A 112,059-nucleotide genomic window follows, 5' to 3' on the forward strand; every position below is an offset into this window, starting at 1 on the left:
CGTGGGGACCTGCACGATCGGCACCGACCATGTCGACTCGGCGGCCCTGGCCGAGCGGAGCATCGCCTTCGCCAGCGCCCCGGGCTGCAACGCCGAGGCGGTGGTGGACTATGTGCTGGCGAGTCTGGCCACCCTGGCCGAGCGCCAGGGCTTCCGGCTCCTCGAGCGACGCGTGGGCATCGTCGGGGTGGGCAATGTCGGCGGGCGGCTGCTGGGGCGCCTCCAGGCCCTGGGGATCGACTGCCTGGCCTGCGACCCGCCGCGGGCCGAGCGGGAGGGCCCCACGGGCTTCGCCGACCTGGAGACGCTGATCGAGGCCTGCGACGTGCTGTGCCTGCACACGCCGCTGGTGCGCGAGGGGCCCCATGCCACCCACCAGTTGCTCGATGCCCGGCGCATCGCCGAGCTGGCGCCGGGCACCATCGTGCTCAATGCCGGCCGCGGCGACTGTGTCAACGGCCAGGCCCTGCGGGGCCGGCTCTCCGCCCAGGGCGACATCACCGCGGTGCTGGATGTCTGGGAAGGCGAGCCGGCCATCGACGCGGCCCTGCGGGACCTGGCGGCGATCGCCACGCCGCATGTCGCCGGCTACAGCCTCGATGGCAAGCTGCGCGGTACCCATCAGATCTACCAGGCGCTGGCACATCGCCTGGGGCTGCCGACACGGCTGACCTTCGAGATGCTGGCGCCCCCGCCGCCCTTGCGGAGCCTCACCCTCGAGGCCGGCCTCGAGGTCGAGGACGCACTGCGGCTGTGCATGCGCGCCGTCTATGACGTGCGCCGGGATCACGACAGCCTGATTCGCGAGAGCCGCCGCCAGGGAGCAGCCAGAGGCTTCGACGCTTGCCGGGCGAGCTACCCCCTGCGCCGGGAGTTCGCGACCCTGGCGGTGGCCCTGCGTCCGGGTGCCGACGCCCTGGCGGAGCCGCTGCGGGCCGCCGGCTTCCAGGTGACGCAGGCCTCCTGAGACGGCCGGCAGGTTCGAGCCCGGAATGCAGAAGGCCCGCCATTGGCGGGCCTTCTGCGCTGCGGTGAAGCGGCGGTCAATCGCGGTAGGCCGCCTCCTTGAGGGCGCGGATGCGCTCGTCCAGCGGAGGGTGGCTGGCGAAGAGCTTCTCCATCAACTTGCGGGTCTGGCCGGTGGTGATGGCGAAGGCCGTCAGGGTGTCCGGCATCTGGTCGGGCATCTGGGTCTCGGCCTTGAGCCGCGCCAGGGCGTTGATCATGGCGCCGCTGCCGGCCAGCCGGGCGCCGGCGGCGTCGGCACGGTATTCGCGGAAGCGCGAGAACCAGGCGACGATGGCCGAGGCGATCAGGCCGAAGACGATCTCGGCGACGATCACCACCGCGAAGTAGCCGAAGAAGCCCAGGCCCCCGCTGTCGTCCCGGCGCAGGAAGCTGTCCACCAGCTGGGCCACCACCCGGGCGAAGAACATCACGAAGGTGTTGAGCACCCCCTGGATCAGGGCCAGGGTGACCATGTCGCCGTTGGCCACGTGGCCGATCTCGTGGGCCAGCACCGCACGGATCTCCTCCGGGCGCATGCGGTTGAGCAGGCCGGCGGAGACCGCCACCAGGGCGTCGTCCTTGTTCCAGCCGGTGGCGAAGGCGTTGGATTGCTGGGCGGGGAAGATGCCCACCTCCGGCGTCTTGATGCCGGCATCCCGGGCCAGTTCGGCCACGGTATCCAGCAGCCACTTCTCGCTGCTGTTGGACGGCTGCTCGATGATCACCGTGCCGGTGGTGCGCTTGGCCATCCACTTGGAGATGAACAGCGACACCATCGAGCCGGCCATGCCGAAGATGAAGCAGAAGATCAGCAGGGCATTGAAGTTGATCCCTTGGGCAGTGAGGTAGGGTTCCACGCCGAGCAGGCGCAGGGTGATGCTGGCCACCAGGATCACCGCCAGGTTGGTGCCCAGGAAGAGCAGGATTCTCATCATTGCCGGAGGTCTCCCGTCGGGGTTGTCGCGCAATGGCCGCACCGGCGAGGTGCGGCGTGAACAAGCAGATGCTTAGATACGGGCTTTTGCGCCGGGTTTCAAGCGTGACGTGATCTATTGGCGATAGCGTGACAGGAAGCGGGCGAAGCGATCCAGGGCATCCTCGAGCTGGTCGGCCCAGGGCAGGGTGACGATGCGCACATGGTCCGGGTCCGGCCAGTTGAAGGCGGTTCCCTGGACCAGCAGGATCTTCTCCTGGAGCAGCAGGTCCAGCACCAGCTGCTGGTCATCCTCGATATTGAACACCTTGGGGTCGAGCCGCGGGAAGGCGTAGAGCGCCCCCTTGGGCTTGACGCAGGACACGCCGGGAATGGCGTTGAGCTTGTCGTAGGTGATGTCGCGCTGCGCCAGCAGTCGACCACCGGGCAGGATCAGGTCGTTGATCGACTGATAGCCGCCCAGTGCGGTCTGGATGGCATGCTGGGCCGGCACGTTGGCGCACAGGCGCATCGAGGCCAGCATGTTGATGCCCTGCAGGAAGTCCTCCGCCCTCTGCTTGGCGATGTTGCCCGAGAAGGTCATCCAGCCACTGCGGAAACCGGCGCAGCGATAGCTCTTGGACAGCCCGTTCATGGTCACCACCAGCTGATCCTCGGCGGCCAGCGAGCCGGTGGCCACATGTTCGGTGCCGTCGTAGAGGATCTTGTCGTAGATCTCGTCGGAGAACACCACCAGGTCGTGTTCGCGGGCGATATCGAGCAGCTCGCGGACCACTGCCGGCGGATAGACGGCACCGGTGGGGTTGTTGGGATTGATGATGACGATGGCCCGGGTGTGGCCGGTGACCTTCTCGCGGATATCGGCCAGGTCCGGGGCCCAGTCGGCCTGCTCGTCGCACAGGTAGTGCACGGCACGCCCGCCAGACAGGTTGGCGGCGGCGGTCCACAGCGGGTAGTCCGGTGCCGGGATCAGCACCTCGTCACCATCGTTGAGCAGCGCCTGCATGGCCATCACGATCAGCTCGGAGACACCGTTGCCGATGAAGATGTCCTCGATGCCCACCCCGGGGATCGCCTTGCGCTGGCATTCCTGCATGATCGCCTTGCGCGCCGAGTACAGCCCCTTGGAGTCGCAGTAGCCCTGGGCGGTGGGCAGGTTGTGCATCACGTCCTGGAGGATCTCCTCCGGCGCCTCGAAGCCGAACGGCGCGGGGTTGCCGATGTTCAGCTTGAGGATGCGCTGGCCTTCTTCTTCCAGCCGCTTGGCGTGGTCGAGCACCGGGCCGCGGATGTCGTAGCAGACGTTGTCGAGCTTGTGCGATTTCCTGAGGGGGGCTGTATCCATGGGTCGGGTCCAGTGGTGTCCAGGTGCCGCTTGGGCGGCGGGTATCGGGGTGGGGCTAATAACGGTCGGCGGCGGTGTCGCCGCCGACCTCGGTGGCGTCCTCGGCCGGGATGTCGGCCGGGGTCTCGAGGGTAAGTCGGCCGAGCTTGCCGTCGCGCAACTCGTGGAGCAGTACCTCGGCGCCACGATGCAGGTCCACCTCGCCGCCGGCGCGCAGGCCGCCGCGCTTGCCGGCGATGGTGGTCAGGATGGCATGACCGTCGAAGCCGGCCAGCGCCAGCAGGTCGGGTCGGGCGTCGCCGTCCGCGTCGACCCGGTCGGCATCGGGGTTCGGTTGGTAGGCCGGCAGTTCCTTGAGCCTGTAGCGGGCGGCGAGTGCCTCGGGGTAGCGCCGGGCCAGCTCGGCGGCGGCCACCACCGCCACGTCCACATAGTCGATGGCGGTGTCGCGGATGGCACCGCTGGCGGCCAGGCGGTAGGCGCTGGCCTGGTCCTCGATCTTCGGCCATAGCACCCCGGGAGTGTCGATCAGGGCCACCTGGCCGGCGATGCGGACCTTCTGCTGGCGCTTGGTGACGGCCGGCTCGTTGCCGGTCTTGGCGATGGTGCGCCCGGCCAGGCCGTTGATCAGCGTGGACTTGCCCACGTTGGGAATGCCCATGACCATCACCCGAACATCCCGGTCGGCGCGCACCTGGCCGGCCAGGTCGTGGCACAGCCCGGGAATGCGCTTGAGGTCCCGGGCGTTGGTGGTGGTCACCGCCAGGGCCCGGGTGTCGGGCTGGGCGTCGAAGTGTGTCGTCCATTCCCGGGTGCGCGCGGGGTCGGCCAGGTCGGCGCGGGAGAGGATCTTGAGCACCGGCTTGTGGCGCGTGAGGCTCGCCAGCATGGGGTTGGCGCTGGAGTAGGGCAGGCGGGCATCGAGCACCTCGATCACCACGTCGATCTCCGGCAGCGCCTCGAGGATCTGGCGGCGCGCCTTGTTCATGTGTCCCGGGTACCAGCCGAGCATCGGTCCTCTCCTGCTTGCCATGTGAAACGGCCGACCATCATAGCAGATGGCCGGCCGTCTCAGGGCAGGGCGGCGCCTACTCGCCGGCGTGGAAATCGATGGCCACCGAATTGATGCAATAGCGCTGGCCGGTGGTCTCCTGTGGCCCGTCGGGGAAGACGTGGCCGAGGTGGGCATTGCAGCGGGCACAGATGATCTCGGTGCGCTGCATGCCATGGCTGCCGTCGGGCTGTTGCTCGACGCAGCCCGAGGAGAGGGGGCGGTCGAAACTCGGCCAGCCGCAGCCGGCATCGAACTTGTGCTCGTTCTCGAACAGCGGTGCATGGCAACACACGCAGTGGTAGATGCCGTGTTCCTCGGTGACCTGGTAGTCACCGGAGAAGGGCCGCTCGGTGCCCTTCTCCCGGGTCACGTGGTATTGCTCGGGGGTGAGCTGTTCGCGCCACTCGGCGTCGCTCTTCTCGATCTTCCTTCGCATGGCCTGTCTCCTCGTCACGGTGGAGCCTGCACCCTCATTGTGACATCCAGGGTAGGCATTTTTTCCACCCCGCTTTGCCAACGCTCAACGGCCGGTGAGCCCCTCCCGGAGGGGCGGGCTTGACACCTTCGGGGGCGGTGCGTAATATGCGCGCCATCTCGACGAGGCGAGCAACTGTGTCCCATTCGTCTAGTGGTCCAGGACACCGCCCTTTCACGGCGGGAACAGGGGTTCGAACCCCCTATGGGACGCCACTCGACTCATCAAGATACCGGAGTGCGGGAATAGCTCAGTGGTAGAGCATCGCCTTGCCAAGGCGAGGGTCGCGAGTTCGAATCTCGTTTCCCGCTCCAATGCGTCCCATTCGTCTAGTGGTCCAGGACACCGCCCTTTCACGGCGGGAACAGGGGTTCGAACCCCCTATGGGACGCCACCTTCCGGTGGTTTGACAATGCGAGACCTGCGGGAATAGCTCAGTGGTAGAGCATCGCCTTGCCAAGGCGAGGGTCGCGAGTTCGAATCTCGTTTCCCGCTCCAACCTTCCTTCGGGAGGCTGGTCAGGAGTCAAGGGCCTGCGAGGGTCGCGAGCTAGTACACCAGTCCGCTGGAGTGCCAGCCCAGTCGAATCACGCTGCCGCTCCAATGCGTCCCATTCGTCTAGTGGCCTAGGACACCGCCCTTTCACGGCGGGAACAGGGGTTCGAACCCCCTATGGGACGCCACTTCGCACTGTCGACATCACCACATGTAGAGCGGGAATAGCTCAGTGGTAGAGCATCGCCTTGCCAAGGCGAGGGTCGCGAGTTCGAATCTCGTTTCCCGCTCCATTCTGTTTTTTGATGTACTCTTGATGGCCAAGGCTCGCGTCACGAGCCGGAGCGCCGGTCCGATCGATCTCGTTTCCCGCTCCATTCTCTTATGTAGCAATGATTGACAAGCCAAGGCTCGGGTCACGATCCGGTGTGCCGGCCCAGTCGAATCTCGTTTCCCGCTCCATTCTGTTTTTTGATGTACTCTTGATGGCCAAGGCTCGCGTCACGAGCCGGAGCGCCGGTCCGATCGATCTCGTTTCCCGCTCCATTCTGTTTTTTTGATGTACTCTTGATGGCCAAGGCTCGCGTCACGAGCCGGGGTGCCGGCCCAGTCGAATCTCGTTTCCCGCTCCATTCTCTTATGTAGCAATGATCGACAAGCCAAGGCTCGGGTCACGATCCGGAGTGCCGGTCCGGTGGAAGGCCGCCCCATCGATCTCGTTTCCCGTTCCACTCCTGTCTCTCTTTTCGGCTTCTCCGGTCGCATCGGCGATGCGCTCTGCCTCCGCTCGGTGTCGTCGCCGTGCGCCATCGTCCGCTCGTGGCGCCTGCCAACTTGAACCGATGACGATATGCCCCCATGTTGTGGGGCTTCGACGACATTCACCCAGCTTCCACAGGATCGCTCATGGCCGAACCGGCGCTGTCCATTCGTGGCCTGACCAAGGTCTATGGCAATGGCTTCCATGCCCTCAAGGGGATCGATCTCGATGTCGCCCGGGGCGACTTCTACGCCCTGCTGGGCCCCAATGGGGCGGGAAAGTCGACCACCCTGGGCGTGGTCTGCTCCCTGGTGCAAAAGACCGCCGGCAAGGTCTCGATCTTCGGTATCGATATCGACACCGACTTCGCCCGCGCCAAGTACCACCTCGGCGTGGTGCCCCAGGAGTTCAACTTCAACCAGTTCGAGAAGGTCATCGACATCATCATGGCCCAGGCCGGTTACTACGGCATGTCGCGTCGCGAGGCGCTGCCGCGGGCCGAGCAGCTGCTCCGCGACCTGGGCCTGTGGGACAAGCGCAACGGCAGCGCGCGGATGCTCTCCGGCGGCATGAAGCGCCGGCTGATGATCGCCCGGGCGCTGATCCACCGCCCGAAACTGCTGATCCTCGACGAGCCCACCGCCGGGGTCGACATCGAACTCAGGCGCAGCATGTGGGAGTACATGCGCCGCATCAACCGCGAGGAGGGCACCACCATCATCCTCACCACCCACTACCTCGAGGAAGCCGAGAGCCTGTGCCGCCACGTCGGCATCATCAATCACGGCAAGATCATCCGTGACACCAGCGTCCGGGAGTTGCTCGCCGAACTAAATACCGAGACCTTCCTGCTCGACCTGGCCCATCCGGTCGAGGCGCCTCCCGAGGTGGCGGGCTTCGAGGTCAGGCAGGTCGACGATGCCCAGCTGGCGGTGGTGATCCACCGCGGCCAGCGCCTCAACGACGTCTTCGAGAGCCTGGGCGAGCAGGGCATCGAGGTGATGTCGATGCGCAACCGCGCCAACCGCCTCGAGGAGATGTTCGTCTCCATGGTCGAAGGCAGCCAGGGCGCTCTGGACCAGAACCAGGAGGTTCGCGCATGAATCCCATGCAGATCGCCATCGCGCTCTGGACCCTGGTGGTCAAGGAGATCAAGCGCTTCACGCGGATCTGGCCGCAGACCCTGCTGCCGCCGTCGATCACCATGACCATGTACTTCATCATCTTCGGCAACCTGATCGGCTCGCGTATCGGCGAGATGGACGGCTACAGCTACATGGACTTCATCGTCCCCGGGCTGATCATGATGTCGGTGATCACCAACAGCTACTCCAACGTGGCCTCCAGCTTCTTCTCCAACAAGTTCCAGCGCAGCGTCGAGGAGATGATGGTCTCGCCGATGCCCAACTGGGTGATCCTCTCCGGCTTCGTGCTCGGCGGCATGGCCCGCGGGCTAGGGGTCGGGGTGATCGTCACCATCGTCTCGCTGTTCTTCACTCGCCTCGAGGTGGTCCATCCGCTGCTCACCCTGGGGGTGGTGGTGCTGACCGCGGCGCTGTTCGCCATCGGCGGCTTCATCAACGCCCTGCTCGGCAAGAAGTTCGACGACATCTCCATCGTGCCGACCTTCGTGCTGACGCCGCTGACCTACCTGGGCGGGGTGTTCTACTCGATCTCGCTGCTGCCGGCCTTCTGGCAGGGCGCCTCGATGCTCAACCCCATCCTCTACATGGTCAACGTCTTCCGCTACGGCTTCCTGGGGGTCTCCGACATCCCGGTGGGCTGGGCGCTGGCCGCCATCCTGGGCTTCATTGTGGTACTCTTTACCGTCGCCCTGTGGATGCTCGAGAACGGCAAGGGCATCAGGAGCTAACGCATGTCGCACCACCGTCCCGACACCCTCGCCCATGCCCCCTTGGGGCGAGAGTCCGCCTATCCCGAGCACTATGATGCGGGACTGCTGTATCCCATCGAGCGGGCCGCCAATCGGGCGCCGCTGGGCATCGAGGAGGGCGCCTTGCCCTTCGTCGGCGAGGACGAATGGCACGCCTTCGAACTCTCCTGGCTCAATGCCCGCGGCAAGCCCATCGTCGCCGTGGCCCGCTTCCGGCTGCCGGCGGACTCGCCGCGGCTCATCGAGTCCAAGTCCTGGAAGCTCTACCTCAACGGCTTCAACCAGACGCGCTTCGCCTCGCGGGATGAGGTGGTGGCGATCCTCGAGCGAGATCTCGCCCGCGCCGCGGGGACCGCCGTGAGCGTGGAACTGTTCGGCGTGGACGACGAGGCGCTCGCGCCACGACGCTTGCCCGGCGAGTGCCTCGACGATCGTGACATCGCGGTCGACGACTATACCCCCAGCGCCGAGCATCTCGGGGTGGGCGAGGAGGTCGTCGAGGAGACCCTGTATTCGCATCTGCTCAAGTCCAACTGTCCGGTGACCGGCCAGCCCGACTGGGGCAGCGTGCTGATCCGCTATAAGGGGCCGCGCCTGGACCGTGACGGCCTGCTGCGCTACCTGATCGGCTATCGCCAGCACCAGGACTTCCACGAGCACTGCGTCGAGCATATCTTCATGGACCTGATGGCCCGGGCCCGTCCCGAGCGGCTGCTGGTGCTGGCGCGCTACGTGCGCCGGGGCGGGCTCGACATCAGCCCCTGGCGGGGCACGCCGGGTGAACGGCCGCCATTGCCGCTGCGCCTGGCACGACAGTGACCGCGTCGCTTGGTAGAGTGACGAGAACTCTTCTCGTTTGAACCTCGCAAGGAGACCACAATGGATGCGATGACGCTGCTGCATGAACGCAGCTCCATGGGCAAGCTGATGGGCCCGCCGCCGACGTCCGAGCAGCGGGAGGCGATGTACTGCGCCGCCCTGAGGGCCCCGGATCACAAGGAGCTGCGGCCGTGGCGCTTCATCGAGTTCTCCGGCGAGGGGCTCGACCGCCTCGGCGAGCTGTTCGCCGAGGCCGAGTTCCGCGAGGACCCGCATGCCGAGGACGTGGTGCTCGACGCGGCGCGCAAGAAACCCAAGCGGGCGCCGATGATCATCGCCGTGATCGCCAAGGTGACCGCGGACGAGCCCAAGGTGCCCCGGGTGGAACAAGTCATCTCCGCCGGCTGTGCCGCCCATGGCATCCTGCTCGCCGCTCATGCCCAGGGCCTCGGCGCCATGTGGCGCACCGGCAAGTACGCCTTCGACCCCACCGTGCGCAAGGGGCTCGGTCTCGGTGAGGAGGACGAGCTGGTGGCCTTCCTCTACCTGGGACAGCTGGGCGGGCGTCACCGGCCGCTGCCCGAGCACGACATCGACGACTTCGTGGAACGCTGGGACTGAGCATGCGCGAGATCGGCATTCCCCACCCGCGGCTGCCGCTGCCGCCGGCGGGCGAGGCAGACGAGCCGGCGACCTTCCTCGCCTGGCTCGGCGAGGCCATCCCCATGGTCGAGCATCTGGGCATCGAGGCGATGCGCCGCGACGGCGACACCCTCGAATGGCGGCTGGCGCTGGCGCCGAGCCTCAACGACAAGGGCACCGGCTTCGGCGGGGCACTCACTGCCCAGACCACCCTGCTCGGCTGGTGCTGGACCACGCTCTGGCTGCGTCGACACGGCTACGACCGGGACGTGGTGGTGGCAGAGGCGGGCCAGCGCTTCCTGGCGCCGGTGACCGGCGACTACCGCCTGGTCTGCTTGCCGGAGGCCGAGGAGGGCATCGAGCGGCTTGCCGAGCGCCTGGAGAGCCGTGGAAAGGGACGCATCGCCCTGGTGCAGCAACTGTGGTGGGGCGACACCCTCTGCCTCGAGGCCCGCGGCGACTACGCGGTGCTGCCGGCCAGGTGAGGGCGCTTCCCGCGGCACTGCCCGTACCTGACGATACGGCGAAAAGCCGAAAACCGGCTTGCATTCGCGGACTTAAGCCGATAGTATACGCCCCGTTCTTGAGCAAAAGGCCACGCGCCAGAGCCTCGGGAATGACAATGCGGAGGGGTGTCCGAGTGGTCGAAGGAGCACGCCTGGAAAGTGTGTAAGTCGAAAGGCTTCGAGGGTTCGAATCCCTCCCCCTCCGCCACAGAATATTGAAAAAGCCGCTGAGATCAGCGGCTTTTTTTTATGGCTCTTCAAAGCGGGTTCCCCAGATGAATTCACAATGGGGGACCTGTCCTGTCACTCCGCCAGCACTGGCAATCCTGCTGCCGGCTCTCGTACTCGCTGACTCCGAAGCCTGAATAACGTTGCATAGGTATCTCCTCGAGGGGCCTGCCGGGGGCCGGCGGGAACGGGCTCACGCGGTGGCAGTGCCGGTCTGCTCGGCGACGGCCTTGGCATAGACGGGGTGGCGGTCGCACAGCTCGGCGACCTTGCCACGCACCTCGGACTCGACCTCGGTGGTGTCGGTCTCGGCGGCCAGGGCGTCGAGGATGTCGCAGATCCAGCCGGCCAGGGTCTCGCAGTCGGCCTGGTCGAAGCCGCGGGTGGTCACCGCCGGGGTGCCGATGCGCAGGCCCGAGGTCACGAAAGGGCTCTGGGGGTCATTGGGCACGGCGTTCTTGTTGACGGTGATATGCGCCCGGCCCAGGGCGGCATCGGCGTCCTTGCCGGTCACGCCCTGCTTGATCAGCGAGACCAGGAAGAGGTGGTCGTCGGTGCCGCCGGAGACCACGTCGAAGCCGCGCTCGACGAAGACCTTCGCCATGGCCCGGGCGTTGTCGATGACCTGGGCCTGGTAGCGCCCGAAGTCCTGGCTCATGGCCTCGCGGAAGGCCACCGCCTTGGCGGCGATGACGTGCATCAGCGGGCCGCCCTGCTGGCCCGGGAAGACCGCGCCGTTGAGCTTCCTGTAGAGCGCCTCGTCGCCGCTGGCGGAGAGGATCAGGCCGCCGCGGGGACCGCGCAGGGTCTTGTGGGTGGTGGTGGTCACCACATGGGCGTGGGGCAGCGGGCTCGGGTAGTGGCCGGCCGCGACCAGGCCGGCGACATGCGCCATGTCGACCATCAGCCAGGCGCCGATCTCATTGGCAATGCGCCGGAATCGGGACCAGTCCACCACGCGCGCGTAGGCCGAAAAGCCGGCAATGATCAGCTTGGGCTTGTGGCCGCGCGCCAGGCGCTCGACCTCGTCATAGTCGATCTCGCCGGTGTCCGGGTTCAGGCCATACTGCACGGCGTGGTAGTACTTGCCAGAGAAGTTCGGCGCCGCCCCGTGGGTCAGATGGCCGCCGTGGGCCAGGCTCATGCCCAGCACGGTGTCGCCGGGCTTCACCAAGGCCATGAAGGCCGCGGCATTGGCCTGAGCGCCGGAGTGGGGCTGGACGTTGGCGTAGTCGGCCCCGAACAGGTCGCAGGCGCGGTCGATGGCCAGCTGCTCGACCACATCGACGTGCTCACAACCGCCGTAGTAGCGCCTACCCGGATAGCCCTCGGCGTACTTGTTGGTCAGCTGTGTGCCTTGAGCCTGCATTACGGCGGGGCTGGCATAGTTCTCGGAGGCGATCAGCTCGATATGCGCTTCCTGACGCGTGACCTCGTCGGCGATGGCGGCGGCGAGTTGGGCATCGAAGCTGGAAAGGGAGGAAGGGTTCATGGAAGACTCCTTTGTTGTTGGTTCCTAGGAAAGTCCCTTGCCAGCAATCTATTTTCGACGGGTGATCAAGACCAATTAGAAGAACAAATGTCAGGATAAGGTAAGCGATACGGGAGGGTTGATAAGGGTACGCCACAAGGTGAGGATGGTAGGTATACCCGCTCAAAAAGCTTGGAGGTGTGGAAGTAAGATACGTGAGTCGGCTGAATTGATATCGAAGCGTAGCTTGTCACTGATACCATGCTAAATGGGTCAGGAAGTTTGACGGTGAATTTGAGTTAAGACTCGGATGACATTGCAAGAAGGGGGCGGCGCCGAAGGTGAAAATGTCCAGCCCGATACCCATGAGGGTGTGCTTGACATTCCTTTCTGGAAGGCACTAGTGCCAAGTGCCGCAATCACGCTCGTCATGAGAGTCCTCTGAACTGCCTCAGTATGGCGTCATCGATAGGGACATGGGGAGGCATCGAAAGTCCCGATACCTGGAGTCTTGCTGCGAAAGGCTGACCTGTATTCAACAGAAGTCGCCAGTAGTTTGACTGAGCGAAAGATAGCTCAATAAATTCCATTTATATAGTGGTTGTTTCTGTGGTTTTCAGGATAAATGGTAGAATAATTCGATAGCGTGCTACTCAGGAGAATGGTGTTTAAATTTTATTTTAGAAAAAATGAATTATTATGACGTGTCGCGAGTGGCGGGTGTGTTTTACGTGCATGATCCGCGTAAATTTGTATAATCAATGGTCTAATCAGAGATCGAAATGGCTGACCGATGACAAACATACCCACCGATTTGCTGCGGACCTTCGTCACAATAAAGGACCTGGGGGGCTTCACCAGCGCAGGTGAACTCCTTGGCCGGTCGCAGCCGGCCATCAGCCTTCAGGTCAAGAAGCTGGAAGAAATCCTCGATACCAAGATCTTCCTGAGGGGGGCTAGCCTGGAACTGACCGAGGATGGGGAGTTCCTTTATGAAGCCGCTCGACAGATGCTGGAGATAAATGACCAGATCATCGCCAAGATCAGGGGAGACAATATCTCCGGAAAGGTCAGGCTCGGCATACCCAATGATTTCGAGCTGGCGTTCCTTCCCAAGGCACTGAGGAATCTCTCGCGTGTCTACCCCAACATCATCGTGGAAGTCGACTGTGAGATCAGCAAGGTCATACTCCAGCGCTATCAGAAAGGACATTACGACATCGCCCTGGCCATGGAGCGTGTCAAACAGGATGAGGACAGGGACACTCGCGACTATCGTCTGGAAAGCCTGGAGTGGGTCTACAAGGAAAGCCGGCTCATGGATGAGCAAGACGAGCCAATACCGCTAATCGCCTATCCGCAGGGATGTGTCTACCGCTCTATCATGGAAGAATATCTGAAGGGGCAGCAACATCCTTACCGCTTCATGTATACGAGCACCAGTTTGCTGGGTATCTTCTCTGCGGTGGAGGAGGGGCTCGGGATCACGGCAATGGCGAAGTCTGTTGTTCCAGATCACTTGAAGCATGCCGCCAGTACCAGAAGACTCCCGGAACTCGAAAGGGTCTGTATTGGGCTGCATTATAAGGAGCGTGAGCTCAATATCGCATCGCGCCACGTTCTCGACTTCTTACGCACGGGTCTAGCTAACATGTAAGGTGCAAAGACTAGGGCTTAAGGACACTGCCATCCATCATGGATGGCAGTGCCCGTTACCGGTTCAACTGAATGTGGTGGCAATCTTCTCGATGCACTCATCGAGAATCCATTCGCCTTTCTCGGCAGTTGCCTTCGACGGTGATGAGAGTGTGCCCGATTCGGGAACCCAGGAGGGATCCGGCGGGAAGACGTCATACGGAGGAAACTCCGCTGGTGGAATATCGACCGCTCTTGACATGTCTACCAGCTCGGGATGGATCTTAAGCATTATGGACGTCTCGAGAACGCCCCCATGCTCGACGGCCCAGCCCGAGAAACCCTCGGGAAAGACTTTATCGACGGTGGCCTCGCTGATGAAGTCCCAGTAGGAGAGAAGAATCACCTTGACCTCCTTCCCTGATAGCCTTGCCTGCTTCACGACGCGATCTGCCGCCTCGACGAGGCACATGGAGTTCTCGAAGTGCCCATTGATCAGGATGAACTCCCGATTTCCATGCTCGGCAAAGGCCAGGATAATGTCATAGACATACTCCTCCAGTGAGCGACTGCTGACACAGGTCGTGCCCGGGAAGAAATTTCCACCCCCTGACTTCACCTGTGACTTGTAGCCGTAGGCGATCGGTGGCGCCACCAGCATTCCCCCCGCGCGCTCCGCCACCTGACAGGCGATATGCTGGGGAATCAGCACATCCGGATTTAGCGACATATGCAGCCCATGCTGCTCGATGGCGCCCACGGGGATCAGAATCCTGGACTGGCCGTTCTCGACAAGCTCCCGATATGACATCCAGTCCAGATTTTCAATCTTCACGCTCATTTTCACCCCCCCTGAGAGGATTGCTGCGGCTTAAGGCCAAGTTTTTTTTCCTGGCTGACCGCCTTGTAGATCGAGAAGGCCATCATCACCATGATGATCGAGAACGGCAGTGCGGCCAGGATGGCGGCCGTTTGAAGTGTCGTGAGCGCCCAAGCGCCTCCCGCCACCAGCAGCACCGCCGCAATGACCCCTTCGATGATGCCCCACATCAGCCGGTGACGAGAGAGGGGATGCGGATCGCCTTCGCTGAGGATGGTGGTGACCACCAGGGTGCCGGAGTCGGATGAGGTAATGAAGTAGGTCGAGACCAGCACGGTACCGAGCACACCTGCGATAAGCCCTATGATGCCGGAGTCGATCGCCTCGAATGTGGCATAGAGTGCCAGTGAGACATCGTTGGCCACCATGCCCGTGATACCGCCACCCCCGAAGAGCTCCACGAAAATGGCAGAGCCACCATAGGCCGACAGCCAGACAAAGGAGAGGATTGAGGAAACCCCGACCACACCGAAGATAAACTCTCGAATCGTACGACCGCGTGAGACCCTGGCCACGAAGACACCGACGAAGGGCGCCCAGGACATCCACCAGCCCCAGTAGAAGATGGTCCACCAGCCCTGCCATACGTCTTTCCAGGAGCCACCTCCATTGCTGGCCACCTCATTCGCGCCAGCGTAGAAGCTCAACGGAATCAGGTGAACGAAGTAGTCGCCGATGGAATCCAGGAAATTGTTGATGATATACCGAGTTGGGCCGAACACCAGGAAGAAGCCAAGTATGATAAAGGTCAACCACATATTGGCTTCAGAGAGGTACTTTATCCCTCTCTTGAGCCCTGTCAGAACGGAAATCAAGGCAAGTACGGTAATGGCCGCGATAAGCACCATCTGGACGTTCACGGAAATCGGAACATCCCACACAAAGTTAAGGCCAGAATTGATTTGCTGAACACCAAGCCCAAGAGAGGTGGCGATACCAAAGAGGGTGGCGAAGAGCGCAATGATATCGATGAGGTTGCCAATCCAGCCATTGACCTTCTCCCCCAGGATCGGGTAAAGCGTGTGCCGAATGCTCAAGGGTTTACCGTAGCGGTATGCCATCAGGGCGAGAGACAGCGCCACGATACAGTAGATACCCCAGGCATTGAGCCCCCAATGGAAATACGCCAGACGCATCGCGACTGTGGCGGCTTCCGGTGAGTTCGTGGCGTCAGAGAATGGTGTCCCCTGAGAAAGGTGCATCATCGGCTCGGCAATGGACCAGAAAATGATGCCGATCCCTTGTCCGGCGGCATATAGCATGGCAAACCACGCAAAATAGCCGAACTCCGGCCTTTCATCATCCTTGCCTAACCTCAGCTTTCCATAAGGGCTGATTGCCAAACCAATCAGAAAGAAAAGAAAAACTGCTGCCAACGCCACATACCACCAGTTGAAATAGTAGGTGATGTAGCTTCTACCAATATCTGTCGCTGCCGTAAGTCCCTCTGGAAAGAATACTGCCGCCGCAATCACCAACCCTATGATCACGAGGGTGAGTGACGCCACAAGGGGGTTGATACCTCTAAATGGCCCTGAGTGTAGAATCATTGTTATTCACCTCGGTGCTTGGACAAAAAAGGGGGCGTCGGCCCCCTTTCCCGTGTGTTGTTATTTGATGATATTGTGCTCCGGTCCGTACGGGAAGCCGGTGATATTCTCGGCCCCGTGCTCGTTCACTACAAGGATGTCGTGTTCGCGGTAGCCACCGGCCCCGGGACGTCCTTCCGGCACCATGATCATCGGCTCCATCGAGACGACCATGTTGGGTTCGAGAACGGTCTCGATGTCCTCACGCAGCTCGAGGCCCGCCTCGCGGCCATAGTAGTGGCTCAGGGTGCCGAAGGAGTGGCCATAGCCGAAGGTGCGGTACTTGAGCAGGTCATGCCTGGCGAAGATCTCGTTGAGCTCGTGAGCGATATCGCAGCAGCGCGCGCCGGGCTTGATCAGCTGCTGGCCACGCTCGTGGACCTCGCAGTTGGCCTGCCAGAGGCGCAGGTGCTCATCGGAGGCATGCTCGCAAAACAGGGTACGCTCCAACGCGGTGTAGTAGCCGGAGATCATCGGGAAGGTGTTGAGGCTCAGGATATCGCCGGCCTGCACACGGCGGCTGGTCACCGGGTTGTGGGCACCGTCGGTGTTGATGCCGGACTGGAACCAGACCCAGGTGTCCATCAGCTCGCTGTTCGGGTAGGTCTTGGCGATCTCGCGGACCATCGCGCGCTGACCGGCCAGGGCGACCTCGTACTCCGGCACGCCGGCGGCGATGGCATCGCGCACCGCGACACCGCCCACGTCGGCCACCCGCGCGCCCTGGCGGATCAGGGCGATCTCCTCGGCGGACTTGATCATGCGCATCTGCATGGTGGGCACGCCGGTGTCGACCAGTTCCACATCCCCCAGGGCGTCGAGCAGCTTGCGCTGGTTCTGCAGGGTCAGGTGATCGAACTCGACGCCGACGCGCTGCTTGCCCTCGCAGAGCTGCTTGACAGCCTTGAAGAAGTTGTCCTTCTGCCAGTCGGTATAGACGATGTTGTCGCCCAGCCGGTTGCGGCGATAGGGCTGACCGCCATCGATATTGGCCGTCACGGTGGTGAAGGAGTCCTGGGTGACGACCAGGCCATAGTCGCGGCCGAACTTGCAATAGACGAAGTCGCTGAAGTAGTTGATGTTGTGATACGAGGTCAGCACCACGGCCTCGACGCCCTCGGCTGCCATGTGACTGCGCAGGCGATCGAGACGGCGCTGCATCTCGGTATCTGAGAAGGTGGGGACGACCTTGTCGCCGTTGGGGATTTCGATGAGTGAAGGCAGTTGCATCTTGTTCTCCTGGCTTTTATCAAGCGACTTCAAGGGTTGAATGGGCGCCGATCTTTATTCGCACAGCAGCCCCGCTTGACGATATGTCTTTCTCTGAAAATTCGAAAAGAGCGACCTGGTAACGTTGTTCAAGGATCTTTATTAGTCTGCAGATGTGGTTGAAGTCCTCGCTGTCATAGGTGAATTTAAATCCCAGGAGCCTCACTCCGTAAAGGTTGATGGCATAGCAGTGTTCAATCTTTCCGATCAGTGCGATGTCTTTTTTATGCCTCCGGGCATCAGCTCGTCAGCCGTCGAGTTTCTTGTCCTGAAGATGAGTTTCAATATTCGCATGTGGGTTTTCTCCCTCGCTTGTAGAGAGACTATCGGCAGCTTGAGGGTTGTGAGCAAATTACTTGTCCAAATGTGCTCATTGTGGGGTCAAATGTCTCTTGATTTCAGCTAGATACCTCTTGTCTCCGATGTGGTTTCTGGAGATGTCGAGACCGAAGCACATGGCTCCACGCGTGGTGTGTCATGCTGCATTTCGCCGGGGTTCTGGCTGGCTATTCCTGATGGAACCGCAGGCGGCTGCAGCTATCCCCGGTGCCTGTTGTAAATCTCATGATGGGGTGGACTCAGCAAGGAGTGACACGCCAGGCTTGGAGGAGGAGGGGACTACCTCATAGCAGGATGTGGTCGTGTAACCATTTCCAGTGGGCGCATGCTGGCGGTCCTCCCGGGAGGGAGGACCGCGGTGGCCGGAGACGGCGCACGTGACGTCAGGTCAGGTAGGCGAGCGCTCCGGCCGCCATGGCCTCGATGCCGGTGCGCAGGGTCACGGAGTTGCCCGGGAAGTAATACGGCGAGTGGGGCATCTCCAGGCGCCGCATCTTCTCCGCTACGCTCTGGCCGGGGGTGTCCTCCCAGCGCTCCTCGGGGGTGGCGCCGATGAACCAGTAGACGTAGGGAATATCCTCGCCACCGAAGCCGCCCGCCTCGGCGTTGCCGAAGTAGGGGAAGTCCTCGCTGCCGTTCAGCCGGGGCATGTCGTACAGATTGGCCTCGCCGAAGTGCTCGTCGTGGGCCTGGCGGACTTGTGCCACCGCCGCTGGGTCGTTGTGCAGGGCGATGGTCTCGTTGAGCACGCGAAATTCCGGCGGCCTGGGCGTGCGGCCGGCCTCGCACTCGGCACGCACGATGCGCTCGATCGCGCCCACCACCTCCCGATGGAGGGTGTCGTCGAAGCTGCGGATATTGATCTCGAGCTCTGCCGTATGGGGAATGATGTTGGCCTGGGTGCCGGCGTGCAGCTTGCCGACGGTCACGACCACGGTCTGTTCTGGCGGGACCTCCCGGGCGACGATGGTTTGCAGGCGGGTGACCACATGGGCGGCGATCACCACCGGGTCCACGGCCTGAGCGGGCATGGAACCGTGGCCGCCTGCGCCGTGAATCGTCACGGCCAGGTTGGTGCACGCGGCCATGGCGCTGCCGGCGATATGGCCCACCGTGCCGGCCAGAGCCGGCATGTTGTGCTGGCCAAGGATCACATCCGGCCGAGCGAAACGGGTATAGAGGCCGTCCTCGAGCATGGCCTTGGCGCCGCCGAAGATTTCCTCGGCGGGCTGGCAGATCAGCATCAGGGTCCCCTGCCAGCGCGCCTTGAGCCCGGCCATCACGGCGGCGGCCCCCACTACGCAGCTGCTGTGCAGGTCATGGCCGCAGGCATGCATCAGCGGCACCATCCCGCTCTCGGTCTCCGCCGTCCGCGTGCTGGCGAACTCCAGGCCGGTGTCTTCCTTGATCGGCAGGGCGTCCATGTCGCCGCGCAGCATCACCGTGGGACCGTCGCCGTTGCGCAGCAGGGCGACCACGCCGGTGCCGCCCACGCCGCGGGTCACCTCGAAGCCCAGTGTCTCCAAGGCCGTGGCGAGTCGCTTGCTGGTCTCGTGCTCCTCGAAGGGCAGCTCGGGATGCTGATGAATCTGGCGGTACAGCGCCTGGACGTCCTCGAAGGTCGCCTCCACCTGGGCGCGGATGGCACCCTTGAGATCCGGCATGTCGGTTTGCGTCGTCATCGTGGTCTCCCGGGGCTTAGTGGCTGTTGCGGGTCTGGGGCTGGCTGTCCTGCGTGACGCGACTGACACGCTGGCAGACGGCCACGACGATGACGTTGAGCAGCATCGCCCAGACGCCGGCATGCCAGCCCAGCGGTGAGCTCCACATGAACTCCATCAGCAGGAAGGCCAGGCTGCCGACCAGCGCGCCGAGCATGACGCTGGTGCGGCGCAACTGCGGCATGAACAGCGCGCCGATCACCATCGGGAACAGCTGGATGATCACCCCGTAGGCGGTGAGCAGGATCAGCACCAGCGAGCCGGGGTTGAGCAGCGCGATCAGGTAAGCCGCCAGCGACAGGCCCAGCACGCTCCAGCGCGTGACGCTTACCGTGCTCTTTTCGCTGGCGTCCTTCATCACGGTGGGGCCCATCACATCGCGCACCAGCACGATGGCCGCGGTGTGGGCCAGGTTGGCCCCGGTGGACATGGCCGCCGCCAGGGCGCCAGAGAGCATCAGGCCGATCACCCAGGGCGAGAAGTTGGCCACCTCCATCACCATCTTCAGCAGCACGGTGTCGGCCCGCTCCAGCGGCGAGTCGGCGAAGGCCAGGATGCCGGCGAAGCCGATGAACAGCAGCGGCACCAGCAGGTAGGCATAGAGCGGATAGAAGACACTGACCTTGCGCAGGGTCCTGCCGCTGTCAGCCGAATAGAATTTCATGAACAGGTGCGGCCACATGGCGCCGCCGAAGGCACTGACCAGCACCGCGGTACTGAAGTAGCCCCAGCCCATGCCGGTGGCCCCGGGCATGGTCAGATACTCGGGCGCCTGCTGCTGGAGCTGGGCGAACATCTCGCCCACGCCGCCATAGAGGCGCTCGGAGATGGCCAGCCCCAGGAACCAGGCGATGGCGATCATCATCACGCCCTGTACCAGGTTGGTCCAGCCGATACCGCTCAGGCCGCTGCAGAACACGTAGGCCGCCACCACCACGAAGGCCAGCAGGCCGCCCAGCCAGAAAGGCACCATGCCGTCGGTCGCGGCCTGGAACAGCAGGCCGGCGCCGGCGATCTGGATGGTCAGGTAGGGCACCAGGGCCACCACGCCGATGATGCCGGCCAGCATGCCGAGCGGCTTGCTCCGGTAGTGATCGGCGATCATGTCGCCCTGGGTGAGGTAGCCCCGCTCGCGGCCCAGTTTGGCCACCCGCGGGCCCAGCGCCCAGATGGTGATCGGCACCAGCGACAGGTAGGCGAGGATATAGAAGGCCGGCGCACCGTGCTGATAGGCCCAGCCGGGGGTGCCAAGGAAGGCGAAGGCGGAGAAGATCTCGGCGCCGAGGATGAAGAACAGGATCACCACGCCCACGTGACGGCCGCCGGCCACGTAACCTTCCAGGCTGGAACTCGACTGGCCGCGGGCGCGCAGGCCCACCACCAGTACCATCACCAGGTAGACGAGCGTAATACCAACGATGATCGCGGAATCACTCATGGCGGTCACCTCCGTGACGGACGACGAAGGCGACCCACATGCCGGCGAAGAGCACCAGCATCCACAGGGCGTACCAGAAGAGCAGGAAGGGCAGGCCCAGCACGGTGGGCTCGATGCGGTTGGCGATCAGGGCGCCGGGCCAGATCATGGCCAGGGTACACACCGCAAAGTGCAGCCCCGTCAGTAGGTGATAGGTCTTGTTCATGGGGATCGTCCAGCTCGCCGAGGGCGAGTCTTGTTATGGATTGTCGTCTCACTATGGAACAGATCTTTCGATACCAATAATATGGGTTTTGGATATGACCCATATATTCTCAGCATGGCAATGTGGTGTGCCATCGACGATACTGGCCGAACCTGGATCCGGGAGGGGCGTCGGTGCCATCATGGAATTTCGACAGCTGGAGTACTTCGTGGCGGTCGTGGAGACCGGCTCCATTTCCGCGGCCAGCCGCCGGGTCCACGTCGCCCAGCCGGCGCTCACGCGCCAGATGCGGCTGCTGGAAGACGACGTGGGCACCCGGCTGTTCGAGCGCCATGCCCGAGGCGTTCGGCTCACGGTGGCCGGTCGTGCGCTCTACGAGGAGGCCATCCAGCTGCTCGATGACCGGGCGCAAATCAAGGCGCGCCTCACGGCGCTGGGCAGTGGCCTAAGTGGCAAGCTGAGCCTCGGGATCACCGTGACCCATCTCTGGGTGCCCGAGGTCGCCCAACTGATGGGGCACTATCGGACGCGCTACCCCGGCGTCGCCTTCGAGGTCTTTCCGCTGCTCTCGGGACCGCAGCTGGAGCGGCTCAGGGAAGGCACGCTGGATGCCGGGATCCTCTATCTCGATGGCCCCGACCACCCCGGATTGGAAACGCAGTTGCTGCAGCATGATCATCTGATCCTGGCGGTGCCGGAGCGCTCGCCATGGGCGTCAATGCCGCCGTCAAGCCTGGACGAGCTCAAGGAGGCCGACTTCGTCTGGGGCTTTCGCAGTGCCTCTCCGGTTTACTACGATCGCATGTTGGCGCACTTCCAGCGTCTGGGTTTCTCGCCTCGCGTCGTCCAGTACGGGGCGGATAACATCACCATCCTGAGCATGGTCGCGGCGGGCCTGGGGATCGCCATCGTGCCCTCGGCCAGCAGCGCCCACCCCATGCCCGGCATCCGCTTCATGCGCCTCCCCGAACTCGACCGCTGTGACATGCCGCTATGGATGGCCTGGCGGTCGAGCAACGACTCGCCGGCGCTCCACAACCTGATTGGCCAGGTCGACGAGGTGTTCGGGTGAGTGGTGTTTCAGTGCTTGGGCGATCCCACCACTCCGGTCATCCAGTCGCTTCGTGGCATGCTCTGGATATCCTCCAGCCTGCGGTACCGTTGCCACATGGAAGGGGGCGCTGGCGACCACTATCTTCCGCGAGGGTGATGCTCGGGAGGATGAGACGCTGCCATCCGACGGATAGGGAGCGGTCGGCATGCGTGTTGGGTGGAGAAGCGTTGCGGTACTGTGTGCAGCACCAGACAGTGATTCGGAGAAGAAGCCGGCATAATTTGCACCAATTGGACATTTAGGCTGCGAGGCAGTAGGGTACGCCTCCCTCGGGCCGTACCGCTGTGCCTCACAGGTCCGACACCATCCCGCAACGGGATACGTTGATCTCGCTACCACGATGACAGGTTCACCGGCACATTCGACTGTATAACGCCGGCGTCATCGCTAGAGAGGAAATCCATGTCGCCCCATTACGCCGATCAGGGCCGCTGCATGCCGCGCCGCCCGCCACCGTTCCATCCCTTCCAGGGCTAACGTCGACCGACGACGTTTCGCGCCTCTGCCGTCACGACGGCCGACACCGCGCGCGCCATTTCCCCGGGTTCGAGCTTCCTAGCCGTCCGGGAGGACTGGGTCGTGCTTGTTCTCCGTGCCATCACGGCGGCTTTTCACCGCGCCCTACGCACGCCGGCGAGGGCTGGTGCGTGTGGCGCGCTTCCGTTCCACCCACCGAGGGATTGCCCTTGAACAACGCATCACTCCATCAATTCTCGACCCTGACGGTCATCCTGTTGATGCTTGCCTTCTATGGCGGCACCTACCTGATGACGCTCGGCATTCGCAAGAAGAAAGAGGATGCCGACGCCTTCATGGTGTCCAACCACCGCGTCGGCTTCGGCATCGGCGCGGCCAGCATGACCGCCACCTGGATCTGGGCAGCTTCCTTCTACGCCGCCGCCACCTCCGGCTACACCTACGGTGTCTCGGGCCCGATCCACTATGGGCTGTGGGGGGCACTGATGATCCTGTTCATCTATCCTTTCGGACGCCGCTTCCGCAAGCTGGCTCCCAATGCCCACACCCTGGGCGAGCTGATCCATGCCCGTCACGGTGCCTCCAGCCAGCTGATCCTGGCGCTGTCGAATCTGCTGGGCAGCATCATCAGCTTGATGGTGAATTTCACCGCCGCCGGGGCCCTCGTCTCGGTGCTCTCGCCGCTCTCCTTCCAGGTCGGGGTGATCTTCGCCGGTGTCGGTGTGCTGCTCTATACCCTGTGGTCGGGCTTCCGCGCCTCGGTGCTGACCGACTTCGCCCAGCTGGTGGCGCTGATGGCCATCGCCGTGGTGATCATTCCCGCGGTCTTCTTCGCCATGGGGGGGCCGAGCGAGCTGGTGGCAGGCCTCGACAACCTGACCGCCGAGCAGGCCGACTTCTTCTCCGTCGACGCCATCCTCAACCAGGGCGCGCCGTTCTTCGTCGCCGTGCTGGCCTATGCCATCGGCAACCAGACCATTTCCCAGCGGCTGTTCGCGGTCAACGAGGACCACATCAAGCCGACCTTCCTGACCGCCACCGTGGGCTACGGTGCCATCGTCATCGGCCTGGGCATGATCGGGCTGATGGCACTGACGCTGGGCATCGAGCCGCTGAACGGCGACATGAACAACCTGATCCCGCAGATGGTATCGGGCTACCTGCCGCCGCTGTTCATCGCGTTGTTCTTCATCCTGGTGATCGGCTCGCTGTCCTCCACCGCCGACTCCGATCTCTCGGCGTTGTCGGCGATCATGATGGCCGATGTCTACGGCAAGAACATCGCCCGCGGCAAGGCCGACCCCCAGCGCATGCTGCTGGTGGGCCGGTTGACCATGATCATCGCCACCGCGGTCGGCATCGTCTTCGCCAGCTTCTCGCTGGACATCCTGGTGATGCTGGTGTTCGTCGGCGCGCTGTGGGGCGCCATCGTCTTCCCGGTGATCGCCAGCTGCTTCTGGAGCCGGGTCACCAACGCCGCCTTCACCACTTCGGTGATCGTCGCCATGGTGACGTTCTGCCTGGCCCGCTTCGAGTGGCTGCCCCTGACCGGCGTCATCGGCCTGGGCTTCGAGGTCCTGGCCAGCATCGGCGGCGGGACCATCATCGGTCTGATGGTGTTCGGCTTTCTCGGCCGCACCGCGGGCTTCATCGCCGGTGTGCTGGCGCTCGTGGCGATGCTGGTCTTCGCCACCGACTTCCTGCGTGACTACACCGTCCTGCTGGCCTCGTTGACCGCCTATGGCACCAGCACCCTGGTATGCGTGGTGATGAGTCTGGCCAGCCGTGAGCGCTTCGACTTCGACTGCATTCGCGAGCGCGTCGGCGACTACGACGATCACCTCGCCGACGAGGAATCGGACGAGGCGACCGGCGATCTCGCCCCGGCGCCTCTCGCCACGCAGCACTGATCCACTTCCCTGTCACCGTGGCGCCGGTGTGCCGGCGCCCACGAATCGGAGATCGACCATGACGACACTCTTCGCCTTCTATGTTCTGATCTGGCCGGCCCTGACCCTGGGCGTGCTGGTGCTGATTTGTCGGGCGGTGCTGCGCGATCGACGCGAAGCCCGTCGACAGCACCGACAGCTTGTCTGATGGTGTTGGTGCTGTTCGTCCGGGGACAGTGTCCGGTTGCGGTCCCGTCTTGCTCGTAAAGGAGGGAGTGAGAGCCTTTACAATGTCTTGCAGGCCGATCTCATCCACCGGCATGGAGCATGGTGATGTGGTAGGAACCTCTAGCCGCTGATCGTGTACCGCTTCGGTTCGGGCCTTGAATACCCCTGCCCTAGGGTATGCCAAGTCAGATCCGCACTCGGCGCAGCCGCAGGGCATTGCCCACCACCGAGACCGAGCTGAACGACATGGCCGCGGCGGCGATGATCGGCGACAGCAGGACCCCGAAGGCCGGGTAGAGCACGCCGGCGGCGATCGGCACGCCCAGGCTGTTGTAGCCGAAGGCGAAGACCAGGTTCTGCTTGATGTTGCGCATGGTGGCGCGGCTGAGCCGGCGGGCGCGCAGGATGCCGCGCAGGTCGCCCTTCACCAGGGTCACTCCGGCGCTCTCCATGGCCACGTCGGTGCCGGTGCCCATGGCGATGCCGACCTGGGCCTGGGCCAGGGCCGGGGCATCGTTGATGCCGTCGCCGGCCATGGCCACGAAGCGACCCTCGGCCTGCAGTGCCTTGACCTTGTCCGCCTTCTGCTCCGGCAGCACCTCGGCGATGACCTCGTCGATGCCCAGGCGTCTGGCGACCGCCTGGGCGGTGGTCTGGCTGTCGCCGGTGAGCATCACGATACGGATGCCGTCCTCGTGCAGGCTGCGGATCGCCTCGGGGGTGGTCTCCTTGACCGGGTCGGCCACCGCGACGAGCCCGGCGGGCCGGCCGTCGACGGCCACGAACATGGCCGTCTTGCCCTCGGCCCGCAGGGCCTCGGCACGCTCGGCCAGTGCCTCGGCCTCGATCCCTTCGGCCTCCATCAGGGCGCGGTTGCCCAGTGCCACCGCCTGCTCGCCGACGCGACCCTTGACGCCCTTGCCGGTGACCGACTCGAAGTCGGTGTAGCGCTCGGGCGAGACGCCGCGCTCCTCGGCGCCCTGGACGATGGCCGCCGCCAGGGGATGCTCGCTGCCGCGTTCCAGGGTGGCGGCCAGGCGCAGCACCTGGTCATCCTCGAAGCCCTCGGCGGCCACCACGTCCTGCAGCCGCGGGCGGCCCTCGGTGAGGGTGCCGGTCTTGTCGACGATCAGGGTATCGACCCGGCGCAGCGTCTGGATGGCCTCGGCGTTCTTGAACAGCACGCCCAGCGAGGCGCCCTTGCCGCTGGCCACCATGATCGACATGGGCGTGGCCAGGCCCAGGGCACAGGGGCAGGCGATGATCAGCACCGCCACGGCGTTGATCAGCGCATAGGTCATCGCCGGCTCGGGGCCCCAGACTCCCCAGACGATGAAGGTGGCGAGCGCCGCGAGCACCACGGTGGGCACGAAGACGCCGGCCACCACGTCCACCAGATTCTGGATCGGCGCCCGGCTGCGACTGGCCTCGGCCACCATCTGCACGATCTGCGACAGCAGGGTGTCGCTACCCACCCGCTGGGCCTCGATCACCAGCGAGCCGGTGCCGTTGACGGTGGCACCGATGACGTTCTCGCCCTGGGCCTTCTCGACGGGGATGGGCTCGCCGGTGATCATCGACTCGTCCACGGAGGAGTTGCCCTCGACGACGACGCCGTCCACCGGGACCTTCTCGCCGGGGCGCACCCGCAGGCGGTCGCCGATCTGCACCCGTTCCAGCGGCACGTCCTCTTCATTGCCGTCGTCCCCGAGGCGACGCGCGGTCTTGGGCGCCAGGCCCAGCAGCGCCTTGATGGCGGCATTGGTCTGGCTGCGCGCGCGCAGTTCCATGACCTGGCCCACCAGCACCAGGGTGACGATCACCGCGGCGGCCTCGAAGTAGACCCCCACCTGGCCGCTTTCATGGCGGAAGGAGGGCGGGAAGAGCTGCGGGAACAGCGTGGCGATCACGCTGTACAGGTAGGCGACGCCCACCCCCAGGCCGATCAGGGTGAACATGTTGAGGTTCCAGCCGATCACCGAACGGTAGCCGCGTACGAAGAAGGGCCAGCCGCTCCACAGCACCACCGGCGTGGCCAGGGCGAGCTCGAGCCAGACGCGGATGCCGTGGGGCACCAGGGCGTCCATGTTCACGCCGGGGATCATGCCGCCCATGGCCAGGATGACCACCGGGACGGTGAGGACCACGCCGACCCAGAAACGGCGGGTCATGTCGACCAGCTCGGGGTTCTGTTCCTCCTCGGCGGTGACCTGCCGCGGCTCCAGCGCCATGCCGCACTTGGGACACTCGCCGGGTTCGTCGCGCACGACCTCCGGGTGCATGGGACAGGTCCATTCCGTCCTGGTCGCCGGCGCCTGGGGAGCGGTGGGTTCCAGGGCCATGCCACACTGGGGGCAGTCCCCCGGCTGGTCGGACACCACCTCGGGATGCATGGGGCAGGTGTATTGGGCACCTGACGGCTGGCCTGCGGTCCCCTGGGCGGACACCTTGCGGTCCTCGGTCCGCGCACTCTGCGCCGCATGCTCGTGGCAATGATCTTGCGGGTGTTGCGTCATGGCATCGTCTCCTTTGCTTCCCTGCATGGCGTTAATCTTTCCGACCTGTCCCGACGAGAGTGAACCGACAAGGGGGTATGCCGAGGGCGGCGCCGGGTTGCCGGCCGCCAACTCGTAGAAAGCTTAAATCCCTTGCGTTACCCAAGGGTCAAGCGAAGGAGGCGCGCGAAGGAGCGGCTAGCATCAAACCTTGATCGGCGTCATGCCTGTGCTGTCCAACGGGGCGTACGCCTAACCATCCCCTCTGTGCGTAGCGGGCGATGGAAAACGCGATCAGCTCGTCCATCGGGTCGATGGATGACCTAGCCGCGTCGCCGCTTCATTCGACGAAATCCCAGCACGGCGGCGGCAATCGCCAGTAGCACCATCACGCCGAGCACCCAGGTCGGCGCATAGAAGGTGGTATAGAGCTCCCACCCCAGCAGGCGGGGCAGGGCGGAGAAGACGGTCGGGGCCCCGGCCAGGTGACCGCCCAGGGTTCCGGTCAGCGCGAACAGCCAGGCGCCCAGCAGTCCGAGCACCGCCAGTGCCAGGCCGCGCAGGCCGCTGAAGGCGTCTCGGCCGCCGACCCATACCAGCACGAGCAGCATGAGGTAGACCGCCAGGGACCAGAAGGCCATCAGCAGGTGGTTGCGCGTCAGCGGGCTGTGCAAGAGGGCCTCGAGGGACCAGACGCCATAGCCGCTGAGCAGGGAGGCCAGGGCCCCCAGCACACCGAGGACCAGCACCGGCAGCAGGGCGGCCCGGCAGAGGTCGGCGGCCCGTCCCCTGGCCAGCACGCCGACCAGGATCATCAGGCTGGCCAGCGCCCAGAAGGCGACGGGAAAGTGGGCGAGCATATGGTGCATGCCGGTCATGGTGTGCCTCCCGGGTGACGGCGTCTGAAGGCGGGCAGCAGGCCGATGAACAGGCCGGCCAGCAACAGCAGGCCGGCGATCAGGGTCAGGGCCCACTGGCGCTGGATGGCGTCCTGGAACTCCATCTCCACCCCGTAGTGGGCCAGCTGGCGCTCGTCGTGGTGGGCCCGCACCGGGAGCCCCGCCGCGATGTCGTCGGCGCCGGCATGGGCCTCGCCGATCAGCAGCGGCCAGTCGACCTGGCCGGGATAGTAGAGCGTCAGGTCGAACCACGGCTGGGACCAGTCCGGCGTGCCCTCCGCCACCGGCGAGGCGAGGATGTCGGCCTCGCGCCCCAGGCCCAGGGCGTAGGGGAGCGACACGTAGTGCCAGCGGCTGCCCGTGGCGTTGCGGTGCACGGCGAAGGCCAGATCATAGCGCCCCTGCGGGGCGAAGGCCTTGTCGTCCGGCTGGCCGGTGTCAAGGTCGCGGACCAGGGTCACGTCCCAGTAGCCATCCGACCAGCGCGCGTCGCCGGCGACCCGGATATCGCCCCGGGAGCCCTCGCCCTCACGCAGCAGCCGGCGGGGGATGACGTCCCCCTCCTGCCAGTCGTGGTCGGGATCGAAGGGCACGGCGAAGGGCTCGGCGAGATAGTAGAGGCCATCGAAGTCGACGCGTTCGGCGGTGACATCCTCCCAGCGCAGGGCATGACGGCCGGTGGCCTCGGGGTCGAACATCCACTGGGGACGGGCATTCTCTGCGTCCCAGTTGGTGGTGTAGGGCCCCCGACCGGCGTCGCTGTGGCGATGCTCACCGACCCACTGGTCGTCCGACATGCCCACCGCATTGGAGCGGCCCGCCCGCCAGTGCCAGAGATCGAGGAAGTAGCCGCTCGCCTGCTGGGCCGCCAGCTGAGGCTCGTCGACGACGCTGTCCCACTCGGCGACGTCGCGACGGGTTCCGGGCAGGTGCTTGCGCACCTCGGTCTGGCCGAGGGTCTCGCCCAGGTAGGGATGGGCGGCCACGGCCTCGGCTGGGGCCTCGTCGCTGAAGAAGCGCATGCGGTCGCCCACGGTGATGTAGCCGCCGTAGCGTCCGAAGTCGGGCACGGAGCCGTCGTCGACCAGCATGGTCACCCGGTCCTCGTAGGTGCCTTCCGGCTGGGGGCCGACGGTAGAGGCCCCATGGCGGACCCACTCGCCCTCCGTGTAGCGCAGCATGTCGTGATAGACATGCGGCCGCTCGGTCGGCCAGCGATAGCGGAACCAGATGCGTTCCCCGTCATGGGCCACCTTGACCTGCAGTGGCAAGGTCAGCCGATCGGGGATATAGAGGTTGCGGGCCGGGTCATCGTGGATCACCCCGCTTCCCTGGGTGACCCAGGCCAGTCCCAGGCCCACCAGGCCGCCGGCCAGGAGGAGAGGAATCGCCTTGTCGCTCATGCCGGGCTCCCGCGGTGGAAGGGGTGCATTCAGCATAGCCAGCATTGGCGGCAGCGCCCTTGATTGCGGTCAAGCCTTCGACATGCATCGTAGTGGGCCAGCCGTAGCGGGCCTTGAATTGCCGGCGTTGGTGATTGCGAACTTCACCATCGGCCGGGAGCGATCCCCAGCTTGAGTGGCGTGACCCTCATGTCACCGACATGATCGACGCGGACCGGAGAGTCGTCCCTCCGGCCCGTCGGCGCGCGGTAATCGACCTCCTCAGGTCGATGCCGGGCGAGCTTCTCCCATCGCGCTTTGGTGGGAGACGTGCTCGGTGGCGCGACCGCAGTCCCGGCAGGTGATGCAGTAGCGGTTGCCTTCCAGGGGGCGCAGGTCGAAGGCCGCCCAGATGGGGCCTTCCTGGGCCCTGATCTCCGTGGCACCGCAGGGGCACATCACCATCCAGCGGCCCGCGGGGTCCGGCATCAGATCGATCTCTTGCATGCTCGAATTCTCCTTTTCTCGTCCTTCAGCATGCCGGAAGGGGCCAATGGCCGATGTAGGAGATCGCGTATTCCGGCTGTACGCCTGGGCATATTCTTCTCGCGGGGCCACGGCCGTCGGGTTGATGACTGGCGTGATCGCTGCAGTGCAGGGAAGCGGGGCAAGGCTGCCAGGCGAGAAAGGTGCACCCGGGTCGTGGCGGTGATCGCCGACACGAGCCATCGTCGATCGCCTACGCGAGGGCGCGGCGATGGCGTGCAGCGGGGTGGTGCATCGGGTACCAGGCTACAGGGGTGATGCCAGTCCCCTCGTGTGCCGATGGATCCGGGTTCGATCTGCATAGGGCATCATTCACCGAGCCCCCGGCCAGGGATCCGGCCGGGGGCTCGGTGTCGTCGTGACGCCATTCACCGCGATGCCGATTGCCGGCTTCGCCTTCGATCCGGTTGCCGGAAGCCTTGTCGTGTCCAACGGTCTTGCGCTCCTCGCCGGGGCCTGGCCTCGGGTGCCCCGCTGGATCGCTGGCCATGGCGTTGGCAGGCTCAGGCCATGGCGGTCGTCGGCGCCTCGGGCAGTTGCCGGACCCACTCCAGGGCAGTCGACTTCTCGCGGGTCGGGAAGGTCCGGATCTCCATGGCCTTGAACAGGCGGTTCTCGAGTCGCGTCAGGTGACGCACCCAATGCTTGTCGCTGAGCACCGCGGCTCGATAGTAGCGGTCCAGATCGCCGACCTGGGTGAGGGCATAGCCCAGGTCGCGGAGGAAGGCGGTGAACGTCATCCAGCGCATCTCGTCGAGCTCGGTGTAGAGGCTGACGCGGGGGTGGCTCTTCTTGACGGCCTCGATGGCCTCGATGGCCGGCTGCAGGTCGGCGGCGGTGACGCGACCGCTGACCCGCATCGCCACCACATGGTCGGCCCCCGGGGGTAGCAGTTCGAGCATCGCGGTTACCTCCTCGATCGGGGGTGGAAGGGTGTCTTTGCAGCATAGTTTCTCGCCAATGGACCGGCCGCCGAGGAGCCGGTTCCCGTCCGACAGTCGGTCACCGTCCGGAGACGGCGAGCGGCACTACACTGGGAGAAACGACCGGAGACAGTGCCATGCAACCACGCATCAGCATGATTACCCTGGGCGTCACCGATCTGGCGCGGGCCGTGCGCTTCTATGAGCAGGGGCTCGGCTGGCCGCGTCTCGAGTCGCCTCCCGAGGTGGCGTTCTTTCCCCTGAACGGGACCTGGCTGGGCCTCTATGGCCGTGAGGCGCTGGCCGAGGATGCCGGCGTGCCCGCCGAGGGCAGCGGCTTCAGCGGTGTCGCCCTGGCGCACAATGTCGCCAGCGAGGCCGAGGTGGAAGAGGTGCTGGCGCTGGCCGTGCAGGCCGGCGCGGAGGTGGTCAAGCCCGGGCAGAAGGTGTTCTGGGGCGGGTATTCCGGTTATTTTGCCGACCCCGATGGCCACCTCTGGGAGGTCGCCCACAATCCCTTCCTGTGGATCGGGCCAGGCGTCGAGTGAGCGGGAACCCGGCCGCTATCAGTGTGGCGCCGGGTGATCCCCCATCTCGCGGTCCAGGCGGCGAGCCACCTCGCCGGGCGAGCCGGTGCGACGGGCCAGCAGGTCGTAGGCCACCGGTACCACGAACCCGTGCCGGACAGGGCCAGCCACAGCACCACGTCGGCGCCGGCATCGGCCTTCTGCACCTCGGGGGGCTCGGCCTCGTCCGGCAGGTTGCCGCGGGCGCCGGCGATGCGGTCCTCCAGCACCTGGGTGATGCGGGTCTCCACCACGCTGGCCGAGGCGCCGGGGTAGCGGGTATCGATGCCGACCACCGGCGGATCGATGGTGGGATATTCCTGCAGGGGCAGGCGGGTCAGGGCCAGCAGCCCGAAGGCCACGATCAGCGCGGCCAGCACCGGCCGCTGGACGGAGATGTCTGACAGGCGCATCAGGCGCCCCCCGCGTCACGATCGGCCTCGATCAGCTCGCGCACCGAGGTGATGTCATCGACGATGCCGAGCAGGCGCACCCGGGCCCCGTCGCGGGTCCGCTCGGCGCCGTGGCTGACCACCAGGTCCCCCGGCGAGAGGCCGGCGAGGATCTCTGCCTCCCCGGGGCGTCGTTCGCTTACTCGAACCCGGCGCCGCTCGATGCGCTCGTCGTTGTCCTCGTGGATCAGCAACACATAGTGGCGCTCCCCCTCCGGGATCAGCGCCGACTCCGGCACCACCAGGGTATCCCGCGGGCGGCGGGCCAGGGTCATCTCCATCAGCATGCCGGGCCGCAGCCGCTCTCCCGGGTTGGCCAGCAGGGCGCGCACCGGCACGCTGCGGCTGACCGGATCGACCCGCGACCCGATGGTGGCGATCTCGCCCTCGAAGCGTGCCGCCGGGAAGGCGGCGCTGCGCGGTGAGGATCATCCCCGGGGCCAGCGAGCCGAGTTCGACCTCGGGGACGCGAAAGTCGAGCTTCATGCGATCGAGCTTGTCCAGGGTGGCGAGTTCCATGCCCGGCGTGACCAGGGTGCCGACGCTGACGCGGCGAAAGCCCATCACGCCATCGAAGGGGGCGCGGATGCGGTAGTTGGCAAGCCGTGCCTCCAGGGCCTGGATCTCGGCCTCCACCTGGCGCAGCCGGGCGCGTCTGTTCTCCACCTCGGCACGGGGGCGAGGTTGCGCTGCTCGAGCTGGGCCAGGCGGTTCACCGCGGCCAGGCGCTCATCGCGCAGGGCCTGGGCGGCGCGCAGCTCGGCGCGCTGCTCGGCGTCGGCTAGGTGGATCAGCACTTGGCAGGCGGCGAAGGCTCCCACCCGTACCGGTGGGCTCTGCTAGAATGCGCGCCTCGAGGCAAACCCGGCAGGAGAGAGCATGACATACGATGTGGTCGTCATCGGCGCGGGCGCGGCGGGACTGATGTGCGCCCTGACCGCCGGCTATGCCGGGCGGCGGGTGCTGGTGATCGATCATGCCAACAAGGCCGGCAAGAAGATCCTGATGTCCGGTGGCGGGCGCTGCAACTTCACCAACCTGGCCACCACCCCGGCCAACTTCTTCTCCGACAACCCGCACTTCTGCATCTCCGCGCTCAAGCGCTACCGCCCCGAGCACTTCGTCGAACTGGTCGAGCGTCATGGCCTCGAGCACGTGGAGAAGGCGCCCGGGCAGCTGTTCTGTGCCGGGTCGGCGAAGGACCTGCTGGCCATCCTGCTGACCGAGTGCGACTGGGCCGGTGTCGAGATCAGTCTCAAGACGTCGGTCTCGTCGCTGGAGGCCTGCGGAGAGGGCCTGCGCCTGGCGACCTCGCGCGGGCGCATCGACGCCGGGGCGGTGGTGGTGGCCACCGGCGGCCTGTCGATCCCCACCATGGGAGCCACCGGCTTCGGCTATGACATCGCCCGGCAGTTCGGGCTCTCGGTCACCGAGACCCGGGCCGCCCTGGTGCCCTTCACGCTGACCTCCCGATGGAAGGCTCGAGCCGAGGCGCTCGCGGGTCTCGGTCATGAGGTGGTGGTGCGCTGCCGGGACGGCGCCTATCGCGAGCCGCTGCTGTTCACCCACCGGGGCCTGTCGGGACCGGCCATGCTGCAGATCTCCAGCCATTGGCGGCCCGGTGACAGCCTGGCCATCGACCTGCTGCCGGGGGTGGAGGCCTTCGACGCCCTGGTGGCGGCGCGGCGGGAAGCCCCCAGGCGGCGCGTCTCCACCTGGCTCGGCGAGCGCCTGCCGCGGCGCCTGGCCCAGGCCCTCGTCGAGTGGCACGGCGGCGATGGCCCCCTGGCCGAGCGCTCCAACGCCGAACTCGAGGCCTGGGCCGGCCGGCTCAATGCCTGGCGCCTCAAGCCCGCCGGCACCGAGGGCTGGCGCACCGCCGAGGTGACCCTGGGCGGGGTCGATACCCGCGCGCTGTCGTCGAAGACCTTCGAGGTCAAGGGCCTGCCCCAGCTGCGCTTCATCGGCGAGGTGCTGGACGTCACCGGCGAACTGGGGGGCTACAATTTTCAGTGGGCCTGGGCCTCCGGCGTGGCCTGCGGCCTGGCGCTGTAGCGTTATCCCGGCAAGAGCCGGGCCGCTATGCGGCCAGGAGCCATGCCGTATGACAGCTGTCCGGGCCCGTCGGCCCCCCTGCTCCAGGGCGGCGAGGCGGTCGGCAAGGCCGTCTGGGAGCCATGCTGTCGGACATGCCCGTGGCCGACAGGGGCCGATGCCTTGGTCCGGGGGCCGTCATGATCGGCGGATCGGACCAGCGAAGGAGGATGCGAGATGGCCAAGGCACTTCACCGTCAGGCGCTGGGGTCGATCGTGGCGAGGGTCGCCGAGGAACTGCTCGACGAGGCGCGGGCGGCGCTGCCCCGTATCACCGACCCGACGGACCCCGAGGGGCTCCACGATTTTCGCGTGGCCGTGAGGCGTCTGCGTTCCTGGCTCAAGGCCTACCGGGGGTATCCGGGGATCAAGATCCCCAAGCCGTTGCGTCGGCAACTGCATGAGCTGGCGAAGGCGACCAATGCCGCCCGGGATGGTGAGGTGATGCTGGCCTGGCTCGACAGTGAGCGGGACGCGCTGCCGGCCGACCAGCGTGGCGCCGTCGGCTGGTGGCAGGTCCGCCTCGAGGCGGAGGTCGAGGCCGCCTATGCCTCGGCGAGCAGCACGCTGGCGGCCGACTTCCCGGCCCTCGAGGCCGGCCTGCGTCGCGCCTTCTCGTCGCTTCCCGGCGGCAAGGCCAGGGGGCACGCTTTCGGGGAGGCCAGTGCCCGGGAACTGGCGGCCCTGCAGGAGCGACTGGTCCGCGAAGTGTCGGCGATCGGCTCGGCGGAGGATCGCGAGGCGTTGCATCGACCGCGGATCACCGGCAAGCGCATCCGCTACCTGCTGCGGCCATGGAAGGCGGCCTCGCCGGCCTGCAAGGACGCCGAGAAGGCCATGAAGGCCTTCCAGGATGCCTACGGCGTGCTCCATGACGACCTGGTCCGCGAGTCGGCCCTGTGTGAGGTCGTCGCCGCCCATGCCGGGGAGGAGAGTGTCGACCGGCTGTGGCGAGCCGCCCGTGGGGAGCCGGCCTGGGCCACGGCGCCGCGTCACCTGCGGGGCTTCCTGGGACTGGCCCATGGCAATCGACAGCGGCGGCTCGCCCACTACGCGACTGCCGTCGATCGTGCCGGGACCTCGGACATGACCGCGCTGTCGGCCCGGCTGGCTGCGGCCGGGGCGGCGATGCGCGGCGAGGCGAGCTGAGCCGTCAGCGCAGTCGCTGGGCGAGTTCGAGCCACAGCGCGGTGTAGGCTCGGGCAGCGGGGCTGCGGGGGGCGAAGTCGCGCACCGGCCGGCGCTCCAGGCCCATGCGCTCGACCATGCTGGCGGAAGGGACCACTTGGGACAGCATCAGCGGCCAGCGCTCGTGCAGGGTCGCCATGATCTCGCGGTGCAGGGCCCGGCGACGATCGGCCAGGGTCATGAAGGGCCACAGGGTGCAGGCGATGTCATGGTCATCGAGGAAGCCCTGCAGCTGTTCCAGGGTTCTCAGCGACAGGACCGTGGGCACCGCCGGTACCAGTAAGGCATCGACGCTGGAGAAGATGTTCTCCGACAGGTGCGACAGGCTGGGCGGGCAATCGAGGATGACCAGGTCGTAGTCGTGACGAACGGGTTTGAGGATCTGGCGCAGGTGGCTGTTGCCGCGCTTGGCCAGGCGTTCATCCATCTCCCGCGAGGCCAGGGCGGCCGGCAGCAGGTCCAGGTTGTCCACCTCGGTGTGGCGAATCACCTTGGCGAAGGAGGCCTTGCCCTTGACCAGCTTGTCCACCCCGCCACGGATGCGCGGCTTGATGCGCAGGTAGTAGCTGGTGGCCGCCTGGGGGTCCAGGTCCCAGAGCAGCACGCGATGCCCGGCCCGTGCGGCCTCGGCCGCCAGGTTGACGGCCGAGGCCGTCTTGCCGACGCCGCCCTTGATGCTGTAGAGGGCCAGCATGCGCATGAAATCGGTTCCCCTGTGATGACCGCGATGATGACAATGCTGTCACGCCATCATAACAGGACTGAAACATCAGCAGGTTACAGAGTCGTGATAGGGGCAGGCAGCGGTGGGCTCAGCGAAATCGGTTGAACAGGCGACGCAACCGATCCACGGCCAGGGCGCCGACGATCGCCTTTCTCCCCAGCCGGGTCACGCTTCCCGGGCGCCGCGCCACCGGCAGCAGGAGCAGGCCGCCCGCCACCAGGATCGGCACCCGGTAGCGCCGTACGGCCTGCCAGCCGGCATCCAGCGGACGTGCCGCCGCCTGCCAGCGATCGGCGGCGACCAGCAGGTCCACCCGCTGCTGCTCGATGGTGGCCTCGAGGGCCGCCCGGCGTTCGCGTCGACTGGGCTCAGCGGTCCGGGTCACGGTGCTTCTCCACCAGTTCGCGGTCCAGGGCCAGGTGCTTGAGGGTGCTCGCCAGCAGGGTACGCTGCCGGGCCATGCGCATCACCCAGGCCGCCAGCAGCAGGCCGCCCAGCAACAGCACGGCGGCACTCGCGCCGATCGCGGTGAGACGATGGCTGTCCCAGAAGACGACGATGATCAGGGTGGTGAGTGTGCCGAGCCCGAGTAGCAGCAGGATCAGGCTGAGGCCGGCCAGCAGGGCGATCGTCACCAGCCGGGCGCGCTCTTCCTCCAGTTCCAGCACGGCGAGACGCAGGCGCGTCTCGCCGGTCGCCAGCAGGCTGGACAGCAGCCGCTTGCCGGCCCCGAGCAGTCGCTGAGCCGGTCCCTGGCTCCCCGTCATCAGCGCCGTCCGATCAGCATGCCGACCACCACGCCGACGGCGGCGCCGATGCCGATGCTGGTCCAGGGGTTGTCGTGCACGTAGCGGTCACAGGCGTCGGCCTGCTGGGTCACGGAGTCCCGCGCATCGTGATAGGCGCGTTCACCGCGGGCCTCGAGTCGGGCCCGGGTGTCCTGCAGGCGCTGCTCGGCGCGTGCGCGGAGTTCCTTGATGTTGTTGCGTGAGTCGTCGGCGGTGGCGTTCACCAGCTCCTCGATGGTCTGGGACAGGTGGTGCAGGTCTTCCTTCAACTGTTGCGTGGTCTCGTGGGTGTGCGGGGTGCGGTTGGCCATCGGGTCTTCCTCTGACGGTGAATGACAGCTCCAGCATAGCAGTCGTCCTGCCTGCCGTAATATCCCCGGCCGCTCAGGGGGCGAAGGTCCCGGTGGAAAACAGCGGGTTGAGGCTGAAGCCCACGCCGAGTCGCTGCACGCTGTTGTCGTAGTCGATCAGGCTGTCGCCATAGCCGTGGTAGTACTGGACGTGGCCGCGGATCTTGCCGAACAGCGGCCAGGAGTAATCCAGCTGGGCGCCCATGTGGCCGCTGCCGGGATTGCCCCGCCACAGCAGGCTGGCCTCCTGATCACCGAACAGGCGTCGCGCCACGGTGACATCCCCGTAGCCCATGTACTTGTGGATGTCGGGGTTGTCGTCCTGGCTCTCGTCCTCGGGGATCCGCCAGTGCGGCGACAGCGACACGGCCCAGTCGTCGTTGATGAAGGTGCTGGTCCCGATGACACGGTTCCAGCTCCGCGACAGGGGGTCGGATCGCCCGTTGGACTGGTGGTTGAAGCTGATCCGGTTGTGGATGTTGGTCCAGCCCGCCAGCGACCAGTCATTCTCGAAATCCAGGAAGACTTCGGGCTCGAAGTTGGTTTCCCGGAATGGCGAGGAGGCATCCGCGTTGTAGGCCTGCCACCAGCTGCGCTGGGTATAGCCGAAGAACAGGTCGCCGTTGCCGAGGATCAGGTCGTCCATCAGGTTGAACTTGGCGCTGAACTGGAACTTCATCTCCAGCCGGTCGGGGTCCACCTCGCCGTTGATCGCCCGGAAGGCATCATGATTGGGCGAGGTGGTATAGGTGAGCGGCAACAGGTAGTTGCGGCGATGGGTGGTGATGGCGAAGGGATTGCGGTCGGACTCCGCCTCGAGGAGTCGTCGCTTGGCCACCGACTCCTCCAGTTCCTCCTCCTCGAGTGCCGCGGCGGGCAGGGGATAGGGAGCGGGATCGGGAGCGGCTACCTCCAGCTGATCACGCAGGCCCTCGAGTTCGGCTTCCAGGGATTGGATGCGTTCCCGGATCGCCTCCCGTTCGGCGGCACTCGGCGCCTCGCCCTCCTGGGCCAGCGCCTGATGGGCCAGGCCGGCGGCCAGCAAGGCGACAGCGAGTCCGGAGCGGTAACGTGACGGCGTCATGGACAGACTATCCTGGCGGAAGTGAGAATGCCGTTCTACCACGCCGGTGAGGCAAGTCAACTGTGCCCATCCGGCGACTCTAGGCATTGCCTGGCCGGTCTCGGATGTCGAGAATGCCCAGGCATCGCCCATGGTTCCGCCCTCGCCGAGGTTCCCTTGAACGCATTGCTGCGCGCTCTCCGTCCATTCGTCTTTCACATTGTTTGCCTCTTGCTGGTCGGGGGCCTCGCGGCGCTCGCTGCGAACCCGGCGCAGGGGCAGAGCGAGGTCCCGACGCTTCCCGACCCGCAGACCCTGCAGAAACGCCTGTCTGCGCTCACCCCCGAGGAAGGCCAGACCGTCGATGAAGCCACGGCCCGTGACATCGATGCCCTGAGGGCGGCCATCGAGGGGTTGGAGGCGCTCGAGGCGGTCAAGGCACAGCTCGCCGAGCTGGAGACTCGCGTCGATCAGGCGCCGGTGGAGCTGCGTGAGCTGCGGCGGGCCCTGGCCTCGGCGCCGGAGGAGGCCACCTCGGCGTCACTGGAGGAACTCGAGTCCCTCGAGCTGAGCGAGCTGGAGACCCGACTCGCCGAGGCCTCCGAGACCCTGCAGGATGCCCAGGATCGGCTGGCCGAGGTAGAGACTCGCCTGCTCGGCACCCAGACCCTTCCCGAGCGGGCCCAGCAGGCCATCACCGAGGCCACCCGCAGCATCGAGGAACACCGTGCCGAGCGCGAGCAGCTGGTCGCGCGTGGCGTCGCCGAGGAGGACCCGCGACGGGTTCTGGTGCGGATCGAACAGGCGCTGGCCGAGCAGCGCCTGAAGCTCCACCAGCGCGAACTGGCCACCAACTCCCGCCTGCGGGAGCTGGCCCAGCAGCGTCGCGAGCTGCTGCAGCGCCGGGTGGCCAGCCAGGAGGCCCATGTCCTGACCCTGCAGCGGCAGCTCGACAGCAAGCGGCGCGAGAAGTCGGAACAGGCGATCGCCCAGGCCGTGCGCGACGAGCCGGAGGGCGTGGCGCGTCATCCGGTCATCGTCGAGGCCCAGCAGGCCAACCGCGAGCTGAGCCTCGAACTGTTGCGGATCACCAGTCGGGCCAACGACCTGGTCCGGCAGAACCAGGAAGTGCGCCGCCAGCTCGATCGGGTACGCCAGCTCCAGCGGGGGTTGAGCGAGCATGTCGAGGCCATCCGCGGCAGCACCCTGCTGTCGCGGATCCTCAGCGAGCAGCGCCGGGCCTTGCCCCAGGTCGAGGTGCGTAGCGGGCTCAAGGACGAGATCGCCGACCTGCGTCTCCAGCAATTCGACCTGGAGCGCCAGCGCGAGCGATTGAAGGATGCCGAGGAGCAGGCCCGCCAGCGCCTGGCCGATGCCGAGGCGGAGGCGACACCGGCCCTGATCGAGCCCCTGGAGCAGCTGCTGCGTGCCCGTCGCGAGCTGCTCGACCAGCTCGAGCCGACCTATGGCGAGATGCTCAGCGCCGCCATCGAACTGCAGCTCAACCAGCAACAGCTGCTGGATACGAGTCGCTCGCTGCGCTCCGCCATCAACGAGCAGCTGTTCTGGGTGGCCAATGCCCAGCCCCTCGACCTCACCTGGCTCATGCGCCTGCCGAGCCACCTGGTGGCCGAGTGGCAAGACGGCGAGTGGCGCCAGGCCCTGCCCAGGCACTGGGCCATGCCCGACGCCGGGGCCTTGCTGGCCTCACCGGTGTTGCTGCTGGCGGGCGTGCTGCTGGCGCTGCGTCGGCCGATCCGGCGGCGGGTCAAGCGCCTCTACGACGAGGTCGGCCACCTCCGGGCGGACAGCCAGGGGCATACCCCCCTGGCCCTGGCGCTGAACCTGCTGCTGGCCCTGCCGGGGCCGTTGTGTCTGATCGCCTTCGGCCTGGTGCTGACCCTCGGTGGCCAGGCCATCGCCGTGGGGGTCGGCTGGGCATTGCTCCAGCTGTCGCTGACCTGGGCGGTGATCGCCTGGGCGCGCCGCCTGCTGGTGCCCGAGGGGGTCGCCACCCGTCATTTCTACTGGCCCGCCGGCTATGCCGCCCGGCTGCGCTGGTGGTTGCTGTGGCTGGCCGTGGCCCTGGTACCGGTGCTGATGATCGGCACCCTGGCCCGAGATACCGAGATCGACCTTACCCAGCGGCCGCTGGCGATGACGCTGCTGCTGGCGGGGCTGATCGGCATGAGCGTGTCCCTGGCCAAGCTGATCCTGGCCCATACGCCGTTCTTCGGCGTCAAGCTGTTCCGCCTGGTGCTGGGGCTGCTCATGGCCCTGGTACCGCTGATACTGGGGGGGCTGGTCGTCTATGGCTATGCCTATACGGCACTGAGCCTGGTGGGGCGCTTCGTGATCACCCTCTACCTGCTGGGGGTGTGGATCCTGCTGGAGGCCGCGGTGGTACGCGGCCTGGCCGTGGCGGCGCGACGGCTGGCCTATCGTCGCGCCGTGGCCCGGCGTCGGGCCCTGGCCCAGGAGAGCGGGGACAATGGGGCAGACGTCGTGGAGGAGCCCCCGCTCGACATGCAGCAGGTCAACCAGCAGTCGCTGCGTCTTTCCAAGCTGATCCTGATGATCGGCTTCCTGCTGGTGATCTATCTCGTCTGGTCCGACCTGCTGACCGTGTTCAGCTACCTCGATCGGGTCATGGTGATTGGCGGCGATGGCCAGGAGGGTGCCGACCTGGTGGGGAGCGCGGTGTCGGTCGCCGACGTCTTCGTGGCCCTGCTGGTGGTGGCCCTGACGCTGATCATGGCGCGCAACTTGCCGGGCCTGCTTGAGGTGATGGTGCTCTCGCGCCTGGACCTCAAGCAGGGCAGCGCCTACGCCATCAGCTCGCTGCTCTCCTACACCATCGTCGGTACCGGGGTGATCATGGCACTCGGCACCCTCGGGGTGTCCTGGAGCAAGCTGCAGTGGCTGGTGGCCGCGTTGGGCGTGGGTCTGGGCTTCGGGCTGCAGGAGATCTTCGCCAACTTCATCTCGGGGCTGATCATCCTCTTCGAGCGGCCGGTGCGCATCGGTGACACCATCACGCTGGGCAACCTGACCGGCACGGTCAACCGCATCCGTATCCGCGCCACCACGGTCACCGACTTCGACCGCAAGGAGATCATCATTCCCAACAAGACCTTCGTCACCGATCAACTGATCAACTGGTCGCTGTCGGACAGCATCACCCGGGTGATCCTCTCCTACGGCGTGGCGCACGGCACTGATCAGCGGCTAATGCATCAGCTGCTCTATCAGGCCGCCAAGGAGAACGAGCGGGTGATGGACGACCCGCCTCCCGAGGTCTATTTCATGGCCTACGACAGTAGCGCCCTGGCGTTCGAGCTGCGCATCTACGTCAATAGCCTGGGCGATCGACTGCTGGCCACCGATGAACTCAACGCGCGGCTTGGCGAGTTGTTTGCCGAATACGGCGTGGTGGTTGCCCACGACCGCCTCGACGTGCGCGTCGAGCGGCTGCGACAGTCACCGCCGCGTCGGCCCCGTGGAGAGGTGCTCGAGGACCCGCCGCATCCGCCGCCCGGCGCCCCGGGGGATCCGGGCGACTTTGGCGGCGGTGGAGGCGACGGCGGGCGCTGAGCCCGGCCGGCCTCAGCGGCGCCGGGCGTGGAGCAGGAACTCGCGGTTGCCGTCGCCGCCGAGGATGGGGCTCTCCCGCCAGTGGCGGACCGAGAAGCCGCAGGCCTCGCAGGCCTCGCGAAGGCGCGCCTCCACCTCGTCGTAGCGGCGGGCGTCGGTGACCAGGCCCCGTGGGTTGACCCCGTCGGGTCCGACCTCGAACTGCGGCTTGACCAGCGACAGCAGCTCGCCCCCGGCGGGCAGCAGGGCGCTCAGCTCGGGCAGGATCAGGGTCTGGGAGATGAAGGAAACGTCCATCACCGCGATATCCGCCGAGTGGCGGGAGAGCACCACGGCGAGCCGGGCATCGTGGCGCATGGCACGGGCATTGAGCCCCTCCAGGCAGGTGACCCGGGCCTCCTCCCGCAGGCCGGCATCGAGCTGGCCGTGGCCCACTTCCACACCGATCACGTGGGCCGCGCCATGGCGCAGGGCACAGTCGGTGAAGCCGCCGGTGGACTGGCCCACGTCCAGCACCGTCCGGCCCGTCAGGGTCAGCGCCAGCGCCTCGAGCAGGGCCTCCAGCTTGAGACCGGCCCGGGAAACGTAGCGCTCCTCCGGGTCCTCCTCGACCGCCAGGGCCACTGCCTCGGGGAGCTTCTCCCCGGGCCGGGTCAGCACCCGACCGTCGTCGAGGCGGCGCACCCGGCCATGGCGGATCAGGCGCTGGGCGCGGGTACGGGAACGGGCCAGTCCCTGGCGGAGCAGCAGTTGGTCGAGACGTGGCATAGGGGCCATCCGGCGGCAGCGAAGACGGCATTATGCCATATCGCCCGGCCGCGACGGGATACGAGGGGCAGTACCGATCCGGAACGGTGACGAGGGCGGCCCGGGGCGAAACGCGTCGGCTCCCGCAGGCCAGCCCCCGGCGTCGGGACGCCGGGGGTGGGGTCAGGGGCCCTCGTTGGCCTGCAGCCCGGTGGGCGGCAGGCGATCGGCGCCCCAGCTGCGCTGGAGATAGCCGACCACCTTGTCGAGCTCCTCCTGGCTGACCTGGGCCAGCTCGCCGCGCTCCAGCGGATCATAGTGGAAGATGTAGAGCCGCGAGGCGAACTGCTCGAAGGGCAACGAGGCCTCGCCGAAGCGCTCGCCGTTGCCGGCGGTGCTGACGCGGACGCCATCGCCCCAATCCTGGCCGCTGTCGTTGTTGGGGTTGTAGAAGTAGACCCGCATCACGTCCGACGGATCCAGGTTGACCCGTAGCAGGGTGATGGCATGCCAACCGATGAAGCGGGCGGCGCTGTCGGTGACGGCGATGCCCGCGGGCTGCGGGTGGATCAGCGGCTGGTTGCCGTTGTAGTAGGGGTGGTAGCTGGCATAGAAGTGGCGCAGGAAGGCATCCAGGTCATGCAGCTGGCCGCTGCCCACGTCCACGTTGATGCGAAAGCCGCGGCCCGACCACCAGCCGTGGAACTCGGGGTTCACCCAACGGTGCGGGTCGCCCTCGCGGCCGATGCAGCGCCGGCCCATCTCGGCATAGATCCGGTCCAGGTGCGGGACCACGATCAGCGAGACCGGGTCCAGGTCCATGGGCAGCTCGCCGGATACGCCGGAGAGGCTGGCCATGGAGGACAGCGGCATGCCCTCGAAGTGCATGATGATCTCGTCGTCGCGGGCCGCCCAGGCGACCATCTGCAGGAGATAGTCCGGGTCGTTGTAGGCCCACATCGACAGGGCCCGAGCCGACTGACAGGTGGGGTTGTTGCCCTGGCCGACCCCCAGGGGCAGGCCCAGCATGCACAGCACCCCCTCGAGCAGTCGGGCACGGGGCGAGATCGTCTCGCCGAAGGCCAGGTTGAGGCGCAGCTGCGACCACTCGGAGAGCGGCAGCCCCAACTGGCGCCACATGGCCGGTGCCACCGGCGGTTGGTAGAGAATGCCGCGTTCGAGCATCAGGGACAGGCCGTAGGCGGCCTGGGGCGTGGCGGGGTGGACCCCGCCGCGGATCAGGGCATGCACCAGGTCGCGGTAGCACAGCAGGCAGTCGCGCCCGGTGGAGGAGAGGCCCAAGGCCTCGGCGATCAGGTGGTCGCTGTGCTCGGTGAGGTGGCGCAGCAGCACCGGATGGTAGGGCGAGACCAGGCCGGTATCGTGCATGGCTCGGGCGAAGCCGGTGGCCTCCGCCTGAAGGGCGGTGTTGTCCATGCTCGACAGGCGCTCGCGATACACCTCGAGGCCGGGATCCTCCCGGCAGGCCTGGGTCGGGCCGAACAGCGAGCTGACCAAACGGTCGGCGCCCTGGCCGCTGGCGCCCAGGTCGATCTCCGGGTTGGCCTGGCAGATGGCGATCTGGGTGATCATCTGCTTGACCGGCTCCACCTGGATCGGGCGCTGCTGCAGGATCCGCCAGATCTCCTCGATCAGCTTGTCGATGATGTGTTCATAGCCGATGCGTCTCGCCAGGTGCTGGAACAGCTGCCGGGGCAACTGGGCCAGGCGGCCCTGGGTCTCGCGCTCGGCCTCGGTCGGGGCGCCGAACAGCAGCCACAGATTCAGCGCCATCACCTGGGTAAGGTAGTGGTGAGCATGTTCCGACGAGATCAGGGGATGCAGCACATCCCCCTTGGCCACGGCCAGTAGGCGCAGTTCGCTCAGCGCCTCCACCACCACGGTGTTGGCGTCGGGGCTCTTGAGCGCCTGGGTGGTCAGCGAGGGCACCAGGAATTGGGGCGTGGCCCAGTCGGAGCCCTGGAAGACGCCAGCCGCCTCGAGCCTCTCGGCACGGGCTTCCATCGCGGCACAGCCACCGTCGATCAGCATCACCCGGCGTGCCGTGTCCAGCACCCGGGGCAGCTTGCCCGGCTTGGCGAAGTCGCGTGCCGCGTCCAGCAGCTCGATGGCCTCGTCGAGTTTCACCAGCAGGCCGCTGAGCTTGTCCGCGGCGGCGGAAGCCATGTTTCTACGTTGATCGTCAGGTTGCGTCGTCACGCCGACTCCTCGTCGTCAGGCTGTCATGCATCTCATGACGCCCCCTTCAGACATAGAAATCAAGCTCTTCCATATGCTTGAGTAGTTCCTTCATGCGTGCCGCCTCGTCGCCCTTGAAGTACACCAGGCCCCAGTGGGTGCCGAAGGCGGTGCGCTTGGTGACGGTCTCCTCCATGGGCGTGGTCAACTCGTGGGACTCGAAGTAGGGGTCCTCCTCGACCTCCTCGGGAATCTCTAGGCGGCTGACCACCCGCCGGCGCGGATAGACGCCGAAGCAGCCGGCATAGCCGTCGGCATCGACCACTTCCTTCGGGAAGAAGGCCTTGACCTCGTCCGCGGTGGTCTTGGGGTCGAAGACCAGCATGCTGGCCTGGTAGGCGTTGAAGCCGTAGACCCGCTCCAGGAGCTCGAAGACCTTGAATCCCGGCGGCCGATAGGCGACCTCGCCGAAGTACATCTCGCCATCGTTGGTGACGAAGTACTCGGGATGAATCAGGCCGAACTCGATGTCGAAGGCCTTGATCAGCTTCTCGATCTGGGCCGTGATCTGGGAACGGTACCTCTCCAGCTCCGGCGAGGCGGGCACGAACACCGAATAGCCCAGGGTCACGTACTCGGAGATGTTGAGGAAGGCGATCTTGCCGTTGTGGATCCAGGCCTCCACGGCGAACTCCCAGCCGTCCAGGTGCGACTCCATCAGCACCGGGAACTCCTCCTCGGGGATGGTATCGACCTCGTCGGGGGTGCGGATCACTCGGTGGCCGAGACAGCCGGCCTTGTCGAAGGCCTTGAGGTGGATGGGGTCATTGGGGTCGCCATCCAGCTTGAGCAGTGTCTGGTTGACCCGCTTGAGGAAACGAATGATGTCTTCCTTGTCGTGGGCTTCCTCGAAGATCCCCACGCGAATCCCGCCCAGCTGGGCGCGGCGCTTCATCAGGGCCTTGTCGCGCAGCAGCAGCGACTGCCCGTAGAGGCGGGGACTGTCGAGCAGCACCGAGTTGATGGCACCGGCCCACTCCACGGTCTCCTCGAACAGCGGAATCGACACGTTGACGCCCATTTCCTTGAGGGTCTCGGCGATCTCCATGGAACGGTCATTGAGACGCTCGAAGTTCCACGACACATAGGGGATGTCGTGCTGTTTGCAATAGTCTTCCGCCCAGTCCGGCGCCACCACGACATAGCGTCGATCGAAGTTCTCGGCGGCTTCGATGGCATTCAGGCTCCAGCCAAGCAGGGCGATGTAACCCTTGTTCGGATCCTTCTTCATGGTGCGCCTCCTGTTCGGGAATACGGAAAGCTTCCCGCCACCGTCCTGGACGGGGAGCATTGACCATCTCTCACCTTACATCAGAGGGGCGTTCCTCACATCCTCGTGGTCAACGCGATGTGCACGCCCCGAAATCGTGCCTTGCTCATGACGCGCCCCCTTGGTATAGTGCTCGGCGTTCGACAAGTGCTTGATCCCACGTCGACTTCGGCGCAACCAGCGCCCGCTGTGGTGGCCCCGTCGGTCCTCTCGCAACGCTAAGCCGCAAACCCCGCCAGGCCCGGAAGGGAGCAACGGTAGTGGTGGACGCGTGTGCCGGGATGTGGCTGTCGGGGCCGCCTCCATTTCGGCCCCCCCCCTCCCCCCGAATTCCCGCCCCGGCCCGTCATCTGGCCATCCTGACGGCTATTCGTCGTCCGATTCCCCGGACCGCCCCGTTCGCCGAGTCCGCGGCCGGTCGTCCCCCTCGTGGTCACTCGCCCTCGATGCCCCCGCTCGTGTTCGCCATGCCGGCCCGTCGGCCGATGAAACGAACGCCGCCGGATGATATCGAAGGGGAGGCCCTCATCGACAAGGAGATCCTGATGAACGCCAAGCGAATTTTCGACCAGCTGATGCAGCAGGCCGGAGGCACCCGCCACCAGGGCGGTGTCGACGTGCAGGGTCTGGTGGATGGCCTGTCGTCCCGGCTCAAGGGCGAGGGGGGTTCGGGCGGGAGCGCCGGCCAGGGTGGCGGTGTCGACATGAAGAGCCTGCTCGGCGGCGGGGCCATGGGCCTGCTGGTCGGCTCCAAGCGCGGCCGCAAGCTCGGCGGCAAGGCGCTCAAGTACGGCGCCATCGCCGGGGCCGGCATGCTGGCCTGGAAGGCCTGGCAGAATGCCCGGGGCGGCGCCTCGACGGACGAGGCTCACGAGGGGCAACCCATGGAGCGCCTGCAGGGGGAGTCACAGGAGCAGCGCAGCCTGGCGCTGCTGCAGGCGATGATCATGGCCGCCCGGGCCGATGGCCATATCGATGAGCGTGAGCGAGCCCGGATCACCGAGCAGATCGATGCCCTCGGCGCCGATGACGACCTGCATGCCTGGGTCGAGCGGCAGCTCACCGCACCGCTGGATGCCCTGGCGCTGGCGCGCCAGGCCGACTCGCCCCAGGCGGCCCGGGAGATGTACCTGGTCAGCGTGGCGGTGATCGATGACCAGAACCCCATGGAGCGCGCCTGGCTCGACCAGCTGGCCTCGGGCCTGGAACTGGACGAGACCATGAAGCAGGAACTGGAGCGCCAGGCCCTGCCGGCGGCTTAGGCCGTTGCTGCCCCGCGCGCCGGTGGCATGCTAGTGTCCCGTATCTCCGAAACAGGACACCAGCGGGGCGGTGAGACTCATGCTGACGGTCGTTCGACCCGGGTGGGCTTGCCGCTTTCGCTCCAGACAGGGACAGGGCGCGACATGTTGACCTTCTACAGTGACCAGACACTTCGGCGCCGGGCTCGCACCGAGCTGGATGGCGGGCGTCTGGTGGCGCCCTACGAGAGCCCCGAGCGGGTCGTGCTGGTGCTCAAGTGGGTGCGCGAGGTCGGGCTCGGCGAGGTGCGCGACCCCGAGAGCTTCGGCCTGGCGCCGGTGCTGGCCGTGCATGATCGCGGCTACGTGGACTTCATCGCCGGCTGCTGGGACGAGTGGCAGGCGGCGGGGCATACCGGCGAGGCCATCGCCTGGATCTGGCCGACGCGGACGCTGCGCGACGACGTTATCCCCGAGCATATCGATGGCCGCCTGGGCCACTATGCCCAGTCCGCCGATACCTCGATCTGCGCCGGCACCTTCGAGGCCGCCATGGCCAGCAAGGACATCGCCCTGTCCGCCATGGCGCATACCCTGGCCACCGGCGAGCCGAGCTTCGGGCTGTGTCGGCCGCCGGGCCACCATGCCGCCAGCGACCAGTTCGGGGGCTACTGCTTCTTCAACAATGCCGCCATCGCCGCCCAGCATGCCCTCGGCCAGGGCGTGGGGCGAGTGGCCGTGCTGGACGTCGACTTCCACCACGGCAACGGCACCCAGCAGATCTTCTACGCCCGGGACGACGTGCTCTTCGCCTCGCTGCACGGCGATCCGCGCAGTTGCTTCCCCTACTTTCTCGGCCATGCCGACGAGACCGGGCGCGGGCGCGGGCTGGGTTACAACGTCAACTACCCCATGGCGCCGGGCACCGCCTTCGATGCCTGGTCCCGGGCCCTGGACGATGCCCTGGGGCGCATCCGCGACGCCGGCTGCGAGGTGCTGGTGGTCTCGCTGGGGGTGGATGCCTTCGAGCACGATCCCATCAGCGCCTTCAAGCTCGGCAGCGACGACTTCACCGAACTCGGCCGACGCCTCGCCACCCTGGGCCTGCCCACGACCTTCCTGCTCGAGGGTGGCTACGCGGTGGAAGAGATCGGCATCAATGCCGTCAACGTGCTGAGCGGCTTCGAGGCCGCCTCCCGCGAGGCCTGACGGCCATCATCCCAGGAAAGGAGTGATTCATGGCGCGAATCTACGACGACAACTCGCAGTCGATCGGCAATACCCCGCTGGTGCGGCTCAATCGGGTCAACGAGGGCGCGACGATCTGGGCCAAGATCGAGGGGCGCAACCCGGCCCACTCGGTGAAGTGCCGCATCGGTGCGGCGATGATCTGGGACGCCGAGGAGCGCGGCGCCCTCAAGCCCGGCATGACCATCATCGAGCCCACCAGCGGCAACACCGGCATCGCCCTGGCCTTCGTGGCCGCCGCCCGGGGCTATCCCCTGACGCTGACCATGCCGTCCTCCATGAGCCTGGAGCGGCGCAAGGTGCTCAAGGCGCTGGGCGCCGAGCTGGTGCTCACCGACCCGGCCAAGGGCATGGCCGGGGCGATCGCCAAGGCCGAGGAACTGGCCGAGACGGAGCCCGGCAAGTACTTCCTGCCCCAGCAGTTCGAGAATCCGGCCAACCCGCGGATCCACGAGACCACCACCGGCCCCGAGATCTGGGACGATACCGATGGCGAGATCGATATCCTGGTGGCCGGGGTGGGCACCGGTGGCACCCTGACCGGCGTGTCCCGCTACATCAAGCAGACCCGGGGCAAGGCCATCACCAGCGTCGCCGTCGAGCCGGCCGACTCGCCGGTCATCACCCAGGCTCGCGAGGGGCAGGAACTCAAGCCCGCGCCCCACAAGATCCAGGGCATCGGCGCCGGCTTCGTGCCCGTCAACCTGGACATGAGGCTGGTGGACCAGATCGAGACCGTCACCAACGACGAGGCCATGGCCATGGCCCACCGGCTGATGCAGGAAGAGGGCATCCTCTGCGGCATCTCCTGTGGCGCGGCCGTGGTCGCCGCCCTGAGGGTCGCGCGCCAGCCCGACCACCAGGGGCAGAACATCGTCGTGGTGCTGCCGGACAGCGCCGAGCGCTACCTCACCTCGGCGCTCTTCGCGGGCCGTTTCGGCGAGCAGGAAACCGTCCAGTAGGCCGTTCCCGGCGCCCCTCGGGCCGCCGGGCCTGTCGCCTAGGAGTCTGTCGGATTTGACCGATCGTCACGAGATTCACGGATTTCGAGTCAAATTTATCGATCTGTTGAGGCGAATAGCGTGCTATTTAACGAGGCAGATCGAATGAAGTTGGCCGAAAGCCCGGATTCGCAGTAGGTCAGCGTTAAGTCCGACAGGCTCCTAGCGGGGCGGCAGGCTCGGCACCCAGTCCACGGCCCCGAAGGTCTCCGCGCCGATCCAGGCCAGGAAGCCCCCATAGAGCACCAGCAGTACCACGCATTCCGGCCGTGACAGCACCATGCCGGTGCGCATCATCAGGAACAGTGCCACGGTGGCGCCGGTGAGGGCGGCCATCATCGGCGCGGCGATGGAGAAGTTGACCACGGCCGTGCCGGCGATCAGTACCCCGGCGGGAATGCACACCAGCAGGTCGAAGGTATTGCTGCCCAGCACGTTGGCGATGCTGGTCACCCCCCGGCCCTGGCGGGCGGCACGGATGGAGACGAAGGCATCGGGGATCGAGGTGCCGGCGGCGACCACCGTGATGCCCCACAGGAAGCTCGGCGTGTCGAAGATCTCGCCGAAGTGGATGGCCGCCTGGACCAGCCCCTCCACGCCGACCACGATCACCCCGAGCGACAGCGCGAGCCGGGCCCATTCGCGTCCGGGGCGGATGTCCCGGGTGTCCACTTCCGCCTCGTATTCCAGGGTGTCCTGGTACTGCACGAACAGGTAGAGCCCGTAGAGCGCCACCGGCATCAGGGCCAGCCAGCGGGTCATCTCGCCACGGATGGCGCCCGCGTCGTCGGGCACGGGATGGTAGATGGCGGCGAAGGAGAAGGTCAGCGTCAGCACCGCCACCGCGATCATGTAGAACTGAGCCTCCTTGTAGACCAGGTCGCGATTGGCGGTCAGCGCCTGGCGGCTGGCCAGGCCGGCGGCGGCGGGGATCACCAGGATGTTGAACAGCGCCGAGCCGACGATGGCCGCCACGCCGAGCTCGAACTCCCCGTGCAGCAGGGTCGAGATCACGGTGGTGGAGAGTTCCGGGAAGCTCGACCCCACCGCGACCACGATCGCGCCCTGCACGATATCGGGGAGCCGGTAATAGGCCGAGAGGCGCTCGCTGCTGCTCTCGAGCAGTCCGCTGCCCTTCCAGACGATGGCCGTGGCGATCACGGCGACGAGGGTCCAGGTCAGTATGGCGATCATGCGGTCCGTCCCTTTTCCGCTGTTGCTGTGGCCCCCTGGGGGGCGTTCCCAGCCTAACAGACCGGCGTGGCCTCGCCGGATCTGCATCGATCCTTCCTGATATTGCACCGCCCGATGCTGCGTTGCAGGATGGCGCCCTTTGTCGGGGGGAAGGGCATGCAGCGTCTCGCCATGGCGGCGGCTCTCGCCGTGCTGTCGGTGTCGGCCGAGGCCGATGCGGTGGTCGGCAGCTGGAACATCGAGCATCTGGGCTGGAACAATGACAAGCGCGTCGACCTGGTCGCCCGGGTGGCCGATCACTTCGACCTGCTGGCGGTGCAGGAACTGATGGACCCGGCGGCGCTGGGACGGCTGGAGCGTGCCCTCGAGGCGGTCTCGGGCGAGCCCTGGTCGGCCATGGCCAGCCACGCGCTGGGGCGTGGCCGCTACCAGGAGCATTACGGCTTCCTGTGGCGGGAGGCCGAGGTCGAGTACCTCGACGGGGCGGTGGTGTTCCTCGACCCTGGCGACGTGTTCGCCCGGGAGCCCTATTCGGCGCGGTTCCGCGACCGCCAGAGTGGCGAGGCCTTCGTGGCCGCCTCGGTGCATGTGGTCTACGGCGAGGGGGTCGACGACCGCCTGCCGGAGATCGCCGCCCTGGCCGATTACTGGCAGTGGCTCGCCGAGGCCCATCCCGACACTGCCCGCCTGCTGATGGGCGACTTCAACCTGCCGGCGGACCATGAAGCCTGGGCGCCGCTGCGTGCGCTGGGCGCGGTGCCGGCCCTCGCCGACCAGGCGACCACCCTGTCCAACGCCGATGGGCGCTACGCCAGCCGCTACGACAACATCTGGTATCGCCCGGACCGCCTGAGTCCCGCCGACCTCGGCATGGTCCGCTTTCCCGCCCTGGTGGGCCTCGACCATGCGAGGGCCCGGGATCGCGTCTCGGACCATGCGCCGGTCTACCTGGCCCTGCACGGTGGCCGCCTGGCGAGCCTGGCCAGTGACGCCGCCGCCGTGATGGCGGCCCGCTGCATCGATCTCAACGCCAGCGCCCCGGCCGAGCTGGAGACCCTGCCCCATGTCGGCCCGGCGCGGGCCGCGGCCATCGTCGCCGGCCGCCCCTGGCACGACGCCGCCGAGCTGACGCGCATCCGCGGCATCGCCGGCGCACGGCTCGCCGAGATCCGCGGCAGCGGCCGGCTGTGTGAGTCCTGAGGGCGTCTGGCGGCGCATGCGCTCAACCCTCGCCCGGGGTAGGCTCGGCACGCCGGCCGAGCCAGTGTCGGTGGTCGAGCCGCCAGATGAGTCGGAAGCCCTTGAGCAGCAGGGCGAGCATGGCCAGGGGCAACAGCAGGGTCCGGAACAGGAACAGCGCCATCAGGGTCAGCATGGCGGTGATCGACCCCTCCACCCGGCCGGAGAGGGCCTCGAGGCTCGCCGCGTCGCGCAGCGAGGCGAGCCGCGCCGTCAGACCGGACAGCCAGCCCTCGTCCGGCTCGCCCCTCAGGGCCTGGCGGGTCTCGGCGATGTCCGCCTCTAGGCCGTCCAGTCGCCCGGCGAGGCGGCGCTGCGCCTCGCGGATCTCGTCCCGCCGCTCGCGCTGCGCCTCCAGACGTCCCTCCAGGCGCGCCTGGGCGGCATCCTCGTGGAAGACGTTGAACCGCTCGACGAGCCCCATCTGGCCCTCGTGGCGCGCCAGCTCGGTGCTGGCCCGGCCCACCGCGGCCCTGGCCGTCCCCAGGCGCTGGCGACCCTCGGCCCGCTCGGCCGCCAGCCGCTGCCTGTCCGCCTCGAGCCCTGCCAGGCGCTCCTCGAGCGCGTCCCGGGAGCGTTCGTCCAGGACGGCGCGGCCCTCCAGCCCGGCGATATCGCTGGCCAGATCGTCGACGGTGGCCATGTTGGCCTCGGCCCGGGCGTCGATGACCGCCTGGTCGACCAGGCCGTTGAGCAGCATGGCGACGACGAACAGGAAGCGGGCGAGCGAGGCCAGCAGGAAGGCCTTGAGGAAGACGGGCGCATGGCGTCCCCCTCGCAGCAAGAGGCTGAGGACCAGCAGCAGGCCGCTCAGGGTCAGCAGCAGCTTGAACGCCTCGGTGGAGACGATCTCGACCAGCACCTTCTGGGTGACCAGGGAACCGATCGAGAGCTGCATGACATCCGCGTAGTCCTCGACCAGGTCGTTCAGCGGGTCGAGCACCTCCAGCGGCTGGGTGCTGGCCACCCCGACGCCCACCTCGGTGGATTGCAGCACCGAGATGCCGCCGTTGAGGGCCCGGGCGGTGGCGAAGGCGGCCAGGGCCTGGACCATGGCGGCATCGACGTAGGCCTCCGTGCGGCGGTCGGCGGTATCCAGCCAGGACATCAGCACCATGGCGGCGGCCATGAGGCAGAGGACGGCCGTGCGGGGCCGGGGCGAGGGTCTGTCCATCGTGGTTTCCTGCCTGTCGTGCCTTGAAGGGGTGGACGCGGGCGCCGGCGTGCGGGACGCGGGGCCGCGGCGATGGCGATCACTGTGGCGCGCCGGCGGGGGCGGCGCAAGCCGGGGCAACGGCCATCGGTGGCGGGGATGGCCATGACCTTTGCGCCTTGGCCGCCACCCGGTAGAATGAGGCGACTTTCCCCGGGCCTGTCGGCGGGTGCGTCCCGTGCCGGCGGGTTGACGTGTTCGGCTGCCAGCCAGCCCAGCTGCAAGGATTCCGAGCTGCATGAGCTATCAGGTTCTGGCCCGCAAGTGGCGGCCGCGTACCTTCCATGAACTGGTCGGCCAGGAGCACGTCCAGCGCGCCCTGGTCAACGCCCTCGACCAGGGTCGGCTGCACCACGCCTACCTGTTCACCGGGACCCGCGGCGTGGGTAAGACGACGCTGGCGCGGATACTGGCCAAGTGCCTGAACTGCACCGCGGCGGGGCGGGGCGACGAGGGCGTGACCTCCACCCCCTGCGGCCAGTGTCCCAGCTGCCAGGCCATCGACCAGGGGCGCTTCGTCGACCTGATCGAGGTCGACGCCGCCTCCCGCACCAAGGTGGAGGACACCCGCGAGCTGCTCGACAACGTGCAGTACGCGCCCACTCAGGGGCGCTACAAGGTGTACCTCATCGACGAGGTGCACATGCTCTCCACCAGCAGCTTCAATGCGCTGCTCAAGACTCTGGAAGAGCCGCCGCCCCACGTGAAGTTCCTGCTGGCCACCACCGACCCGCAGAAGCTGCCGCCCACGGTGCTGTCGCGCTGCCTGCAGTTCACCCTCAAGCACATGCCGCCGGAGCGTATCGTTGGCCACCTCTCCACGGTGCTCGCGGCCGAGGCGGTGCCCTTCGAGGAGAGCGCCCTGTGGCTGCTGGGCAAGGCGGCCGAGGGCTCGATGCGCGATGCCATGAGCCTCACCGACCAGGCCATCGCCTTTGGCCAGGGTGAGGTGCGCCATGCCGACGTGGCGGCCATGCTCGGCACCCTGGATCATCGCCACGTGCTGGCGCTGCTCGAGGCCCTGGCCGAGGTCGATGCCGCCCGGGTGCTCACCGAGGTGGCGGCCCTGGCCGAGCAGGGCCCGGATTTCGCCGGCGTGCTCGACGACGTCACCGGCGTGCTGCACCGCCTGGCCGTGGCCCAGATGGTGCCCGAGGCCCTGGACAACGGTCACGGCGACCGCGACTCGCTGCTGGCGCTGGCCGGCCGTTTCACCGCCGAGGACATCCAGCTCTACTACCAGATCGGCATCCAGGGACGTGGCGACATGGCCCATGCGCCGGACCTGCGCACCGCCCTGGAGATGACCCTGCTGCGCATGCTGGCCTTCCGGCCCCAGGGCGTGCCCAAGCCGGCACAGACGCCGCTGCCGTTGCGCGGAGACCCCGGCACGCCGCCGACAAGCCAGGGCGAGGATTCGGCCAGTGCGCCGCCGGCCCCCCAGGCCGTGCCCGACCCGGCCGCCGCGGCGTCGGCGTCTGCTGGGCCGGCCCCCGAGGCGACGGCGCCGGCCCCGGCACCCGAGGCGACGGTGCCTGCACAGGCGCGCCCGAAGTCCGAGCCGCCGGCCGAGCCCCCGCCGCCCCGGGAGCCCGCCGAGGCGACACCGCCGGCGGACTCGCCGAGCCCGGCGGCCGGGGCGCCGGTGGTGGAAAGCCCGGTCGCCGAGACGCCGCTGGTGCAGGCTCCGGCCGACGCGACGTCGGCGGTGGAGACGCCGGCGGTGGAGACGCCGGCGGTGGAGACGCCGGCGGTGGAGGCCCCGGTCGCCGAGCCGTCGACCCCGGAGTCGCCACCAGAGAGGCCCGCCGCAACGCCGAGCCGCGAGCCGGTCCTGGCCCCGGAGCAGGAAGCGGGCGAGCTTACCCATGATGCCTGGCTGCATGGCTTCGATGCGCTGGGGCTGTCGGGGCTGACGCGCAACCTGGCGGCGCATTGCGTGGTCGAAGCCGATGACGGCAGCGAGCTGACGCTCCGGCTCGATCCTTCCCAGGCGGCCATGCAGGCCGAGGTCCATGTGGAGCGCATCCGCGAGGCCCTGGCGGCGGCGGGGGTCGAGCGCCGCCTGACCATCGCCGACGGCCCGCTGCCCGAGGACGTCGAGACGCCTCGCCAGCGCGCCGACCGCCTCGCCGCCGAACGTCACGCCCGGGCGGTTGAAGCCCTGCAGGCCGACCCGCAGATACAGAAGTTGCAGCAGACCTTCGGGGCACGCCTGATCGAGGCCAGCGTCAAGCCCGCCGACGCGCCGGCACGCCCCTGACCGGTCATCACCACGAGCCGATGCAAGACCATTCAATCGAGAGGATACCGCCATGATGAAGGGTGGAATGGGCAACCTGATGAAGCAGGCCCAGGAGATGCAGGAAAAGATGCAGAAGGCCCAGGAGGAGGTCGCCAAGGCCGAGGTCCAGGGCGAGGCCGGCGCCGGCATGATCAAGGTGACCATGAACGGCCGCCACGACGTGATCAAGGTCGACATCGACCCGAGCGTCATGGAGGAGGACAAGGAGCTCCTCGAGGACCTGCTCGCCGCGGCGGTCAACGACGCCGTGCGCAAGGTCGAGGCCAGCTCCAAGCAGATGATGGAAGAGGCCACTGCCGGACTGAACCTGCCGCCGGGCTTCAAGATGCCCTTCTGACTCGGCTGAAGCCGGCTGCGCTTGTAACCTCCGTTTTTTCGAGGATGTTTGCCTTGCCTGATCATCGCTCGCCCGAGTTTCAGCCAGAGCCAGTGAGACGCTGCCAATGAGCTTTTCCCCCCTGGTCGAGCGACTCATGGAGTCACTCCGGGTGCTGCCCGGCGTCGGCCCCAAGACCGCCCAGCGCATGGCCATGCACCTGCTCGAGCGTGACCGTGACGGCGGCCGGCGGCTGGCCGAGGTGCTCGGCGTGGCCCTCGAGGAGGTCGGCTACTGTCGGCGCTGCCGGACCCTGACCGAGGAGGCCGTCTGCGCGCTCTGCGAGAGCGCGCGGCGTGATGACGCCGTGCTGTGCGTGGTGGAGTCCCCCGCGGACCAGCTCGCCATCGAGGAGGCGGGCGGCTACCGGGGGCGCTACTTCGTGCTGCACGGTCACCTCTCGCCGCTGGACGGCATCGGCCCCGAGGACATCGGCCTCGACCAGCTCGAGGCCCGGGTGGCCGAGGGTGGCGTCGCCGAGGTGATCCTGGCCACCAACCCCACCGTGGAAGGGGAGGCCACCGCCCACTACATCGCCGCCCAGCTCGCGTCCCAGGGCGTGACGCTGTCGCGCCTCGCCTACGGCGTGCCCATGGGCGGCGAGCTCGAGTACGTCGATGGCGGTACCCTGAGCCGCGCCTTCACCGGTCGCCTGCCCTTCCAGGGCGAGTGACCGCCGTCCACCATCCCCCGGAACCCCGCATGCCCCTGACCCCCGAGATTCGCTGGATCGATACCCCCGAGGCCCTCGACGCCGCCTGTGCCGAGGTGGCCCGGGCCGACGTCATCGCCCTGGACACCGAGTTCTTTCGCGAGCGGACCTTCCATCCCGTGCCGGCGTTGATCCAGTTCTGCGCCGGCGGTCCGGCGTACCTGGTCGACCCCCTGGAGGTGGCCTGCACGGAGGCCTTCCGGCGCCTGCTGGCCGAGGGCCCGCTGAAGCTGCTGCATGCCTCCAGCGAGGACCTGGAGGTCCTCGCCCACTGGGCCGGGGGACCGGTCGCGCCGCTGGTGGATACCCAGATCGCCCAGTCGCTGCTCGGCGAGGTGCCCGCCATGGGCTACCAGAAGCTGGTCGAGTTCTGGGTCGGCGAGACCCTGCCCAAGGACGAGACGCGCTCCAACTGGTTGGAGCGGCCGCTCTCCGAGGCCCAGCAGACCTATGCCGCCCTGGACGTGGTCTACCTGCTGGACGTCTGGGCCGGCCAGCGCGAGGCGCTCATCCGCCATGGCCGACTGGCCTGGTTGGAGGAGGACTGTGCCGAGCTGCTCGCCCAGGTGCGCAGCGACGAGGCGGATGGCCAGTGGTACCTGCGCCAGCGCCAGCTGTGGCGGCTCTCGCCGCGCCAGATCGAGGCCTACCGCCGGCTGACCGCCTGGCGCGAGGGCGAGGTACGTCGCCGCGATCTGCCGCGCAGCTGGCTGGTCAGCGACAAGCTGCTGTACGCCATCGCCGAGCGGATGCCCGAGAACCGCCATGAGCTGGCCGGGGTGGAGGGCGTCAAGCCGCCGCTGGTCAAGCGCGAGGGCGATAGCCTGCTGGCGCGGGTCCGCGAGGCGCGCCACGCCGAGGCCGACAGCCTGCCGGCGGCGCCGCTGTCGCCGCTGGACCCGGCCTTCAAGAAGCGCCTCAAGGCCATGAAGAAGGTGGTCGGCGCCGAGGCCGAGGCTCTGGGCGTGGCCCCGGAGGTGCTGCTGCGCCGACGCGAGCTGGAGGCCCTGGCCAGCGCGCAACTCAAGGGCGAGCCCCTGCCGCTGCCCACCGGGTGGCGTGGCGAGCGGCTCGCCGATGCCCTGGAACGTGCCCTTGGCGAGGTGGGGGAACCCGCATGACGACCATGAACGGCAAGCTGCTGTGCGAGATCTTCAAGAGCGCGCGGCATGACGAGATGTACCTCTACGTGGACAAGCGCCGTGGCCTCAAGGACGTGCCCGAGGCACTGCTCGAGCGCTTCGGCAAGCCGCTGTCCGCCATGACGCTGATCCTCACCCCGGACAAGCCCCTGGCCCGGACCCGCGCCGCCGCGGTCATGGCCGCCATCGAGGACAAGGGCTTCTACCTGCAGATGCCGCCGGCCAAGGAGGACTACCTGCTGGATCTCTATCGCACCCCCACCGAGGCCCGCTACTAGTCTAGCGCGCCCGCTGCCGCGCGTGGTCCATCGCGCCCGATGCCGCGCGAACCACGCGGGGTCGTGTTCGACGCCGCGCAGGAGAGAACATGAGAGAACGGTTCTGGGAGCGCTTCCCGCTGGAGGCGCTCACCGAGGAGGAGTGGGAGGCGCTCTGCGATGGTTGCGGCCAGTGCTGCCTGCTCAAGTTCCAGGACGACGAGGGCGACCTGGCGGTGCTCAACGTCGCCTGTCAGCTGCTGGATATCGGCAGCTGCCGCTGCAGCGACTACGACAACCGCTTCGCCAGGGTGCCGGACTGCCAGCAGCTGACTCCCGAGCGCATCGACGACTTCCGCTGGCTGCCCGGCTCCTGCGCCTATCGCCGCCTGGCGGAAGGGCGCAAGCTGGCCGGCTGGCACCCGCTGATCTCCGGGGACCCCGAGCGGGTCCATCGCAAGGGCATCAGCGTGCGCGGCTTCGCCGTCTCCCAGCGGGACGTTCCCGAGGAAGAGCTCGAGGACCATATTATCGCCATCCTGCCCATCGACGGCTGAGGTCGCCGCCCATCAGGCGTCCCGGCCCTCCACCCCCAGCGCCCAGAGGATGAAGGCGTCCTGGCGGGCATTGTCGTGCCAGCTCTTGAAGCGCCCCGAGGCGCCGCCGTGGCCGGCCTCCATGTCGGTGCGCAGCAGGGTGGGGCGATGCTCGGGGCCGTCGTGGGCCAGCGCCAGCTCGGTGAGACGGGCATAGAGCTTGGCCGGCTCCCAGTAGGGCACCCGGGTGTCGTGCCAGCTGCCCTGGAGGAACACCGGCGGCCAGGGGGCATCGGGCAGGTTGTCCAGCGGCGAGTAGTCGTGGATGCGGCGCCGGGCGGCCGGGTCCTGGGGGTTGCCCCATTCGCTGTACTCGGCGGTGGTCAGCGGCAGGTCGGGATTCTCCATGGTGCGCAGCACGTCGACGAAGGGCACGTCGAGCACCGCGGCGCAGAAGCTCTCCGGCGCCAGGTTGAGGCTGGCGCCGACCAGGAGTCCCCCGGCGCTGGCCCCGTAGGCGACGATGCGCTCGCCGTCGCTGACGCCCTTGGCGACCAGGGCGTCGCGGGCGGCCAGGAAGTCCTGGAAGCTGTTGGCCTTGTGCTCCAGCTTGCCGGCCAGGTACCAGGGCTCGCCACGATCGCCCCCGCCCCGCACATGGGCCACCGCGAAGGCCACCCCGCGGGCCAGCAGCTCCAGGCGGGCCACCGAGAACCAGGGGTCGAGGACCTCGCCGTAGGCGCCGTAGCCGTAGAGCAGGGTCGGCAGCGGGTGGCCCACCAGGTCGGCGCGCATCACCACCGAGACCGGGATGCGCTCGCCGTCGTGGGAGCGGGCCCAGAGCCGCTCGCAGGCGAGCTGGTCGGGCTGCAGGTCACCGTGCACGGCCTGGCGCTTGAGTTGCCGGCGGCTGCCGTCGTCCAGGTCGATCTCCGCCCAGGTCACCGGCAGGGTGAAGGACTCCTCGCGCAATCGCAGGCGTCGCGTGTCGAAGTGGGGAGCATCGCCCAAGGCCAGGCTGCAGGGCGTCTCGGGCATCGGCAGGCGTTCGTCGCGCCGGCACTCGTGTCGCTCGTCGTACTCGAGCACCCGCAGCCGCACCTGGGCCTGATGGTGATCCCGCTCGGTGGCCACCAGCCCCCAGGCGAAGGCGTCGATGCCCTCCAGGGTGGTGTCGGCCCGGTGGGCGATCAGCCGCTCGCCCTCGGCGTCGGGACGGGCCTCGTCGACCCGGTCGAGACAGAAGTGCGGGGCCTGGCGGTTGTGCAGCACGTAGAAGTGCCCCGGACGGTGGTCGACGGCGTACTCGACGCCGTGCTCCCGGGCGCGAAACAGGCGCGGCGGTGTGTCCGGTGCCCGGGCCGGAACCAGTTGGACCTCACTGGTGTCCTTGGATGCGGACTCCAGCATCAGCCAGGCCCGGGAGCGGGTCTTGCCGAGGCCCAGCCAGAACTCCGGATCGTCCTCCCGCAGCACCAGCACCGGGTCGCCGCCGGGGCGGGGAAGGCCGGCGTCCAGGGCGAGGCACAGCCGCCAGATGCTCTCGGGGCGCTGGGTGGCATCGAAGCGGGTGAACAGCAGGGTGGCGCCGTCCTCCGCCCAGCACAGTTCGGGGCCGATCGCCTCGAGCAGCACCGTCGGCTCGCCGTCGGGCAGCCGCCTGAGCTGCAGGGTGAAGGTCTCGTCGCCGCGGGTGTCCTCCGTCCAGGCCAGCCAGGCCTCGTCGGGGGACAGCGCCATGTCGCCGACCTCGTAGAAGGCGTGCGCCCGGGAACGGCTCTCCAGGTCGAGGAAGGCCTCGGCGGTCTCGGGCTGGCCGTTGGGATGGCGCCACCACACCGGATGATCGGCATCCACCGCCGTCTCGCTCCATACCGTATAGTGGTCGAGCGCCGTCGGCAGGCCCCGGATGGCCAACTCGCGACGCGCCAGGTGGCCGTGGTAGAGGCGCTCGGTCAGGTCGTCCAGGGGGGCGAACCAATGCCGCGCCTGGTCATTGGCGGCCTCGAGGAACGCCGGCACCCGGGGGTCGTCGCGGTTCTCCAGCCAGTGCCATTCGGGGTCGTCCCGTCGCCGGAAGTGGGGGATGGGAGATGAGATGAGGGGCGTCGGGACGCGGTCCCGGTCACTAGGTGGCTGTGCTTTCATGGTGCGGGATGTACCATACTCAGTGTGAATTCAACAACGTGCGGCCTGTGAGGCCGTGAAGACGAGGTACCGATGCTGATTTCGGATTCGATGTCCCTACTATGGCTGAGCTACGCGCTGCTGTCGCTGGTGGTCCTGGGGACCGGCTACCTGGGCCTGGCCTTCCTGCCGCGCCTGCCCCGCCTGATGATCACCTGGGCGGTCGCCGGGGTGATGTGGGTGCCGGCGAGCTTCCGGCTGCCGCTGATGGAAGAGGGGGAATTCTACACCGGTCTCGCCCCGGCCGTGGTGGTGGCCGGCCTGGCCTTCCTCGAGGGCGATGTCGGGGCCATGGCGCCGGCCCTGCTGCTGGTCGCCGTGGCGGCGGGTCTCGGGACCCTGGTCGGTCTGCTGCTGTGGCGCCGCGGTCGCCACACCGTGCGGCCGGCCGGGCGTGACGCCAGGCGCGACGACGCGGACGCGTCGGCCCCACGGGGCCGCCAGGGTGGCGGCGACGAGCGACGGGAGCCGGTGATCGGCTAAGGAACCTCGATGGGCAAAGCGGGGCGGTACTGGAGGCGAGCCGCGGGGGCAGCGCTGCTGGGGCTGGCCTGTCTGCTGGGCATGGTGACGACGGCCCCGGCCCAGGCGCCGGAGGAACGGCCGGACGTGCGCGTGGTCGTCGATGTCTCCGGCAGCATGCGCACCAACGATCCCGATCGCCTGGCGGTGAGCGCCATGGACCTGCTGGTGTCGCTGCTGCCGGAAGGCGTGAGCGCCGGGGTCTGGACCTTCGGCGAGACGGTCGACAATCCGCTGCCGCTGGGGGAGGTCTCGGAAGACTGGCGGGAGCGCGCGCTGTCCCTGCCGCCGGCGCTCCAGGAGTATCAGCAGTACACCGATATCGAGGCCGCGCTGCGCCAGGCCGCCGGGGCCGAGGCCAACGGCTGGCGCCACCTGATCCTGATGACCGATGGCGTCATCGACCTGTCGCCGTCCCGGGGGGCCAAGCCGGCCATCGACCGCCGGTCCCGGCAGCGCCTGGTGGAGGAGCTGGCGCCCGCGCTCGCCGACCAGGGCGTGGCCATCCATGCCATCGCCTTCTCCGACGAGGCCGACCTGGCCCTGGTCGAGCGCCTGGCCCAGCTCACCGGTGGCCTGGCCAGCGTGGCGACCTCCCCGGACGGGCTGCTCGGCGCCTTCCTGGACATCATCGAGCGCATCTTCCCCGCCGACCGGCTGCAGCTGGAGGAGGGGCGCTTCCTGGTGGACGACGGGGTCGAGAGTCTCTCCGCGTTGATCTTCCACGACCCCGGCGCCTCCCCACTGACCCTGGTGGCCCCCGATGGCAGCCGCTACCGGGCCGAGACGGCGCCGGACGCGGTGCGTTGGCAGGTGGAGCCGCGCTTCGACCTGATCCGCATCCCGGACCCGGCGCCCGGGGAGTGGCGCCTGGAGGGGCCGGTGGGCGAGAAGAGCCGGATCAGCGTGAGCTCGCCCTGGCACCTGCGCATCGCGCCGCTGCCGGCCACCCTCTACCAGGGCTTCGCCGTGCCGGTGGAGGCCTGGTTGGCCCGGTCGCCCGGCGCCGAAGCCCCTCCGACCACCACCCTGACCGCCAGCCTGCGCGACCTCGACGGCGAGGTGCAGGCCTCGGTCACCCTCGAGGCCGATGACCAGGGGCGTTATCGGGGGCGGCTCCCGGCGCCGGCCCTGACCGGCAATGCCCGGCTGGTGATCCGGGCCGAGGGCGAGGGCTTCGCGCGCCAGCGCAGCCAGGCGGTGAACGTGCTGCCGGCCATCGGCGTCGCCCACGACCCGGCCGCCGGTCGCGTGGTGCTGGTCGCCGAGCATCCGCGTCTCAACCGCGACAATACCGCGATCCGGGGAGACCTGCGCGGCGAGCGCCTCGAGGCCGAGGCGGTGGGGGAGGCCCGCTGGCACCTGCCGCTGCCGCCGCTGGACGAGGCGCTCAGCCAGCCGCTGCTGCTCACGGCGACCCTCACCCTGGACGGGGAGACCCGCGAGCTGCGCCTGCCGCGCCTGATCCTCAACCCCGACGCCCGGGTGGGCATCGGCCGGGCCGACATGGCCGGCCCGACCCTGGCCGCCGAGCGCTTCGGCGCCGCGGACGACGGGGCCGAGCCGGCCCGCCCCGAGCCCAACCTCGCCGACCGCTTCGTCGAGGCCGTCAATGCCGCACCGGCCAGGCTGCGCGACTGGTGGCAGGCCGGCCGGCCAGGCCTCGAAGGGCTGGCGGCCCGCTTCCGCGACGACCCGCGCCTGTGGGTCGGCCTCACCCTGGCGGTGCTGTCGCTGCTGGTCCTGCTCCTCTGGCGTCGCCGGCGCCGCCGTGCCGTGACCCATTCCCGGGAGGAACCGCATGTGTGAACTGCTGGGCATGAGCGCCAACGTGCCGACCGATATCTGCTTCAGCTTTACCGGTTTCCTGCATCGTGGCGGCGGCACCGGCCCGCACCGCGACGGCTGGGGTATCGCCTTCTACGAGGCCGGCGGCTATCGCGACTTCCGCGACCCGCATCCTTCCGTACACTCGCCCATCGCCCGGCTGATCTGCGACTACCCGATCAAGTCGCATATCGTGATCAGCCATATCCGCCAGGCCAACGTCGGCCCGGTGCGCCTGGCCAACACCCATCCCTTCACCCGGGAGATGTGGGGCCAGCCCTGGTGCTACGCCCACAACGGCCAGCTCGGCGGCTGGGAGCCCCTGCCGCTATCCTTCTATCGGCCGGTGGGCGACACCGACAGCGAGCATGCCTTCTGCTGGCTGATGGGCGAGCTGCGCCGCCGCTTCCCGGAGCCGCCGGCGGCCCGTCACGAGCTGTGGCAGCACCTGCATGCCCTCTGCGAGCGATTGCGCGGTCTCGGCGTGTTCAATCTGCTGCTCGCCGATGGCGACTATCTCTACACCTTCTGCTCCACCAAGCTGGCTCACATCACCCGTCGGGCGCCGTTCGGCAAGGCGAGCCTCTCGGATGCCGAACTGGCGGTGAATTTCGCCGAGCACACCACCCCCGACGACGTGGTCTCGGTGATCGCTACCGAGCCGCTCACCGACAACGAGGACTGGGTGCGCATGCAGCCCGGCGAACTGCTGGTCTGGCGAGGCGGCGAGATCCAGGGGCATTATAAAACGTAAGTTTCAATCGTTCGTTTTACAGCGTAGAAGCCGCTGGTATAGGGTAGGCCCAGAACAACAAGGATCGACCGCAAGGTCGAACACAGTGTGGAGAATGCCATGAGCGAGCAAGCGAGCCCCGCCATCCTCAGCGGCCCGGCGCTGGAAGACGCCGAGGCCTATTCGTCGGTGATGGATGTCTTCCATGCCTCCATCCGGCGCTTCGCCGACAAGCCGGCCTTCAGTTGCATGGGCCAGACCCTGAGCTATGGCGAGCTCGACCGTCTGTCCGGCGACTTCGCCGCCTGGCTCCAGCACGAGACCGACCTGGAGCCCGGCGATCGCATCGCCATCCAGTTGCCCAACGTGCTGCAGTTCCCGGTGGCGGTGTTCGGCGCCCTGCGCGCCGGCATGGTGGTGGTCAACACCAACCCCCTCTACACCGAGCGGGAGATGGCCCACCAGTTCAAGGATGCCGGGGCCCGGGCCATCGTCATCCTCGCCAACATGGCCGACAAGCTCGAGCACGTGCTCGAGCGCACCGACATCGAGCACGTGGTGGTGACCCAGCTCGCCGACCTGCACGCCTTCCCCAAACGCCAGCTGATCAATGCGGCGGTCAAGTACGTCAAGAAGCTGGTGCCGGCCTATCGACTGCCGGGGGCGCTGGCCTTCCGCGACGTCCTCGAGCGCGGGGCGGGGCGCGAGCATCGCGAGGTCGCTCGCGAGGCCGAGGACATCGCCGCCCTGCAGTACACCGGAGGCACCACCGGGCTCGCCAAGGGCACCATGCTGACCCATCGCAATCTGGTGGCCAACATGCTCCAGGCCCGCCAGGCGATCGGCCAGGGACTCACGGACGGCGAGGAGATCATCATCGCGCCACTGCCGGTCTACCACATCTATACCTTCACGGTGAACTGCCTGTTCATGATGGAGACCGGCAACCACACGGTGCTGATCACCAATCCCCGGGACCTGGATGGCTTCGTCAAGGAGCTGAAATCGCTGCGCTTCACCGGCTTCGTGGGGCTCAACACCCTGTTCAATGCCCTGTGCAACCGCGAGGACTTCCGCCGGCTGGATTTCTCCTCGCTGCACCTGACCATCTCCGGCGGCATGGCCCTGACTCGGGCCGTGGCCCAGCGCTGGGAGCAGGTCACCGGCTGCCCGGTGGCCGAGGGCTATGGCCTGACCGAGACCTCGCCGATCGTCAGCTTCAACCCCGTCGACGCCATCCAGCTCGGCACCATCGGCCGGCCGGTGGCCGGCACCTCGGTGAAGGTCGTGGACCTGGAGGATCGGGCGCTGCCTTGCGACCAACCCGGCGAGCTCTGCGTCAAGGGCCCCCAGGTCATGAAGGGTTACTGGAACCGCGATGAGGAGACCGCCAAGTCCATCGATGACGAGGGCTGGTTCCGTACCGGCGACATCGCGGTCCTCCAGGAGGATGGCTATATCCGCGTCGTCGACCGCAAGAAGGACATGATCCTCGTCTCGGGCTTCAACGTGTATCCCAACGAGATCGAGGACGTGGTGGCCATGCACCCGGGGGTGGTGGAGTCGGCCGCGGTGGGCGTGCCGGACGACGACAGCGGCGAGGCGATCAAGCTGTTCGTGGTGGCCCGGGACCCGGACCTCGATGGCGAGACCCTGCGCCGCTGGTGCAAGAACGAGCTCACCGCCTACAAGGTACCGCGCTTCGTCGAGTTTCGTGACGAGCTGCCCAAGACCAACGTGGGCAAGGTACTGCGCCGCCAGCTTCGCGACGAGGACCAGCACGATGATCGGCAGCAGGCCGAAGCCTGAGGCAAGGCCACGAATCGAGGGCCGGTGTCAGCCGGACTCGGGGCTGGTCCGTCGACAGCTCTACGAGGGGGCGCTGTAAACCCTTCCCTGGGCGCTACCGACGCCCTGCGGCGCTCTCGCATCCCGCTCCGCTTACAGGGCCGGTGCTGGCCATCCATGGCCAGCCCGTTCGGAGCCGTGCTCCTCACCCATGGCGTAGGACCCCCTCTTCGACCTGTCCCCGGCGCCCCTCGTTGCCCTCCTTCGGTACGGTGCCGATTAGCCGCCGCCTCTCTCCCGGCGTTACAATGAACGACCCGCATCGCCTCCTCGGTGCGGGTTCCTTCGTCGCCATTCCTGATCGATCATCGGAGCCCTCGAGTCCGCCGTGAGTACCCTGACCCAAGCCCCCGACGTGCCTTCCTCCGATGCCGCCGCCCTGGATGCCCTGCAAGGCGAGCTCGAAGGCGTGCTGTTGCGCGACGCCCCCCGGCTGGAAAAGCGGCTCGCCGGCCTGACCCGGCGCTGCCGCCAGGGCAAGCCCGTGGACCGCGGCCTGGCCGAGGTGCGCCGTGACATCGAACGCTCCCGGGCGAAGGTGGAGGCCCGGGCATCGCGCCCCGTGCGCCTGGCCTACCCGGAGGAACTCCCGGTTGCCGAGCGGCGCGAGGACATCCTGGCCGCGCTGCGCGACCATCAGGTGGTGGTGGTGGCCGGCGAGACCGGCTCGGGCAAGACCACCCAGCTGCCCAAGCTCTGCCTGGAGCTGGGTCTCGGCCGCCGCGGCCTCATCGGCCACACCCAGCCGCGGCGCCTGGCCGCCCGTTCGGTGGCCAACCGGCTGGCCGAGGAGATGCAGGTGCCCCTGGGGCAGCAGGTCGGCTATCAGGTGCGCTTCACCGACCAGACCGATGACGCCACCCTGGTCAAGCTGATGACCGACGGCATCCTGCTGGCGGAGACCCGCCACGACCCGGACCTGACCCGCTACGAGGCGATCATCATCGACGAGGCCCACGAGCGCAGCCTCAACATCGACTTCCTGCTCGGCTACCTCAAGCGGTTGCTGGCCCGGCGCCCGGATCTCAAGGTGATCATCACCTCGGCGACCATCGACGTGGAGCGTTTCGCCGAGCACTTCGCGCTGCCCGACGAGGAAGGCACGCCTCGTCGAGCTCCGGTGGTCGAGGTCTCGGGGCGCACCTACCCCGTGGAGGTGCGCTACCGGCCGCTGATCCGCGATGCGGAGGACGAGGAGGACCGCACCCTCCAGGAGGGCATCCTGCATGCCGTGGAGGAGATCGAGGCCGTCGAGCGCGAGCAGCGCTGGTTCCATGGGCCCCGGGACATCCTGGTGTTCCTGCCCGGCGAGCGCGAGATCCGCGAGACCGCCGACACCCTGCGCCGCGCCGACCTCAAGGGCACCGAGATCCTGCCGCTCTACGCCCGGCTCTCCAACGCCGAGCAGAACCGCGTCTTCGCCCCCCATCCCGGGCGGCGCATCGTGCTCGCCACCAACGTGGCCGAGACCTCGCTCACCGTGCCCGGCATCCGCTACGTGATCGATCCGGGCCTGGTGCGCATCAGCCGCTACAGCTACCGGGCCAAGATCCAGCGCCTGCCGGTGGAGCCGGTCAGCCAGGCCAGCGCCGACCAGCGCAAGGGGCGTTGCGGCCGGATCGCCGAGGGCGTGTGCATCCGCCTCTACGACGAGGAGGACTACCTCGGCCGGCCCGCATTCACCGACCCGGAGATCCGCCGCACCAACCTGGCCTCGGTGATCCTGTCGATGCTCTCGCTCAAGCTCGGTGACATCGCGGCCTTCCCTTTCGTCGACCCGCCGGACTCGCGCTTCGTCACCGACGGCTTCCGGTTGCTCTTCGAACTCGGGGCGGTGGACGAGGGCCAGCGCATCACGCCGCTCGGGCGCAAGCTGGCCCGCCTGCCCATCGATCCGCGGCTCGCCCGCATGGTGCTCGCCGGGGCCGAGCAGGGCGGCCTGCGCGAGGTGCTGGTGGTGGTCTCGGCGCTGGCCACCCAGGACCCCCGCGAGCGCCCGGCGGACAAGCGCGAGGCCGCCGACCAGGCGCATCGTCGCTGGCAGGACCCCGACTCCGACTTCGTCGCCCTGCTCAACCTCTGGCAAGGCTTCGAGGCCGCCCGCGAGGAACTCTCCGGCAATCGCCTGCGCCGCTGGTGCAAGGATCACTATCTCAACTACCTGCGCCTGCGCGAGTGGCACGATACCTTCCGCCAGCTGCGCCAGCTGCTGCGCGACATGGAGATCGAGGTGCCGCCGCCGGCGCCGGTCGCCGACGCCACGGACGCGGATCCCCAGGCGGCGGCCCAGGCCCGGCGCGAGAACGCCGCCCGGCTGCACCAGGCCCTGCTGCCGGGGCTGCTCTCGCACCTGGGGACCTTCCTGGAGAATCGCGAGTACCAGGGGGCGCGCAACCGCAAGTTCATGATCCATCCCGGCTCGGGGCTGGCCAGGAAGACGCCCAAGTGGGTGATGGCCTTCGAGCTGGTGGAGACCTCCCGGCTGTTCGCCCGTACCGTGGCCAGGATCGACCCCGCCTGGATCGAGCCGCTGGCCGGGCACCTGGTCAAGCGCAGCTACAGCGAGCCCCACTGGGAGCTGAAGCGTGCCCAGGTGGTGGCCTTCGAGCAGGTGACCCTGTTCGGTTTGCCCATCGTCGCCCGGCGCAAGGTGCACTTCGGGCCGATCGATCCGGCACAGTCGAGAGAACTCTTTATCCGCCGGGCTCTGGTGGAGGGCGAGTTCAAGACCCGCGGCGAGTTCTTCGCCCACAACCGGGCCCTGGTCGAGGAGGTCGAGGACCTCGAGGACCGTGCCCGCAAGCGCGATATCCTCGTCGACGAGGAGGCGCTGTTCGACTTCTATGACGCCCGGCTGCCCGAGGACATCGTCAACGGCAAGGGCTTCGAGGCCTGGCGCAAGCAGGCCGAGCGCGAGGATCCGGATATCCTCAAGTTCGACCGCCAGGCGCTGCTCGCCCGTGAGGCCGAGGAGGTCACCCAGGCGCAGTATCCCGATGAGCTGGTGCTGAACGGGGTGCGCTATCCGCTGAGCTATCATTTCGCCCCGGGGGCCCCGGACGATGGCGTGACCCTGACGGTGCCGGCGGCCATGCTGCCGCAGCTGCCCCTGGCGCGACTGGAGTGGCTGGTGCCGGGGCTGTTGCGCGACAAGTGCATCGCCCTGCTCAAGTCGCTGCCCAAGTCGATCCGCCGCCAGGTGGTGCCGATCCCCGACTGGGTGGACGCCGCCCTGCAGACCATGGCCCCCGACGAGACGCCCCTGACCGAGGCGCTCGGCGAGTTCCTGCGACGCAAGACCGGGGTGCGCCTGCATCCCGACGACTGGCGCCTGGACCAGCTCGAGCCCCACCTGGTGATGAACCTGCGCGTGGTCGACCACGAGGGCCGCGAGCTCGGCCAGGGCCGTGATGCCCGGGCGCTGGAGCGGCGCTTCGAGGCGGCGGCCGGGGAGGGCGCCCGGGCCCTGGCCGCCGAGGCCAGCGAGGCGGAGGCGTTCGAGACCCTGCCCGAGACGCCGCTGCCGGAATCGCGAGTCACCACCCAGGCCGGCATCCGCGTCGAGGCCTATCCGGCGGTGGTGCCGGAGGGCGAGGCCCTGCGCGTCGAGCTCTACGACCATCCCGACAAGGCTCGGGAGGCCCATCGCCGCGGGGTGGTCCGGGCGGCGATGGCCCGCTTGCCCGATCAGGTTCGCGCCATCGAGCGCCTGGCCGGCCTCAAGCCCTGTGCGCTGCTGTTCGCCAGGGTGGGGACCCAGCGTCAGCTCACCGAGGACGTGGTGGCCGCGGTCTTCCAGCAGGTGGTGGCGGTGGACCCCCTGCCGCGTTCCCGTGAGGCCCTGGAGGCCCGCCTCGAGGCCACCCGCGCCGAGCTGGTGCCCCGGGCCGAGGCCCTGATCGAGACCCTGAAACAGGCGCTGGAGGGGCACCTGGCGGTGACCAAGGCGTTGAAGGGCAACCTGAATCTTTCCCTGGCGCTGGTATACAGTGACCTCAAGGTCCAGATGCAGCGCCTGGTGCATCCGGGTTTCGTCTGCGAGGCGGGCGACTGGCTGGCGGAATACCCGCGCTATATGGAGGCCGCGCAGATCCGGCTGGAGAAGGCGCCCCGGGAACGCCTGCGTGACCAGATGCACATGCAGGAGGTGCAGGACTTCGAGGCACGCCTGGCCGCCCGCCGCGACAGCGAGCGCCGCGGCGAGGTCGAGGATCCGGCGCTGGTCGAGTTCGGCTGGTGGATCGAGGAGCTGCGTGTGTCGCTCTTCGCCCAGCAACTGGGCACCCGGATGCCGGTCTCGGCGAAGCGCCTCGAGAAACGCTGGGCGGAACTCACCGGCCGGGCCTGATCGTCGCGACAGGCCGGGCGACTGGCTCGACGCGCCAGGGAGACGACGTATGACCGATGTGGTAATCAGCGGCACGGGCCTCTATACCCCTCCCCATGCCATCGACAACGCGGCCCTGGTGAGCGCCTTCAATGCCTGGGTCGACGCCGAAAACGCGCGGCGCCGCGCGGCCGGTGAACCGGCGACCCTCGAGCCGTCGAGCGCTGACTTCATCGTCAAGGCCTCGGGGATCCATAGCCGCTACGTGCTGGATGCCGAGGGCATCCTCGACCCCGAGCGCATGCGCCCCCGGCTGCCGGCGCGGGACAACGACAGCCCGTCCATCCAGTGCGAGATGGGCCTCGCCGCCGCCCGCCAGGCCCTGCAGGCGGCGTCGGTCGCCGCCGGCGACATCGACCTGGTGATCGTCGCCTGCTCCAACCTGGAGCGCGCCTATCCCGCCGTGGCCGTGGAGCTGCAGGCGGCGCTGGGGGCCGGCGGCCATGCTTTCGACATGAACGTGGCCTGCAGCTCGGCCACCTTCGCCATCGAGACCGCGGCCAACGCCATCCGCGCCGGCGGGGCGAGCCGCGCCCTGGTGATCAGCCCCGAGATCTGTTCGGCACACCTCAACTTCCGGGACCGCGACAGTCACTTCATCTTCGGTGATGCCTGCACGGCCATCGTGCTCGAGGACGACGCCCTGGCCACGGCCGAGGCCCGCTTCACGGTGCTCGGCACCCGGCTCACGACCCGTTTCTCGAATGCCATCCGCAACAACGCGGGCTTTCTCGACCGCGTCACCGATAGCGACCCGCTGGCGGCGGACAAGCTCTTCGTCCAGGAGGGCCGGCGCGTGTTCAAGGAGGTCTGTCCCCTGGTGGCGACCCTGATCGTCAAGCACCTCGCCGCGCTCTCGCTGTCGGCGGATGACCTCGGCCGGCTCTGGCTGCACCAGGCCAACCGCCACATGAACGACCTCATCGCCCGTCGCGTGCTGGGCCGCGAGCCCGCCCCGAGCGAGGCGCCGATCATCCTCGACCGCTACGCCAATACCAGCTCGGCGGGCTCGATCATCGCCTTCCACCTGCATCGCGACGACCTCGAGCGCGGGGAGGTCGGGGTGGTGTGTTCCTTCGGCGCGGGCTACAGTGCCGGCAGCGTCGTGGTGCGGCGACGCTGACGCAAGGACACAGGACCAAGTGCAGGGAGACCACTGACGCAATGACCCCATCATTTGCCAACCGCAAGGCCGGTGCGGCGCTGCTCGCCGTGGCCTTGCTCTCGGGCTGTGCCTCCACGGCGAGCAGCCGGCAGGCCCAGCCGGAGGATCCCTGGGAGGGCTTCAACCGGCAGGTGTTCGCCTTCAACGATACCCTCGATCGCTATGCCCTGAAGCCGGCGGCCCAGGGCTATCGTTTCGTGACGCCGGATCCGGTGGAGACCGGGGTGGGCAACTTCTTCGCGAACCTGGGCGAGCTGCGCACCACCCTCAACAGCCTGTTGCAGGGCAAGCCCGGCAACGCCGGCATCGCCACCGGCCGCTTCTTGGTCAACTCCACCGTGGGAGTCCTGGGACTGTTCGACGTGGCCTCGCACATGGAGCTGGTGGGGCGCGAGGAGGACTTCGGCCAGACCCTGGCGGTGTGGGGCGTGGGCGAGGGGCCCTATGTGGTGCTACCGCTGCTGGGACCGAGTACGGTACGTGACACCGCCGGCCTGCCGGTGGATTCCTATACCTACCCGCTGACCTATGTTGAAGAGGACAAGGTGCGTCTTTCCTTGCGTGTCCTGGATGCGATCGATACGCGGGCGGGCCTTCTCGACCAGGAGCGGTTGATCCGCGGGGATCGCTACAGCTTCATCCGTGACAGCTGGCTGCAGCGACGACGCTTCGAGGTCAATGATGGCGAGCTGGGCGAGGACCCCTTCGCCACCGACGAGTTCGATTTCGATGATGACGCCTTCGCCGAATGAGGCCATGACGGGATGCCAGTTGCCAACGAGCTGATTGGACTGATCGATGCCCCCGGGGCGGAGCGCGATGCCCTGGCCGAGACCATCGCCAAGGATGGCCTGGCGGTGGTCGCCGTGGAGCGGCCGGACCAGTTGCCGGCCACGGCCTCGCTGGCGGTGGCCCGCTCCCGGATCGTGCCCCGCAGCGAGTGGGCCGCCCTGGCCAGGCGGCTGCCGACCCTGGTGGTCAGCGACGATCGACAGGACAGCGACCTGCTCCAGGCGGTGGATGCCGGCCTGGTGGACTACGTCATCGAACCACTTCGTCATGGCCACCTGCTGCGCCGGATCATTCGCCGGGTCATCGAGGTCAACCGCCTCGCCGAGGAACGGGAACACGACCGTGCCCGCCTGGCCGAGCTCAACGAGCGCCTGGAGACCCACCTGGCCATGCTGCGCATGGACCAGCAGGCCGGTGGCCAGATCCAGCGCAAGCTGCTGCCGCCGCGGCCCCAGACCGTGGGCGGGGTGACCTGCGACTACTGGTTGGCGCCGTCGCTGTACCTGTCCGGGGATTTCCTCGACTTCCAGCGCTTCGACGATCGCTATACCCTGTTCTATTTTGCCGACGTCTCCGGTCACGGGGCCTCGTCGGCCTTCGTCACGGTGCTGCTCAAGTACCTCTCCAATCGCTGGCAGAACGAGTGGGATGGCCAGGCCCCCGAATGCCTGGCGCCGCGCTGGCTGGCGGCCCTGAACCGCGAGCTGCTCGACACGGGGATCGGCAAGCATGCCACCCTGTTCGTGGGTGTCATTGACCGGGAGCGCCGCTATCTGCACTATTCGCTCGGCGCCCAGCTGCCCATGCCGCTGCTGGTGGTCGACGGCGAGGTCCGGCCCCTGGCCGGGGAGGGCATGCCGGTGGGGCTCTTCCCGCATGTCGAGTACCCCCGACTGGGCTGCCCCTTGCCCGCGACCTTCCGTCTCTGCCTGTGTTCCGACGGGATCCTGGAATGCCTGCCCGGCGAGACCCTCGACGCGCGGCTGCGGGAGCTCGAGCGACGGGTGTTGGCCAGCGACACGGTGGCGGAGTTGAGGGAGAGTCTTGCCCTGGGCAAGATGGAAGACGATGATGACCTTATCGCCGAACACGCCCCTGGCCATGAAGAGCTGCCCGACGACCTGACGATCATGATGTTGAGCGGATTTGGCAATGATAATGCATGAAGGCCGCATCAAGGCGGCGTTCGATTCCGGGGTGTTCGTGCTCAAGCTGTGCGGTGACGTGCGGCTGACGCTGTGCGCGACCCTGGACAGCCAGGCCCAGCGGCTGGCCGAGACCCCCGGTCTCGAGGCCGTGATGGTCGACCTGCGCGAGGCCACCAACGTCGATTCCACCGCCCTGGGCTTTCTGGCCAAGGTGGCCATGGCGCTGCAGGGCCGCCTGGAGCATCCGCCGACCATCGTCGTCGACAATCCCGACGTCCAGCGCATGCTCGACGTCATGGGCTTCGCCAACTACTACACCCTGGTGGAATCTCCCATCACCGAGCCCCACGAGCTCCGGGAGCTGCCGGAGGTGCCGGCCGACGAGGAGGGCATGCGACAGCGCATCCTCGAGGCCCATCGCATCCTGATGCACATGAACGAGCACAACCGCGAACAGTTCCAGCCGCTGGTCGAGATGCTCGAGGCCCAGGAGGCCGCTTCGCACCGCGACTGAACCGCCACCGACGCCGCATCGAACACGGGGAGACGCCGACGGCGTCTCCCCGTGTTCGTCAGGCCTGGCGCAGTTCGCCCAGCAGGGCCTCGAGCCGGCGCTGGTCGGCCATGAACTTGCGGATGCCCTCGGCCAGCTTCTCGGTGGCCATGGCATCCTCGTTCAGCGCCCAGCGGAACTCCGCTTCGTCCTGGGGCTCGGGGGGACGGGTCTCGGCGTCCAGGGGCGCCAGGCGCCGCTCCAGGGTGCCCTCGGTCTCGGCCAGCTCGCCGAGCAGGGCCGGCGAGATGGTCAGGCGGTCGCAGCCGGCCAGCGCCTTGATCTCGCCGCTGTTGCGGAAGCTGGCGCCCATCACGATGGTGTCGAAGCCATGCCCCTTGAAGTGCTCGTAGATGCGCCGGACCGACTGGACGCCAGGGTCGCGGTCGCCCTCGAAGTCGGCCTCGGGGTCCTGGGCCTTGTGCCAGTCGAGGATGCGGCCCACGAACGGCGAGACCAGCGTCACGCCGGCGTCGGCACAGGCGCGGGCCTGGACGAAGCTGAACAGCAGCGTGAGGTTGGTGTGGATGCCCTCGCGCTCCAGCACCTTGGCCGCCTGGATGCCTTCCCAGGTGGCGGCTACCTTGATCAGGATGCGCTCCGGGCCGACGCCGTGGCGGCCATAGCGTTCGATCAGCGAACGGGCCCGGGCCAGGGTGCCCTCGGTGTCGAAGGACAACCGGGCACTGACCTCGGTGGACACGTAGCCGGGCACCAGGGCGCTGATCTCGCTGCCGACCTCCACCGCCACGGCATCCAGGGCGTCATCGATGTCGGTGGCGTGGCGGGCGATCTCGGCGAGCCGGGCCCGCCGGCCCTCCTGCTGGGCGGCCTGCAGGATCAGCGAGGGGTTGGTCGTGGCGTCGGTGGGCGAGAAGCGGCGAATCGCCTCGAGGTCGCCGGTATCGGCCACCACGGTGGTCATGCGCTTGAGTTGCGAAAGCAGGTCGTCTGCCATGGGTGGGGTGTCCTCCGTGTCGTCTGCCTTTCACTCTACCAAGGCCGCATGGGCGAACATAGACGGTGACGGCATCCGCGCCGGATTCGCGTTATCATTAGCTTCCTATCGGAAATCCTGTCGGAGGCGCCTTGACCCTCAATGCCCGACGCGTGGCCCTGCTGGTGGCCGCCAACACCGCCCTGGCCCCCTTTGCCATCGACGCCTACCTGCCGGCCATGCCGGCCCTGGCCGAGGCCGTGGGTGCCAGCATCCACCATACCGAGCTCTCGATCAGCGTCTTCCTGTTCGGCTTCGCCCTCGGCCAGCTGACCGGGGGGCCGCTCTCCGATCGGCTGGGCCGCAAGCCCGTGCTGCTCGGCGGGCTGGTGATCTTCCTGCTGGCCAGCCTGATGCTGACCACGGTGGACAGCCTCGCCGAGCTGTTGGCCTGGCGCCTGGTCCAGGCACTGGGTGGCGGGGCCTGCGTGGTCAACTCGGCGGCGATCGTGCGCGACTGCTTCAGCGGCCGGGAGGCCGCCAAGGTGATGTCGACCATGGCCATGATCATGATGCTGGCCCCCCTGGCGGCGCCGGCGGTGGGCAGCGGCCTGCTGTACCTCGCCGACTGGTGGTTGATCTTCGTCTTCCTGGCGGTCTACGCCGCCTTCCTGCTGTGGCTGATGGGCTCGCGCCTGCCCGAGACCCGCGCGCCGGATGCGCCGATGGCCTCGCCCCGGCAGGTGCTGCGCAACTACGCCAGCGTGCTGCGCCACCGCGAGGGAATGGGCTATGTGCTCGCCGTGGCCGCGACCTTCGCCGGCATGTTCGCCTTCATCACCGCCTCGCCGTTCCTGTACATCACCCACTATGGCGTGTCGCCGGCGGTCTACCCGGTGGTCTTCGGGGCCAACGTGGTGGTCATGGCCGGCTCGAACCGCGTCAACATCCGCCTGCTCAAGCGGCGCACCCCCCAGCAGAACATGCGTCTGGGGCTCGGCGTGCAGTTCGTCGTGGCGCTGTCCCTGGTGGCGCTGGTGGCGACCGGACTCGACTCGCTGGTCACCGTGGTCCCGCTGATCATGCTGTTCATGGGCATGGTGGGCCTGATCACCCCCAACGCCATCGCCTCGCTGCTCGAGCACTTCAGCCACATGAGCGCCACCGCCACGGCGCTGCTGGGCAGTATCCAGTTCACCTGCGGGGCCCTGGCCGGCGTGGTGGTGAGTGGCTTCGAGATCGACAGCGCCTGGCCCATGGTGTTGACCATGCTGGCCGTGTCACTGGCCGGCAACCTGGCCCTGCGGGGGCTGGCGGGGCGCGCCGGGAGGGGCTCGTCCTCGCCGGTCGAGAGGGCCGAGGGGGAGAGCTGACGGGGGAGGGAGCTCGCTGTCATGAAGTTGTCATTTTCGTGGGGCATCTTGTGACTCGCGAAGGACGAACACTTCTCTCAACAGGAGCTCTCTCCATGAACCGCATCCTCAAGACCACCGTCATCGCTGCCGCCGTCATGGGCGTGGCCGGTGTCGCCCAGGCCCGCGACCAGGTTCGCATCGTGGGATCCAGCACCGTCTACCCCTTCGCCAGCTACGTGGCCGAGGAGTTCGGCGCCACCACCGACTTCCCGACTCCGGTCATCGAGTCCACCGGTTCCGGCGGCGGCCTGCGGCTGTTCTGCAACGGTGTCGGTGAGGGGACGCCGGACATCACCAACGCCTCGCGCCGCATCAAGGTCTCCGAGTTCGAGCGCTGCGCCGAGAACGGCGTGACCGATATCACCGAGGCCTTCATCGGCTACGACGGTATCGCCTTCGCCCAGTCCAGCGCCAACGAGGCCATGGACGTGACCCGCGAGCAGATCTTCCTGGCCCTGGCCGCCAAGGTGCCGGTGGACGGCGAGCTGGTCGACAATCCCTACACCCAGTGGAGCGACATCGACGCCTCTCTGCCGGATCGCGAGATCGCCGTCTACGGTCCGCCCACCACCTCCGGGACCCGTGACGCCTTCGAGGAACTGGTGATGGAAGCCGCCTCCGAGGACATGGAGGCCTACGGCGGTGAGGGCTATACCGATATCCGTGCCGATGGCGCCTTCATCGACGCTGGCGAGAACGACAACCTGATCGTCCAGCGCCTGGCCGAGAACACCGACGCCTTCGGCATCTTCGGCTACTCCTTCCTCGAGGAGAACAGCGACAGCCTGATCGGCTCCAGCATCGACGGCGTCGAGCCCACGCCGGAGGCCATCGGCAGCGGCGAGTACCCGGTGGCGCGCTCGCTGTTCTTCTACGTGAAGAACCAGCACGCCGACGAGGTCCCGGCCATGTACGAGTACGCCAACATGTTCATGAGCGAGCAGATGATCAGCGATCTCGGCTACCTCAAGGGCATCGGCCTGATCCCGGCCCCCGAGGAGCTGCGTGAGCAGGCTCGCCAGGCAGTGGCCGACCACGAGTCGCTCGAACTGGCCGACCTGAAGTAAGCGGGGCGGGATTCCAGTCCCGACCGGCCGGCAACACGCGTTGCCGGCCGGCGCGCGTTCCGGCAGGGAGGCCGGCGTGGCGACTCCCCTGCGGATGAATTCCTTCGAGAGACACCTATGCAGACCAACCAAATCCTCGCCCTGTTCTGCGGCACCCTGCTGGTGCTGGGTCTGATAGCCTTCTTCCTGGGCCGGGCCAAGGCCGCCAGGGTGCGTGCCTCGGGCATCGCCATGTATGCCCAGCCCGACCAGTACGCCTGGTTCAGCGTGCTGTCCACGGCCGGCCCGGCCATCGCGGTGGGCGCGGTGGGCGCCTTCGTGATGCTGCTGGCCGGGGCCGAGATTCCCACCCTCTACCTGCTGGCCGCCAGCCTGGTGGTCGGCTGTGCCGGCCTGGTCATGGGCATCGCCCTGGTGCGCCCCGATTTCCATGCGCGCCAGGCCATCGAGCGGGTGATCCGCTTCTTTCTGGCCGGCGCCGCCCTGATCTCGATCTTCACGACGTTCGGCATCCTGATCTCGATCGTCGGGGAGGCCATCCGCTTCTTCCAGATGCAGAGCTTCTGGGACTTCATCACCGGCACCACCTGGAACCCGGGGGCCAGCTTCCTCGAGGCGGCGGGTCGCGCCGAGGAAGGCGGCAGCGCGGCCCAGTTCGGCTCGGTGCCGCTGTTCGCCGGCACCTTCATGATCACCCTGGTGGCGATGCTGGTGGCGATCCCCGTAGGCCTGCTCTCGGCCATCTACATGGCCGAGTTCGCCCCCCAGCGGGTGCGCACCCTGGCCAAGCCGGTGCTCGAGGTCCTGGCCGGCATCCCCACCGTGGTCTACGGCTTCTTCGCCGCCATCACCGTGGCGCCGATCATCGTCGACGTGGCCGGATTCTTCGGCCTGGACGCCTCCTTCAACAACGCCCTGGCGCCCGGCATCGTCATGGGCATCATGATCATCCCCTTCATCTCCTCGCTGTCCGACGACGTCATCAACTCGGTGCCGGACAGCATGCGGCAGGGCTCGCTGGCGCTGGGCATGACCAAGGGCGAGACCATCCGCGACGTGGTGGTGCCGGCGGCCCTGCCGGGCATCATCTCGGCCTCGCTGCTGGCGATGTCCCGGGCGCTCGGCGAGACCATGATCGTGGTGATGGCCGCCGGCATGCGGCCCAACCTCACGGCCAATCCCCTGGAGGACATGACCACCGTGACGGTGCGCATCGTCGCCGCCCTGACCGGCGACCAGGAGTTCGCCAGCGCCGAGACCCTGTCCGCCTTCGCCCTGGGCCTGGTGCTCTTCGTGGTGACCCTGTCGCTGAATCTGGTCTCGGTGATCATGATTCGGCGGTTCCGCGAGAAGTATCGGATCAACAACCTCTAACGCCTTGGAGCCATCCCGATGAGCCAACCCTTCGACGAGATCAGCGCCCAGCTCCGGCGTCGTCACCGCAAGTCCGCCCGGCTGAAGTGGATCTCCATGGGCGCCCTGGGCCTGGCCGGCCTCTTCCTGGTGCTGTTCTTCGCCGACATGCTGGTCAAGGGCCTGCCGGCCTTCCAGCAGGCCCGGATCCAGGTCGAGGTCGACTACAGCGAGCGGGCCAGCCAACTGCCCCTGGCCGCCGTTCAGGAGAACGTGCGCCCGCTGGTCAGCCGAGGCTACCTGCGTCTCATCCCGGGGCGCATGGACGACAACCCCGAGCTGCTCGGCACCACCCGCATGGAGTGGGTACTGGCCGACGGCCAGGTCGACCAGTACCTCAAGGGCCACCATTCCAAGTTGCGTGACAGCGAGCAGGCAGTGGTCGACCGGCTGGCGGCGCAGGGGCGCGCCGAGCTGCGCTTCAACACCACCTTCTTCACCCGCGGCGACTCCAAGATGCCCGAGCTCGCCGGCATCGCCGCCGCGGCCATGGGCACGGTGCTGACCCTGCTAGTGACGCTGGCCGTGTCCTTCCCGATCGGCGTGATGACCGCGGTGTATCTCGAGGAGTTCGCCCCCGACAACCGTGTCACCCAGCTGATCGAGATCAACATCAACAACTTGGCGGCGATTCCGTCGATCCTCTTCGGCCTGCTGGGCCTGGCGATCTTCATCAACTTCTTCGGCGTGCCGCGTTCCACGCCGGTGGTCGGCGGCCTGACGCTCGCCTTGATGACCCTGCCGGTGATCATCATTTCCACTCGCACGGCGCTGCGCAGCGTGCCGGATTCGATTCGCCACGCCGCCTTCGGGGTGGGGTGCTCGCGCTGGCAGGTGGTGCGCGACCATGTGTTGCCGCTGGCCATGCCCGGCATCATGACCGGCTCGATCATCGGCCTGGCCCAGGCCATGGGTGAGACTGCGCCGCTGATCATCGTCGGCATGGTGGCCTTCATCCCTGATGTCGGCGGGTCCTTCACCGAGGCCGCCACCGTGCTGCCGGCGCAGATCTTCACCTGGGCTGGGGAGCCCGACCGGGCCTTCATCGAGAAGACCTCCGGCGGCATCCTGGTGCTGCTGGCCGTGCTGATCACCCTCAACGCCACCGCCGTGGTGATGCGCAAGAAATTCGAACGTCGCTGGTAAGGCCCGCGGCACGACACAGGATATGCCATGATGAATATTCAAGTTGCCGAGCGGAGTGTCTCCCCCATGACCGGCCACCAAAGTAAGGGCGAACCGGCGGTCGGCGCCCCGGTGACCCGGAACGAGGAAGCCCATCACGAGCTTGCCATCCGGGTGCGTGATCTCAACCTCTGGTACGGGCAAGCCCAGGCGCTCAAGAGCATCAACCTCGATGTCTACCAGAAGAACGTCACCGCGCTGATCGGGCCCTCGGGGTGCGGCAAGTCGACCTTCCTGCGCTGCCTCAATCGCATGAACGACCTGATCCCCGGCGTGCGCATCGACGGCCTGGTGGAAATGGACGGCCGCGACGTCAACGAAGCCAAGATGGACGAGGTGGCCCTGCGCCGCCGGGTGGGCATGGTGTTCCAGAAGCCCAATCCCTTCCCCAAGTCGATCTACGAGAACGTCGCCTATGCGCCGCGCATGCATGACCTGGTCAGCCGCAAGACCGACGTCGACGAGCTGGTCGAGCGCGCCCTGCGCGATGCCGGCCTCTGGGAGGAGGTCAAGGACAAGCTGCACCAGCCCGGGACCTCGCTCTCCGGCGGCCAGCAACAACGCCTGTGCATCGCCCGGGCCATCGCGGTGCAGCCCGATGTCATCCTGATGGATGAGCCGACCTCGGCCCTGGACCCGATCTCCACGGCGACCATCGAGGACCTGATGGACAAGCTCAAGCAGCAGTTCACCATCATCACCGTGACTCACAACATGCAGCAGGCCGCCCGGGTGGCCGACTACACGGCCTTTTTCCACTTGGGCGAGGTCGTCGAGTACAACGACACCCAGGCCATGTTCTCCAACCCGCACACCAAGAAGGCCGAGGACTACATCACCGGTCGCTATGGCTAAGGACCCTCGACGGTCCAGTGAAACGGGGAGGCCAGCAGGCCTCCCCGTTCCCGTTTGCGGTCCTGTCATGGGGTGGTCATGTGGCTCGCCTATATATGGGATTCCATATATACTCCCGGCCAGCCCCATGGCCGGGTGGCCGCGGGCGCCAGCTTCGCCGTGCCGTCCAACCCTGCAATCTTCGAGAGGCCCTCATGACCCTACGCATCGGCATCAATGGCTTCGGCCGCATCGGCCGCCTCGCGCTGCGCAGCCTCTGGCCGCGCGTCGCGGCCGGCGAGGCCGAGGTGGTGCGCATCAACGACCCGGGCGGCGACGTTGCCACCTTCGCCCACCTGCTGGAATTCGACTCGGTCCACGGCCAGTGGGCCCCTGGGATGGGCATCCAGGCCGAAGACGCTGCCATCGTGGTCGACGGCGTAGGCAGCACCTTCGGCGCCAACCGCGAGACGGCGGACACCGACTGGTCGGACTGCGACCTGGTGATCGAGGCCTCCGGGGTGATCAAGACACGGCAGGCGCTCACCGCCTATCTGGATCAGGGCGTCGGTCGGGTGGTGGTGTCCGCGCCGGTCAAGGAAGCGGGCGTGCTCAACGTGGTGATGGGCGTCAATGATGACAAGTACGACCCCGAGACGCATCGCATCGTCACCGCGGCGAGCTGCACCACCAACTGCCTGGCCCCGGCGGTCAAGGTGATCCACGAGACCTTCGGCATCCGCCATGGCTCGATGACCACGGTGCACGACATCACCAACACCCAGACCATTCTCGACGCGCCGCATAAGGATCTTCGCCGGGCCCGGGCCTGCGGCATGAGCCTGATCCCGACCACCACCGGGTCCGCCAAGGCGATCACCGCCATCTTCCCGGAGCTCGAGGGCAAGCTGAACGGCCACGCCGTGCGCGTGCCGCTGGCCAACGCCTCGCTGACCGACATGGTCTTCGAGCTCGCGCGAGAGGTGACGGTGGAGGAGGTCAATGCGGCGCTCAAGGCCGCCGCCGAGGGCCCACTGTTCGGCATCCTGGGCTTCGAGGAGCGCCCGCTGGTGTCCATCGACTACCGCACCGACCCGCGCAGCTCGATCATCGATGCGCCCTCGACCATGGTGGTCAATGGCACCCAGCTCAAGCTCTACGCCTGGTACGACAACGAGTGGGGCTATGCCAACCGCACCGCCGAGCTGGCCATGAAGGTGGGGAGTGAGCAGGTGGGCCATGCCTGAGGCAGGCGGGCTCACCGGGCGCCTCGGGACGCTGCCCTTCGAGGTGCGCCAGTACCTGCTGATCACCGGCAACTACTGGGCCTTCACCCTCACCGATGGTGCCCTGCGCATGCTGGTGGTGCTCTACTTCCACCAGTTGGGCTACACGCCGCTGGAGGTGGCGCTGCTGTTCCTCTTCTACGAGGCCTTCGGCGTGGTCACCAACCTGGTGGGGGGCTGGCTGGGCGCGCGCCTGGGCCTCAACCGCACCATGAATGTGGGATTGGGCCTGCAGATCGTCGCCCTGGCCATGTTGATGGTGCCGTCCGCAGCGCTGACCGTGCCTTGGGTGATGGCCGCCCAGGCGCTGTCGGGGATCGCCAAGGACCTCAACAAGATGAGCGCCAAGAGCGCGGTCAAGGTGCTGGTGCCCAAGGACAGCCCGAGTGCCGGCAGCGCCCTCTATCGTTGGGTGGCGATCCTCACCGGCTCCAAGAACGCGCTCAAGGGCGCCGGCTTCTTCCTCGGCGGCCTGCTGCTGACGCTGATCGGCTTCCGTGGCGCGGTGATCGTCATGGCGGTGATGCTGGTCGCGGTGCTTATGCTGTCGCTGGTGCGGCTCAAGGCCGACCTGGGCCGCGTCAAGCACAAGCCGAAGTTCTCCGAGGTGCTCTCCCAGTCGCGGGCCATCAATGTGCTCGCGGCGGCGCGGCTTTGCCTGTTCGCCTCCCGCGATGTCTGGTTCGTGGTGGCCTTGCCGGTGTTCCTGTATGACCAGCACGGCTGGAACCACTGGACGGTGGGGGGCTTGCTGGCGATCTGGGTGATCGGCTACGGCGGGGTGCAGACCCAGGCGCCGCGCCTCACCGGCCTGGTCAAGGGCGGGGCGCGTGGCGTCACGGCGTTCTGGGCGCTGGCACTGGCCGGCCTGCCGGCGGCTCTGGCCCTGTTGCCACTGGCCGAGGTGAGCTGGCTGGTGGCGGGGCTGCTGGCCTTCGGCGTGCTCTTCGCCGTCAACTCCAGCTGGCACAGCTACCTGATCGTTCACTATGCGAGGTCCGACGGCGTCTCCATGGATGTCGGCTTCTACTACATGGCCAACGCCATGGGGCGCCTGGCCGGTACCCTGCTCTCCGGCTGGGTCTACCAGGTCCAGGGGCTGGCCGCCTGCCTGTGGATCTCCGCGGCCCTGGTGGCGGCCAGTGCCCTGATGGCCCTGGCGCTGCCGCGGGAGGCTGCCGCGCGCTGACCGGCCGCGGGCTTCGCGCCCTCGGCCGGCTGGCGTAGAATCGATGTCGAATCCTTGCAGGAACCGTCCCATGTCGCTGGATCCCCTCCGTCTCTTCAAGTGCCTGGCCGACGAGACCCGGTTGATGCTGATGCTGCTCATCCAGCGCGAGGGAGAGCTGTGCGTCTGCGAGATGACCCATGCCCTGGAGGAGTCGCAGCCCAAGGTGTCGCGGCACCTGGCCCAACTGCGCCGCTGTGGCCTGCTCGAGGACCGCCGCGAGGGCCAGTGGGTCTACTACGCCATTGCCCCCGAGCTGCCCGGCTGGGCAGCGAGGATCCTGGTGGCCGGGGCGGAGGGCGGGGCCGAGCGCCTCGAGGCGCTCCAGGCACGGCTCGGCCGCATGGGCCATCGCCCCGAGCGCCGCGCCGCCCTGTGCTGAGGTTGGCCATGCGGCTAGGAGTGAGCGGGCTCGGGGATCAACCTGGTCGGCACCCAGGCCAGGTAGGCCACCATGCCGAACAGCTCGACCAGCGACTGGAAGACGATGACCACCACGGCGGCTTGCCAGGCCTCGGGCAGCGTCAGGGCGATGGGCAGCATCACGAAGGAGTTGCGCGTGCCGAAGCTGAAGGTCAGGGTCCTGGCCGAAGGCGTGGGGAGCCGGAACAGCTTGCCGAGGGTCTTGCCGAGGACGGCGGCGAAGACCAGGTAGGTCACGAAGATCGGCAGCACCCCCATCAACACCTCGCCGAGGCCGGTCACGGCCGTCACCTGCGAGGCGGCGATGACGAAGACCACCAACGCCAGCAGGGGGACGGGCAGCATGCCCAGGCCATGGACCCACCGCCTGGCGTTGAGGCGACGCTCGGCCAGGCGCTCGGTCAGCCAGGCCAGGGCCAGTGGCGTGAGGATCAATCCCGCAAAGGCGCCGAGCAGGTGGGTGCTGATCGCGGCCTGAAACCATTCCCCGCCCAGGAAGAGCCAGAGATAGACGGGCAGGGCCAGCAACTGCACGAGCAACAGCACCGGCGTGGCGGTGATGGCCCGGCCGGCATCGCCCTTGCCCAGATGGGTGAAGCTGATGAACCAGTCGGTACAGGGGACGAGCAGCACCAGCAGCACGCCGGCCTGCACGGCGGGCGCTACGGGCAGGACGGCCATCAGCCCGCCCAGGGCAAGGGGAATCAACACGAAGTTGCCGAGCAGCAGGGCCGCCAGGAAGCGCCAATCCCTGAAGCCCTGGCCGATCCGCGTCAGGGGAACCTGGGTGAAGGTGGCATAGAGCAGCCCGCCAAGCAGTGGCCAGAGGAAGGCCTCGAGCCGGGCGGTCGCGTCCGGCTGGCGCAGCCCGATGGCCAGGCCTGCCAGGATACAAGCCAGATAGATCCAGGATTGCTGCCGTTCCATCCAGTCGCGCACGGGAAAGCGTCCTTCTCAGTGCTCCAGTAATAACCCGTCGGCCTTCCAGGCCCGTTTACCGCCCTCATAGTGGTAGACCTCGGTGTAGCCGAGGCGGGCCAGGCGTTCGGCGGCACGACTGGCCCGCTTGCAGTCTTCGCTGGTGCAATACACGACGATGGTCGCCTGCTTGTCGGGAAGCCGCCGGGGCGCCTCGTCGAGGATGTCGTCGGAGACGATGTTGATGGCCCCCGGCAGGTGTCCCTCGGCGAAGGCCCCGGCCGGCAGGGTATCCACCAGAATGAAATCCTGGCCGCGGCTCTGCCAGTCACGCAGGGTCGCGGTATCGATCGTGGTCATGACGCCTCCTGATTGCGCGCAGGCATTAGTGGCCGAAGGAACGGTCCAGCCCCCACAGCAGCAGGCCGAACAGCAGGTGCGGCAAGGCGGAGGCCGGAATCAACTGGGGACCGATCGCCAGGCCGGCGAGTCCCCAGCCCACCACGGGGAAGAACACCACCAGGATCACGACCCACAGCACGGCGGCCAGGCCCAGTGCGGTTAGCAGGGTCTTGCGCGGGAAATAGCGCACGAACACCACCGACCAGAAGGTCACGTAGACCGTATGGAAGAGCAGGCCGACCGGCATCGGCAGGGTCCGCCCCAGCAGGGTCTCGGCGAAGGCCAGGGAAGGGGGCTTCGGGAAGGGCGAGACGCCGGTCTTCAGCAAGGTCACCATGACGATGGCGGTGAGCACCGACACCGCGATGCCGATGCCGATCGCCCTTGGCCAGGAAGGCTTGTTGGGGGCTGTCTGGATCATCATGCGCTCCCTTGTCATGAGCGGTGCGGATGAACCCTCAGGAGAGACGGAGGTCACCGGTCGCGGGACGTGGGACAACGGGGGCCGCAGCGTTCCTCGGACTCGCTGCAGCAGGCACCGACCAGGTGGTCCGTCAACGCCAGCAGGGCATCGAACACCGCGCGATAATAGACGAACTGGCCCTCTCGGTGCGATTCGACCAGGCCGGCGGCGGCCAGCTTCTGCAGGTGGAAGGTCAGCGCACTCGGCGCCACGTCCAGGCGCTCGGCGAGCCTGCCTGCCGCCAGGCCGACCGGGCCCGCCGCCGCCAGCCGGCGAATCGCCGCCAGGCGGATGGGATGGGCGAGGGCGGTCAGCTTTCTGGCGACGATGTCGTCATTGTCCAGGGTCATGTTGCAAGAGTAGGTGAGCTCACTATTTCATGCAATATTGAAATAAGTGCCTGGCCACAGCGGTCCTGCTCGGCGGCCATTCACTGACGTTCGGCGTGACGCCGATGGACAGGGCGCTGGCGAACATGGTGAACGGCTTGATCAGCCAGTTCACCGTGGTGGTGATGACGAGGCCCCTGGGCTGGCGGCGCACGCCGAGCACGGCCGAGAAGTCGATCTGGGCCATCATCGGGAAGATCATCGCCCAGCAGATCAGCAGGGTCACCGGGATCGATACCTGGGCGAGCTCGAAGCGCGACAGGGTCTCGGGAACCACCGGGACGAACTGGCCGGGCAACACGCCGGCCAGGATGGCCATCGCCACCCACAGCGAGAGGTAGCGCTCGAACAGGCCCATGGGCCGGGACGCTCTTCGACCGGCCTCGTCCCGGGCGACGGCTCGGCGCACCGGGCGGCTGGGGCGCCGAGGGTGGCCGAGGTCGCCTGCCAAGATCGCCCCTCGCGGTCGATAACGAGCAACTGCTAGGCTCAATGGGCTTTGCCCGCCTTCTAGAATCCTGGAGTTTCCCATGGCCACCCACCCGCCCCTGTGCCTCGATCGGCTCGACGTCGGCGACCTTCGGCCGGTGTCGCTGCGGGTGGCCGCCGGGGAGGTGCTGTGTCTCGCCGGCCCCAGCGGGGCGGGCAAGAGCCGGCTGCTGCGGGCCATCGCCGACCTGGAGCCCCATGGGGGAATGGTCACCCTGGGTGAGCTGGCCCAGGCCGACCTCCCGGGCCATGCCTGGCGCCGTCGGGTGATGCTGGTGCCGGCGGAGAGCCAGTGGTGGGCCGAGCGGGTGGGGGATCACTTTCCCGCGGGGGACGTTCGGGGCCTGTCGACCCTGGGCCTGACGCCGGCGGTGCTCGACTGGCCGGTGGGCCGTCTGTCGTCCGGCGAGAAGCAGCGCCTGGCACTGCTGCGGGCACTGGCCAGAGGCCCCTCGGTGCTGCTGCTGGACGAGCCCACGGCCAACCTGGACGACGCCACCACCCGCGGGGTGGAGGCCTGGCTGATGGCCCGCATCCGAGAGGGGGGCTGGCCGGTGATCTGGGTCGCCCATGACCCGGCGCAGATCGCCCGAGTCGCCACGCGACGGGGGCGTCTCGAGAGTGGGCGACTGGTCGAGGAGGCCCCGGCGACGTGCAAGTGATCGAACTCGCCTGGTGGCAGTTGGCCCTGGCCGCCCTGATGGTGGTAGCGCTAGCCGCTTGCACGGTGGCCGGGCGACTGGGGATGGGCCGGACGCTGCTGATCGCGGCGGGACGCACGGTGATTCAGCTGGCCCTGGTCGGGCTGGTGCTCGAGGTGCTGTTCGCCTCGGCGCGGTTGCACTGGGTGGTACTGATGGCAGTGGCGATGCTGCTGATCGCCGGCCGCGAGGTGGTGGCCCGCCAGAAACGCCGCCTGCTCGGCGGCTGGGCCTTCGGCATCGGCACTCTGGCGATGTTCCTGTCCTCCTTCACCGTGGCGGTGCTGACCCTGACGGTGATCATCGGCCCCGAGCCCTGGTACCGCCCCCAGTATGCCATTCCGCTGCTGGGCATGATGCTCGGCAACACTATGACCGGCGTGGCCCTGGCCCTGGACCGCCTCACCGAGGGTACCTGGCAGCAGCGGGCGGTGATCGAGAATCGCCTGATGCTCGGCCAGACCTGGCGGGAGGCCATCGGCGACATTCGCCGTGAGGCGATGCGCAGCGGGCTGATGCCGGTGGTCAATGCCATGGCCGCCGCCGGGGTGGTCAGCCTGCCGGGCATGATGACGGGGCAGATCCTGGCCGGCACCGCGCCGGCGCTGGCGGTGAAGTACCAGATCCTGATCATGTTCACCATTACCCTGGGCACGGGCTTCGGCACCCTGGTCGCGGTGGCCCTGGCCAGTCGGCGGCTGTTCGATGATCGCGAGCGGCTACGCCCCGATCGCCTGGCGGCGCCCCGCCAATGAAGGTTCTTCGCCGATCGGCGTGACACGGGCAGGGCCTGGTGTCTCTCGTCCAGGCCGCGTTTCCTGGCAAAGGGCGATGAACCGAAAACAAGTGCGCCCGCCGGAAGGCGGGCGCATTGGATGGCGAGGGTGTCAGGCTCAATCGACCAGTTCCACGGCCACCGCCGTGGCCTCGCCGCCGCCGATGCACAGGCTGGCGATGCCGCGCTTGCCGCCCTTGGTGCGCAGGGCGTGGATCAGCGTGGCGATGATCCGCGACCCGGTGGAGCCGATCGGATGGCCCTGGGCGCAGGCCCCGCCGAAGACGTTGACCTTGTCGTGGGGCAGCCCCAGGTCGTCCATGGCCATCAGGGTGACCACGGCGAAGGCCTCGTTGATCTCGAACAGGTCGACGTCGCCGACGCCCCAGCCGAGGCGTTTCATCAGCTTGTCGATGGCGCCCACCGGGGCGATGGTGAACTCGCTGGGATGGCGGGAGTGGGTGCTGTGGCCCAGCATGCGCGCCATCGGCGTGGCGCCGACCCGATCCGCCGCCGCCTGGCTGGCCAGGATCAGCGCCGAGGCGCCGTCGGAGATGGAGCTCGAGTTGGCGGCGGTGATGGTGCCATCCTTGGCGAAGGCCGGACGCAGCGAGCGAATCTTGTCGAGCCTGGCCTGGAAGGGCTGCTCGTCATGTTCCACCCGGGTGTCGCCCTGGCGGCCGGAGACGGTCACCGGGGCCATCTCGGCGTCGAGGTGGCCGGCATTGGTGGCCGCCATGGCGCGCTCCAGCGAGGCGATCGCGAAGTCATCGAGGCGCTCGCGGCCGTAGTCGCGCCGGGTGGCGATCTCCTGGGCGAAGCCGCCCATCAGCTGGCCGGTCTCGGCATCCTCCAGGCCATCGAGGAACATGTGGTCCAGCAGCTGGCCATGGCCCAGCCGATAGCCGGTGCGGGCCTTGGCCAGCACATGGGGGGCATTGGACATGGACTCCATGCCGCCGGCCAGCAGGATCTCGCCGGAGCCGGCGCGGATCAGGTCATGGGCCAGCATGGTGGCCTTCATGCCGGAGCCGCACAGCTTGTTGACGGTGGTGGCGCCGATGCCGTCGGGGATGCCGGCCTGACGCATCGCCTGACGGGCGGGCCCCTGCTTGACGCCGGCGGGCAGCACGCAGCCGAGGATGCCCTCGTCGATGGCGGTGGCCTCGATGCCGGCCCGCTCGATGGCGGCGCGGATCGCCGTGGCCGCGAGTTGCGGCGCGGTGATGCTGGACAGGCTGCCCAGCATGCCGCCCATGGGGGTCCGCGTCGCGGAGAGGAAAACGATATCGTTGGACTGGCTCATGGCATGTCTCCCGAACGTCGATGGTTGTGATTGTGGCGGACTCCCGGCCGGGGAGGCGGCGGTGCGTTGACCTGTCGGCGGGGCTATGGTTCTCTCAGGGTCAACCAAGCAAGCGCTAGTGTAAACGTCGATGAATGTAATGAATGACTCGCCTCGCCGCAAGGAACTGACGCGTCAGGCCGCCCAGTTGTTCGTCCAGGAGGGCTTCGATCGCACCACCGTGCGCATGCTCGCCCAGGAGATGGGCATCAAGTCCGGCAGCCTCTTCCACCACTTCCGCGACAAGCAGGAGATCCTCGCCGCGGTGATCGAGGAGGGCACCGAGAATGCCCTGGTGATCGCCCGTCAGGCCCTCGATCACTGCGACAGCGATCCCGAGGCGAGGTTGCATGCCATGGCCCGGGCGCATCTGGAGACCCTGCTGACCGACCGCAACGCCCATGTGGTCGCCCTCTACGAATGGCGACGCCTGGACCCCGAGGCACGGGACCACCTGGGCCACCTGCGGGATGCCTATGAGGCGCTGTGGGAGGAGGTGCTCGACGAGGCCCTGGCCGCCGGCCTGATCCGGGGGGACCGTTTCCTGGTCTCGCGCTTCGTGATGGGGGCGCTCAACTGGACGGTGCGCTGGTACGACCCCCATGGCGAGCGCTCCCCCGAGGACCTCGCCCGGGAACTCATCGCCATGATCACCCATCCCGCCCCCTGAGCCGCCCGCGTCGGGGTCGACCATGGTCTAGCCCCGTCGCTCGCCCCACCCCTTGCCCTGCCGAGGCGAAGCCTCTAGCTTGTACCTAGCGCTTGATAGGTTGACGCTTACGTCAACTGTAGAATCCCGGCGGCGGGTCGGCGCCCGGCGCCGGACGTAATGACAGTGATGGCCAGACGGCCGATTGCCGACAACAAGCACAAGAGGGCAGTTCATGAGTACACCCGCGACCCTTCCCGCGTATTCCGCCTATCGCGAACGCTTTGCCGTCGATGACGTCATCGCCCGCCTCGATGACCACCGGGACGGCAAGCTCAACGCCTTCGAGGCCTGCTGTGGCCGCCACCTGCGCGAGGGACGCGGCGAAGTGCCGGCCCTGGTGCACGAAGACACCCAGGGTCGGGTCATCACCCTGACCTATGCCGAGCTCGCCGCCGAGAGCGAGAGGCTCGCCGGCTGGTTCGCCGAGCGGGGCCTGGGGGAGGGCGATCGCATCGCCTGCATGCTGCCTCGCTCGCCGCAGCTGCTGATCGCCGTGTTGGCCACCTGGCGCCTCGGTGCCGTCTACCAGCCGCTGTTCACCGCCTTCGGCCCCGATTCCGTGGACTATCGCCTGGGGCGCGCCGACACCCGGCTGGTGATCACCGATCATGCCAACCGCTTCAAGTTCGACGGCCTCACGCAGTGCCCGCCGGTCCTCGCCGTGGGCGGCCCGGACGCCGAGCACGGCGAGGACCTGGACTGGGTCGCGGCCCTCGACCATGCGCCGCTCGCGACCGCACCGCCCCGCCAGTCCGCGGACGCCGCCTTCCTGCAGATGTTCACCTCGGGCACCGTGGGCAAGCCCAAGGGCGTGGCCGTCCCGCTTTCCGCCATGCCGGCCTTCGCGATCTACATGGAGCTGGCCATCGGACTGGCGCCCAGCGACCGCTTCTGGAACATGGCCGACCCCGGTTGGGCCTACGGCCTCTACTACGCCATCGCCGGGCCGCTGCTGCTGGGCGTGACCACCCACTTCTGCGAGGCCGGCTTCAGCGCCGAGGGGGCGCTGGCCTTCATGCAGCGGCACCGCATCACCAACTTCGCCGCCGCGCCCACCGCCTACCGCCTGATGAAGGCCTCCGGGCTGTTCGACGATGCCCACGAGACGCTGGCGCTGCGTCGCGCCAGCTCCGCCGGCGAGCCCCTCAACACCGAGGTGGTGAGCTGGGTGGAGAGTGCCCTGGGTTGCCCGGTGATGGACCACTACGGCCAGACCGAGACCGGCATGACCTGCTGCAACCATCACGCCCTGGATCACCCCAAGCACATCGGCGGCATGGGCGTGCCGATGCCCGGCTATCGCCTGGCGATCCTCGACGCCGAGTACAAGGAACTGCCTCCCGGCGAGCCCGGCGTGCTGGCGGTGGACATCGCCCGTTCTCCGGCGCACTTCTTCGCCGGCTACACTTGGCAGGAGAAGCATCCCTTCGCCGAGGGCTACTACCTCACCGGCGACGTGGTGATGCAGGGCGAGGACGGCACCTTCCAGTTCGCCGGCCGCGACGACGACATCATCACCACCGCCGGTTACCGGGTCGGCCCCACCGACGTGGAGAACTCCGTGCTGACCCACCCGGGCGTGGCCGAATCCGCCGCGGTGGGTCAGCCCGACGAGATCCGTGGCGAGGTGATCAAGTCCTATGTGGTGCTGCGCGAGGGCTTCGAGGCCAGCGATGAGCTGGCTGACGAGATCCGCCGGCAGGTCCGCGAGCGACTGTCCACCCATGCCTTCCCCAGGGTGATCGAGTTCGTCGACGCCCTGCCCAAGACACCCAGCGGCAAGATCCAGCGCTTCAAGCTGCGCGCGGATGCCGCCGACAAGGCGGAGACCCCTGCCGCCCAATGATCGTGGAGATCCATCGATGCAAGTCAAGGACAACACCTTTCTGATCACCGGCGCCGCCTCCGGACTGGGGGCGGCCACCGCTGAGCGCCTCGTCGCCGCCGGCGGCCGGGTGGTGCTGTGTGACCTCAGCGAGGCCGTCGAGGCCCATGCCGAGACCCTCGGCGAGGCCGCCCGGGCCGTGCGCGGCGACGTCACCTCCGCCGACGACATCCAGGCCGCCGTGGATGCCGCGGTGGCCCTCGGCGGCGAGCGGGGCCTGGCCGGGGTGGTGCACTGCGCCGGGGTGGTCAGCGTGGCCAAGCTGCTCGACCGCGAGGGCAACCCCGCGGACCTCGAGGCCTATGTGCGCACTGTCCAGATCAACCTGGTGGGGACCTACAACGTCATGCGCCTGGCCTCGGCGGCCATGGCCGGCAACGCCGCCGGCGAGGACGGCGAGCGCGGCGTGATCATCAATACCGCCTCGGTGGCCGCCTTCGACGGCCAGGTGGGGCAGTGCGCCTACAGTGCCTCCAAGGCCGGCGTGGTGGGCATGAGCCTGCCGGCGGCCCGGGAGCTCTCGCGGCACGGCATCCGGGTCATGGCCATCGCCCCGGGGGTCTTCGAGACGCCGATGATGAGCGATATCCCCGAGGACGCCGTGGCCGCGCTCTCGGCCGCGGTGCCCTTTCCCAAGCGGCTGGGCAGGCCCGACGAGTTCGCCCGGCTGGCCGAGCAGATCGTCACCAACCCCATGCTCAACGGCGAGGTGATCCGCCTGGACGGCGGCATCCGCATGCAGTAACCGAAGGAACGAGGTTCGAGGGACGAGGTTCAAGGCGATCCTCGCCCCTCGCCCCTGAAACAAAACGAACGCTTGACTCTCTGGTGTCTTCAGGGCTAGTTTCAAACATATGTTTGAAAGCGGCCGTCGCCGCTGCCGCTGCCCGATTTCGAGGAGAGACGAGATGCCCGACTACCAGGCCCCGCTGCGTGACCTGCGCTTCGTGATGGACGAGCTGCTGGACTATCCGGCCCACTATGCGCGCCTGCCCGCGGGCGAGGAGGCTAGCCCGGACGTGGTGGCCGCGATCCTGGAGGAGGGCGGGCGCTTCGCCCGGGAGGTGCTGCTGCCCCTGAACCAGAGCGGCGACTGCGAGGGCTGCCTGCTGGAGGGTGGCGAGGTCAAGACGCCCCGGGGCTTCAAGGCGGCCTACCGGCAGTACGTGGAGGGCGGCTGGCCGGGCCTGGCGGCGGATCCCGCTCATGGCGGCCAGGGACTGCCGCCGTCGCTCGCCATGGCGCTCAACGAGATGATCTGCGCCACCAACCTGGCCTGGGGCATGTACCCGGGGCTCTCCCATGGGGCCGCCGACGCCCTGCGCCACCATGGCACCGAGGCCCAGAAGGCCACCTACCTGACCCGGCTGGTCGAGGGCGTGTGGACCGGCACCATGTGCCTGACCGAGCCGCACTGCGGTACCGATCTCGGCCTGATCAAGTCCCGCGCCGTGCCGACGGAGGACGGTGCCTACGAGATTTCCGGTACCAAGATCTTTATCTCCGCCGGGGAGCATGACCTCGCCGAAAACATCGTCCACCTGGTGCTGGCCAAGCTGCCGGACGCCCCGGAGGGCTCCAGGGGGATCTCGTTATTTGTGGTGCCCAAATATCGGCCGACGGAGACGGGTGAGCCCGGCGCGCGCAACGGCGTCGCCTGCGGCGCGCTCGAGCAAAAGATGGGCATCCACGGCAACGCCACCTGCGTCATGAACTTCGATGCCGCCCGGGGCTACCTGGTGGGCGAGCCCCACCAGGGCCTGGCCTGCATGTTCACCATGATGAATGCCGCTCGCATCGGGGTGGGTATCCAGGGCCTGGGCCTCACCGAGGCCAGCTTCCAGAATGCCCTGGCCTATGCCCGGGATCGCCTGCAGATGCGCGCCCTGTCGGGCGCCAAGGCCGCGGACAAGCCCGCCGACCCGATCATCGTGCATCCGGACGTGCGGCGCATGCTGCTGACCCAGAAGGCCTTCGCCGAGGGTGGACGCATGCTGGTGCTGTATACCGCTCAGATGGTCGATGTGGTGGAGCATGGCCAGGACGCCGCCGAGCGCGAGCGTGCCGAGAGCCTGCTCGGCCTGCTGACGCCCATCGTCAAGGCCTTCCTGACCGAGGTGGGTTTCGAGGCCACCAACGAGGGCGTGCAGGTCTTCGGCGGGCACGGCTTCATCCAGGAATGGGGCATGGAGCAGCTGGTGCGAGACGCGCGTATCACGCGCCTCTACGAGGGCACCACCGGCATCCAGGCCCTCGACCTGCTCGGTCGCAAGATACTGATGAACCAGGGCGAGACCCTCAAGGTGTTCACCAGGGAGATCCATGAGTTCTGCCAGGCCGAGGCGGCGAACCCCGCCATGGCGGAGTTCGTCCGCCCCCTGGCCAAGCTCAACGCGGAATGGGGCGAGCTGACCATGGGCGTGGGCATGAAGGCCATGGGCGACCGCGAGGAGGTCGGCGCGGCCAGCGTCGACTACCTGATGTACTCGGGTTATGTGACCCTCGCCTACCTCTTCGCCCGGGCCGTGAAGCAGGCCAGGGTCGCGCTGGAGGCCGGCACCGACGACGCCGCCTTCTACCGCGCCAAGATCAACACGGCCCGCTTCTACTTCGCGCGCCTGCTGCCGCGGACCCGGGCCCACGCCCGGATGATCCAGGCCGGCGCCGAGCCACTGATGGCGCTCTCCGCCGAGGACTTCGGTCGCGGCTTCGAACTCTGATTCCGGCACTCTCTCTGATCAGGCGTTCTGATCGGTGGTTTCGTGGCGGGCCCTGGCCCGCCGCATTCTTGCGCGTCCGCCACAGGTCGAGGCCAGGAGCGGCCCTGACCGGCAGGGGGCGGGCGCTGGTGTCGAGCCGGGCAAGCTGCCATGCTCATCCGACGCGCATCGCGCACCGAGATCGCCGCGGGTGAGCGAGCAAGGGCGTGAGTTCCAGCCATCCAAGGAGTCTGCCATGTCCCGAATGAGCCGCCTGCACGACCTGCTTCAGGTAATGCGTCGACACGATGGCCGTATCAGCGGGCCCGACCTTGCCGAGGCGCTTGGCATATCGCTGCGATCGCTTTACCAGGATATTGCCGTGCTCAGGGCGGTGGGGGTCGAGATCGCCAGCGAGCCCGGTGTTGGCTATGTCCTCGCCCCCGGTGTCATGCTGCCCCCGCTGCGCCTGACCGAGGCGCAGTTCGACGCGCTCGCGCTGGGCCTGAGCCGCGTCAGGGACGATGCCACCGGGCCGCTGGCGAGCCCTGCCGCCGAGGTGCTGGAGCGGGTATCCGAGGCGCTGCCCGAGGAGCTCGGGGAGGGCCTGGCCAGGATCGGCCGCGAGGAAGGGGCCCTGGCCGGTGAGCCCCGGGCGACCGCCGAATCCCGACCACGTGACCTCATCTTCTACACCCACCCCCTGTCGCGGGGCGGGATCGTCCACTGGATGCTCGAGGAACTCGGCGTGCCCTATCGCATGGAGACCCTCGCATATGGGGCGGCGATGAAGGCCCCGGACTATCTGGCTGTCAACCCGATGGGCAAGGTCCCGGCGATCCGCCACGGCGACACCGTGGTCACCGAGGCCGCCGCGATCTGTGCCTATCTCGCCGACGTCTACCCCGAGGCCGGCCTGGCGCCGGCGCCCGACCAGCGTGGCGCCTACTATCGCTGGCTGTTCTTCGCCGCCGGCCCCGTGGAGGCGGCGGTCTCGCTGCAGGGCTGCGGGTTCCACCCGACGGTCGAGCAGCAGGGACGGCTCGGGTATGGCCACTACGATACGGTCGTCGATACCCTGGCCGCAGCGGTCGCGGGGCGTCGCCATATCGCGGGTGACACCTTCAGCGCGGCGGACGTCTACGTCGGCTCGCACATCGGCTGGGGCATGGAGTTCGGGACGATCCCCCGACGTCCCGAGTTCGAGGCCTATTGGGCGGGGCTTCGGGATCGGCCGGCGCGTCTGCGCTGCCAGGCCTTCATCGATGAGGCCATGGCGCAGGGCGCCTGACACCGGGCCGTCGGGCCGGCAAGGGCTCGCGCGTCGCGGGCCCCCCTCGATGCCGCCGTCACTTCCACTTGATGTTGCAGCCCATGGAAGGCTTCTGGTCCGGGTTCGGGGTGCGACCGGCCAGCACGGCGTCGGCGGCGGCCCGCAGGTCCTCGCCGGTCACGGGGACGTCCTTGCTGGGACGGCTGTCGTCGAACTGGCCGCGGTAGGCGAGCCGATGGTCCCGGTCGAAGAGGAAGAAATCCGGGGTGCAGGCGGCCTCGAAGGCACGGGCGATCTCCTGGGTCTCGTCGACCAGGTAGGGGAAGGTGTAGCCCCGGATCCGGGCCTCCTCGACCATCTTCTCCGGCCGATCATCCGGGTGGGCCTGGAAGTCGTTGCTGTTGATGCCGACCACCACCAGGCCCTTGGCCTGGTACTCCCGGGTGAAGTCCGCCAGGGCGTCCGCCACGTGCTTGACGAAGGGGCAGTGGTTGCACATGAAGATCACCAGCAGCGGCTGGTCGGGATAGTCGTCGCTGCCCACCGTGTGCCCTTCGGCATCGGGCAGACGGAAGGCGGGCAGGGGGTAGCCGAGCTCGAGCATGGTAGAAGGCGTGAGGGCCATGGTGTGCTCCTGTCGGTGGGGGGATCTCTCTAGTAAGGGTATCAGAGCGCTGCTAGCCGGCGCAGAGTCGTCGGCGGGCCGATGCGGGGTCGAGCTCGTGACCGGAGGGCAGGACGGTCGCGGGGTCGTGCAGCCAGGCGGCGAGGTCGGCCTCGGTGCGGTCGCGCCGGGTATAGCGGGTGAGCATATGGTAGCCGCCGGGATAGAGGACGAATCGCCAGGCCGGCTCACCGCCGTTCGGCCCGTCACCGTTCGGATGGGGCAGCCGGTCGAGCAGGGCGCAGATCGCCTCGGGGGGAATCACCTGGTCCTCGTCGCCGTAGAGGATCAGCGCCGGGCCACGCAGACGCTCGGCGGCTTCCAGGGCGAGGCTCATGGTCTCGGCCACCCCGTAGAGGGTGTCCACCCGGGCGCGGCGCAGGATCAGCGGGTCCTCGGCGAGCTGCCGGCTGATCTCGGGGTCATCGGTGGGATGGATGCCGAGCCGGTGTGCCGTCTTGGCGGAGAAGCTCACGGAAGGGATCAGGCGTATGCCGAGCCACAGGCTCAGCCGCTGGTACCAGGGCATGGCGTCGAGCCCCCAGACCGCCGGGGAGATCAGGATGCTGCCGTCCACCGGAGGCGGGCGGGCGTCGGCCAGGGCGAGTAGCACCACGGCGGCGCCCACGCTCTTGCCCACCAGATAGAGCGGCGTCTGCGGATGCCGTTCACGCAACTGGCCGGCGACTAGCCTGACGTCGGCCGTCAGGCGCTGGTGTCCGGGCCAGAGGCCGCGCTGGGCAGTTCGGCCGAAGCCACGCTGATCGTGGGCGTAGACGGTGATGCCATGGGGTGTCATGGCCTCGGCCATCACCGCGAAGCTGCCGCCATGGTCGTTGAAGCCGTGCACCGCCAGCACCACGGCGTCGGCCTCCCCCTCGGCGGGCCAGTGCCGCAGCGGCAGGCGATAGCCGTCCTCGGCGATCACTCGGTCGTGTTCGATGCGGGCATGTGCGGCCCCGGGACCCGGTTGTTGCCGGATCGCCTCGCCACAACCGACCAGCAGCAGTCCGGTGAGCAGGAAGGCCAGGAGGCGATGAAGCGAGCTGACGATCATGGGGCCACCCGATGGTGCCGGCCGAGACCGTTGAGTGGGGCTCAGGGGTAGCCCAGGACCAGGCGCATCCGCTCGGCATGGCGAGCGACCCAGGCGGGATCGATGGGACCCCAGTCGCGCACCACATAGTGGCCGACGTTGTGGCGCTGTCCCGGTGCCGGCTCGAACTCGCAGCGGATGTCCAGCTCCGCCAGGGCGGCCAGGGTATCCTGGGCCGTGCGCCGGGGCATGCCGGTGGCGTCCATGATGGCCGGTACGCTGGCGGTGCCGTTGGCGATCAGGTGAGCCACGTAGAGGCGCCGGTAGAAGCTGCTTTGCGTCTTGCTGAGTGCCATTGCGGTGTCCTGCCTCGTTGTCAGCCTTCCAGCCTGACAGCCATGGCCGATCGACGCCAGGCACCGATTCCCCCTGTCCCCGGCCCGGTTCATTCACGGCCGGGTCCGCCTGATCGAGGTCAAGACAACGTCTCGAAAAAGGACCATGCTTAACGTAAAGAGGCGCGTTGGCGCCTCGTCGAGTGCTGCCCGACCGATCAGTCTTACGAGGCGGGGAGGGGTTATGGTGTGGAATGTCTTCGTGATCGGCCATGACGACTTGAGCCGACGCTTGCTGCCGGCACTGCGACATGCAGAGGACTATGCCTTTCATGGGCTGCTGCCCCTGAATGAGGCGGTCCACGCTCAGGAGTATCACTTCGACCGCCTGGTGGCCGATGCGCTGGACGAGCTGCAGCGCTTCCCCGACCCGGTGGATGCCATCGTGGGCGTCTGGGACTTTCCCACCACGGCGCTGCTGCCGGTGCTGCGCGATGCCATGGGCCATCGAGGGCCCACGCTGGAGGCGGTGCTGAAGTGCGAGCACAAGTACTGGAGTCGCCTGGAACAAGCGAAGGCGGTGCCGGAATGCGTGCCCGCCTTCCAGGCCCTGGACCCCTTCGACGACCATGCCATCGATACCCTCGAGGTGGACTACCCGTTCTGGATCAAGCCGGTCAAGGCCCACTCTTCCCAACTGGGGTTTCATATCGACAACGAGCAGCAGCTTCGCGAGGCCCTGCCCCACATCCGCCGGGGGATCGGCCGGTTCGGCCAGCCGCTGGCCGAGGTGTGCACCCATCTCGACCTGCCCGACGAGCTGGCCGAGATCAATGGCCACCACTGCGTGGTGGAGCAGATCATCTCGGCGGGCCGGCAATGCACCCTCGAAGGTTATGTCCAGAACGGGCGGATGCAGGTGACTGGCATCATCGACAGCGTCCGGGACACCCGGCACCGGTCCGTGCTGATGCGCTTCGAGTATCCCAGTGCGCTGCCCGATGACGTCCAGGCGCGTATCATCGACATGAGCCGCCGGGTCATGACGCATATCGGCTACGACGATGCCCCCTTCAATATCGAGTTCTACCATGATGACAAGAGTGATCGCATCTGGCTGCTCGAGATCAACCCGCGGCTGTCCCGCTCCCATGCGCCGCTCTTCCAGCTGGTGGATGGAGCTCCGCACTACCAGGTGATGGTGGACGTGGCCCTGGGCATGACGCCGCGCATGCCCCGCCGGGAAGGCCGCTACGCGGTCGCCGCCAAGCAGATGCTCCGGGTCTTCCAGGGCGGCATCGTGCGTCGGGTACCGACGGCGGAGGAAATCCGCCTGGTGGAGACGGCCTATCCGGGGACCCTCGTCGAGCTCAATGTGCGGGACGGCATGGACCTGGAGTCGCTGCTGCACCAGGATTCCTTCTCCTGGGAGCTTGGCGTCCTGTTCACCGGCGCCGACAGCTACCAGGGGCTGCTGGAACGGATACGGCTGTGTCGGGAGGGGCTGCCGTTCGTCATCGCGCCACCCGCCGGGGAGGGCGCCTGAGCGGGGCTTGCCGCCAAGGCAGGAGGAGGCTTGCATGAGAGAGGTGAGCGACTTTACCCATGCCGTCGAGTGTCTCGATCCCGTGTGGATCCCGATGGAAGACGGGGTCCGCCTCAACGCGCGCATCTGGTTGCCCGAGTCGGCCCATCAACGGCCGGTGCCCGCCATCCTCGAATACATCCCCTATCGCCTGCGTGACGGCTCGGCGCGGCGGGATGCCATCCACCACCGCTACTTCGCCGGGCATGGCTACGCGGCGGTGCGGGTCGACCTGCGTGGCAGCGGAGACTCCGAGGGCGTGCTCGAGGACGAGTACCTGGAGCAGGAACTCATCGACGGCGAGGACATCCTGCGCTGGCTGGCGGCCCAGCCCTGGTGCGATGGCGGGGTCGGGATGATCGGCATCTCCTGGGGCGGCTTCAACGGCCTGCAGCTGGCGGCCCGCCAGCCCCCCGAGCTCAAGGCCGTGGTCAGCGTCTGCTCCAGCGACGACCGTTACGCCGACGACGTCCACTACATGGGCGGCTGCCTGCTGGGCGACAACCTGTCCTGGGCCTCGACCATGTTCGCCTACAACTCCCTGCCGCCCGACCCGAGCGTGGTCGGCGAACGCTGGCGGGAGATGTGGCACCAGCGCCTGGAGGGCAGCGGCCTGTGGCTTGCCACCTGGCTCGAGCACCCCCAACGGGACGCCTACTGGCGGCACGGCTCCATCTGCGAGGACTTCTCGAAGGTGCGGATCCCGGTGCTGGCCGCCAGCGGCTGGGCCGATGGCTACTCCAACGCCGTGATGCGTCTGCTCGAGCACCTGCCGGGGCCGACGCGTGGCCTGGTCGGCCCCTGGAGCCACAAGTATCCCCACCTGGGTGAGCCGGGGCCGGCGATCGGTTTCCTGCAGGAATGCCTGCGCTGGTGGGATCAGTGGCTCAAGGGGGAGGAGCGGGGCGTGCTCGAGGACCCCGCCCTGCGGGCCTGGATGCAGGACAGCATGCCGCCCACCACCCGGTACGGCCACCGGCACGGGCGCTGGGTGGGCGAGCCCGACTGGCCCTCGCCGCGCATCGAGGCGTGGCGGCTGCCGCTGGCGCCGCGCCGTCTGTCGCTGGACGGCAAGCGGCGCCGCGAGAGCTCTTCGCTGACGGTACAGTCGCCGCTGACCTGCGGGCTCTTCGCCGGCAAGTGGTGCTCCTACGCCGCCGGCCCGGACCTGGCCCACGACCAGCGCGAGGAGGACGGCGGGGCGCTGGTGTTCGACAGCCCGCCGCTGGCGGAGACCCTGGAGATCCTCGGGGCCCCGGTCCTGGAACTCGAGGTGGCCGCCGACCGGCCCGTGGCCATGGTAGCGGTGCGGCTCTCCGACGTGGCGCCCGACGACAAGGCGACCCGGGTGACCTATGGCCTGCTGAACCTCACCCATCGCGACGGCCATGCCACGCCCCGGCCCCTGACCCCGGGACAGCGCTACAAGGTGCGGGTCCAGCTCAACGACATCGCCCAGGTGTTCCCCGAGGGGCATCGGCTGCGGCTGGCGATCTCGACGTCCTACTGGCCACTGGCCTGGCCACCCCCGCAGCATGTGCGCCTGACCATCCATGACGAGGGCAGTGCCCTGGTGCTGCCGCGGCGGCCACCCCGGGCGGAGGACGCGGCCATCGCCTTCGAGGCGTCGGAAGGCGCCCCCACCATCCCCATGACCCCGATGGAGCCGGAGCACCATAACTGGTACGTGCACCGCGACCTGGCCGAGGATCTCTCCACCCTGGAGGTGATCAACGACCGGGGGCGTGTGCGCCTGGAGGATTCCGGCCTGGAGGTGCAGATCCGCTCTGTGGAGACCTACCGTTCCCGGGACGACGATTTCGGGTCCCTGGAGGGCACGACCCTCTGGGAGCGCTCGCTGAAGCGTGACGACTGGGAGGTCACCACGGTCACCCGCACCGTGCTGACTTCCGACCCGGCATATTTCTACCTCCATGCGACCCTGGATGCCTACGAGGACAGCCGCCGGGTGCATTGCCAGAGCTGGGATCGGCGCATTCCCCGCCGGCTGGTCTAGGGCGCGTTAACAATCGTCCGCCGATGGCGTTGCTGTCTCACCAGGCGTCAGGCCAGGCGACGGCCGCCGTCAAGGGTGGTTCCCTTGACCAGGCCGTCAACGCCGCATGACGCCTGGTGAGGCGCAACCCGAAGGGCCGGGCCGGTGGCTGCGCAGCTCTTTGTTGTTCACGACTCACTTGGCACCACCAAGCCACGTCGTTCACGCCGCGATCTGCACAACCACCGGCTCCGGCGCAACGTGCGTGCGATTGTTAACGCGCCCTAGGGCCGGCCGGAGACGAACCAGTCCTTCATCGCCCCGGTGATGCGGCGCATGTCGTCCTCGCCGGTGATGTAGGCCGGCATGGTATACAGCCAGCGACCGAAGGGGCGCAGCCACACCCCGCGCTGCCGGGCGAAGGCGGCGGCACCCTCGAGGCTCGCGGCATCGTGCACCTCGATCACCGCCGTGGCGCCGAGGACGCGCACGTCGGCGACCTCTGGATGGTCACGCAGCGCCGCGTCGTCGCGCAGCTCCTCGCACAGCACGCCGTTGAGGGTCTGGATGCGGCCCAGATAGTCGTCTTCCTCGAAGACCGCCAGGCTCTCGAGCGCCACCCGGCAGGCCAGCGGGTTGCCCATGAAGGTGGGGCCATGCATAAAGGCATGCAGCTCGCTGTCGCCGATGAAGGCGTCATGGACCCGATCGGTGGCCAGGGTCGCGGCATGGCCCAGGTAGCCGCCGGTGAGGCCCTTGGAGAGCACCATGATGTCGGGGGTCACGTCGGCGTGGTCGGCGGCGAACAGCCGCCCGGTGCGGCCGAAGCCGGTGGCCACCTCGTCGAACACCAGCAGCACGTCGAATTCCTCGCACAGCGCCCGGGCGCCGCGCAGGTAGTGGGGCGAGGTCATGTTGAGCCCGCCGGCGGCCTGCAGCAGCGGCTCCATCAGCAGGGCGCCGATCTCCTCGTGATGGGCCTCGAGCACGTGTCGCAGGGCCTCGAGATCGGCCTGCACCTCCTCCTCGCTGGCCTCGAAGGCGGCGGTGGGGGCGGGGGCGAAATGATGCTGCGGCAGGAAGCCGGAGAACAGCGAGTGCATGCCCTCCTCGGGGTCGCAGACCGCCATGCAACCGGCGGTATCGCCATGATAGGCCTTCATCAGCGTCAGCATGCGGTGCTTGGCCGGCTTGCCGCGCAGGTAGTGGTACTGCACGGCCATCTTCATGGCCACTTCCATGCCCACCGAGCCGCTGTCGGAGAAGAAGACGTGGTTCAGGCCCTCGGGTGTGATGCGCACCAGCTCTCGGGCCAGGCGGTCGGCGGGGTCGTGGGTCAGCCCGCCGAGCATCACGTGGCAGAGCTCGTCGGCCTGGCGCTGGATGGCCTCGACCAGTCGCGGGTGGCGGTAGCCGTGGATCATGCACCACCAGGAGCAGGTGGCGTCGAGCAGCGACTCGCCGCCCTCCAGGGTGAAGCGCGGGCCCTCGCCGCCGACCACCTTGGGGGCGGGAGACTGGGTCTTGAGGTGGGCATAGGGGTGCCAGACGGGGGATGGCATCGGGCCTCCTTGGAGCAAGCGAGCGGTGAACGGGCGGGTGCCCGAGGGGGAGGGGCGGCCGCCGACTGGCTCCTTACCTTACATGTAAACTCTTGGCTGGTTAAGTAGTTGACGGGGTGTCTGGCCATCGTCTGCAGGCAAACCATCCCTGGTCGGCGGTACGACTTGCGGCCTCTGGTGGCCACTGGCATGATATGCCACCTATTTCGGGATACTGCCCGATGCGTCGGTGGTGGAATTGGTAGACACGCGAGGTTTAGGTCCTCGTGCCTTCGGGTGTGTGGGTTCGAGTCCCACCCGACGCACCATATCTATTTGCTCTTGCCCCAGGTTGTTGTCTGCTGATGGCAGTTGGGGCAAAGAAACCTCAAGTTCTCCTTCCTGTTGTCATTGTTGATGCCGGCATGTGATCGATATGCAGCGTCAATGGCCGGCCCATGCAGGCCGGGGCGTGTCCGTTGGCACAGCGCTAGGCAAGCCCTTCCTCCAGCATCAGCCGGCGCTGCACCTGCGTGACCGGATACATATCCGGCTTTCAGGCTCGGTCTGACGCTGGGAGGCGAAGATGTCTTGCCGCCGCCTCGGCGCGATCCGCTGGTGTTTCGGCGTCGAGCCGCGGCACCACGCCGAGGCAGGGGGCATCCAGGCAGCGCTCCAGGGTGGCCAGGTTGTCCCGATAGAGCGCCGCGTCCTCGGCGAAGCCGGGATCGATCAGGTTGCCCACCCAGCCGGCCAGGCGCAGGCCATCGGCGCGCACCGCCTCGGCGGTGAGCCGGGCGTGACTCAGGCAGCCGAGCCTCAGACCCACCACCAGGATCACCGGCAGTGCCAGGCGCCGGGCCAGCCCGGCGAGGTCCTCGTCGTCGTTGAGCGGCACCCGCCAGCCGCCGGCCCCCTCGATCAGCGTCAGGTCTCGGCCTTCGGCCAGCGCCCCGGCGCTGCGCTCGACCAGGGCGTCGAGGGTCGGCACCTCGCCGGCCCGACGGGCGGCCAGGTGCGGGGCGATGGCCGGGCCATAGGCGAAGGGGTTGACGGTGGCATAGGGCGGGGCGGGCATGCTCTGGGCCTGGAGGGTCAGGGCGTCGAGATTGCGCAGGCCCTGCGGCGTGGTCTCGCAGCCGGAGGCCACCGGCTTGAGCCCCAGGGTGGTGAGGCCCTCCCGATGGGCCAGGGCCAGCAGGCCGCTGGTCACCAGGGTCTTGCCGGCGTCGGTGTCGGTACCGGTGACGAAGTAGACGGCCATCTCAGCGCTCCAGGGTCAGGGTCAACAGGCGATAGGAGACGGGCAGGCCCGCCGGGGTGCGCAGGGCCTCGAAGCGCCGCGCGGCGCGGGCCACGTCGGCCCGCGACAGCCGCGCCCCGTGGCGGGCCACCTGGGCCCCCACTCCCTTGATCGAGGCCATCACCGCGGCCAGGTCCGGATAGTGGAAGCGCTCGGTGCGCTCCTCGAGGGTCACGCCGCGAAAGCCGGCCCGGTGGCCGGCCAGGCGATGCGCCCCGGCGTCGCGAAAGCCCAGCAGGGCGGCGGGCCGCTGGGGGCGCGACCAGGCCTGGTGCACCTCGGCCAGGGTGCCGGGCCCCAGGGTATTGATCAGGGCGCGCCCCCCGGGCCGCAGCACGCGGCACAGTTCGGCCAGCACCGCGTCGAGATCCGGGCACCACTGGATCGCCAGGTTCGAGACCACCAGGTCGAGGCTGGCGGTGGCCAGCGGCAACGCGCCGGCGTCGCCGACCAGCCAGCGGATGCCGGTGGGGTGGCGCCGGCGGGCCTCGTCCAGCATGCTGGGGGCCAGGTCCAGGCCGGTGACCCGGCAGGCGTCGCCGTAGCGCCGGGCCAGGTCGGCGGTCATCGCCCCGGGGCCGCAACCCAGGTCCAGCACCCGGTCGGCGCGGGCCGGCAGGCGGTCGAGCAGGGTCTCGCCCATGGCCTGCTGGGCCAGGGCCCGCTCGCGGTAATGGGGCGCGGCCCGGGAAAACGCGCGGGCCACCCGGGCCCGCCACTCGGGGGCGTCCGGACGGCGCTTGTCGAGCATCGGCTGGGCGGTCACGGCAGGGTCTCCGGCGCGGTGGGTGGCGAGGCCGGGGTGGCGGCGACGGCGGCCAGCAGCGCCGCCAGGCGCTCGGGCTGGCTGAGTATCGGGCAGTGGCCGGCGTTGGCCAGACGCCAGTCGGCGGCCTCGCGCACCGCGGGGGCGAGCAGCGGGTCGGCCTCCCCCGCCAGGCGGTATACCGGGCAGGGCGCGGCCCCCCGTCGTCGGCCGGCGTCCAGCCGTGCCAGCTGCTCGAGGCCGGCGGTCAGGGTCGTCAGGCTGGCCGGTGATGCCTGGCCGATCCGTGCCAGCAGTTGCCGATGGGCGGCCCGGGGAGACGGTTCGCCGCGTAGCTGCCAGCGCAGGAAGTGGGCGCGGGTGGCCTCGGGATCGCGGCGGAAGGCGCGACGGAAGGTGGCGAGTTCCTCGCCGCCGACGCCATCGGGGTGACAGAAGCGCGGGCCCATGCCGATGACCACCAGGGCGCGGGGGGGCGGCAGGTGGTCGAGCAGGGCCTCGGCCAGCAGGCCCCCCAGGGACCAGCCCACCCAGACGGCGTCTGCCGGCAGGGCCGCGGCCATGGCCGCGGCCAAGGCGTCCAGAGAGGCGGGGTCGCAGGCCTCGGGGCGCGGGCCGTAGCCGGGCCAGTCGGGGGCGCTCACCCGTACCCCCGGCGGCCAGTGGCCGTCGAGGGCCTGCCAGATGCGGGCGTCGCAGCCCCAGCCGGAGAGCAGGACGAGGCGGCTCACGTCGCCTCCTCCCGGGCGCATGACGCCAGCGCCTCCAGCAGGGCGTCCAGGGCGTCATCGCCGTGGGCGGCACTCAGGGTGATGCGCAGCCGGGCCTCGCCCCGGGGCACCGTCGGCGCGCGGATGGCGCCGACCCGCAGGCCCCGGTCGTGGAGCCTGGCCGCCCAGCGCATCACCCGCTCGTTGTCGCCCAGCACGACGGGCTGGATGGGCGTGGTCGATGCGCCCAGCGGCAGGCCGAGCGTCGCGGCCTCGCGGCGGAAGACGCGGATGCGTTCCCGGAGGCGCTGGCGATGCTCCGGCTCGCTCGCCAGGATGTCCAGGGCGGCCAGGGTCGCCGCGGCCACGCCGGGTGGCTGGGCGGTGGTATAGACATAGGGGCGGGCGAACTGGATCAGGTGCTCGACCAGCGCCTCGCTGCCGGCGACGAAGGCCCCGGCGGAGCCCAGTGCCTTGCCCAGGGTGCCGACCAGCACCGGCACCTCGTCCACGCCGTGGGTCCGGCCCACGCAGCCATCGCCATGCTCGCCGAGCACGCCCAGGCCGTGGGCGTCGTCGACCATCAGCCAGGCCTGGTGGCGGCGGCAGGTGGCGGCGAGGCCGGCGATGTCGGCGCTGTCGCCGTCCATGCTGAAGACGCCATCGCTGACCACCAGGCGCGGGGCCTTGGCGGGGGCGCGCCCCAGCAGGCGCTCGAGGTCCACGAGGTCGCGGTGGTGGAAGCGCCGCGAGGGGGCGCCGGCGAGCCGGGCCCCGTCCAGCAGCGAGGCGTGGTTGAGGCGATCCTGGAAGACCGGAGTGTGGCGATCGCAGAGCGCCTGGAGGGTGCCCAGGTTGGCCATGTAGCCGGTGGAGAAAAGCAGGGCCCGGGGGCGGCCGGTGAGCTCGGCCAGGCGCTGTTCCAGGGCCTCGTGGACCGCCAGGTGGCCGCTCACCAAATGCGAGGCCCGGGCCCCGGCGCCGAAGCGGCGGGCGCCCTCGGCCTGGGCCTCGGCCAGACGCGGGTCCCGGGCCAGGCCCAGGTAGTCGTTGCCGGCGAAGTCGATGAGCGGATCGCCGGGCGCCAGGGTGGGACGCCGACGCCACAGTCCCTCGCCCCGCCGGGCCTCGGCCCGCCGGGCGAGGCGACGCGACCAGGGATCGGCGCGTTCACTCATGGCCGTTCAGGCTCCGGCGGCGTCGTAGAAGAGTTCGCTACCCTGCCGGTCCCGGATGGCGGCTTCCAGGGCGGCCTCGGCCTGGCCGTCGTCGGCGCAGGTCTCGCGGCGCTCCGGGTGCAGGCCGAGCTTGTCGAACAGCGCCCGGTCCCGTTCCACCTGGGGGTTGCCGGTGGTCAGCAGGGTATCCCCGTAGAAGATGGAGTTGGCACCGGCGAGAAAGGCCATGGCCTGGGTCGACTCGGACATCTGCTCGCGTCCGGCGGAGAGGCGCACGTGGCTCTTCGGCATCAGGATGCGGGCCACGGCGATGGCGCGGATGAATTCCAGCGGGTCGAGGTCCTCGACGTCCTCCAGCGGCGTGCCGGGCACCTTGACCAGCATGTTGATGGGCACGGACTCCGGATGCGGCTCGAGACGCACCAGCTGCTGGAGCAGGGCGGCCCGGTCCCGCGGCGCCTCGCCCATGCCGAGGATGCCGCCGGAGCAGACCTTCATGCCGGCCTCGCGGACGTTGGCCAGGGTTTCCAACCGGTCGGCATAGGTGCGGGTGGTGATGATCTCGCCGTAGTAGTCCGGCGAGGTGTCGAGGTTGTGGTTGTAGTAGTCGAGGCCGGCCTCGGAGAGGCGCTTGGCCTGGTCGGTGTCGACCATGCCGAGCGTCATGCAGGTCTCCAGCCCCAGCGCCTTGACCCGGCCGACCATCTCCAGCACCACCTCGAGGTCGCGCTCGCGTGGGCTCTTCCAGGCCGCGCCCATGCAGAAGCGGCTGGCGCCGGACTCCCTGGCGGCGCGGGCCTGCTCCACCACCTTCTCGATCTCGAGCAGCTTCTCCTTGCCGAGTCCGGTGTTGTAGTGCCCGGACTGGGGGCAGTACTTGCAGTCTTCCGGGCAGGCGCCGGTCTTGATCGACAGCAGCGTGGAGACCTGGACGGCGTTGGGGTCGAAGTGGGCCCGATGGACCTGCTGGGCGCGGAACAGCAGGTCGTTGAAGGGCAGCGCGAACAGGGCCTCGATCTCCTCCAGGCTCCAGTCATGGCGGATGGCCGGGCGGGCGGCTAGGGTCAAGGCATCCGGGGCGTTGTCGGGGAGTTGGGCAGGCATGGCGGGCTCGCTTATGGTCAACGGGTCGCGGATCGCGGGGTTGACCGACAGGGTACGGGGACGGTGGGGCATGTCAACCTTTCGCCGGCAGGAGGTTGACGACTGGTTGCGTCGCGTCCTGCCGGGGCGTTGCCTGTTCTGCCTGGCGGACAGCGAGGGGGGCCGCCCCTGGTGCGAGGCCTGCTTCGCGGCACTGCCCTGGAACCACACGGCCTGCCCGCGTTGCGGCGAGCCCCAGCCCGGCCGGGCGCGGGGCCGGGTCTGTGGTCGCTGTCTGCGACGGCCGCCGGCCTTCGACCGGACCCGGGTGGCCCTGCGCTACGAGGACGAGGTGGCCGCGCTGATGCAGCGCTTCAAGTTCCATGCCTCCCCGCGGGCCGGGGCGGTACTGGTGGCGCTGCTGGAGGCGGGCTGTCGGCTACCGCCGGGAGAGGCGCCTCAGGCCCTGCTGGCGGTGCCCCTGCACCCGCATCGGGCACGTCAGCGGGGCTTCGACCAGGGCCGCTGGCTGGCCGAGCGACTGTCGGCCCGGTTGGGGATCCCGTTGCGCCGGGCATGGCGTCATCGCGACACGCCGAGTCAGCGCGGCCTCGATCGCCGCCGGCGACGGGGCAACCTGCGCGGCGCCTTCCGGGTCGACGGGCCCCTGCCCGAGCGGGTGGTCCTGCTCGACGACGTGATGACCACGGGGGCCACCCTGGATGCCCTGGCACGGGCCTGCCGCCGGGCGGGCGCCGAGGAGATCGAGGCCTGGGCGGTCGCCCGCACGCCGCTCGAGCTCTCCTGAGCCGTGGGAGACCGGACTCAGGGCGCGTGACGATGATCCGCCAACCGCTCTCCGGCGGACAGGGTCTCGCGTTCGTGAGGCTCGTCCCGCCAGGGCTCGGCGAGGGCGGCCCGATACCAGTCCCGCATGCCGGGCAAGGCCAGCAGGCGCTCCACGTAGGCGTGGGCGCCCGGCCCGAGGGCCAGGTCGAAGCCCTGCACGCGAAAGGCGACGGGGGCGAAGAAGGCATCCACGGCGCTGAAGGCAGCGCCGGCCAGGAAGGGGCCGCCGAAGGCCTCGAGCCCTTGTTGCCAGAGTTCCTCGAGCCGTGCCAGGTCATGTTGCAGCGGGGTGGAGGGGGACGTCACCCGCACCCGCAGGCCGCAGTTCATGGGGCATTCGCTTCTGAGCGCGCCGAACCCCGAGTGCATCTCGGCGCAGGCAGAACGGGCCCAGGCGCGTGGCTGGCTTTGCTCAGGCCAGACGCCGGCGTGGCGCTCGGCCAGGTATTCCACGATCGCCAGGGAGTCCCAGACGGCGAGCTCTTCGTCGATGAGGCAGGGCACCTTCCCCGTGGGAGAGAAGGCCCGGAACGATACCCAGCTCGAGTCGGCGTCGAAGGGCGTCAGTCGCTCCTCGAAGGGGATCTCGAGCTCGCGCATCAGCAGCCAGGGGCGCAGCGACCAGGACGAGTAGTTCTTGTTGGCGATGTGCAGCCGATACATGGCGGACTCCGGAGCAGGGAAACAGCGATCGTTTCAGGGCGACGAGGCGATCAGCGAGCCGCCGGCCGCCATGAACAGGCCGCCGGTGGCGCGGCCGAAGCGCAGGCCGTGGCTGGTGCAGAGCAAGGCGACCGGGCCGGGGAAGATGATCAGTGCGACGATCACGCCGACATAGGTGATCCAGGTGAGTCCGTCCATGGTCAATGTCTCCGAGGGGGGATCGAGAGCGCGCATCGGCCTCCCGCCGATGGATCCTCGAGCATAGGACAGGCGGGGGCCGATATCCAGGCCGGTGGCGCGGTGGGGCCACGCGCTTTGCTATCATGGGGTTTTGCCCCCGACCGGAGCGCCCATGAACGATACGACCCACCCCTTCGCCCGCCTCGCGCCCGCCCGGGTGGTGGCGGCGGTGGAGTCCCTGGGCTTCTGGTTGCCCGGCGAGCCCTTCGCCCTCAACAGCTACGAGAACCGGGTCTACCTGGTGCACGACGACGAGCGGCGCCGCTGGGTGGTCAAGTTCTACCGTCCCGCGCGCTGGAGCGATGTCCAGATCCAGGAGGAACACGACTTCCTGGCCGAGCTCGAGGCCGCGGGCGTGGCGGTGGCCGCTCCCTGGCGCGATGCCGCCGGCGTCAGCCTCCACCACGCCGAGGGCTTTCGCTTCGCGGTCTTTCCCCAGCTGCCGGGCCAGGCGCCGGAGCTGGAGGACCCGGCCCACCTGTTCGCCCTGGGGGAGGTCATCGGGGCCATGCATGCGGTCGGCGCGCGCCGACCCTTCGCCCATCGCCGGATCATGGACCTGGATGTCATGGTCGGGGAGGCCTGCGAGGGCGTGCTGGCCAGCCGCTGGCTCGATCGCCGCCAGCGGCTCGCCTACCAGCGGGTGACCGAGGTCCTGCGTCCCGCCCTGGCGGCCCAGGCCTGGCCGGCCTCGGCAAACCTGCGCGTGCACGGCGACTGCCACCTGGGCAACATGCTGGGACGCGACGAGCATTTCGCCCTGGTCGACTTCGACGACTGCCTGATGGCCCCGGCGGTGCAGGATCTGTGGATGCTGCTGACCGCCCAGGAGGAGGGCGAGCGGCAGATGCAGCTCTCGGAGGTGGTCGAGGGCTACGAACAGCATCGCGACTTCGACCGCCGCGAGCTGGCGCTGGTGGAGCCCCTGCGGACCCTGCGCCTGCTGCGCCACAGTGCCTGGCTGGTGGCCCGCTGGGACGATCCGGCCTTTCCCCAGGCCTTCCCCTGGCTGGCCGACGCGGGCTACTGGGACGCGCATATCCGCGAGCTGGAACAGCAGCGCCAGGCACTTTCGCGAGCGCCGCGCTGGCTCGCCGGGTAAGCCGGCCCCCAACCCGAGACGCCCCCTCGCAGGGGGCGTCGGGTATCGCGGGGTCGCGCGGGTCCGCGGTCATTCGCCGCCGGCGGCGTCGTCCTGGTCGGGATTGGCCTGGCGGCGCTCGACATTGAGCTCGGCCGAGGGGTTGGCCTGCTGCTCGATGCGCAGCGGGCTGGTGAGGGTCAGCAGGAAGCTGTCGCCCGGTGCCAGGCGACATTGATCGTCGTCGCAGGCGGCGATGCCGAAGCGGCCGTCGCTGTCGTAGGCGCCGGCCGTGAGTTCGCCGCTGTAGATCTCGCTGTCGCCGCCCTCGGCCTCGATGCAGGTCAGGGCATGGGTGGTCAGGCGGATGCGCTCGCCGTCGCGCTGGGCGTCGCCGATCACCACGCAATGGTCCGGCAGTTGGTGGCTGCCATCCCCGCCGTCCACCGGGCGCAGCACGATATCGTCGCGGCGCGGGGTCTGGGCGTCGAGCACGAGGTCGTCGACGACCTCCATCTCGACCTGGGCGTCGGCGGGCAGTTCGAGGGTGTCGCCCATGGCCAGGCTCGGCAGTGCCAGGGAGGCGACCATCAGCAGCAGGGTGGGGGTCTTGATCATGTCGGCTCTCGGGAGTGACTTGGGCACAGCATGAAGGTGGTCTTACCTTACCATAGGCCGGGGGGACGGGCAGCCATGCGCCGCCATGGCGCGCGCGACATTCTGCCACTGGCCGGGGGCCGCCGGCCACTGCGCCCGGCGCCGCCATGCGCTAGAATTGTGGCCTTCCGGACCCATTTGCTTGTACGCGTTATGGGTTATGTATAGTTTATGTATAATGGTGTGGTGGCCGGGCCTGTGCCCACGCACCGCGACAACGACACTGCATGGGGCCTGACCATGACCGAACAACTCGCCAACCACTATCGCCGGATCATCGAGGAACTCGGGGAGAACCCCGAGCGTGAAGGCCTGCGCGATACCCCCAAGCGGGCCGCCAAGGCCATGCAGTTCCTCAATCACGGCTATTCCCAGTCCCTGGAAGAGATCGTCAACGGGGCGGTCTTCGAGTCGGACACCGATGAGATGGTGGTGGTCAAGGACATCGAGCTGTATTCGATGTGCGAGCACCACCTGCTGCCCTTCATCGGCAAGTGCCACATCGCCTACCTGCCGCGGGGCAAGGTGCTGGGCCTGTCCAAGTTCGCCCGCATCGTCGACATGTATGCCCGGCGCATGCAGATCCAGGAGAACCTGACCCGCCAGATCGCCGAGGCCGTCCAGCAGGTGACCGAGGCTCGGGGCGTGGCCGTGGTGATCGAGGCGCGCCACCTGTGCATGATGATGCGCGGGGTGGAGAAGCAGAACTCGAGCATGACGTCCTCGGTGATGCTGGGAGCCTTCCGCGAGCATCAGAGCACCCGCCAGGAGTTCCTGACCCTGGTTCATGGTCGCTGAAGGAGATCGGTCTCCATCACCCCGTCCGACTCCCGGGAGCCGCGGCGGGAGACCTGAGCCGAGGGTTGGCGACCCTGGCGCACGATGAAGCCGCATGGCGGTTGGCGCATCGGGGTGCTTGCGCTTAGCATGAGGATCAACCCTCATGATGTGCCTTCGCAGCCAGGAGTCGACCATGGAAGCCCTGAAGGAAACTCAGCTCTACTGTCCTTTCGCCTATATCGACGGTAGCTGGGTCGCCGCCGATAGCGGTGAGCAGATCGACGTGATCAATCCGGCCACCGGCGAGACGATGGGCAATGTGCCGCGGCTGGGCCGCGCCGAGACCGAGCGGGCCATCGACGCCGCCGATGC

99 protein-coding genes, 8 tRNA genes, 1 other RNA gene and 3 pseudogenes (2 of these 111 cut by a window edge) are annotated in these 112,059 nt (G+C 68.1%); 63 read left to right on the forward strand and 48 right to left on the reverse strand.

The genetic code is table 11. The annotated features are described in order from the left end of the window. On the forward strand, positions 1–967 hold the 3' portion of the coding sequence (pdxB, locus tag FHR97_RS00985; protein WP_183381910.1) for a 4-phosphoerythronate dehydrogenase PdxB. It extends 182 nt beyond the left edge of the window; only the last 967 of its 1,149 coding nucleotides appear in the window; the start codon falls outside the window, past its left edge; it ends in the stop codon at positions 965–967. 76 nt (positions 968–1,043) lie between these two features. Here the strand turns inward: pdxB and htpX are convergent, their stop codons facing one another. From htpX to msrB, 4 genes are all read right to left on the reverse strand, one after another. Beyond that, entirely contained in the window at positions 1,044–1,943 is a 900-nt protein-coding gene (gene htpX, locus FHR97_RS00990) for a protease HtpX (protein WP_183381911.1), read from the reverse strand. A gap of 114 nt (positions 1,944–2,057) precedes the next feature. Then, a complete protein-coding gene (locus tag FHR97_RS00995) occupies positions 2,058–3,287 on the reverse strand; it encodes a pyridoxal phosphate-dependent aminotransferase (protein ID WP_183381912.1) in 1,230 nt (409 codons plus the stop codon). Between the two features lie 55 nt (positions 3,288–3,342). Beyond that, positions 3,343–4,299 carry a ribosome biogenesis GTPase YlqF gene (gene ylqF, locus FHR97_RS01000; protein WP_183381913.1) on the reverse strand — a complete coding sequence of 319 codons (957 nt, stop codon included), beginning with the start codon at positions 4,297–4,299 and terminating at the stop codon, positions 3,343–3,345. A gap of 76 nt (positions 4,300–4,375) precedes the next feature. After that, positions 4,376–4,777 (reverse strand): peptide-methionine (R)-S-oxide reductase MsrB, encoded by a 402-nt coding sequence (gene msrB / locus FHR97_RS01005; RefSeq protein WP_183381914.1) that lies wholly within the window; start codon positions 4,775–4,777, stop codon positions 4,376–4,378. A 178-nt stretch (positions 4,778–4,955) separates the two neighbouring features. Between msrB and FHR97_RS01010 the strand changes: the two genes are divergently transcribed. The 12 genes from FHR97_RS01010 to FHR97_RS01065 all read left to right on the forward strand — a co-directional run bounded on the left by FHR97_RS01010 (position 4,956) and on the right by FHR97_RS01065 (position 10,140). Further along, a tRNA-Glu gene (locus tag FHR97_RS01010) sits at positions 4,956–5,031 on the forward strand. Positions 5,032–5,055: 24 nt separating this feature from the next. Beyond that, a tRNA-Gly gene (locus tag FHR97_RS01015) sits at positions 5,056–5,130 on the forward strand. Between the two features lie 4 nt (positions 5,131–5,134). Next, positions 5,135–5,210: transfer RNA gene (locus tag FHR97_RS01020), tRNA-Glu, on the forward strand. Positions 5,211–5,239: 29 nt separating this feature from the next. After that, positions 5,240–5,314, forward strand: a tRNA-Gly gene (locus FHR97_RS01025). A 109-nt stretch (positions 5,315–5,423) separates the two neighbouring features. Beyond that, positions 5,424–5,499: transfer RNA gene (locus FHR97_RS01030), tRNA-Glu, on the forward strand. Between the two features lie 30 nt (positions 5,500–5,529). Next, positions 5,530–5,604 (forward strand) — tRNA-Gly (locus FHR97_RS01035). Between the two features lie 613 nt (positions 5,605–6,217). Further along, on the forward strand, positions 6,218–7,174 hold the full coding sequence (locus tag FHR97_RS01040; protein ID WP_183381915.1) for an ABC transporter ATP-binding protein: 957 nt from the start codon (positions 6,218–6,220) through the stop codon (positions 7,172–7,174). Beyond that, complete coding sequence (locus FHR97_RS01045; protein WP_183381916.1) at positions 7,171–7,944, forward strand: ABC transporter permease; 774 nt, start codon at positions 7,171–7,173, stop codon at positions 7,942–7,944. The genes FHR97_RS01040 and FHR97_RS01045 overlap by 4 nt, the downstream gene beginning before the upstream one ends. Positions 7,945–7,947: 3 nt before the next feature. Continuing rightward, on the forward strand, positions 7,948–8,784 hold the full coding sequence (queF, locus tag FHR97_RS01050) for an NADPH-dependent 7-cyano-7-deazaguanine reductase QueF (protein ID WP_183381917.1): 837 nt from the start codon (positions 7,948–7,950) through the stop codon (positions 8,782–8,784). Between the two features lie 60 nt (positions 8,785–8,844). Beyond that, positions 8,845–9,405, forward strand: a complete 561-nt coding sequence (locus tag FHR97_RS01055; protein WP_183381918.1) for a nitroreductase family protein — start codon at positions 8,845–8,847, stop codon at positions 9,403–9,405. Positions 9,406–9,407: 2 nt separating this feature from the next. Next, positions 9,408–9,911 (forward strand): YiiD C-terminal domain-containing protein, encoded by a 504-nt coding sequence (locus FHR97_RS01060; protein ID WP_183381919.1) that lies wholly within the window; start codon positions 9,408–9,410, stop codon positions 9,909–9,911. A gap of 141 nt (positions 9,912–10,052) precedes the next feature. Then, positions 10,053–10,140, forward strand: a tRNA-Ser gene (locus FHR97_RS01065). Positions 10,141–10,353: 213 nt separating this feature from the next. Here FHR97_RS01065 and glyA read toward each other — a convergent pair. Further along, positions 10,354–11,652 (reverse strand): serine hydroxymethyltransferase, encoded by a 1,299-nt coding sequence (gene glyA, locus FHR97_RS01070; protein WP_183381920.1) that lies wholly within the window; start codon positions 11,650–11,652, stop codon positions 10,354–10,356. Positions 11,653–12,424: 772 nt separating this feature from the next. On the opposite strand from glyA, the gene FHR97_RS01075 reads away from it, so the two are divergent. Next, positions 12,425–13,288: a LysR family transcriptional regulator gene (locus FHR97_RS01075; RefSeq protein ID WP_183381921.1), complete on the forward strand. Its 864-nt coding sequence runs from the start codon at positions 12,425–12,427 to the stop codon at positions 13,286–13,288. 63 nt (positions 13,289–13,351) lie between these two features. On the opposite strand, the gene FHR97_RS01080 is transcribed toward FHR97_RS01075, so the two are convergent. The 6 genes from FHR97_RS01080 to FHR97_RS01105 all read right to left on the reverse strand — a co-directional run bounded on the left by FHR97_RS01080 (position 13,352) and on the right by FHR97_RS01105 (position 20,707). After that, complete coding sequence (locus FHR97_RS01080; protein ID WP_183381922.1) at positions 13,352–14,107, reverse strand: creatininase; 756 nt, start codon at positions 14,105–14,107, stop codon at positions 13,352–13,354. Between the two features lie 2 nt (positions 14,108–14,109). After that, a complete protein-coding gene (locus FHR97_RS01085; protein ID WP_343065535.1) occupies positions 14,110–15,654 on the reverse strand; it encodes a BCCT family transporter in 1,545 nt (514 codons plus the stop codon). A 102-nt stretch (positions 15,655–15,756) separates the two neighbouring features. Then, a complete protein-coding gene (locus tag FHR97_RS01090; protein WP_183381924.1) occupies positions 15,757–16,965 on the reverse strand; it encodes a M24 family metallopeptidase in 1,209 nt (402 codons plus the stop codon). Between the two features lie 761 nt (positions 16,966–17,726). Then, complete coding sequence (locus tag FHR97_RS01095) at positions 17,727–19,025, reverse strand: amidohydrolase (protein ID WP_183381925.1); 1,299 nt, start codon at positions 19,023–19,025, stop codon at positions 17,727–17,729. Between the two features lie 16 nt (positions 19,026–19,041). Continuing rightward, entirely contained in the window at positions 19,042–20,502 is a 1,461-nt protein-coding gene (locus FHR97_RS01100; protein WP_183381926.1) for a sodium:solute symporter family protein, read from the reverse strand. Then, complete coding sequence (locus FHR97_RS01105) at positions 20,495–20,707, reverse strand: DUF3311 domain-containing protein (RefSeq protein WP_183381927.1); 213 nt, start codon at positions 20,705–20,707, stop codon at positions 20,495–20,497. Before FHR97_RS01105 ends, FHR97_RS01100 begins: the two co-directional genes overlap by 8 nt. A 181-nt stretch (positions 20,708–20,888) precedes the next feature. On the opposite strand from FHR97_RS01105, the gene FHR97_RS01110 reads away from it, so the two are divergent. The 3 genes from FHR97_RS01110 (at position 20,889) to FHR97_RS20085 (ending at position 24,395) form a co-directional block, all read left to right on the forward strand. Next, on the forward strand, positions 20,889–21,779 hold the full coding sequence (locus FHR97_RS01110) for a LysR family transcriptional regulator (protein ID WP_183381928.1): 891 nt from the start codon (positions 20,889–20,891) through the stop codon (positions 21,777–21,779). A 728-nt stretch (positions 21,780–22,507) separates the two neighbouring features. Continuing rightward, positions 22,508–24,208: a sodium:solute symporter family protein gene (locus FHR97_RS01115; protein ID WP_183381929.1), complete on the forward strand. Its 1,701-nt coding sequence runs from the start codon at positions 22,508–22,510 to the stop codon at positions 24,206–24,208. Between the two features lie 58 nt (positions 24,209–24,266). Further along, positions 24,267–24,395, forward strand: a complete 129-nt coding sequence (locus FHR97_RS20085; RefSeq protein ID WP_221187633.1) for a putative transporter small subunit — start codon at positions 24,267–24,269, stop codon at positions 24,393–24,395. Positions 24,396–24,600: 205 nt separating this feature from the next. Here the strand turns inward: FHR97_RS20085 and FHR97_RS01120 are convergent, their stop codons facing one another. The 5 genes from FHR97_RS01120 to FHR97_RS01140 all read right to left on the reverse strand — a co-directional run bounded on the left by FHR97_RS01120 (position 24,601) and on the right by FHR97_RS01140 (position 30,639). Beyond that, positions 24,601–26,931: a copper-transporting P-type ATPase gene (locus FHR97_RS01120; RefSeq protein ID WP_221187634.1), complete on the reverse strand. Its 2,331-nt coding sequence runs from the start codon at positions 26,929–26,931 to the stop codon at positions 24,601–24,603. Positions 26,932–27,233: 302 nt separating this feature from the next. Continuing rightward, the gene (locus FHR97_RS01125) at positions 27,234–27,788 is read right to left on the reverse strand and encodes a heme ABC transporter permease (RefSeq protein ID WP_183381930.1); all 555 of its coding nucleotides are present in this window, start codon (positions 27,786–27,788) and stop codon (positions 27,234–27,236) included. Beyond that, a complete protein-coding gene (locus tag FHR97_RS01130; RefSeq protein ID WP_183381931.1) occupies positions 27,785–29,212 on the reverse strand; it encodes an ethylbenzene dehydrogenase-related protein in 1,428 nt (475 codons plus the stop codon). The genes FHR97_RS01125 and FHR97_RS01130 overlap by 4 nt, the downstream gene beginning before the upstream one ends. A 261-nt stretch (positions 29,213–29,473) precedes the next feature. Further along, positions 29,474–29,698 (reverse strand): hypothetical protein, encoded by a 225-nt coding sequence (locus tag FHR97_RS01135; protein ID WP_183381932.1) that lies wholly within the window; start codon positions 29,696–29,698, stop codon positions 29,474–29,476. A gap of 542 nt (positions 29,699–30,240) precedes the next feature. Beyond that, positions 30,241–30,639, reverse strand: a complete 399-nt coding sequence (locus tag FHR97_RS01140; RefSeq protein WP_183381933.1) for a SpoIIAA family protein — start codon at positions 30,637–30,639, stop codon at positions 30,241–30,243. A gap of 158 nt (positions 30,640–30,797) precedes the next feature. Here FHR97_RS01140 and FHR97_RS01145 point away from each other — a divergent pair, with 158 nt between their 5' ends. Then, positions 30,798–31,208, forward strand: a complete 411-nt coding sequence (locus FHR97_RS01145) for a VOC family protein (RefSeq protein WP_183381934.1) — start codon at positions 30,798–30,800, stop codon at positions 31,206–31,208. Between the two features lie 131 nt (positions 31,209–31,339). On the opposite strand, the pseudogene FHR97_RS01150 reads toward FHR97_RS01145, so the two are convergent. Further along, positions 31,340–31,639: pseudogene (locus FHR97_RS01150) on the reverse strand (efflux RND transporter permease subunit); the annotation flags it as partial. After that, positions 31,639–32,085: pseudogene (locus tag FHR97_RS20595) on the reverse strand (efflux RND transporter periplasmic adaptor subunit); the annotation flags it as partial. The pseudogenes FHR97_RS01150 and FHR97_RS20595, both read right to left, overlap by 1 nt. Positions 32,086–32,557: 472 nt before the next feature. Here FHR97_RS20595 and FHR97_RS01160 point away from each other — a divergent pair. Together FHR97_RS01160 and FHR97_RS01165 are read left to right on the forward strand one after the other, a co-directional pair. Beyond that, on the forward strand, positions 32,558–33,733 hold the full coding sequence (locus FHR97_RS01160) for a BaiN/RdsA family NAD(P)/FAD-dependent oxidoreductase (RefSeq protein WP_183381935.1): 1,176 nt from the start codon (positions 32,558–32,560) through the stop codon (positions 33,731–33,733). A gap of 216 nt (positions 33,734–33,949) precedes the next feature. Next, entirely contained in the window at positions 33,950–34,921 is a 972-nt protein-coding gene (locus FHR97_RS01165; protein WP_183381936.1) for a CHAD domain-containing protein, read from the forward strand. A gap of 4 nt (positions 34,922–34,925) precedes the next feature. Here FHR97_RS01165 and FHR97_RS01170 read toward each other — a convergent pair whose 3' ends face one another. The 5 genes from FHR97_RS01170 to FHR97_RS01190 all read right to left on the reverse strand — a co-directional run bounded on the left by FHR97_RS01170 (position 34,926) and on the right by FHR97_RS01190 (position 37,906). Further along, the gene (locus FHR97_RS01170; protein ID WP_183381937.1) at positions 34,926–35,660 is read right to left on the reverse strand and encodes a ParA family protein; all 735 of its coding nucleotides are present in this window, start codon (positions 35,658–35,660) and stop codon (positions 34,926–34,928) included. Between the two features lie 112 nt (positions 35,661–35,772). Continuing rightward, entirely contained in the window at positions 35,773–36,069 is a 297-nt protein-coding gene (locus FHR97_RS01175) for a YqjK-like family protein (RefSeq protein ID WP_183381938.1), read from the reverse strand. Beyond that, positions 36,053–36,451: a phage holin family protein gene (locus tag FHR97_RS01180; RefSeq protein WP_183381939.1), complete on the reverse strand. Its 399-nt coding sequence runs from the start codon at positions 36,449–36,451 to the stop codon at positions 36,053–36,055. The genes FHR97_RS01175 and FHR97_RS01180 overlap by 17 nt, the downstream gene beginning before the upstream one ends. Continuing rightward, positions 36,451–36,783 carry an ElaB/YgaM/YqjD family protein gene (locus FHR97_RS01185; RefSeq protein ID WP_183381940.1) on the reverse strand — a complete coding sequence of 111 codons (333 nt, stop codon included), beginning with the start codon at positions 36,781–36,783 and terminating at the stop codon, positions 36,451–36,453. The genes FHR97_RS01180 and FHR97_RS01185 overlap by 1 nt, the downstream gene beginning before the upstream one ends. 73 nt (positions 36,784–36,856) lie before the next feature. Continuing rightward, positions 36,857–37,906 carry a phospholipase A gene (locus FHR97_RS01190; protein ID WP_183381941.1) on the reverse strand — a complete coding sequence of 350 codons (1,050 nt, stop codon included), beginning with the start codon at positions 37,904–37,906 and terminating at the stop codon, positions 36,857–36,859. Positions 37,907–38,116: 210 nt separating this feature from the next. Between FHR97_RS01190 and mscK the strand changes: the two genes are divergently transcribed. Beyond that, positions 38,117–41,479, forward strand: coding sequence for a mechanosensitive channel MscK (gene mscK / locus FHR97_RS01195; protein WP_246403642.1), 3,363 nt, complete (start codon positions 38,117–38,119; stop codon positions 41,477–41,479). A 12-nt stretch (positions 41,480–41,491) separates the two neighbouring features. On the opposite strand, the gene FHR97_RS01200 is transcribed toward mscK, so the two are convergent. From FHR97_RS01200 to FHR97_RS01210, 3 genes are all read right to left on the reverse strand, one after another. Continuing rightward, on the reverse strand, positions 41,492–42,247 hold the full coding sequence (locus FHR97_RS01200; RefSeq protein ID WP_183381943.1) for a TlyA family RNA methyltransferase: 756 nt from the start codon (positions 42,245–42,247) through the stop codon (positions 41,492–41,494). A gap of 162 nt (positions 42,248–42,409) precedes the next feature. Beyond that, positions 42,410–44,413 (reverse strand): hypothetical protein, encoded by a 2,004-nt coding sequence (locus FHR97_RS01205; RefSeq protein ID WP_183382468.1) that lies wholly within the window; start codon positions 44,411–44,413, stop codon positions 42,410–42,412. 79 nt (positions 44,414–44,492) lie between these two features. Continuing rightward, complete coding sequence (locus tag FHR97_RS01210) at positions 44,493–45,716, reverse strand: ATP-grasp domain-containing protein (RefSeq protein WP_183381944.1); 1,224 nt, start codon at positions 45,714–45,716, stop codon at positions 44,493–44,495. Positions 45,717–45,954: 238 nt separating this feature from the next. Here FHR97_RS01210 and ffs point away from each other — a divergent pair. The 4 genes from ffs (at position 45,955) to cysK (ending at position 49,206) form a co-directional block, all read left to right on the forward strand. Next, positions 45,955–46,051: signal recognition particle sRNA small type (ffs, locus tag FHR97_RS01215), an RNA gene on the forward strand. A gap of 249 nt (positions 46,052–46,300) precedes the next feature. Then, on the forward strand, positions 46,301–47,017 hold the full coding sequence (locus FHR97_RS01220) for a tellurite resistance TerB family protein (protein ID WP_183381945.1): 717 nt from the start codon (positions 46,301–46,303) through the stop codon (positions 47,015–47,017). Positions 47,018–47,161: 144 nt separating this feature from the next. Beyond that, the gene (locus FHR97_RS01225) at positions 47,162–48,205 is read left to right on the forward strand and encodes a histone deacetylase family protein (RefSeq protein WP_183381946.1); all 1,044 of its coding nucleotides are present in this window, start codon (positions 47,162–47,164) and stop codon (positions 48,203–48,205) included. A 29-nt stretch (positions 48,206–48,234) separates the two neighbouring features. Continuing rightward, complete coding sequence (gene cysK, locus FHR97_RS01230) at positions 48,235–49,206, forward strand: cysteine synthase A (RefSeq protein WP_183381947.1); 972 nt, start codon at positions 48,235–48,237, stop codon at positions 49,204–49,206. A 201-nt stretch (positions 49,207–49,407) separates the two neighbouring features. Here cysK and FHR97_RS01235 read toward each other — a convergent pair whose 3' ends face one another. Further along, complete coding sequence (locus FHR97_RS01235; RefSeq protein ID WP_183381948.1) at positions 49,408–50,439, reverse strand: sodium:calcium antiporter; 1,032 nt, start codon at positions 50,437–50,439, stop codon at positions 49,408–49,410. Positions 50,440–50,595: 156 nt separating this feature from the next. Here FHR97_RS01235 and FHR97_RS01240 point away from each other — a divergent pair, with 156 nt between their 5' ends. Continuing rightward, positions 50,596–51,639 carry an endonuclease/exonuclease/phosphatase family protein gene (locus FHR97_RS01240; RefSeq protein ID WP_183381949.1) on the forward strand — a complete coding sequence of 348 codons (1,044 nt, stop codon included), beginning with the start codon at positions 50,596–50,598 and terminating at the stop codon, positions 51,637–51,639. Positions 51,640–51,661: 22 nt separating this feature from the next. Here the strand turns inward: FHR97_RS01240 and FHR97_RS01245 are convergent, their stop codons facing one another. Next, complete coding sequence (locus FHR97_RS01245; protein WP_183381950.1) at positions 51,662–52,852, reverse strand: hypothetical protein; 1,191 nt, start codon at positions 52,850–52,852, stop codon at positions 51,662–51,664. A gap of 277 nt (positions 52,853–53,129) precedes the next feature. Between FHR97_RS01245 and dnaX the strand changes: the two genes are divergently transcribed. The 6 genes from dnaX (at position 53,130) to FHR97_RS01275 (ending at position 58,240) form a co-directional block, all read left to right on the forward strand. Beyond that, positions 53,130–55,154, forward strand: a complete 2,025-nt coding sequence (gene dnaX / locus FHR97_RS01250) for a DNA polymerase III subunit gamma/tau (RefSeq protein WP_183381951.1) — start codon at positions 53,130–53,132, stop codon at positions 55,152–55,154. A gap of 52 nt (positions 55,155–55,206) precedes the next feature. Continuing rightward, positions 55,207–55,533 carry a YbaB/EbfC family nucleoid-associated protein gene (locus FHR97_RS01255; protein ID WP_126482235.1) on the forward strand — a complete coding sequence of 109 codons (327 nt, stop codon included), beginning with the start codon at positions 55,207–55,209 and terminating at the stop codon, positions 55,531–55,533. A gap of 106 nt (positions 55,534–55,639) precedes the next feature. Beyond that, on the forward strand, positions 55,640–56,245 hold the full coding sequence (gene recR, locus FHR97_RS01260; protein ID WP_183381952.1) for a recombination mediator RecR: 606 nt from the start codon (positions 55,640–55,642) through the stop codon (positions 56,243–56,245). Between the two features lie 29 nt (positions 56,246–56,274). Further along, the gene (gene rnd, locus FHR97_RS01265) at positions 56,275–57,405 is read left to right on the forward strand and encodes a ribonuclease D (protein WP_183381953.1); all 1,131 of its coding nucleotides are present in this window, start codon (positions 56,275–56,277) and stop codon (positions 57,403–57,405) included. Beyond that, positions 57,402–57,704 carry a YcgL domain-containing protein gene (locus FHR97_RS01270; protein ID WP_183381954.1) on the forward strand — a complete coding sequence of 101 codons (303 nt, stop codon included), beginning with the start codon at positions 57,402–57,404 and terminating at the stop codon, positions 57,702–57,704. The genes rnd and FHR97_RS01270 overlap by 4 nt, the downstream gene beginning before the upstream one ends. An 89-nt stretch (positions 57,705–57,793) precedes the next feature. Further along, on the forward strand, positions 57,794–58,240 hold the full coding sequence (locus FHR97_RS01275) for a YcgN family cysteine cluster protein (protein ID WP_183381955.1): 447 nt from the start codon (positions 57,794–57,796) through the stop codon (positions 58,238–58,240). 12 nt (positions 58,241–58,252) lie between these two features. On the opposite strand, the gene FHR97_RS01280 is transcribed toward FHR97_RS01275, so the two are convergent. Next, complete coding sequence (locus FHR97_RS01280; RefSeq protein WP_183381956.1) at positions 58,253–60,367, reverse strand: S9 family peptidase; 2,115 nt, start codon at positions 60,365–60,367, stop codon at positions 58,253–58,255. A 72-nt stretch (positions 60,368–60,439) separates the two neighbouring features. On the opposite strand from FHR97_RS01280, the gene FHR97_RS01285 reads away from it, so the two are divergent. The 9 genes from FHR97_RS01285 to FHR97_RS01325 all read left to right on the forward strand — a co-directional run bounded on the left by FHR97_RS01285 (position 60,440) and on the right by FHR97_RS01325 (position 73,342). Next, the gene (locus tag FHR97_RS01285) at positions 60,440–60,889 is read left to right on the forward strand and encodes a hypothetical protein (protein WP_183381957.1); all 450 of its coding nucleotides are present in this window, start codon (positions 60,440–60,442) and stop codon (positions 60,887–60,889) included. Positions 60,890–60,898: 9 nt separating this feature from the next. Continuing rightward, positions 60,899–62,737 carry a vWA domain-containing protein gene (locus FHR97_RS01290; protein ID WP_183381958.1) on the forward strand — a complete coding sequence of 613 codons (1,839 nt, stop codon included), beginning with the start codon at positions 60,899–60,901 and terminating at the stop codon, positions 62,735–62,737. Next, positions 62,730–63,509 (forward strand): class II glutamine amidotransferase, encoded by a 780-nt coding sequence (locus FHR97_RS01295; protein WP_183381959.1) that lies wholly within the window; start codon positions 62,730–62,732, stop codon positions 63,507–63,509. Before FHR97_RS01290 ends, FHR97_RS01295 begins: the two co-directional genes overlap by 8 nt. 99 nt (positions 63,510–63,608) lie before the next feature. After that, positions 63,609–65,297, forward strand: coding sequence for an AMP-binding protein (locus FHR97_RS01300; RefSeq protein ID WP_183381960.1), 1,689 nt, complete (start codon positions 63,609–63,611; stop codon positions 65,295–65,297). Between the two features lie 367 nt (positions 65,298–65,664). Continuing rightward, complete coding sequence (gene hrpA / locus FHR97_RS01305; protein ID WP_183381961.1) at positions 65,665–69,684, forward strand: ATP-dependent RNA helicase HrpA; 4,020 nt, start codon at positions 65,665–65,667, stop codon at positions 69,682–69,684. A 49-nt stretch (positions 69,685–69,733) separates the two neighbouring features. Further along, the gene (locus tag FHR97_RS01310) at positions 69,734–70,846 is read left to right on the forward strand and encodes a beta-ketoacyl-ACP synthase III (RefSeq protein WP_183381962.1); all 1,113 of its coding nucleotides are present in this window, start codon (positions 69,734–69,736) and stop codon (positions 70,844–70,846) included. A gap of 41 nt (positions 70,847–70,887) precedes the next feature. Then, positions 70,888–71,640: an MlaA family lipoprotein gene (locus tag FHR97_RS01315; protein WP_183381963.1), complete on the forward strand. Its 753-nt coding sequence runs from the start codon at positions 70,888–70,890 to the stop codon at positions 71,638–71,640. Positions 71,641–71,652: 12 nt separating this feature from the next. Next, on the forward strand, positions 71,653–72,846 hold the full coding sequence (locus FHR97_RS01320) for a PP2C family protein-serine/threonine phosphatase (protein WP_183381964.1): 1,194 nt from the start codon (positions 71,653–71,655) through the stop codon (positions 72,844–72,846). After that, entirely contained in the window at positions 72,833–73,342 is a 510-nt protein-coding gene (locus FHR97_RS01325) for an STAS domain-containing protein (protein WP_183381965.1), read from the forward strand. The genes FHR97_RS01320 and FHR97_RS01325 overlap by 14 nt, the downstream gene beginning before the upstream one ends. 58 nt (positions 73,343–73,400) lie before the next feature. Here the strand turns inward: FHR97_RS01325 and tal are convergent, their stop codons facing one another. Continuing rightward, the gene (gene tal / locus FHR97_RS01330) at positions 73,401–74,339 is read right to left on the reverse strand and encodes a transaldolase (protein ID WP_183381966.1); all 939 of its coding nucleotides are present in this window, start codon (positions 74,337–74,339) and stop codon (positions 73,401–73,403) included. A gap of 131 nt (positions 74,340–74,470) precedes the next feature. Here tal and FHR97_RS01335 point away from each other — a divergent pair, with 131 nt between their 5' ends. The 8 genes from FHR97_RS01335 to FHR97_RS01370 all read left to right on the forward strand — a co-directional run bounded on the left by FHR97_RS01335 (position 74,471) and on the right by FHR97_RS01370 (position 83,128). Further along, positions 74,471–75,691 carry a Bcr/CflA family multidrug efflux MFS transporter gene (locus tag FHR97_RS01335; RefSeq protein WP_183381967.1) on the forward strand — a complete coding sequence of 407 codons (1,221 nt, stop codon included), beginning with the start codon at positions 74,471–74,473 and terminating at the stop codon, positions 75,689–75,691. A gap of 95 nt (positions 75,692–75,786) precedes the next feature. Next, complete coding sequence (locus tag FHR97_RS01340) at positions 75,787–76,800, forward strand: PstS family phosphate ABC transporter substrate-binding protein (protein WP_183381968.1); 1,014 nt, start codon at positions 75,787–75,789, stop codon at positions 76,798–76,800. A gap of 117 nt (positions 76,801–76,917) precedes the next feature. Continuing rightward, a complete protein-coding gene (gene pstC / locus FHR97_RS01345; protein WP_183381969.1) occupies positions 76,918–78,174 on the forward strand; it encodes a phosphate ABC transporter permease subunit PstC in 1,257 nt (418 codons plus the stop codon). An 18-nt stretch (positions 78,175–78,192) separates the two neighbouring features. Next, the gene (gene pstA, locus FHR97_RS01350; RefSeq protein WP_183381970.1) at positions 78,193–79,359 is read left to right on the forward strand and encodes a phosphate ABC transporter permease PstA; all 1,167 of its coding nucleotides are present in this window, start codon (positions 78,193–78,195) and stop codon (positions 79,357–79,359) included. Between the two features lie 111 nt (positions 79,360–79,470). Further along, complete coding sequence (pstB, locus tag FHR97_RS01355; RefSeq protein ID WP_183382469.1) at positions 79,471–80,253, forward strand: phosphate ABC transporter ATP-binding protein PstB; 783 nt, start codon at positions 79,471–79,473, stop codon at positions 80,251–80,253. Positions 80,254–80,447: 194 nt separating this feature from the next. Further along, a complete protein-coding gene (locus tag FHR97_RS01360; RefSeq protein ID WP_183381971.1) occupies positions 80,448–81,479 on the forward strand; it encodes an ArsJ-associated glyceraldehyde-3-phosphate dehydrogenase in 1,032 nt (343 codons plus the stop codon). Next, positions 81,472–82,707, forward strand: coding sequence for an organoarsenical effux MFS transporter ArsJ (gene arsJ, locus FHR97_RS01365; protein WP_183381972.1), 1,236 nt, complete (start codon positions 81,472–81,474; stop codon positions 82,705–82,707). Before FHR97_RS01360 ends, arsJ begins: the two co-directional genes overlap by 8 nt. A 70-nt stretch (positions 82,708–82,777) precedes the next feature. Beyond that, positions 82,778–83,128, forward strand: coding sequence for a metalloregulator ArsR/SmtB family transcription factor (locus tag FHR97_RS01370; protein ID WP_183381973.1), 351 nt, complete (start codon positions 82,778–82,780; stop codon positions 83,126–83,128). Positions 83,129–83,142: 14 nt separating this feature from the next. Here FHR97_RS01370 and FHR97_RS01375 read toward each other — a convergent pair whose 3' ends face one another. The 5 genes and pseudogenes from FHR97_RS01375 to FHR97_RS01395 form a co-directional block, all read right to left on the reverse strand. Then, positions 83,143–84,108 (reverse strand): arsenic resistance protein, encoded by a 966-nt coding sequence (locus tag FHR97_RS01375; RefSeq protein ID WP_183381974.1) that lies wholly within the window; start codon positions 84,106–84,108, stop codon positions 83,143–83,145. Between the two features lie 15 nt (positions 84,109–84,123). Next, a complete protein-coding gene (locus FHR97_RS01380) occupies positions 84,124–84,447 on the reverse strand; it encodes a rhodanese-like domain-containing protein (protein ID WP_183381975.1) in 324 nt (107 codons plus the stop codon). A gap of 25 nt (positions 84,448–84,472) precedes the next feature. Next, positions 84,473–84,913: a hypothetical protein gene (locus tag FHR97_RS01385; protein ID WP_183381976.1), complete on the reverse strand. Its 441-nt coding sequence runs from the start codon at positions 84,911–84,913 to the stop codon at positions 84,473–84,475. A gap of 50 nt (positions 84,914–84,963) precedes the next feature. Continuing rightward, the gene (locus FHR97_RS01390) at positions 84,964–85,302 is read right to left on the reverse strand and encodes an ArsR/SmtB family transcription factor (RefSeq protein WP_183381977.1); all 339 of its coding nucleotides are present in this window, start codon (positions 85,300–85,302) and stop codon (positions 84,964–84,966) included. A gap of 112 nt (positions 85,303–85,414) precedes the next feature. Then, positions 85,415–85,699: pseudogene (locus FHR97_RS01395) on the reverse strand (arsenic resistance protein); the annotation flags it as partial. Positions 85,700–85,871: 172 nt separating this feature from the next. Here FHR97_RS01395 and FHR97_RS01400 point away from each other — a divergent pair. Both FHR97_RS01400 and FHR97_RS01405 read left to right on the forward strand, forming a co-directional pair. Next, the gene (locus FHR97_RS01400) at positions 85,872–86,492 is read left to right on the forward strand and encodes an ABC transporter ATP-binding protein (protein WP_183381978.1); all 621 of its coding nucleotides are present in this window, start codon (positions 85,872–85,874) and stop codon (positions 86,490–86,492) included. After that, the gene (locus FHR97_RS01405; protein ID WP_183381979.1) at positions 86,483–87,286 is read left to right on the forward strand and encodes an ABC transporter permease; all 804 of its coding nucleotides are present in this window, start codon (positions 86,483–86,485) and stop codon (positions 87,284–87,286) included. Before FHR97_RS01400 ends, FHR97_RS01405 begins: the two co-directional genes overlap by 10 nt. A 138-nt stretch (positions 87,287–87,424) precedes the next feature. On the opposite strand, the gene FHR97_RS01410 is transcribed toward FHR97_RS01405, so the two are convergent. After that, positions 87,425–88,612, reverse strand: coding sequence for an acetyl-CoA C-acyltransferase (locus FHR97_RS01410; protein WP_183381980.1), 1,188 nt, complete (start codon positions 88,610–88,612; stop codon positions 87,425–87,427). Positions 88,613–88,751: 139 nt separating this feature from the next. Here FHR97_RS01410 and FHR97_RS01415 point away from each other — a divergent pair, with 139 nt between their 5' ends. From FHR97_RS01415 to FHR97_RS01435, 5 genes are all read left to right on the forward strand, one after another. Next, positions 88,752–89,321 carry a TetR/AcrR family transcriptional regulator gene (locus tag FHR97_RS01415; RefSeq protein WP_183381981.1) on the forward strand — a complete coding sequence of 190 codons (570 nt, stop codon included), beginning with the start codon at positions 88,752–88,754 and terminating at the stop codon, positions 89,319–89,321. Between the two features lie 214 nt (positions 89,322–89,535). Further along, positions 89,536–91,209: an AMP-binding protein gene (locus tag FHR97_RS01420; RefSeq protein ID WP_183381982.1), complete on the forward strand. Its 1,674-nt coding sequence runs from the start codon at positions 89,536–89,538 to the stop codon at positions 91,207–91,209. 16 nt (positions 91,210–91,225) lie between these two features. Next, positions 91,226–91,993: an SDR family NAD(P)-dependent oxidoreductase gene (locus tag FHR97_RS01425; protein WP_183381983.1), complete on the forward strand. Its 768-nt coding sequence runs from the start codon at positions 91,226–91,228 to the stop codon at positions 91,991–91,993. A 163-nt stretch (positions 91,994–92,156) separates the two neighbouring features. Next, positions 92,157–93,968: an acyl-CoA dehydrogenase C-terminal domain-containing protein gene (locus FHR97_RS01430; protein WP_183381984.1), complete on the forward strand. Its 1,812-nt coding sequence runs from the start codon at positions 92,157–92,159 to the stop codon at positions 93,966–93,968. Between the two features lie 235 nt (positions 93,969–94,203). After that, on the forward strand, positions 94,204–95,238 hold the full coding sequence (locus FHR97_RS01435; RefSeq protein ID WP_183381985.1) for an HTH domain-containing protein: 1,035 nt from the start codon (positions 94,204–94,206) through the stop codon (positions 95,236–95,238). A 58-nt stretch (positions 95,239–95,296) separates the two neighbouring features. On the opposite strand, the gene FHR97_RS01440 is transcribed toward FHR97_RS01435, so the two are convergent. The 3 genes from FHR97_RS01440 to FHR97_RS01450 are packed head-to-tail and all read right to left on the reverse strand — an operon-like array spanning position 95,297 to position 97,276. Beyond that, on the reverse strand, positions 95,297–95,845 hold the full coding sequence (locus FHR97_RS01440; protein ID WP_183381986.1) for a thioredoxin family protein: 549 nt from the start codon (positions 95,843–95,845) through the stop codon (positions 95,297–95,299). 52 nt (positions 95,846–95,897) lie between these two features. Continuing rightward, positions 95,898–96,941 (reverse strand): alpha/beta hydrolase, encoded by a 1,044-nt coding sequence (locus FHR97_RS01445; RefSeq protein ID WP_221187635.1) that lies wholly within the window; start codon positions 96,939–96,941, stop codon positions 95,898–95,900. Positions 96,942–96,982: 41 nt separating this feature from the next. Continuing rightward, positions 96,983–97,276, reverse strand: coding sequence for a winged helix-turn-helix domain-containing protein (locus tag FHR97_RS01450; protein ID WP_183381987.1), 294 nt, complete (start codon positions 97,274–97,276; stop codon positions 96,983–96,985). A 223-nt stretch (positions 97,277–97,499) separates the two neighbouring features. Between FHR97_RS01450 and FHR97_RS01455 the strand changes: the two genes are divergently transcribed. Further along, the gene (locus FHR97_RS01455; protein ID WP_183381988.1) at positions 97,500–98,801 is read left to right on the forward strand and encodes an ATP-grasp domain-containing protein; all 1,302 of its coding nucleotides are present in this window, start codon (positions 97,500–97,502) and stop codon (positions 98,799–98,801) included. A gap of 34 nt (positions 98,802–98,835) precedes the next feature. Then, entirely contained in the window at positions 98,836–100,857 is a 2,022-nt protein-coding gene (locus FHR97_RS01460) for a CocE/NonD family hydrolase (RefSeq protein WP_183381989.1), read from the forward strand. Positions 100,858–101,120: 263 nt separating this feature from the next. On the opposite strand, the gene bioA is transcribed toward FHR97_RS01460, so the two are convergent. After that, positions 101,121–102,398, reverse strand: coding sequence for an adenosylmethionine--8-amino-7-oxononanoate transaminase (gene bioA, locus FHR97_RS01465; protein ID WP_183381990.1), 1,278 nt, complete (start codon positions 102,396–102,398; stop codon positions 101,121–101,123). Positions 102,399–102,621: 223 nt separating this feature from the next. Between bioA and FHR97_RS01470 the strand changes: the two genes are divergently transcribed. Then, positions 102,622–102,706, forward strand: a tRNA-Leu gene (locus FHR97_RS01470). A 227-nt stretch (positions 102,707–102,933) separates the two neighbouring features. Here FHR97_RS01470 and bioD read toward each other — a convergent pair. From bioD to bioB, 5 genes are read right to left on the reverse strand one after another with little or no spacing between them, the layout of a single operon-like run. Continuing rightward, on the reverse strand, positions 102,934–103,641 hold the full coding sequence (bioD, locus tag FHR97_RS01475) for a dethiobiotin synthase (RefSeq protein ID WP_183381991.1): 708 nt from the start codon (positions 103,639–103,641) through the stop codon (positions 102,934–102,936). A 1-nt stretch (position 103,642) separates the two neighbouring features. Beyond that, complete coding sequence (locus FHR97_RS01480; RefSeq protein WP_183382471.1) at positions 103,643–104,431, reverse strand: methyltransferase domain-containing protein; 789 nt, start codon at positions 104,429–104,431, stop codon at positions 103,643–103,645. Between the two features lie 11 nt (positions 104,432–104,442). Beyond that, positions 104,443–105,177 (reverse strand): alpha/beta fold hydrolase, encoded by a 735-nt coding sequence (locus tag FHR97_RS01485; protein ID WP_343065537.1) that lies wholly within the window; start codon positions 105,175–105,177, stop codon positions 104,443–104,445. Continuing rightward, the gene (bioF, locus tag FHR97_RS01490) at positions 105,174–106,334 is read right to left on the reverse strand and encodes an 8-amino-7-oxononanoate synthase (protein WP_183381993.1); all 1,161 of its coding nucleotides are present in this window, start codon (positions 106,332–106,334) and stop codon (positions 105,174–105,176) included. Before bioF ends, FHR97_RS01485 begins: the two co-directional genes overlap by 4 nt. Before the next feature lie 6 nt (positions 106,335–106,340). Then, positions 106,341–107,438: a biotin synthase BioB gene (gene bioB, locus FHR97_RS01495; protein WP_246403644.1), complete on the reverse strand. Its 1,098-nt coding sequence runs from the start codon at positions 107,436–107,438 to the stop codon at positions 106,341–106,343. A 70-nt stretch (positions 107,439–107,508) separates the two neighbouring features. Between bioB and FHR97_RS01500 the strand changes: the two genes are divergently transcribed. Beyond that, on the forward strand, positions 107,509–108,225 hold the full coding sequence (locus tag FHR97_RS01500; RefSeq protein ID WP_183381994.1) for a ComFC family protein: 717 nt from the start codon (positions 107,509–107,511) through the stop codon (positions 108,223–108,225). A 17-nt stretch (positions 108,226–108,242) separates the two neighbouring features. On the opposite strand, the gene FHR97_RS01505 is transcribed toward FHR97_RS01500, so the two are convergent. Together FHR97_RS01505 and FHR97_RS01510 are read right to left on the reverse strand one after the other, a co-directional pair. Continuing rightward, entirely contained in the window at positions 108,243–108,929 is a 687-nt protein-coding gene (locus FHR97_RS01505; protein ID WP_183381995.1) for a glutathione S-transferase family protein, read from the reverse strand. Between the two features lie 33 nt (positions 108,930–108,962). Next, complete coding sequence (locus FHR97_RS01510) at positions 108,963–109,127, reverse strand: hypothetical protein (RefSeq protein ID WP_246403645.1); 165 nt, start codon at positions 109,125–109,127, stop codon at positions 108,963–108,965. A 154-nt stretch (positions 109,128–109,281) separates the two neighbouring features. Between FHR97_RS01510 and FHR97_RS01515 the strand changes: the two genes are divergently transcribed. Continuing rightward, positions 109,282–110,271, forward strand: a complete 990-nt coding sequence (locus FHR97_RS01515; RefSeq protein WP_183381996.1) for a serine/threonine protein kinase — start codon at positions 109,282–109,284, stop codon at positions 110,269–110,271. Between the two features lie 69 nt (positions 110,272–110,340). On the opposite strand, the gene FHR97_RS01520 is transcribed toward FHR97_RS01515, so the two are convergent. Continuing rightward, positions 110,341–110,868, reverse strand: a complete 528-nt coding sequence (locus tag FHR97_RS01520; protein WP_183381997.1) for a TraB/TrbI/VirB10 family type IV secretion system protein — start codon at positions 110,866–110,868, stop codon at positions 110,341–110,343. 279 nt (positions 110,869–111,147) lie between these two features. On the opposite strand from FHR97_RS01520, the gene folE reads away from it, so the two are divergent. Further along, entirely contained in the window at positions 111,148–111,705 is a 558-nt protein-coding gene (gene folE, locus FHR97_RS01525; protein WP_183381998.1) for a GTP cyclohydrolase I FolE, read from the forward strand. A 175-nt stretch (positions 111,706–111,880) separates the two neighbouring features. Then, positions 111,881–112,059, forward strand: the 5' portion of a protein-coding gene (locus FHR97_RS01530) for an NAD-dependent succinate-semialdehyde dehydrogenase (protein WP_183381999.1). It continues 1,282 nt past the right edge of the window; 179 of the gene's 1,461 nt are visible here — the first part of the coding sequence; its start codon is at positions 111,881–111,883; its stop codon lies beyond the right edge, outside the window.

It is taken from the genome of Halomonas stenophila, from assembly GCF_014192275.1.
GTDB classification, from domain to species: domain Bacteria; phylum Pseudomonadota; class Gammaproteobacteria; order Pseudomonadales; family Halomonadaceae; genus Halomonas; species Halomonas stenophila.

What these genes read in the sequence shown, in the direction of transcription:
- FHR97_RS01440 (WP_183381986.1), bottom strand. Translation starts at nt 95,845, where the DNA reads ATGGCCCTCACGCCTTCTACCATGCTCGAGCTCGGCTACCCCCTGCCC.
- htpX (WP_183381911.1), bottom strand. Translation starts at nt 1,943, where the DNA reads ATGATGAGAATCCTGCTCTTCCTGGGCACCAACCTGGCGGTGATCCTG.
- tal (WP_183381966.1), bottom strand. Translation starts at nt 74,339, where the DNA reads ATGGCAGACGACCTGCTTTCGCAACTCAAGCGCATGACCACCGTGGTG.
- FHR97_RS01240 (WP_183381949.1), top strand. Translation starts at nt 50,596, where the DNA reads ATGCAGCGTCTCGCCATGGCGGCGGCTCTCGCCGTGCTGTCGGTGTCG.
- FHR97_RS01225 (WP_183381946.1), top strand. Translation starts at nt 47,162, where the DNA reads ATGTTGACCTTCTACAGTGACCAGACACTTCGGCGCCGGGCTCGCACC.
- FHR97_RS01290 (WP_183381958.1), top strand. Translation starts at nt 60,899, where the DNA reads ATGGGCAAAGCGGGGCGGTACTGGAGGCGAGCCGCGGGGGCAGCGCTG.
- FHR97_RS01170 (WP_183381937.1), bottom strand. Translation starts at nt 35,660, where the DNA reads ATGCGCATGCTGGCCCTCTACAGCATCAAGGGCGGCGTCGGCAAGACG.
- FHR97_RS01455 (WP_183381988.1), top strand. Translation starts at nt 97,500, where the DNA reads ATGGTGTGGAATGTCTTCGTGATCGGCCATGACGACTTGAGCCGACGC.
- FHR97_RS01055 (WP_183381918.1), top strand. Translation starts at nt 8,845, where the DNA reads ATGGATGCGATGACGCTGCTGCATGAACGCAGCTCCATGGGCAAGCTG.
- FHR97_RS01120 (WP_221187634.1), bottom strand. Translation starts at nt 26,931, where the DNA reads ATGACGCAACACCCGCAAGATCATTGCCACGAGCATGCGGCGCAGAGT.
- FHR97_RS01045 (WP_183381916.1), top strand. Translation starts at nt 7,171, where the DNA reads ATGAATCCCATGCAGATCGCCATCGCGCTCTGGACCCTGGTGGTCAAG.
- FHR97_RS01185 (WP_183381940.1), bottom strand. Translation starts at nt 36,783, where the DNA reads ATGGCCAACCGCACCCCGCACACCCACGAGACCACGCAACAGTTGAAG.
- FHR97_RS01380 (WP_183381975.1), bottom strand. Translation starts at nt 84,447, where the DNA reads ATGACCACGATCGATACCGCGACCCTGCGTGACTGGCAGAGCCGCGGC.
- FHR97_RS01145 (WP_183381934.1), top strand. Translation starts at nt 30,798, where the DNA reads ATGCAACCACGCATCAGCATGATTACCCTGGGCGTCACCGATCTGGCG.
- msrB (WP_183381914.1), bottom strand. Translation starts at nt 4,777, where the DNA reads ATGCGAAGGAAGATCGAGAAGAGCGACGCCGAGTGGCGCGAACAGCTC.
- folE (WP_183381998.1), top strand. Translation starts at nt 111,148, where the DNA reads ATGACCGAACAACTCGCCAACCACTATCGCCGGATCATCGAGGAACTC.
- FHR97_RS01125 (WP_183381930.1), bottom strand. Translation starts at nt 27,788, where the DNA reads ATGACCGGCATGCACCATATGCTCGCCCACTTTCCCGTCGCCTTCTGG.
- FHR97_RS01310 (WP_183381962.1), top strand. Translation starts at nt 69,734, where the DNA reads ATGACCGATGTGGTAATCAGCGGCACGGGCCTCTATACCCCTCCCCAT.
- bioD (WP_183381991.1), bottom strand. Translation starts at nt 103,641, where the DNA reads ATGGCCGTCTACTTCGTCACCGGTACCGACACCGACGCCGGCAAGACC.
- FHR97_RS01340 (WP_183381968.1), top strand. Translation starts at nt 75,787, where the DNA reads ATGAACCGCATCCTCAAGACCACCGTCATCGCTGCCGCCGTCATGGGC.
- FHR97_RS01370 (WP_183381973.1), top strand. Translation starts at nt 82,778, where the DNA reads ATGTCGCTGGATCCCCTCCGTCTCTTCAAGTGCCTGGCCGACGAGACC.
- FHR97_RS01200 (WP_183381943.1), bottom strand. Translation starts at nt 42,247, where the DNA reads ATGCCACGTCTCGACCAACTGCTGCTCCGCCAGGGACTGGCCCGTTCC.
- FHR97_RS01245 (WP_183381950.1), bottom strand. Translation starts at nt 52,852, where the DNA reads ATGGACAGACCCTCGCCCCGGCCCCGCACGGCCGTCCTCTGCCTCATG.
- FHR97_RS01325 (WP_183381965.1), top strand. Translation starts at nt 72,833, where the DNA reads ATGATAATGCATGAAGGCCGCATCAAGGCGGCGTTCGATTCCGGGGTG.
- FHR97_RS01270 (WP_183381954.1), top strand. Translation starts at nt 57,402, where the DNA reads ATGACGACCATGAACGGCAAGCTGCTGTGCGAGATCTTCAAGAGCGCG.
- FHR97_RS01130 (WP_183381931.1), bottom strand. Translation starts at nt 29,212, where the DNA reads ATGAGCGACAAGGCGATTCCTCTCCTCCTGGCCGGCGGCCTGGTGGGC.
- queF (WP_183381917.1), top strand. Translation starts at nt 7,948, where the DNA reads ATGTCGCACCACCGTCCCGACACCCTCGCCCATGCCCCCTTGGGGCGA.
- bioF (WP_183381993.1), bottom strand. Translation starts at nt 106,334, where the DNA reads ATGAGTGAACGCGCCGATCCCTGGTCGCGTCGCCTCGCCCGGCGGGCC.
- arsJ (WP_183381972.1), top strand. Translation starts at nt 81,472, where the DNA reads ATGCCTGAGGCAGGCGGGCTCACCGGGCGCCTCGGGACGCTGCCCTTC.
- FHR97_RS01285 (WP_183381957.1), top strand. Translation starts at nt 60,440, where the DNA reads ATGCTGATTTCGGATTCGATGTCCCTACTATGGCTGAGCTACGCGCTG.
- FHR97_RS01210 (WP_183381944.1), bottom strand. Translation starts at nt 45,716, where the DNA reads ATGAAGAAGGATCCGAACAAGGGTTACATCGCCCTGCTTGGCTGGAGC.
- bioA (WP_183381990.1), bottom strand. Translation starts at nt 102,398, where the DNA reads ATGCCATCCCCCGTCTGGCACCCCTATGCCCACCTCAAGACCCAGTCT.
- FHR97_RS01080 (WP_183381922.1), bottom strand. Translation starts at nt 14,107, where the DNA reads ATGAGCGTGAAGATTGAAAATCTGGACTGGATGTCATATCGGGAGCTT.
- FHR97_RS01220 (WP_183381945.1), top strand. Translation starts at nt 46,301, where the DNA reads ATGAACGCCAAGCGAATTTTCGACCAGCTGATGCAGCAGGCCGGAGGC.
- FHR97_RS01360 (WP_183381971.1), top strand. Translation starts at nt 80,448, where the DNA reads ATGACCCTACGCATCGGCATCAATGGCTTCGGCCGCATCGGCCGCCTC.
- FHR97_RS01280 (WP_183381956.1), bottom strand. Translation starts at nt 60,367, where the DNA reads ATGAAAGCACAGCCACCTAGTGACCGGGACCGCGTCCCGACGCCCCTC.
- FHR97_RS01385 (WP_183381976.1), bottom strand. Translation starts at nt 84,913, where the DNA reads ATGATGATCCAGACAGCCCCCAACAAGCCTTCCTGGCCAAGGGCGATC.
- FHR97_RS01160 (WP_183381935.1), top strand. Translation starts at nt 32,558, where the DNA reads ATGACATACGATGTGGTCGTCATCGGCGCGGGCGCGGCGGGACTGATG.
- FHR97_RS01410 (WP_183381980.1), bottom strand. Translation starts at nt 88,612, where the DNA reads ATGAGCCAGTCCAACGATATCGTTTTCCTCTCCGCGACGCGGACCCCC.
- FHR97_RS01430 (WP_183381984.1), top strand. Translation starts at nt 92,157, where the DNA reads ATGCCCGACTACCAGGCCCCGCTGCGTGACCTGCGCTTCGTGATGGAC.
- FHR97_RS01205 (WP_183382468.1), bottom strand. Translation starts at nt 44,413, where the DNA reads ATGGCTTCCGCCGCCGCGGACAAGCTCAGCGGCCTGCTGGTGAAACTC.
- FHR97_RS01400 (WP_183381978.1), top strand. Translation starts at nt 85,872, where the DNA reads ATGGCCACCCACCCGCCCCTGTGCCTCGATCGGCTCGACGTCGGCGAC.
- FHR97_RS01515 (WP_183381996.1), top strand. Translation starts at nt 109,282, where the DNA reads ATGAACGATACGACCCACCCCTTCGCCCGCCTCGCGCCCGCCCGGGTG.
- glyA (WP_183381920.1), bottom strand. Translation starts at nt 11,652, where the DNA reads ATGAACCCTTCCTCCCTTTCCAGCTTCGATGCCCAACTCGCCGCCGCC.
- FHR97_RS01255 (WP_126482235.1), top strand. Translation starts at nt 55,207, where the DNA reads ATGATGAAGGGTGGAATGGGCAACCTGATGAAGCAGGCCCAGGAGATG.
- FHR97_RS01315 (WP_183381963.1), top strand. Translation starts at nt 70,888, where the DNA reads ATGACCCCATCATTTGCCAACCGCAAGGCCGGTGCGGCGCTGCTCGCC.
- FHR97_RS01415 (WP_183381981.1), top strand. Translation starts at nt 88,752, where the DNA reads ATGAATGACTCGCCTCGCCGCAAGGAACTGACGCGTCAGGCCGCCCAG.
- FHR97_RS01100 (WP_183381926.1), bottom strand. Translation starts at nt 20,502, where the DNA reads ATGAGTGATTCCGCGATCATCGTTGGTATTACGCTCGTCTACCTGGTG.
- FHR97_RS01320 (WP_183381964.1), top strand. Translation starts at nt 71,653, where the DNA reads ATGCCAGTTGCCAACGAGCTGATTGGACTGATCGATGCCCCCGGGGCG.
- FHR97_RS01140 (WP_183381933.1), bottom strand. Translation starts at nt 30,639, where the DNA reads ATGCTCGAACTGCTACCCCCGGGGGCCGACCATGTGGTGGCGATGCGG.
- FHR97_RS01420 (WP_183381982.1), top strand. Translation starts at nt 89,536, where the DNA reads ATGAGTACACCCGCGACCCTTCCCGCGTATTCCGCCTATCGCGAACGC.
- pstA (WP_183381970.1), top strand. Translation starts at nt 78,193, where the DNA reads ATGAGCCAACCCTTCGACGAGATCAGCGCCCAGCTCCGGCGTCGTCAC.
- FHR97_RS01060 (WP_183381919.1), top strand. Translation starts at nt 9,408, where the DNA reads ATGCGCGAGATCGGCATTCCCCACCCGCGGCTGCCGCTGCCGCCGGCG.
- FHR97_RS01075 (WP_183381921.1), top strand. Translation starts at nt 12,425, where the DNA reads ATGACAAACATACCCACCGATTTGCTGCGGACCTTCGTCACAATAAAG.
- FHR97_RS01390 (WP_183381977.1), bottom strand. Translation starts at nt 85,302, where the DNA reads ATGACCCTGGACAATGACGACATCGTCGCCAGAAAGCTGACCGCCCTC.
- pstC (WP_183381969.1), top strand. Translation starts at nt 76,918, where the DNA reads ATGCAGACCAACCAAATCCTCGCCCTGTTCTGCGGCACCCTGCTGGTG.
- FHR97_RS20085 (WP_221187633.1), top strand. Translation starts at nt 24,267, where the DNA reads ATGACGACACTCTTCGCCTTCTATGTTCTGATCTGGCCGGCCCTGACC.
- FHR97_RS01295 (WP_183381959.1), top strand. Translation starts at nt 62,730, where the DNA reads ATGTGTGAACTGCTGGGCATGAGCGCCAACGTGCCGACCGATATCTGC.
- FHR97_RS01505 (WP_183381995.1), bottom strand. Translation starts at nt 108,929, where the DNA reads ATGTATCGGCTGCACATCGCCAACAAGAACTACTCGTCCTGGTCGCTG.
- FHR97_RS01425 (WP_183381983.1), top strand. Translation starts at nt 91,226, where the DNA reads ATGCAAGTCAAGGACAACACCTTTCTGATCACCGGCGCCGCCTCCGGA.
- bioB (WP_246403644.1), bottom strand. Translation starts at nt 107,438, where the DNA reads ATGCCTGCCCAACTCCCCGACAACGCCCCGGATGCCTTGACCCTAGCC.
- FHR97_RS01180 (WP_183381939.1), bottom strand. Translation starts at nt 36,451, where the DNA reads ATGACGGGGAGCCAGGGACCGGCTCAGCGACTGCTCGGGGCCGGCAAG.
- FHR97_RS01235 (WP_183381948.1), bottom strand. Translation starts at nt 50,439, where the DNA reads ATGATCGCCATACTGACCTGGACCCTCGTCGCCGTGATCGCCACGGCC.
- FHR97_RS01520 (WP_183381997.1), bottom strand. Translation starts at nt 110,868, where the DNA reads ATGATCAAGACCCCCACCCTGCTGCTGATGGTCGCCTCCCTGGCACTG.
- cysK (WP_183381947.1), top strand. Translation starts at nt 48,235, where the DNA reads ATGGCGCGAATCTACGACGACAACTCGCAGTCGATCGGCAATACCCCG.
- FHR97_RS01090 (WP_183381924.1), bottom strand. Translation starts at nt 16,965, where the DNA reads ATGCAACTGCCTTCACTCATCGAAATCCCCAACGGCGACAAGGTCGTC.
- FHR97_RS01460 (WP_183381989.1), top strand. Translation starts at nt 98,836, where the DNA reads ATGAGAGAGGTGAGCGACTTTACCCATGCCGTCGAGTGTCTCGATCCC.
- FHR97_RS01500 (WP_183381994.1), top strand. Translation starts at nt 107,509, where the DNA reads ATGTCAACCTTTCGCCGGCAGGAGGTTGACGACTGGTTGCGTCGCGTC.
- FHR97_RS01165 (WP_183381936.1), top strand. Translation starts at nt 33,950, where the DNA reads ATGGCCAAGGCACTTCACCGTCAGGCGCTGGGGTCGATCGTGGCGAGG.
- FHR97_RS01450 (WP_183381987.1), bottom strand. Translation starts at nt 97,276, where the DNA reads ATGGCACTCAGCAAGACGCAAAGCAGCTTCTACCGGCGCCTCTACGTG.
- FHR97_RS01135 (WP_183381932.1), bottom strand. Translation starts at nt 29,698, where the DNA reads ATGCAAGAGATCGATCTGATGCCGGACCCCGCGGGCCGCTGGATGGTG.
- FHR97_RS01435 (WP_183381985.1), top strand. Translation starts at nt 94,204, where the DNA reads ATGTCCCGAATGAGCCGCCTGCACGACCTGCTTCAGGTAATGCGTCGA.
- FHR97_RS01300 (WP_183381960.1), top strand. Translation starts at nt 63,609, where the DNA reads ATGAGCGAGCAAGCGAGCCCCGCCATCCTCAGCGGCCCGGCGCTGGAA.
- recR (WP_183381952.1), top strand. Translation starts at nt 55,640, where the DNA reads ATGAGCTTTTCCCCCCTGGTCGAGCGACTCATGGAGTCACTCCGGGTG.
- FHR97_RS01480 (WP_183382471.1), bottom strand. Translation starts at nt 104,431, where the DNA reads ATGCTCGACAAGCGCCGTCCGGACGCCCCCGAGTGGCGGGCCCGGGTG.
- FHR97_RS01190 (WP_183381941.1), bottom strand. Translation starts at nt 37,906, where the DNA reads ATGACGCCGTCACGTTACCGCTCCGGACTCGCTGTCGCCTTGCTGGCC.
- FHR97_RS00995 (WP_183381912.1), bottom strand. Translation starts at nt 3,287, where the DNA reads ATGGATACAGCCCCCCTCAGGAAATCGCACAAGCTCGACAACGTCTGC.
- FHR97_RS01275 (WP_183381955.1), top strand. Translation starts at nt 57,794, where the DNA reads ATGAGAGAACGGTTCTGGGAGCGCTTCCCGCTGGAGGCGCTCACCGAG.
- FHR97_RS01510 (WP_246403645.1), bottom strand. Translation starts at nt 109,127, where the DNA reads ATGGACGGACTCACCTGGATCACCTATGTCGGCGTGATCGTCGCACTG.
- rnd (WP_183381953.1), top strand. Translation starts at nt 56,275, where the DNA reads ATGCCCCTGACCCCCGAGATTCGCTGGATCGATACCCCCGAGGCCCTC.
- FHR97_RS01095 (WP_183381925.1), bottom strand. Translation starts at nt 19,025, where the DNA reads ATGACGACGCAAACCGACATGCCGGATCTCAAGGGTGCCATCCGCGCC.
- dnaX (WP_183381951.1), top strand. Translation starts at nt 53,130, where the DNA reads ATGAGCTATCAGGTTCTGGCCCGCAAGTGGCGGCCGCGTACCTTCCAT.
- FHR97_RS01105 (WP_183381927.1), bottom strand. Translation starts at nt 20,707, where the DNA reads ATGAACAAGACCTATCACCTACTGACGGGGCTGCACTTTGCGGTGTGT.
- ylqF (WP_183381913.1), bottom strand. Translation starts at nt 4,299, where the DNA reads ATGCTCGGCTGGTACCCGGGACACATGAACAAGGCGCGCCGCCAGATC.
- FHR97_RS01110 (WP_183381928.1), top strand. Translation starts at nt 20,889, where the DNA reads ATGGAATTTCGACAGCTGGAGTACTTCGTGGCGGTCGTGGAGACCGGC.
- FHR97_RS01445 (WP_221187635.1), bottom strand. Translation starts at nt 96,941, where the DNA reads ATGATCGTCAGCTCGCTTCATCGCCTCCTGGCCTTCCTGCTCACCGGA.
- FHR97_RS01040 (WP_183381915.1), top strand. Translation starts at nt 6,218, where the DNA reads ATGGCCGAACCGGCGCTGTCCATTCGTGGCCTGACCAAGGTCTATGGC.